This window comes from Rhizobium sp. SVR5-9E (assembly GCF_056755095.1).
Window position 1 is genome coordinate 1 of sequence record NZ_JBNDHS010000008.1, and the last position, 110,518, is coordinate 110,518.

A 110,518-nucleotide genomic window follows, 5' to 3' on the forward strand; every position below is an offset into this window, starting at 1 on the left:
TTTCCAGTTGTAAAACGTCGCTTCCGAAATTCCGTGCTTGCGGCAGAGGTCGGCTGCCTTCGCACCAGCCTCCTGCTCCTTCAGCACCGCAATAATCTGCTCTTCCGTAAATCTCTGCTTCTTCATTCGTCCGTCCTTTAATAGGCCGGAACTCTAATCCATTTTGGAGGAAATTACCCGTGGCAGGTCACCGTATTCGCACGGGGCCGCAAATGGGGGCGGCGCACCAGAAGGGACGCAAGACCGTACCTGAATTTGTCGAAGGGTCTGTGCTCCATACTCCCAGAACCTCTGAAGTGCACTTTAGCGCTGGCTGGGAATGTTTGGTAGACATTTCTGAAAACCCTGCGGATATGCAACAGGGCGGTCGCCTGTGATTTGCTCGACACCAAATCGTCCTGAAGCTTCTGACGCCTCCGCTCGAGATCGTACGGAGGCTGCATCTTAACCTTTAAGTGATTGCACAGGAATAGACTGCAAGGCAACGCATGGGGTGCCTATGGACAGCAATCGACGCACAGAAAACGGACTTTGATCGGAGGCAAGATCCTGTTGAACGGCGGCGCAAGCGTTCTGGACTATATCGTCAAGGACATGTCCGATGGAGGGGCTCGGTTGGCTGTAGATGGAGCGCTCGCCGTTCCTCAAGAGTTCGACCTGAGACTGTCTGATGGGCGAAATTTCTACTGCGCGTGAAGTGGAGGCAAATCGCCTCTCCTGGAGTGAGCTTTACTACTATCTCAACGTGATAGGGCGATCGGAGCAGCGGCGCGGCGGTCAGGGGCTGGGCGATTGGGTCAAAGGCAAATGCGTCCGGAGCGCGTCGACCGTATCGAACGCCAGAGGCTCTCCGCGGGGCAGACAGGCCTGACGCAATAATACGCGGAAATACGACCAAGGGCTCGTCCAAAAGGGTCGGAGATAGCGAGCCCCTGGCCTCATGGCGGCCTCGGATATTGGGTAGGTGGCCGTCATTGTGCCGTGCTGGGGGCTGCAGCGCTTGAAACTAAAGCCCCGGGGAGCCTGCTCGTCAATAATCAATAATGGTTACCGATCGAAGGGCCCGCACCTGCGGAAGCTAGCCTTGCCGCGCCTCATAGCTCCCCTAGCCATCCAGCGCGGGATTGACCACGCGGCACCCGGAGAGGGGTGTCATCAGCCGGTTGAACAGGAGAAACTGCGACGCGGCCCAAGTGTGCAGAACAAGGCTGGTTCTGCAATGTTCCATAAGAAGCGGGTCGTTTAATGGGGACGGTGACCGCGCGTCACGATGAAGTGCGTCTTCGTTGATGGTGGTTACCAGCAAGATTGCCGCACGGTCTTCTCCTTGACCAAGTAAGTCGATCTCTGTTCCCGTTCGCAGCGTAAGAAAAAAGACCCCGCTGACTTGTGGAGAAGGTTGCGGGGTCAGCTCGCCGGAATTCGGCTGGATGCGCTGGCAGGGTGACTCCGGGCGCAATCCGGCAGAATAGCGCGCCGCACGGTCACTGCTTCATCTTCATTGGCTCAATTGCCGAAACCAGGCTCTCCATGAGCTAAAGACGCCAAAGGCACCGGGCGGGGCGCCCGATGCCCGTTAGACGTCTGATACTGGTTGTCAAACGACCTTCTCACCTTCGATCTGCTTAGTCTGATCGTTGCCAACGGCCAGGTCGCTCTTGATCTCGATACGACGCGGCTTCATTTCCTCCGGAACCTCGCGTTTGAGATCGACTGTCAAGAGACCGTCGTTCAGGTTTGCACCAACGATCTTGACGTGGTCTGCAAGCTCGAAGCGACGCTCGAAGCTCCGACCCGCCATGCCCCGGTGCAGGTACTCGCCGTCTTGGCCATTTTTCTTCTGGCCCGACACGATAAGCATGTTCTGTTCCCGGATCATCGTCAGTTCGTCCTGCGAAAAGCCCGCCACAGCCATTGCGATGCGGTAATCATCCCCGCCGGTCTTGACGATGTCATACGGGGGCCAGTTGTCGCCGGTCTCGATGCGGCTTGCCGCCTCAAGCGCGTCCAACATACGATCGAATCCGATGCTCGACCGGAACAGGGGCGAGAAATCGAAAGTGGTAGTTCTCATAGCCACATCCTCCTTTGAAGCAACATGGATACGAGAGCGCCAAGTCCAAGTCGTCCTCGACGCTCACTCAGCTTTGCCGGTCCGCCTTGGCATCCGGTATATTAGATGTAGTGATGGAATATTTGCCGTTCAAGACGTCCAGATGGCGCATAGCTTAGGTGCCGCCGATGGTGCGATTGGTGACACGCCTCATGAATGGTGGGATGTCCTCGAGTTCGGCGAGTTTCCCGTTTTTCTTCAAAAAGCGCCGAAAATTCTCGCGCACCGTCGACGTTGGACGTCTGCCACATGCTGCTTCTCTGCAAAGGTCGATTAAGGTCTGGTAGGTGGGGCTTCGCTTCTCAGGGGCCACTCATCCAGGTAGTCGAACATGTCGTCAACTCCCGCTATTTCCTGAACGAAGTATTTCCGCTGCGCATAAATAGGGTGGTCAAACTTGTCGAGCGCCATTGCAACCTCCTTAACTTGGCGGGTTTGACGCATACAGATTTGGGCGACGGCTTTGTGCCTTTCAAGGGTTAATACATCCAGCAACGGAGCCGAAAGCGGGAGAGGTTATTCGACCACTTTAGGCACCAGGAAGAAATTCTGATCGGCGAGCGGCGCATTGGAAACGATATCGGCGGCCCTGTTGCCTTCCGTGACTTCGTCCGCGCGCATCTTTATTGCCATAGGCATAACCGAAGTCATCGCCTCGACGCTCTCAACGTCCACTTCCGAAAGCTGCTCGATGAAACCGAGAATACCGTTCAGCTCGCCAACCATGAGGTTTGCCTCTTCTTCCGAGAGGGCAATACGGGCAAGGTGCGCAACGCGCTTAATGGTGGCAAAGTCGACGGACATGGCATTTTACAAACCGTATGCTGGCTCAAAGTAGCCCCGCAGGAGCGGGCAGGTAAGAGTAAATAGTGACCGAGCGGCACCAGGATGAGAACTGCCAACCCGACATCACTGGCGACTGAGGTCGAGATATGGGAACCAACCCGCCATCAATGCGGCAACGGATTAACAAACGGCTCGGTGTTTAAACGGCATTAACTGAAATTTGGGCCGTTAGTGGCCAGCTTCAAGCATTGGTCTGCTGCCGTACGGTTGCAATCTCGTCAGGACTCTGTGGTGCACCAGTCGTTTCGATGCCCGGGCCGCCCCTCGAGCAAAGCCGTCCTTGAGTAGCGTCTTGCCGATTTCTTCACCATTGGCCCGGCAGATATTCACCAGTGGGCGGTGAGAAGGTGTTGCGTCCACCGCTCCGCTCCATTCCACCCGCAAGCCTTTTTTAGCCAAAAGCTCTTTCAACCTTCCCTTGGCGATTAACGCCAGCCTCCGTTTCTTGATGCACTTCGCGTGCGACCCGATCTCCGGCGTGTCGATGCCCCGAGACGAACGGAACACCTTCCCCCAGCAATCGCATATTCTGACCACTCGGCAGGCACTTGACCGTATCGCCGTCGACAGCCGCCATTGAGGCGCAAACCAGCAGTTCGGTGACCACTATCGCGCTCCTCTATGCCTTGGCAGCCGCGACAGGTCATTCTTAGAATTGCAAGCCGATGCCCACCGTGAGCATGGTCGAGATCAAAGTCCACTGATCCGCCACCAAAGTTTCCGGTGCCGAAGTCAGTGAAGCGATACTCCCCCTGGCAAAGATATTGTTGGTGAATGCATAATCGACACGCGCCCCAACCGTGTACCCGCTAAGCGTATCGCTCGACGTGCCGCCAGGGGTATGTGCCTCGGCTCGCGCGGTCGTCCAACCCGCCGTGCCGTAAAAACAAGGCTCGATCTAAAGCAAACCCGACGCGACCTGGAAACGACCCTTGAGCGGTGGTTTCAACGGAAGCGGGAACGCCGAAATCCTCTTCGTTCCAATTTCTATAGAGGTCACCCTCGAAACCGATCACGATGTTGTCCATCTGGAGCTTCCTTCCCCTCACGCGTGACGCGTGAGGGGTGCAAAAAGGACGGGCCGAAGGCCTCGACCGTTCTCAATTTCTTACACGGTCGACAGCGGATGGTTGTGGCTAAACCAGATGCCGCCAGTGGCCAGGACTGCGACCACAATGCCGGCAATCACATGCGCCCACATTGCCGTGTCACCACCGAGAAGCAAAGGACCCATGGCGCGACTGCGGCCCAGATACCGAGCATCAGATTGATCCATTCTTCCGCCTCATAGAAAGCATAAAGCGCCACCGCGGCGATGCCGACAATGACAATACCGACGATCCAGGCGTTCCAGGCGGCGTAGGCTTCGGCGGCGAAGCCGAGCAGCCATGGCGATAGCACTAGACCAAGACCGGCAACGATATTGAGGACATCGAAAGCCGCCCGGTTGTTCGAAGGCAGGGACCTCAGCATGGTTCATTTTTCCTCATCAGTGTTGCGCATTAATGGGCCGCCTCCTGCTGGCAGAAGACGGGTGCGGCAGCAGCAATTGAACCGCCGTTGCTGCGATGTCCGGTTGTCGGGGAAGAGGAGACGGAACAGGCACTGTTCCTGCTGGTAGGTACGGCCCCAGCAGATCCAGCCTCGGTGCCGCACCTGTTTGGCGAGATACACGCAACGGCATTTTTTGGAGACTGGGAGCATCGAGAGAAAGACTGCTTCGCCGGTTGTCGTTCGAGCCTTGGAAGCCGAAACAGGTGTGTTGTTTTCGTGGTGTGTCTAACAGTCTCTGTCATTTATCCCTCCCTGCTGGCGAAGCATCGAGACCGACGGCGGCCCATGGCCGCCCTCGGCGCTTTGATTGATATCAACTCTTGATGGCGATGCGCTTGACCTGCGACTGCGCCTTGTCGCTCTTCGGCAAGGTCACGGTCAGCACGCCGTTCTTGAAGCGAGCATCGACCTCATCTTCCTTGACTTCGAAACCGAGCGGGATGCGGCGCTCGAACCGGCCGTAATAACGCTCAGAGAAGTGCCGATCCTTGTCCTCGCTCTCTGAGCGCTTTTCGCCCTTCAGCGTTAGCACTCCGTCATTGAGCAGGACCTCGATGTCCTTTTCCTCAAGGCCGGGCACTTCGGCCGTCACCTTGATCTCCTTGTCCGTGTCGGAGATCTCGACGCTCGGCCAACCGGTACTGAATGCGGATGTCCGGGCAACGGATGGCAGGCTGGAGCCGAAGCCGCGGAAGACGTCGTCGAACAGCCGGTTTACCTCGCGATGCAGCGACAGGAACGGATCACGCCCGTCATCGCGAAAAAGGCTCGGAACCTGGTTGCCGTTGTCGCGGCCCCAGGGAATCAAATCACGCATACTCATGATTTTCTCCTTTCTGATGGTTCGCTTGGCAAAGCTTCACTGCTGGGCCGAGCCTAGCCCGGCGCCAGTGCGCTTATTGTGGTGGAAGCCTTAAGCCGCCTGCTTCTCGGCCTCGATCTGCTTCGTCTGAGTCATGGGCAGCGTATCGGTTGCGATCTCGATCTTGCGCGGCTTCATCTCCTCCGGGATTTCGCGCTTGAGGTCGATGGTCAGAAGACCATTGACAAGCCCGGCGCCCACGACCTTGACGTGGTCGGCGAGCTCGAACCGGCGCTGGAACGAGCGGCCGGCGATGCCGCGATGCAGATACTGCACATCTTCAGCATTCGCCTTCTGGCCCGATACGACGAGCATGTTCTGCTCCTGAGTAATCGTCAGTTCGTCCTGCGAGAAGCCCGCAACTGCCATGGCAATGCGGTAATCGTCCCCACCGGACTTGACGATGTCGTAGGGCGGCCAGTTGTCGATCGCCTCGACACGGCTTGCAGTTTCGAGCGCATTCAGTATCCGGTCGAAACCGACGCTCGACCGGAACAGGGAAGAAAAATCGAGGTTTGTCCTCATAGCCATATCCTCCTTATAAGCAACATGGACACAAGGAGACGCCAAGAGCACTTGGCCGCTTCCTGGACTTGTCGACTCCCATTGGGCAATCGAACAATATTGATATAATCCAGTGGCTTGCCGTATCAAGAGGAGTGGAATTACCTGACATAGGAAATGATTTTTTTGTTGGTCGCACCACATTAGAGAAGGCAAGAGAAAGGAGAGTGGATATGACAATGACATCTGAAGACGTCATCGCCATTCTTGGGCCTGTCGATGAAATTCTGGTGGCGGAGGTCAGGGCGACAGGTGCGACGGCGGCTGAACTCGCTGAGGCATTTGCGTGGGCTAACAATGACGAAGCCTTGATGGGTGAAGGGCGGCCTCTGCCGACCGGCAGAGTTGCCGCCCTGATCGATCTGTTGGTCTCAAATGAAGAGGAGCCGGAATAGGCAAGGCGGGCGACCCCGCCTCCTTTGAGTTGCTGCCTGGCCTATGCCATCGTGACCACCCGAACATCGCCTCGGCGATCGAGGACGTCGACCACGACCTGACGGCCGGAGCGGCGGATGGCGACGTCGGCCACGCCATCGCCGATCCGCAGGCGCCGCAGGATCACCTCGTCGAGGAATGACGGCAGATGCGGCTCCTTGAAACTGACTTGCAAAGCGCCCGGTGCGTCATTGACCGGGCGCTTCCTGCGAGGCGTTGGCCCTCATGGCCTCCACCAGTTCGTCGTGGACTCGGATGCCTCTTTTGAAGCAGCGGCCGACAGCCGTCATCAATTCGGCGACGGCCGCCGGGTCCTTTGCAATCCCGCGTTCGCGCGCGATGGTCTTGACGACATCGACACATATGCGGAGGTCTTCCCTCGAAAGATGACTGCTCGTCATCTGCCGCTCCAAGGAACGCCCGCCGCTTTCGCGGCGGGCACGCCTTCTTAGTAGTCCATGCCGGCGCCAGCGGGCAGGGCCGGATCGGCATCCTTCTTGGGCTTTTCGGCGATCATCGCTTCCGTCGTCACCAGCAGACCGGCAACGGAAGCGGCATCCTGGAGCGCGGTGCGCACGACCTTGGCCGGATCAATGACGCCCTGAGCGTAGAGATCACCGTACTCGCCGGTCTGCGCGTTCCAGCCGTAGGAGAAATCGGCCTTCTCACGCAGCTTGCCGACAATCACGGAGCCTTCTGCACCGGCATTCTCGGCGATCTGGCGAACAGGTGCTTCGATCGCGCGGCGGACGATCTCTACGCCGACCTTCTGGTCCGGGTTGACGGTCGTGAGATTATCGAGTGCCTTGACCGCCCGCAGCAGTGCAACGCCGCCGCCTGGCAAAATGCCTTCCTCGACGGCGGCACGCGTGGCATGCAGGGCGTCGTCAACGCGATCCTTCTTCTCCTTCACTTCGACTTCCGTTGAACCGCCGACGCGGATAACGGCGACACCGCCAGCGAGCTTGGCAAGACGTTCCTGCAGCTTCTCGCGGTCGTAGTCGGAGGTGGTTTCATCGATCTGCGCACGGATCTGTGCAACGCGACCATCGATCTCAGCCTTGGAGCCAACACCGTCGATGATGGTGGTGTTTTCCTTTTCGATCGATACCTTCTTGGCTCGGCCGAGCATGTTGAGGGTGACATTTTCAAGCTTGATGCCGAGATCTTCGGAGATGACAGTGCCGCCCGTCAGGATGGCGATGTCCTCCAGCATGGCCTTGCGGCGGTCGCCGAAGCCCGGAGCCTTGACAGCAGCGATCTTGAGGCCGCCGCGGAGCTTGTTGACGACGAGGGTCGCAAGTGCTTCGCCTTCGACGTCTTCAGCGATGATCAGCAACGGCTTGGACGACTGAACGACAGCTTCGAGAACCGGGAGCATGGTCTGCAGGTTCGAAAGCTTCTTTTCGTGGATCAGGATGTAGGGATCCTCGAACTCGACGCGCATCTTGTCCTGGTTGGTGACAAAGTAGGGGCTGAGATAGCCGCGGTCGAACTGCATGCCTTCGACCACTTCGAGTTCGGTCTCGGCGGTCTTGGCTTCCTCGACGGTGATGACGCCTTCGTTGCCGACCTTCTCCATCGCTTCGGCAAGATAGCGACCAATCTCGGCGTCGCCATTGGCCGACACTGTGCCCACCTGAGCGATCTCGGAATTGCTGGTGATCTTTCGAGCGTTGGTCTTCAGTTCCTTGACGACGGCCTCGACAGCAATGTCGATGCCGCGCTTTAGGTCCATCGGGTTCATACCAGAAGCGACCGCCTTGGCGCCTTCCTTGACGATAGCCTGTGCAAGTACAGTCGCTGTCGTGGTGCCGTCACCGGCCAGGTCGTTTGTCTTCGACGCGACTTCGCGCAGCATCTGGGCGCCCATGTTCTCGAACTTGTCTTCCAGTTCGATTTCCTTGGCGACCGAAACCCCGTCCTTGGTGATGCGTGGAGCACCGAAGGACTTGTCGATGACGACGTTGCGGCCTTTTGGGCCAAGGGTGACCTTCACGGCATTGGCAAGCACATCGACCCCACGCAGCATGCGTTCACGGGCGTCGGTGTTGAATTTGACTTCTTTCGCAGCCATTTTTTAACTCCTCAATAGGCAGCTATCTGACCGGTGGTTGGATCTACGGATTGCGCTCTTAGGCGGCTTTCTTCTGCTCGGCCTGTGCCTCGATGATGCCCATGACATCGCTTTCCTTCATGATCAGCAGGTCTTCGCCGTTGATCTTGATCTCGGTACCGGACCATTTGCCGAACAGGATGCGATCTCCCGCCTTGACGTCGAGCGCCTGAAGCTGACCGGCATCGTTGCGCGCGCCAGGACCAACGGCGATGACTTCGCCTTCCTGCGGCTTTTCCTTGGCGGTATCGGGAATGATGATCCCGCCTTTGGTCTTTTCTTCGGATTCGACCCGGCGGACGAGAATGCGATCATGAAGCGGTCGGAACGACATGTTTTCCTCCGTTGAGCAAAAAAGATGACGTTGTTCCCTGCCGGACCGGACACCAGTCCGGGCGGGTGCGAACCTCGTCTGAGCGTTCGCGCGAAAAACTTATTTTTGGTTTTTTCTCTTTTCAAGAGGGTGGAGAAGAAAAATTAGCACTCGTAACGAGCTGCTGCTAACATGCTGGAAAGGAACAATAAACGGGCTTCTTACGTTTAAAATCGGTTGATGGGTATACAATTTTGAGCCACCTTCACAGTGTTATGAAACGGAGATGAAGCATGCAATTCTCATCGGATCTGGAGCGCCAACTCAACGGCTATGGTCTGACCACCGCACACATCCTCTACCGCATTCCCGATTTCGAGTCCGTGCTACAGACCTATGTCTGGCAGGACTACGACCTCGCGCCCGATTTTCCCGAGATGCACAAGTTCCTGGGCTTCTGGCAGACGAGCCTCGACGGTCCGCTGCATTCCGTCCGCTATACCCATCAGCGTCTGATCGGACCGAACGAATGGCGCCGCGTTGAAGGCGAGTTCAAGCTGCACTGAGGCTTGAAACCACATTTTTCCCTTCCTAGCTTTTTCCCCGATCGAGGGGGCAAGGGCTCGGTCAGCATCGCACGCCTGTTCAGAGTGAGACCGAAATGGAAGAGAAAATTCAAATGATGAAAGACCTCAGCATCGAGGAGCGAGAAGAGGTCTTTGCCGATATTGCGCGCGTTCTGGAGGGTACCGCACACGAGGCCTATGTCGAAGGCAACCGCCACTTTGCCGCACTTTCGGCCAACATGGCGCAGGCAATCCGCGTCAACGCCGACGAGCTGGCGCGCGACAATGTTCAGAACGCCGAGCGCGTGCTGCTTCAGGCGTCTACCATGATCTCGCAATTCAATGCCGTGCATCCCTACCGGATGGTGAGCAAGGCCGTGCACTAAGGACTACTTCACGGCTCCTTCAGTTCCCCACACGATCGTGGCACTATGAAGATTGTGCGTCGGTCCGTCCAAGGCGGCATGCAAGCGTTGCTTCACTGCCGCATCCTGTCTGCTAACAGCCAAGACCAGATCGCGCATGACGCTGCGAAGGCTGTGGAACTGATCGACGAGATCCATCACAACATCAACGCCCGCCTCGTTGACCCCCATGTCGCGCGTCAGGTCCAAGATCAGGCGCGCGCGGGCAACATGTGCATCCCCGAAGTCGCGCTGGTCCTCGGCGATCTGCGGTGTAAGGCAACCCTACTCGATCCACAGTTCCAGCTCAGTCGCCTCGATCTTGAGGCGATGACGGAATTCGCGATCGCCCATGATCAAATCATCCATACTCTTTCGCGGATGCGCAATACCTTTCCGCTGCTGGAATTGGGCGGCAGGACCACGTTGCCGGGCCGGAGGGCGTCGGCACGCGCACCTTGCCGCCAAGCACGACTTCGCTGAGCGTGACTGGCAGGTCGAGGCGGATATCGTCGCCATCGCGGGTGAAAAAGCGGGTGGGATATCGATCAGTGCGTCGCCGGCAGGACCGCCCCGAAACCATCGTCCTTGCCCCGTAGTGGGTCTGACCGTCACGCGTGCCGGCCGATATCTGGACTTCAAGCGCCGGGCCGGCGGGAAGGCTGACCTTGGTCGTGGCGCCATTGGCCGAGTCGAAGAAATCGACTTCCAATGAGAAATGGCGGTCGCGTCCAGAAGCACGAATCGAGACCCACCCGGGGCCCGCGCTTCGCGAAAAAAGCTCGCGAAAACATTGTCCACATCACCAAAATCGGCACAGCGGCTCCATTGTGATGGGGCTCACCAGGACCGGCTGCCGATGCGTAGTCGCGATAGAAGTTGCGGGGCGCTTGTTCGGCGCCCGTCATATCGATCTCACCGCGGTCGAAGCGGGCGCGCTTTTCTTCGTCGCTCAACAGCTCGTACGCAGCGGAATCTCCTTGAATTTTGCCTCGGCACGTTTATCGCCGGGGTTTAAGTCGGGGTGCAACTTCTTTGCGAGCTTGCGAAATGTGCTCTGAATTTCCTTTTGATGCGCATCCGGTTTCAGCCCAGAAGCTGGTATGCGTCTTGGCTCATACATGTCTCCTGTCAGGCAAACGGCATAACAATTCTCGTTCTATATAAGTTGCCAAACTCTGCTTTGGAGTGGGAATGTCAGCGTACAGCGATCACCAAGGGAATTGAGCAGGGGTAATCGCAATCTCCCTGACGTGACCTGGAACGATCGTCGATTTTTTTTCCGGGTGGTCTTGAATCCGAAAATCCCAAAAACCAGATCGATTGCCGCCAGCCGCTGAAGACAGGGCTGGTCTTGCTTGGAGCGCCCGTCTTTCGGCGCTTGCGTACCCATGTTGCTTCAAGGAGGATATGGCTATGGCAACATCTTACGACTATGCACCTTTGTTCCGCTCGAGCGTTGGCTTTGACCGGGTCTTCAATCTTCTCGAAAATGCCCAGCGCGCCCGCTCGATCAGCGATTGGCCGCCCTATGACATCGTCAAGACTGGTGATGACAGTTATCGCATCTCGATTGCAGTGGCGGGCTTTGCCCAGGATGATCTCGACATCACCTTCCAATCCAATCTACTCACGGTCACCGGCAAGAAGCAGGAGACGGCGTCCGAAGGCTATCTGCATCGCGGCATCGCCGCCCGGCCGTTCGAGCACCGGTTCGAGCTGGCAGACCATGTCAGGGTGAACGGCGCCGAACTGAAGAACGGTCTCCTGTCGATCGATCTCGTTCGAGAAATCCCGGAGGCCCTTAAGCGGCGGAAGATCGACATCCAGACCAATCCGGCTCTTGCACGCCCGGCCGCCCCGGCGCAGATCGAAGCGCAGAAGGCCGCCTAATCAGAGCTTTGGAGAAAGGGCGTCGTCGTCACGGCGCCCGTCAACATCGCGGGTTGGAAAGGAGAGCGTCATGAAACCCGACATGTTCAAACAACCTGTGTCCATTCTTGTCGGCCTTGGCATTCCCGCCGAGGTTCGCAGCGTCATGGACGCCTATCGACATCTTTCCGAATGGCCTCCATCGCTTAGGGACGCCGCCCATTCGGTTGCGCTGAAGGCTTGCCGCGCGGCACTGCTCGGCGAGATAGAAGCAGAGACTGCGCGGGGCCTGTTTGCCGCCTTTGCCGAAAAGCACGATTTGCTGGCGCCGGAGATTGATGCCATCGCCGCGTCTCACCTTCGGCGAGACAGAGATCCGCACGTGCGTTAAGGAGGCTCGACATGCACGATATGTTGCAGCGGGCCGCGAGCAATGCCATGACGATGGGTCCGGCGATCTTGCTCCAGGGCATGCAGCTTCAGCGGCCGATCGACGTGGTGAAAGCGACTGCACTGTCAGCCGACGACAAACGGACCATTTTGGCGGCATGGGCTTCAGACTTCTATGCGACCGATTCGAAGCCGGCGTTCCGTCATATTCCCGGAACACCGGAGCCTGTTTCGATCGATGAAATCCAGTCTGCGCTCACAGAGCTCGACCGGCGGTACAGTTTCTGATCTCGGCGATCTCAGGCTGCCTGTTTCATCGACTTGGCGAGCCTAGCCAAATTGGAGAGCCAATTGGCTCTCCAAAGATCCGTGCGCCGCGCCCACTCGGTTTCTCAAGGCAACGCGGATGACCGTCTTACCCGGGCGCCGCTCAGTCGAATTGAAGGTCGCGACCGCATCACCCAGGCTAGAGACTTTGCCGATGTTCGATCTCGGAAAGCTGTGCGCGATCAGACGAATATCCGTCGGTCCAACGGCTGTTACAAGCGTTCCTCCGATCAGCCGCCGACCGCGTCTGAACTCGCCGCCAAGTACGTCGAACCCTAGATCGACGCCGCCAACGTCTTCCAGCGTGTCGCTTGCAAGGTCGAGGAATTCATTCGCCCCCTAGTCTAGGGCCTTCTGACGATCGGTTGCCCGTCCGGTACCTGTGACATAGGCTCCCGCTTCCCGCGCAAGCTGCGTCACGAGGGAACCGACGGTGCCGGCTGCCCCATGTGCCAGTACAGTTTGCCCCGCCTGAAGGCGACCATGCTGGAAAAGGCCCTGCCATGCGGTCAGGCAAGATATCGGCAGGCTCGCACCCGCTGTAAATCGACCTCGCCCCGGCAGAGGCGTGAGATTGCGAGCCTCTATGCGACATATTCAGCGAGCGTGCCGTCCCCGATACAGTCCGATAGGCCGAACCCCCGTTGACCTATCGACAGCCCCGTGGTGCCATAACCCAACGCAGTGACCACGCCGGCCAACTCATGGCCGAGGATCGATGGCGTCCCGATCATGAAACGAGCGATCAGTCCGGCTCGAAGCCATTCGAGTTCGGCGTTGACGAATTCCGCCGCGTGAACCTTTACGACGACGTCGTTTATCGCAGTCTGCGGCTCGGGCCGCTCCACCAGCTTCATTCCGGCCGTGCATGCAGCCTGGTCCGACTACAATCGCTTTCATGAGAATCAACTCCCCTATGTGTGTTGGTTGGTTCGGTAATTTAAGAGGCGTGGAGGTGTCTTCTCGATCCCACGCAGATCGCTGTCGGCGGGACGCCCGCGGCCAAAGGTTTAACGTCGGCTTCCTGTGTGACGTCGCGCCACGAGCCCGGTCTTTCTGGCTTCAATTGTGCGCCAGTGGCGGTCGCTTCATTGTCAGAAGTTCTCTCACATCGTGCAGATCATCTGCCGAGGCGGTACCGACCGTCAGCCATTTTCCGTCGATATATGTTTTCGCTTCATCGTAGAGATTGACCAATTGCGGGCGCCAGACGTAACGCCGTTCCTCGAACTTCTCGCGTTCTGCTCCGCCCATGACCACTAGGGCAGAGAACCGGCGGTATTCCGGCACCAACGTGGTGAATGCCTTGGTTTTCTTGTAGCGCAAGGACCAGCCGCGGTTCTTGCCGCCGTAGAGCCAGTCCGGCTCGAAAACTGCAGGATAAAACCCGTCGATCCAAGTCCGCAGTTCGGACCAGTGGCCGAATGCCTCCGGTCCGAGCCATTCGCGCACAGCGATGTCATCGGGCGGTGCTGATTTGTCGGTGATCCTGTCGCCAACTTTGAAAAGGGTACTAACTGATGAAAACATCTGAAGCCTCTCATTCATGGTTCGGCGGCGGCCGGAGGGTTAGGACGCTGGCGCCAAAACGTATATGTGCGTCCTCAGAATGCTCCCGGCTACGATTGCCGGCGCGAGCGAGACTGACTGCCGGCGCTGGCGAGCACCGCAGGGTAATTGTGGAATTCTCGCAGGTGCTCTACGGCGGTCAGGTCGAGAGCAGCGAGCGCTTTGCTCCTCGCTAACGGCGCATGGTCCCAGTCGAGGAAAGCAGTGCCCTGTAATGGGAGAAATTGTTGGGTCTTCAGCCCAATGGAGCTGAGTGCCACCGACAGATAGGGCGTGAGAAAATCCGGCTGGTTGGCTCGCTCACCAGTATAGAAGCCGCCGGACGCAACGCCGATAAACACCGGCCGGTCTCGCAGCATTCCCTCTTTTCCCGCCGGCGTCGACTTCATTGTGCGGCCGACACGCAGGATCTGGTCGATCCAAGCTTTGAGACCCGAGGGAATAGTCAAATTGTGCATCGGCGTTCCGATAACAACCACATCGGCCGCTTCGACCTCCGCAATAAGCGCCTCCGAAAGATCGAGAGAACCCGCCGGCGGGGCGGCCAACGTGGCCGGCGAGGCCAACGCAGCGGCATAGAGGGCAACGGTTTGGGGCAGGGGGTCTGCCCCAATGTCACGCCGGCTGATGCCTGCCCCAGATGCAACCTCGAGAAGCCTTTCGACGATTGCCGCCGAAAGCGCGCGACTATGCGATTCCAGACGAGGGCTGCTATCAATATGGAGGATGTTCATGTGATCGATCCCAACTGGTTCAAAAGGTTGCGATGGGAGAGTTCAGATCGATCCAGCCGGTGTACGCACGGCAATAAACCGCCAGTTCTGCAGGTGGAAGGAGGTCGGCGCCGAAGTGCCGATCCGCACCAGGTCGCGGATCTGATCGTCGCTCAGCGTGGCGTTGGGGTCGTAGTACTTGGCGGCACTACGGCTCAGAATGTTTTCGATGACAGCGTTTGTCGGCGTCGATCGCGTGGTCGCGGTCCGCGCATGGCTTTCGGCGTGTGCGGCGGTTGCCTTTTCGTTAGAGGCGATGCTGATGTTCATTGGGTGGCTCCTCATCAAGTGATTACGGAGCCCAATTTACGGCCGACGGTGAAAATATCGAGACTGTATTCGCTCAATATGATGCGCGAAAGGATCAATCTGACACGCGTGGCGCTCAGGCCGCGCGTCTAGCCGCCATTGTGCGCCAGTCGGCGCCATTCCCCCGGCGTCATCCCCATCCTTTCGGCAAACACACGGCGGAACGCCGAAACAGATTGATACCCGACCGTCTCGGCCACAGCCTCGGTGCTGACTGCCGGCTTCTTCAACTCGTTGGCTGCCAGACTCATGCGGAGATCGGTCAACAAATCGAGGGGCCGCAGCGCGTGCGACCCTTTATTCGCGATCGTCCTCAGACGTGGAAGCAAATCATGGCGAAGGCGGCACCATCTCGGTCCCGCCTCGTCACGTGATCTGCGGCGAAAGGATCGACCTATAATCGATTACCGCCTTGCGCGACCGAACCGTCGCGAGTCGCTTCGTGTTTCAAGGCCGGCGAGTATCGCCCGCAGGAATCTTTTGAGATGGGACTTCATGCTCGCCATTTCGAGCTCCTTTGGTCGGTCATGTAGGCGCGCCAGCCTCCCAATTCGGTGATTTCGCGCGCGCCTTCGATTGCATGAGCCTCGCAGAGAAAACCTGAAACCTGAGAACCGTCGTCAAGCGTTATCTTACCGATGCCGAGCGGGGCAGGGATATTCTGCACAAAACGGCCGAAAGCTTCCGGAGTGACTTTCCAAACCTCAACTTCGAGGCCTTTGCCGTCAAGGCCAGGTTCGCGGATCAGGCCCGGCTTCGGCGGGTTGGTATCCGGTAGAACGAAGAGGCGGTAATCGGGTGCAGTGCGGCAGGATTTGACCCGCCTGCCGCCTGTTCGGGTCAGTTCATGGTTGAGAGGCATGCCGGTAAGATGCGCCCCGACGACGACGATCGGCACCAAGCCGTCATCGGCCTGCGGCACCCGGCTTGCCTCCGGTATTGCCGCCAGGCGGTCCTTGCCCATTCCTGCATTCAAGGTTCGGTGCATGGCGTCGGCAAAGGGGGCGAGGGCTTCATCGGTATAGGCCAGCCCGATCAGAGTCACGCCGGCTGGGAGATGACCATTGGCATCGAAACCGGCTGGAATGGCGATCGCCGCGCAATCGAGCAGATTGACGAAGTTGGTGTAACGACCGAAATGGCCGTTTTTCACAATCGGATCCGCCATCATTTCTTCGACCGTGTAGGTGGTCGGCGAGGTCGGCACCATCAGAATATCAACTTTTTCCCATTCCTTTCCGGTCTTTTGGCGCAGCGCTTCGAGCTTGTATCTGCCTTCGAAGGCGGCGACCGCGTCATAGGCTCTCGCGCCGTCAATGATGGTACGGACCGTCGGGTCGAAGTCGGCGGCGTTCGTCGCGAGAAAATCCTTAGCGGCCGCCAGGCGTTCAGCGACCCAGGGGCCGTTGTAGAGCAGTTCGGCCGCCTGCCGGAACGGCGCGTAATCGAAGCGAACGATGGTGGCGCCGAGTGCGCGCGCTCTTTCGATTGCGGCATCATAGAGAGCTTCGACGTGCCTGTTGCCGAAGAACTCCCGCTCGGCTCCGTCGAGCACACCGATCCGCAGACCGGAGGTGGGCAGGCTGGATGGAACCGCCTTGCGCGAAAACGGATCGGCGGCATCGTAGCCCTCCATCACCTTGCGGATCGCGACGCCGTCGCCGACTGTACCAGCAAAGACGGTGACGACATCGACGCTGCGGCAGGCAGGCACCACCCCAACATTCGGCACTAGTCCCGGTGTCGGTTTGATGCCGACGAGATTGTTGAAAGCCGCCGGCACCCGACCAGAGCCTGCCGTGTCCGTGCCGAGCGCGAAGCTTGCCAGGCCCGAGGCGACGGCAACCGCTGAGCCGGAGCTCGAGCCGCCCGACACATAATTCTCGTCGAAGACCGAGCGAGGCGCTCCGTAGGGCGAGCGTGTACCGTTGAGACCGGTCGCGAACTGGTCGAGATTGGTTTTGCCGATGACGATCGCGCCCGCGGCTCGCAGTCGCGCGACCACGGTTGCGTCCTTTTCGGGATGATAGGCGAAGGCAGGGCAGCCGGCCGTCGTCGGCAGCCCCGCCACATCGATATTGTCCTTCACAGCGAAGGGAATGCCCCAGAGCGGCAGGCAGTTTGCCTCCGGGGCGCGCTCCGTCAGGGCGCGCGCCTCGGCCCGCAGCGTATCAGCAGGCGTCGGCGTGATGAAGATCGCCGGATCCTTCGAGGCTGTACGACGGGCAATCACAGTCTCGATAACGTCGAGCGGGGTAGTGCCGGCCGCATAGGCTGCACGAAGGCTTGCCAGGTCCAGAATAGTCGGCAGCATGGTTCAGCATTCCTCCAGAACAACAATGATATCGCCCGCTTTGACGTTTCGCCCGGGTCCGGCACGCAGATCACGGACGCGACCCGGCGCATGTGCGGTGACGTTGATTTCCATTTTCATGGATTCGATAATGGCAAGCGTGTCTCCAGCGGCGACCGGTGCGCCCGGCTCGACCAGTAGTTTCCAAATATTGCCGGGTACGGCGCTGGCAACGCCGAAGCAACCTTCTGGAATATCCCCATCCGGGCTCTCACCGGTGCCTTCGTCAGTGACGAAGCTGTCGAGGCCCGCCTCTTTCCAGCGCTGGCGCTCGGCATCGAAAGCCGCCTGCTGGCTCGCCTTGAAGATCCCAATGGAGGTGGCGCTCGCCTTTAATTCCCTCTCATAGGCGGTGTAGGAGAATTCCGTCTCCTCGATCCGGATGGGATAACCGCCATGCGGGAAGGCGCCGCGGGCTTCTGCCAATTCCCTATGATCGACCGGGAAGAAGCGGATCTGGTCGAAGAAATCGAGCAGCCACGGCTTGTTCTTGGGGAAAACCGGCGTCCGCCGCCAGGTGTTCCAGACTTGAATGGTACGGCCGAAAAGCTGGTAGCCGCCAGGCCCTTCCATGCCATAGATACACATATAGGCCCCGCCGATACCAACGGCATTTTCCGGCGTCCAGGTGCGGGCCGGATTGTATTTCGTCGTCACCAGCCTGTGGCGCGGATCGACGGGCGTCGCGACCGGCGCGCCTAGATAGACGTCGCCGAGGCCGAGCACGAGATAGCTGGCGTCGAAGACGACGTCGTGCACCGCCTGTTCGTCCGCCAGCCCGTTGATGCGGCGGATGAACTCGATGTTGGAGGGGCACCAGGGCGCGCTTGGCCGCACGAGTTCCTGATACTTGCGCATGGCGAGTTCGGCATCCGGGTCGTTCCAGGACAGCGGCAGATGCACGATGCGGCTCGGAACCTTGACGTCTTGTGCTAAAGGCAGACTCGCCTCGATCTCGGCCAACAGGCCGAGCAGAGGTTTGCGGGTCAACGCAGTGTCATCATAATGGATTTGCAGCGAGCGGATGCCGGGCGTGAGGTCGATGATGCCGGGCAGGCGCGCCTGTGATACGGCCTGCATCAAGAGATGCACCCTGAGCCGCAAGGCGATATCGAGGGTCATCGGCCCATATTCGACCAACAGATTGTCATCACCCTGCCGGCGGTAGACGACCGAGACAGGTCCATCGTGGCGTTGCCCGATGATCGGCGAGCCCGCCTCTTCCTTCGCCCGATGCACCACTGGGCCGGCAATCGGATCTTCAGGCCGCGCGACGGGATGGAAGCGGATGCGGTCGCCCGGCTTGAACTGGCCCATCTTCCACTGCTCGTCACGGGCGATCACTCCCGGGCAGACGAAGCCGCCGAGGCTCGGCCCGTCCGGTCCGAGAATGATCGGCATGTCGCCAGTGAAGTCGATAGCGCCGATCGCATAGGCATTGTCATGCAGGTTGGAGGGATGAAGGCCGGCCTCGCCGCCATCGCTGCGCGCCCATGTCGGGGCGGGACCGATCAGGCGCACGCCGGTGCGCGCGCTGTTGAAATGCACCTCGTAGCGAGTCGAAAACAGTGTCTCGATATCGCCATCCTGAAAGAAATCGGGTGCGCCATGCGGACCATAGACGACACCGACTTCCCATTCGCGCGTCAATTCCGCAGGCTCTGTTGCCGGCTTCGGCGCATCGGCTGCGGCCTGACGGGCAAGATGCAGCACATGACCGGTCTTCAGCGTGCCGGTGGCATTGCCGCCGAACTGGCCGAGCCCGAATGTCGCGCGCGAGCCAAGCACGACCGGGGCGGCGAAACCGCCTGCTACGGCGAGGTATGCGCGCTGCCCAGGTCCATCGATGCTGCCGATCGAGAGGATCTGGCCGGCGCGGATCATCACGGCCTCGCCATGCGGCAGCTTCTCGCCGTCGACGCTCATCGCCATCCTCGCGCCAGCAAGCGCGACCACCGTATCAGTGTGGAACTTCAGCACCGGGCCGGACACTGTCAGCTCCAGTGCTGCCACCGTGTCGCCATTGCCGACGAGGCGGTTGGCGTGGCGGAAGGAGCGCTCATCCATCGGTCCGCTCGGTGGCACGCCGACATGCCAGAGGCCAAGGCGGCCCGGCAGTTCCTGAATGCTCGATTGGGCGCCAGGCGCGATCACCTCGATGACATCGGGCACGAAGGAAAAGTCGCGGAGCGCCGTCGTCGCAACCTTGCCGCTGGCAAGAAGTTCCGAGCCGGCAATAGCGCGAAGATAATCCAGATTGGTTTCGATACCCGATATCGACGTTCCCTTGAGGGCCGTCTTCAGCTTTTCGATCGCCGTCCGTCGATCTTCAGCAGCTACAATCACCTTGGCGAGCATCGGATCATAGAAGGGCGTCACTTCCGTTCCGGTCTCGATCCAGCTGTCGATGCGCGCATCCTCGGGGAAGGAGACTTCTGTCAGCAGGCCGGCGCTGGGGCGGAAATCGGCATGCGGCATCTCGGCATAGACGCGCACTTCGATTGCGGCTCCCTTCGGCTGCAGCGCTTCCGCACCCGAGAGCATATCCTCAGCTGCCGCCTGGCGGATCATCCATTCGACGAGATCGACGCCGAACACGGCTTCGGTGACCGGATGCTCGACCTGCAGGCGGGTATTCACCTCGAGGAAGTAGAACTCCTCGCGTAGGGGATCGTAGATGAACTCGACGGTACCGGCGGACTCGTAGGAGACCGCCGCGCCGAGGTCGACGGCTGCCTTGTGCAGGCGCGCGCGCGTGGCGGCAGAAAGGCCGGGGGCTGGAGTCTCCTCGACCACCTTCTGGTTTCGCCGCTGCAGCGAGCAGTCGCGCTCACCGAGCGCGATGACCTTGCCTTCGCCATTGCCGAAGATCTGCACCTCGACATGCCGTGCCTCGGCCACGAAACGCTCGATATAGACGCGCGCATCGCCGAAGCTTGCCTGTGCGGTGCGCTGCACGCTTTCGAAGGATGCCTTCAGGCTTTCGGGATCGGCGCAGAGCTGCATGCCGATGCCGCCGCCGCCGGCCGTGCTTTTCAGCATCACGGGATAGCCGATCGTTTCGGCTGCGGCGAGTGCTTCATCGGCACTCGACAGCAGACTGGTGCCGGGCAGCAGCGGCACGCCGCTCGCCTGGGCGAGTTCGCGTGCCGTATGCTTCAGGCCGAAGGCCGAGAGGTGTTCGGGCCGCGGGCCGATGAAGGCGATGCCTTCGGCGGCAAGTCGTTCGGCAAAGCCGATATTTTCCGACAGGAAGCCGTAGCCGGGATGCACCGCCTCCGCCCCCGTCGCCTTGCAGGCGGCGATGACCGCATCGACATTGAGATAGCTTTCACTCGCCGAGGCCGGGCCGAGGCGCACGGCTTCGTCGGCCAGCAGTGAGGCCTTTGCAAAGCGGTCGGCATCGGAATAGACGGCGACGGAAGCAATGCCCATCCGTCGCAGCGTCTTGATGACCCGGATGGCGATTTCGCCCCGGTTGGCGATCAGGACTTTCTTGAACATGATCAGGCCTCGCCATCCCAGATCAGCACCCGGATCGGCGTCGGATCGAAGCCGTTGCAGGGATTGTTGATCTGCGGGCAGTTGGAGATAACGCAGAGCACGTCCATCTCGGCGACGAGTTCCACGTAGTCGCCCGGCGCCGAAATGCCGTCGACGATCGTCATCTCGCCGGTGGGCTGGATCGGCACGTTCATGAAGAAATTGATGTTGGGCACGATATCGCGCTTACCCATTCCGTGTTTCGAAACTTCGAGCAGGAAGTTGTCGCGGCAGGCATGAAGATATTTCGTGCCGTGGCCGAAGCGCACCGTATTGCTCTCGCATGAGCAGGCGCCGGCCGAGGTGTCATGGCGGCCGCAACTGTCGGCTGTCATCGTCAGCATGACGTTACCTTCGCTCGACATGATCTTCGTGCCGATGCCGACATAGGCGGCACCCTGCATGCGCATCGTATCTTGGTTGGAATAGCGCTCGGAGAAATCGTCGGCACGGTAGAAAAGCGTGTCGATTGCCTGCTGGCCGTAACTGTCCTCGATGCGGATCGTCTGGCCCTTGCGGACGATGCCGGACCACGGCGCTTCGGCGGCGATGAAATGGTTTTCCACTGCGGTTTCCAGGCTGCGGGCAGGGAAGGTCTGGATGAAATCGGACATAGTCTTCTCCTCAAGCCTGCATCAGGGCGTTGTTTTCGAAGCCGCGCACGGCTTCGGCACTTGCCGTTCGGCAAAGATCATCCGCAGCGGCGACCGCCGCCTCGTAGCGGGTGATGACGACGGGCTTCGGCTGGTACGTCGGATCGGGATCGAGCGGATGCGGACAATTGGAAAAGCCGACCAGCATGTCCATCTCGGCACGCAGCTCCACATAATCGCCGCTGTTGGACCGCTTGCCCTGCCAGCCGAAACCGCCCACCTTGGCAAGGCGCACGGGCGCGAAAAGATTGAGGATGCCGGGGATGTCGCGGCGGTCTAGGCCGAGCTTGCCGGCAACGAGAACCAGATTGTCGCGCGTGTTGCGTGTCTTTTCACCCGGATATTTCGCGGCGTTCGAGGCAGAAGTCGATCCGCCCATCAGGCAATCATGCGCACCGCAACTGTCTTCGATCATCGAGAACATGACGCGGCCCATATCGGAGAAGATCACGCGACCCTTGCCGAGCGCCGTCGTCCACTGGACCTTGGCGGTATCGACGAGGTTGATCCGCTCGCTCGTATCGGCGGCGTTCCAGGCGATCAGCGCCACGGCGGAATTGCCCTCCGCCTGATCGATGCGGACCGCTTCGCCGCGCAAAAGCTTCGTCGACCAGTACCAGCCGCCCGGAATGATCTCCTGGTGGATGACGGCAGCCGCATCGATGGCTGGTGCCGGCAGCGGGCTCAGGCCGGGCAGGGCCTTGGGCGCGAATTTCAGCCCCTTCTTCTGATGCTCCTCGTAGCGCGCACGGTTTGCGGCGATCTCTTCGGGCGAGCGTCTCACATGTATCATGGCTTCTCTCCTGACGGTGCCAGGTCGTCCCGGCTATGCCCCAGGGAAACGACCGGGCCGTCCCGGTCGGGGCTGAAGATCGATGGCTGGCCGGCAAGGCGTGGCGGCCAGATGGAAATGTCCTTGGTAATGGTGGCGCCGTAGCGCTCCTTCTCTTCGGGCCGGTCGCGCCGCCCCTCGAAGGCGACGACGCGGCTTGCGAGCGTGAAGGCTTCGCGCATGTCATGCGTGACCATGACGACGGTCATCCGCGTCTCATTCCAGAGCCGCTTCATCAGCGTGTGGATCTCGGCGCGGATGCCGGGATCGAGCGCGCCGAAGGGTTCGTCGAGCAAGAGCACCTTCGGCTTCATGATGAGCGCCTGGGCCAGCGCAAGGCGCTGCTGCATGCCGCCGGAAAGCTGTGCCGGATATTTGCCTTCGGAACCGCTGAGTCCGACCTCGGCGATCAGCTGGCGGGCTTCCTCGATGGCATTGCGGCGGGCGGCAGCGAAGAGCTTTGCCCTGTAGCGTGCTGCGGTCAGTTCCTTGCCGAGCAGCACGTTGCCGAGAACGGTCAGGTGCGGGAAAACGGAATAGCGCTGGAAGACAACGCCGCGATCGGGCCCCGGCTCCGGCGGCAGCGCCTCGCCATCGAGCAGGATCTTGCCCTTGGTCGGCTGTTCCTGACCGAGCAGCATGCGCAGGAAGGTGGTCTTGCCGCAGCCGGAAGGGCCGACGAGAGCAACAAAGGCGCGCGAGGCGACTGTCAGTGACACGTCCTCGAGCACGATCTGGTCGCCATATTCTTTCCAGACCTTCTCGATCTTCAATTCGCTCATGCCTGTTTCTCCAGTTCGGACCAGGGGAAGACGGCGATGCGCAGGCGATCGAGCAGGGCGTTCATTGCCACCGCAAGCAGGGTGATCCAGACGACATAGGGAAAGATGATATCCATCGAGAGATAGCGGCGGACGAGGAAGATACGGTAGCCGAGGCCGGAATCCGAAGAGATTGCTTCGGCGGCGATCAGGAACAGCCAGGCCGGGCCGAGCTGCAATCTGAGGCAGGTGATCAGCCGCGGCAGGATCTGCGGCAGCACGACCCGCAGGCCGATCTGCCAGGAGGAGCCGCCCAGTGTCTCTGCCTTGACGATCTGCTCGCGCGGCAGTTCCAGCGCTTTCAGGGCGAGGTCGCGGATCACTGTTGGCGCCACGCCGATAACGATGAGAGCGATCTTCGAGGTCTCGCCAAGCCCGAAGACAATGAAGAGGATCGGCAGGAGGGCCAGCGGCGGCACCATGGAAATGACTGCGACGAAAGGAGAAAGCAGTGCCCTGAGGTAAGGCAGCATGCCGACCAGCATGCCCACAATGAGCGCGATCGCGGTGGAAATGCCGAGGCCGGCAAGCAGGCGGATCAGGCTGGCGCCAGTATCCGACCAGAGCAGATAGTCGCCGGTGCGCTGGTCGGCCACGAAAGCCAGGCGGTTGATCGCATCGGCAAAGCCGGCAAGGCTCGGCAGAAGTTTGTCATTGGCGTTTGCCGCCAGTCGCTCGGCCGATCCGACAGTATAGGCCACGACGAGCAGGACGAAGGGTAGCAGCATCAGGGCGAACTGCGCGCCGCGGCCTGGCTTCGTGTTGATCCAACGCATGAGAAGGTGCTCCGCTGGTAGGGGAAAGAGGCGGCGCGGCAGATCCTGCCGCCTGGCGCGATCAGAGCGATCCGTCGGCGGCGGCCTTCATGTAGGTCTCGCTGAAGCGCAGCTTCACATTGCCGGTATCCCCCAGCACCTTGCCGTCTGGCATTTCGATGCCGATGACGTCAGGAGAGGGAGCACCATTGCCGAGCAGGCCTTTCTCGAAGAGGAAGTTGCGCACAAGATCCATGGTCTTCGGCAGTGTGGGCGAAGCGGTGAAGGCGACGGCATCCGCTGGCTTGTCGAACAGTTTGGTCGCGGCAAGCTGGGCTTCGAAACCGGCGAGATCCGTGCCGGACGCAGCCCCCATGGCCTCACGGGCCGCCTTGCCCTCGGCACTATTCAGCAGCGCGGCAGTCTCATACCAGATGCCAGCAAGTGCCTTGCCGAAATTCGGGTTGTCCTTCAGCACGTCGGTATTGGCGACCATCAGGTCGATGATTTCGCCAGGCACCTGCGAACTGTCGAAAACCTTCTTGGCCGAGGGATCTTCGAGGATGGTGGAGACGAGTGGGTTCCAGGTAACGACGGCGGTGACATCAGGCGTCTTATAGGCGGCCACCATATCGGCATCTGAGGTGTTGACCACCTTCACATCACGTTCGGTTAGCTTGATGCTTTCGAGCGCACGCGCAAGCAGATAATGCGAAACGGAAAACTCGACGAGGTTGACGTTCTGGCCCTTGATATCGGCCAGGCTTGCCTTGTCTTTCAGGATGACGGCGTCGTTACCGTTCGAGAAGTCGCCGACGATGACGGCGGTCGTATCGACACCGCCGGCAGCCGGGATCGATAGGCCATCCATATTGGTCAGGGTCACGGCATCGAATGCGCCGGCCGTATACTGGTTCATCGACTCCACATAGTCGTTGAACTGAGTGACATCGATCTTGATGCCGTATTTGTCCGCCCATTTCTTGACAATGCCATGGTCGGCGGCATAACCCCACGGCATCCAGCCGACATAGATCGACCATGCGACCTTGAATTCGGTCTTCTGCTCGGCCTTGGCAACAGAGCCTATCCCAAGCACCAGCGAAGCGGCGAGGGCGGTTACGGAAAAGATCTTCGAAAAAGTCTGCATTGAAATTCCCCTTTTGCTTTTCTTCAAAAGGGATCGGCAATGACCATCGCGCCGCCAATCCCCTTGGCTTACGAGGTCTCCCGGGCTTTTATCCCGCCGTGCACCCGGCGGAATTTCTCTTCCGCCGGTGGTGGCTCTCGGACCAGTCGCACTTCTGGAAAGCGCCGGAACCCTAGCCACCAACTCAACAAATTCCCTGCAAGAGGTGTGCCACCTTGTAACCTGTTGGTTTTCCAAGCCTCTACGCCTTGAGCATCTGGTATTGTGTACACTCTGCGGCATTTGCTTAATATTTGAGCACGGATCAACGCCTGCTTGGGGGAGCGTCGTTCTGGTGTGCGAGACGCAACCGCTATTTTCAAAGAGTGGCATGGAGGCAGGCGATTTTTGAAAAGCGCATCTCTGTCGGCCCCAGCGGTCTGGAGGGCCACCTTAAAAGACCTCTATTGCCGATTGTTCATTGGTGGCGAAGACTTCCGGATGACTATGGCTGCTATTTCGGCCAATAGATCTTTCCATTCGTGAGATCGCGCGGAGGAAAAAAGCACGGAGGGGCACGCTGCGTGCCCTAAGGGTTGGTTTATTGATTTCCACTAGGAACTGGCCCGGCATAGTAGGATAGTTCCATCGAGTATTCTCGGCGCAAAGGCCGGGTCAGTTCTCAAGTAGAAATCAACAGACGGCTTGCATAAGAGATAAGCGCCATCCACCTGGCTCGGCTTCAAACCAAAGCTGCTGTGCCATCCGATGACTGGTGTCCGCCCTGGCTTGGTTATCCCTTATATTACCCAAGCCGCGGCAGGCTTCGCCTGCGTTCGCAGTCGTCGTTGAGGCGTTGCTCGTACGCACGTGAGCTGCCGCTTCCCAACAAAAGGGCGCGAAAGCGAGGCCTCTTTTCCGGAAATCCTGCGCGACACGTTCTGCTTCTTAGATGGCGCACCGGGGCGCACGCCTGGACAGCTTGTGCGTGTTGGGCCAAATCGCGCCGAGCGGTTGAAAGTGCTACAGCGGTCGAGCCGTTCTTTTCTACCAAGGTTGGGGAAAGACACCGGCTCGGCCTGTCGATGGCACATGCTTTGGCTCCGCAGCTTGGTGGCATCGTAGGAGATATGCAGCCAAGTCGATGTTGGCTCGGAAATCGAGTTCTGGCTTCCGGTCAGTGGCGACTTATACACTGCCGCGTCATGGACCATATAATGCCTGGCATGGATGCCACCAAGCTCGCGCGACCCGTACGTGCGGAACATCCGCAGGTACAAGTCCTCCTCGTCTCCGGCTACGCCGAGCGTGAAGGAGCGGCATCTGATTTGCCCCGACTGACGAAACCCTTCCGAAGCGACGAACTGGCCGCAAGCCTGGCAGCGCTGACCGTGTCAAGGAACGTCGGTTAGAAGATGGCATCTCCGCGCTTCTCGAACCTGATGATTTTCATCTTGCCTGCTCACTCCCGTGGAGCGTCCCGCCTCGGCAGGGACTTTGCGTGAGCGGCCGCTTCGCCGGAGTAAGGGAAATCCTCCCCGATCTGGAGTGTGCCATCGTAGACCTTGAAGATAGGCCCGTCGATCTCGACAATTTTATAGCCGTTTACGTATTCGATCTTAGGCGTTTTCCAACCCATCGTGACTTTCCTGTTTAAAGTTCGACATGTCTCTTAGCGGATGAGGACCACCTATCTCCATCAGCGGCTGGGGGATCCGGTCACCAGAGTCTCCGTGGCGTAGCTCGATTACGCGAATCGTACCACGTCAATCAAGCTGAACTCTGACGCATTGTGTTAGTCGACCGGCGCCCACGTCTTTTTCCATCGAGTCCTCGCGCGACGTTTAAACAGATACAATCTTGGGGCGAAACCGACATCTGACAAAAACTAAGCGTTGACGCGGCCGTCTCGGTCCCGTATAGATGCGTCATCGATCTTTTGCTTGCCGAGCTTTGTCTACCGCGCGATTGGCACCGCGCTCTAAGCGAACTCCCCTTTCAAAAATAGTCGGTTTCCATCTGCGCAGCATCCGCTTCGCGGTCCCTCACTCTATGCTTTGAAAGGGTTCATCATGACCACCGGCACAGTAAAATGGTTTAATTCCACCAAGGGCTTCGGCTTCATCCAGCCAGACAATGGCGGCGCTGACGCCTTCGTTCACATCTCGGCTGTCGAGCGCGCCGGAATGCGCGAGCTCGTCGAAGGCCAGAAGATCGGCTTCGAGCTTGAGCGCGACATGAAGTCGGGCAAGATGTCGGCCTGCAATCTGCAGTCCGCTTGATCGATATCTGCTTTCCTTTGACCACGGATGTACTGGCACTGCCGGAAGCACGTTATCACTTTGAGGCCAGGCAGTTGCCTGGCCTTTTTCGTTCCGTTCACAAGATGAACCTATCAGGATTTTTCGATGAAACAGACCTTTAGTAAATCTCGCCAAGCGGCGGAGATTGCCTTCGGTAATCTCCAGACCCAGCTCTTCGCCAAAAATCACGCAATGGACGAACTCGAAGCGATCACTCAGTCTCGAGTCGCCAAGACTCAAAGGTTGCGGGAGGCGCGGCTGGCGAAGGAGATCGCCGACCGGACCTCTGTTACGTCAGCCATGCTTGCCAAACGTGGCCAAATGGGCTGAACGAACCTCTCCTCATCAGGATAAAAAATTGAAGAACATCAGAAACAACGAACTCGCCGATCGTCGATCCGCAGCTGTGGAGGCTAAAGCATCGCTTCTCAGTGCATACCCTGCTGCAAAGGCTGCTGCAGAGCCCTTGCGAATTGCGAGGCAAGCCGAGCGCATCTCGGTTGGTGAAGCTCGTGAAGCCCGCCGTGCTGAGGGCAACGCCTGAAGCTTGAGGAGCGTATGCTCCTGGAAGCTCCGGTGGCTGAAGAGCAAGCGGCCGCGGAGGCCGCAGCCATGGCAGAAACCAAGGCGCGTGCGTCGGCTGAGAATGCCCGTATCGCCCCGGTGGTCGAAGATGAAGCGGAAGGCAGAGCGGGACAGACCCTACGCAAACCGCAAGGCCAGACAGGCTTAGCCTTCACACTCCTGAAATCGCGTTGGTGAACGATATCACGGACCAGGAGCTGTGGCACAATCTTATCGAAATTTACGCTAACAACAGGAGCCATCATGGCACTGGACACGAACGAGCTTCAAGCGATCAACACATCCTGGCAGATTGCGATCCAAGAAATCCTCCGCATGATCATTCGTGACATGTACCATGCAGGCGGCGAGGCAGCATTCAATGCCCATATCAAACGGATTGAAGAAGCGGCAGTTGACAGCATCTATACCGACCTAAAACTTCGCGGTACCGACGAGTGGACGGAGGTCCTCGTCAAGGAACGAGCCAGCAACTTCGTGACGACCCTTTTGACGTCGTTCACATATGATCGGGCCTGATTCGAGAGACGCGGCCTAATCTTCGGTGCGGCGAGGCTCGTTCCGGCCGGCGACCATGTCGTCGGCGCGCTCAGCACTGGGCCATCGCCTTCAAGGACGAGGAATGCAAAGCCGGCTCCTGCCGTCCCAACAGATCTTGGGCCTTCCTCGAGTATACGGATCGCGTTGCGCTTGCTGCGCCGGGCCGTGATGCCATGCCATTGATCTGCGACGCGACCAGAACATGTTTTTCGGCGAAGGCGACAAGAACTACCCGCGCTGGACCGGTCTATCGGAGCAACCGAAATCGACGACTGAACAAAACACCTGTTAGCGCGTTTTAGCTGCGTCGTAGGGGCGTACCGCAATCATGATTATGAACTCTTCAGATGCGAGACTTGTGTTCGATCCATCTGCGTCGCTCAATACGAAGCCTTCCTCAGCATCAGGTGCTCGATCTCGATGATCGCTTCGCGTGGCTTCTTGGGCGCCTGTCTCCGGCCGAGGGCACCGGCACGTCATCGTCCTTTTCTGAGGATCATGTTGTCGCGTCTCCCGTCGCCCGGACGGCCCAAGCTTGGGTCCAACCACGGGTCGTCCGATGAGAGAGAGCCAACCTTCCTAATATGCGCGAGCGCGCTTGCTGAACCGACTTAACCAAAGGTCCTCACCTAGTAGATCTTTGGTGCATTTGTCGAGACGGCCAAGTTGTGGCATCGAGAGTTCGGTGCCCTTCAAGAGCAGTAGCGGACAATACCGACGCATTCGAGCAGTTTCGGAGGCTATCCTGCTCCGACTATCGACCGGGAACCAAAATCAAGTTCCTGCATTATATAGGGCTTCATTTTTGCGGGACCCTCATGCGGGAAAAGAACAGATCCAAAACCGACGCGCAAGACGCCGGCGACAGGCTTGTCGCGCGCCATGTCCGTGAAGATCCATTTGCGGCAGCGTTCAAGGCGACACGCATGCCGATGATCGTCACGGATCCTAACCAAGACGATAACCCCATCATCTTCTGCAACACGTCGTTTGAAAAGCTTACAGGCTACTCGGGCGACGAATTGGTGGGTCGCAATTGTCGCATCCTGCAAGGGCCGGGAACGGACAAGACAACAGTCGCACGCATCCGCGAGGCGGTCGGCGCAGGTCGGGACATTGCGGTCGACATTCTGAACTACCGCAAGGACGGCACCACCTTCTGGAACGCTCTTTTCATAAGCCCCGTCCGAGATGATGAAGGCCGGATCGTCTACTTCTTTGCTTCGCAGCTCGACTTCACGAACGTCAAGAGCCGGGAAGCCGAGCTCGCCGCAGCCCGACATCAAGCCGAGGAGGAGGTCGCCAAGAACACCGCCGATCTTCGCGCTGCGCTTGCGGCCAAAACACTCCTCGTGCACGAGGTCGATCACCGGGTCAAAAACAACCTTTTGACCATGGCTTCGATCGTCAAGCTGCAGGCTCGCACAACGAAAGATGAAAGCCAGAAGCGCACCCTGATGGCCGTTCTCAATCGGGTGGAAGCGCTCAGCACCGTCCAGCGCAAACTGTTTATCCTTGACGATATCGCAAGGTTCGATGTCGCCGACTTCGCCCGCGAGCTTGTCACCGATCTGATCGGCGGGATTGGCCGCGAGGATATTCACCTGACACTCGACCTGCAGCCGCTTTATGTCCCAGCCGTCAAGGCGACGCCTTTGTCGCTGATTGTCAATGAGCTCGTTGGTGACGCCGTCAGACGCGGCCTGAGCGATGGCGGCGGCGAGATCCATATCGTCGTGAAGCGGCTGAATGGACACTTTCTGATCCGGGTCGAAGATACCGTCAAACCCGTCGAGCCTGATCCGGAAAGCGCGGAGTTCAGCCGTCTGCTTCTTGAAGCTTCCGCCCAGCAGCTCGACGCCCGGATCAAACGGAGCAGCCGGGGCAGGAAAACGATCGTGAATGTAACGCTGCTTGTTGATGAACATCAGGAGAATGACCATTGAGGGTGATGATCGTCGAAGACGAGATGCTGCTTGCAATGGAACTGGAAAGCGAAGTGGAAGCGGCGGGACACGAGGTGATCGGTCTCGCCATTAGCAGTCATCAGGCTCGTGATCTTCTCTCAGCCTCAAGACCAGATTTCGCGTTCGTAGACATCCATCTCACGGACGGCCCGACGGGAATAGATGTAGGGCGTCGTCTTGCGGAAGCGCAAGTGCCATTCGTGTTTGTCAGTGGCAACATCAAGCGCCTTCCCGATGACTTCGCGGGTGCACTCGGCGCAATCGAGAAACCGTACACGGTGAACGGGATGAAGAACGCCTTGCAGTACATCTCTGCAGTGGTCTCAGGCGATGATGACGTCGCGGCGCCACCCAGCCTCGTTCTCGCCTGCGACGCTCAACCTCGCACGGTGCGCAAGCATGCGCAGCGTCGCAGCATGGGTCTGCCCAGACACTCGGTTTGAGAGAAAGATCGACTGATGTAAACTCAGGCCGATCATGATCGACGGGTCGTAGTTGGGAAAGTAGAGGGGAACGCGCCACTGGCTGAACAAATACCGCATGCCTCAAGGGGGGCAAGCGCGCAGGCACTTCTGGCTTCGGTCGATTGGGAGTCGTCACCGGTCGGCCCGATGTCTCAGTGGCCTAACTGTCTGCATTCCGCGCTCGACATCATGCTGCCCTCGCAGGCCCAGATCGTTATGTTCTGGGGCCTTGAATTCGTTGCCTTCTACAACGACAGCTACGCCCCGACGATCGGGGACAAGCACCCCCATGCGTTTGGCAGGCCGGCTCGGGAATACTGGTCCGAGCTTTGGGACGATCTGGAGCCGCTCCTCAAGCGTGTGCTGGAGAACGGTGAAACCGTCGCGGCCAAAGACCGGCCTTTCTACATCGAACGGCATGGATTTCCGGAAACGGTGTACTTCGATATTTCCTACTCACCCGTACGGAATGAGCACAAAGCCGTCCGTGGAGTGTTGTGCATCGTCAACGAGACGACCGAACGCGTCAACGCCGACGCGGCTGTCCGCGAAAGCGAGGAACGTCTTCGAGCGATCTTCTCACAATCGGCGGCAGGCATCGCCCTTGGCGAGCCAACCGGAGAGCTCGTGAGCGTCAACCAGCGCTTTTGCGACATTGTTGGCCACCCGGCCGAACAATTAATCGGAACGCGGATGCAGGACATAACCTATAGGGATGACCTGCCAGAAAACGCCAGGCTGTTCAGGCGTTTGGTCGAGACCGGAGAGAGCTTCAATATCGAAAAGCGCTACATTCGCGGTGACGGTAGCCTGATCTGGGTTGCCGACTCGGTCTCGGCCATCCGGGACGAGCAAGGTCGGATCTCCAAGGCCGTTGCCATCACGATCGATGTCACCGAGCGCAAACGAATTCAGGAAGTCGAACGGCATCTTGCGTCCATGATCGCCTCGTCCAACGACGCTATCTTGGGCATCGACCTCGAGATGACGATCACCAGCTGGAACGCCGCCGCCGCGCGCCTCTACGGCTACTCCGAGGAGGAGGTCATCGGTCAATCGGTTCTGACGCTCGTTCCCGATGACCGCAAAGACGAAGAGCCTTCGATCCTGCGGCAGATCAAGGCCGGTCTGGTGGTAGAACCCTACGAGACCAAACGAACGCGCAAGGGCGGGCGGCAGGTCGACGTTCTTCTGAGCGTCTCTCCCATTCTAGATGCATCCGGAAAGGTCATCGGCGCTTCCAAAGTCGCCCACGACATTTCTGCGCGAAAGGAGGCGGAACGTCTGCAGGCCATGTTGGCGGGTGAATTGAATCATCGCGTCAAGAACATTCTCGCCACGGTTGCTGCAATCGCGCGGCAGACAATAGGGCGTGACGCCACGAACAAAAAAGATGTAGAAGCTTTCCTAGCAAGGTTAACGTCGCTCGGAAGGGCACAGGACTTGCTCTTGAACGGTGATTGGCAACACGCTGATCTTCGAACGGTCGTCGAACAGGCGATCTCACCTTATCCAGGCGAGAGGTTTCGCGTCGAAGGACCATCGGTATCGCTACCCCCGAAGGCTGTCGTTTCGCTTTCGCTGGCGCTTCACGAACTGGCGACCAATGCTGCCAAATACGGAGCGCTGTCCGTCTCCACCGGTCTCGTTTCTATCGACTGGCAGCACGACATGTCTGTAAACGCCGTACTTCGACTACGCTGGAAAGAGGAAGGCGGTCCGGACGTTCTACCGCCGGCAACGAAGGGATTTGGCTCCAGGTTGATCGAGCGCCTTTTGGCAGCGGAGCTTAAGGGCTCTTGCGAGATCACCTTCAATCGAAATGGTGTTGAATGTGTGATTGCAGCTAACCTGTCGCAAATTGCTGACGATTTTGCCCCTCAACGGTAGAATCCAATGGCGTGAGCTCCCCTGGCACAAACTGCGCCGGCCAGCGAGGATCGCTGGCCGACCGGTAATTAAGGGCGGATGTGGTTCAACTCCTTGACGGCGGCCGGGACGCACGCGCGTAATGTGGGCACCCGCAATGCATCGGAGTCACCAAAAGGCAGTGCGGTCAGATGACGGATGGGATCTGGAGGACCGCCATATCAGTGCCTTTATCAGAGCCGATCATCCTTGGTGCAGCGGGTGTCAGCGAAGAGGCGCATCCTTCTCACTGGTCGCTTCGGCCCACATTGCCTCCATGATATTCCGGCGCCGGTCGCGCGTTGTCTTGTCCAAGCTGGTGAAGGCGAGGGAGCGCATGTCGACTGGAACGTGTTTGGCTTCACGACGAATGATAGAGCCTTGGCTTCGCCAACTTGCTCCCTGAGCGGCCGTGCGGCTTTGCGGGCCTTCCAATATGCCGTGGCAAACTCTTCGGAGGTGAGAGCCCTGCGCCCTGGCGATCTGCTGGGGCATCCGCGAGATGAAGGTAAATGCCGGACGGTATCAGCAACCGCTTATGGATCTTCGCATGCAGCGGAACGAGAGGAGCGCGGCATGAGGACCTCAACTCGTTCGCAGAATTCCACACTCACTGGCGGCCTCTATGAACGCGTCGCGAGGGTCAAGGTCGGGTTCCCCGCCGTTGAGAGCACTGAGACATACCTTCCGAGCCGCCGCGTATGCCGGACCTTTCTGATTTGGCCAACTAGTCATCAAGCATTCTACAGCCTCCCTGGTGCTTTTCACGGTACGGAATTGGTCTTTTCCGTCGATCACCAGTTCCACGCTGCGGTCCCATATATCGTTTTTCACGAATTCCTCCGTTGGCGCCTATGATTGTCGGCGAGGCAGGTTGGCATAATCCAGATGCCAGCGCGCGGGACCAAAGTCCTGAGCAGGCAAAAATCCCGTTCAATCATCAAGCGCGTCGTTAACGCGGCCGTGATCTCACTTCATCATCGGTGGAAAGTCTTTAGGGATCGGGATCGGATTAGGAACCTCAGCAGGCGGCAAATCTGGGATCGGCTCCTCGTTCGGCGGCTGCGGTACATCGGGCGGGAGGTCGGGAACCGGTTCCGGCTTCGGACTGGGTTTCGGGTCTGGGGAAATGGTCGCCATAGCGGGGTCCTTTCTATGGCCCCAATCCATTCGTGGCGCAGTTTGTTCCTGACGACCTCAGTGAACGACAGTGATCACCGGGATGCCAGCTTCCTCGGCCGCTCGGATGAGCGCAGCTCTCGCATCTGCCGCCGCCGTCTTGCCGTGCAACGCCTCCAAACAGGTCTTTACGGCCACGAGGTATTCCTCCCCATCGTCGAAGGGCCAGGAAGCGAACAGGGCTTCGGCAGCGTCTCCCACCGACTTCACCAATCTGTATTTTTCAGAGCCACTCATCACCAGCATCAGCGGAGGGAATGCTCTGAATGTGTGCCCGTTCATTACACTCGAACTCCTGACGGTAAATACTTTAGTAACCGTGCAAGAGCCGTGCCGTGCGGGGTGGCAGCATGAACGAAATCCGTTTTCTCCTCAGCCTCTATGGCCCCCTGTCCTCGTCGGCGAGGGGAAATCATCCCGCACGTGCAGCTGATCTACCACGCGGTCGCCGAGCGGCATCCGGTTCTCTCCTCTCCTATGATCAGCCCTCAGCTCAACGCATTCGCCAGGATGATTGCCCAGGTGCACGGCATCAACGTCTGCCAGCAGCGCGATCCAATCCGCATGATGAGCCAGAAAGAGCAGGACGATTGCATTAAGTTCGCGACTTGGATCGACCGGCAGCCGCTCGAAATCATCCGCTGCCAGCGAGAGGGCATCACCCAACTGGTGACATATGCCCGCCGCTTCATCAAAAGCGCGCCAACGGCAAGACGCCTTTTATCGTCATCGACCACATTGGCATTGTGAAGCCGCGCGATCCGAAGCTGTCTGCGGGACCGCATCTCCGGTGGAGTCATAGTCGAGTTGAAGGCGCTGGCCGACGAGACCGAGAGCGCGATCCTCATCCTCAACCAGCGCAACACCTTCGGCACCCGCCGCGACAACCCACGGCCCATCTCGGCCGACCTATACGGGGGCGAGGGCGCCAAGGCCAACTATGACGCCATCGTCTAGCTCTACCGCGCCGAGAAGTACAAAGCTGATCGCGTGGCCATCGCCGCCACCGAAGCCGACTGGAAGAAGTTCAATAGTGTCTTCGGCTCGAACGTCGAGGGAATCGCCTAGATCGGCAGCATCAAATGCCGCTTCGGTGATCCGACCATTCGCGAGCGTATGACCTTCGAGGCGCAATTCACCCGATACGTATCGATGCGGCCAGAGCGCCCGGCCGGAGTTGGATCTGTGATGCAGACATCCTTCGCCTTTCCAATCAAGACGCGCAGCTTGACCAGGTCGTTCGGGTGCTCGTAGGCCGTGAGTTCGCTGGCACCGTTGGAATGCTTTTCTCGACCGCAGTCATGATGCGTGGTCCTCCGACCTCCTGCCGGCAGAGAATGGTAGCAACCGGCATGCTAATCACGGAACGCCGGTTAATGCGCGCGAACTGAATAGGGACATGATCAAGGCGGCTTCCTCGATCCTCGTCCAGAACCCCGCCTTGGCCCGCTCGCCGTCGCTCGTCGGTGATCAATGCAATCGACCTCGGCAGCTCCGGCGCAAGGCTAAGGCCATCAATTGCGGAATACCGACAAACCATGTTCTCCGCGTTTGATCGGCGTGAAATTCTACAAGCCCCTCCAGGGCGAGCTACTTGACATGAGGAAGCGGCATGAACGTGGCGGTGTTTGCGGACTGTACCTATGAGCAGGTGCGGGCGAGAATCATCGAGGCAGCGGAGACGCTGGCTGCCTCGCATGCGGCTCTCGGGCCGCGCATGAGCCAGGGCGCATTCTTCCCGAGCCGGTGAGGCCAAACCTCACGCCAATTTGAGAACCGGGCGGCTATAGCCCGTTGGAGAGCAGCGAAACGCACATGTGGGCTTGACCCTGCACTTGGCGCCGAAGCCATGGCCCGCACCGGACGCGTGTGAAACAGCGGCATCATTCGTGTCTGAGGCTCTGCCTGGATTGGTCGCCGGAAGCATCCTCACTCGCCCGGGCTTCGGCTCGGGCGCCAATTCGACCCAAAGCAGAACTTGCTTTAAACACATTGGGGTGCAAAGGTCGTCCGTCGAAATTGCTAGTCGAGCTTCGTTTCACGCACCGCGCGTTCAAGCTGATCTTTCCTTTCAAAATCGATTTCTACGTCGTCTGGCGGCAAGCCGGAGGCGATTACCCGTTCGAACGAAGGAAGATAGTATGAGCAAGACCAATGCAGCCGAGATCCGGCGAAGAGCCGAGCGCCAGGTTGCCAACACGAGTGGCGGCGGTCATCTCGGCGGCACCAATTTCGGCCAGGCCAATGATGCCAAGACCTCAGGGGGTAGTAGTCAAGGTGGGAACCGCCGCCCCAGCGGCGGCCGCAAATAGTGAGAGATTGGTTTGCTGACCAATCCCACGGAAATGACCATCACGGCCCGTCACCTTAAGCGGTGGCAGGCTTCCCATGCTTGCGTTGTGGCTTCACGCTCGTCCTGGTGCCGCGACACCTGGATTAGCCGTCAGCAGGCGACCGACCTCGGCAAGCCAACTCTGTAACATCGTACACAATGGCCGCGCCATGATTACCGGTGGCGGTCGTGACTATTGATGTACGATCAGGGAGCGCCACTAGGGACACCACCTGATCCGGGTTTATGAAAACAGGCACCGCAGCCTGTCCAATCAGGGTCAATTGCACAAACCTCATGTCATCCCTCCTGCACGCGAGGTTTGCCTTCGGATGAATACGGAAAAAGAGAACAAGGGCCCTTAGGTGGCCGCCCACAGCCCGCCCCGTAAGCGGTTTTTCATTCGGAGAGCGAGATGATCGAAACCATCCTCTGGCTAGCGTCATGCTGCTGGCCGTTCATTGGCTGCTCGACTACCCGCTGCAGAGCGACTTTCCTCTCCAGGGTTAAACAATCGGGTCCGCTGCGCGTTTATCACCTGATCGCACATTCCGGCATTCAAGACGCCGGCGTAGGGCTGGTCACCGGCAATGTGTGGCTCGGGTTAGCGGAATGGCTGGCTCACACGATCATCGACGAGGCAGCGGGGCGGGGCGGGACGACGTTCGCTCAGGATCAAGCCTCACACATCGCCTGCAAGGCCGTCTGGCTCGCCTACCTCCTCCTGTCCGCAACGCTGCTGCATGGATCGTCTAGCTCGCCCTGGTGGCGCTGACATTCGCGGCGGCCGCTCTCCCGGCATGGTGGCCAAACTGACGCTTCTGAAAGGAGCGGGTACTCCGACGTATGTTGGACTTCGGCTATTCGCCACGGCGAAAGTTCATCTTTCGCCGTTTCGGACTCTGTTTCTGTAGCGCTCTCGATCCTCTTCGGAGGCACCGGTCACTACATCCTGCCCGAGCACGCTCCGCGACGTTGGAGTGAGCCACGGCTTCGATGGATTTTCTTGTTCCCACAATAGCTTCGCCAGGCGCTCGATCTCGTCGTCTTTCATGAGACGCTCCCAAGGTTAAGCCATGCCATCTGAAAAACGCATGGCATGAGAAGTTCGCTCAAGCCCTCGCCAAAGCCAAGTTTCTCGGTTTCGACAGAGGCTTTGAGAATTTGTTAGAGTTATCGGAACGGCGGATTTGCTTCGATCCAGTTGCTCGTGTCTTTGTGGTATCGATCGTGCTTGTGGTTGTGAGTCAACTCGGACACCATCAGCCTATCGTCCTCTTGAAGGAACCGCTGATAGTAATCGTGAACTTCGGCAGCCGTGTTGGCCAGGTTAACGAGCCAACATGACAGCTGATATTTGTGCGCTCCGCGGCGCATGAGGTCACGAACAAGCGGCCGATAAAGGGGTGCGCTCTCCTTCTTGACGAGCTCGAAAGTCAGGATGAACGGAGGCATGCTCCCATCCTCTCTGCTACTGGGCCAGGGACGTACGATTGAGCCCGATCTCGCGGTACCGCGACATCCTTGACCCACCTCCAGTTGCTTTCTTGAAGAACGCACTTCAGTAGATTTGGTTCGAGGCAGCAAGCCGGTAGAAATTCCTATCGCGAAGTGCGAAGGCTCCACGACCAGTACAAATGATTTTGCTCACTCCCACCAATATAAACCGCGGTGGCGCCAGACATCCCGATTTCGCTTCGATCTCTTTGAGTGACCGCTCGTCAAGGTCTTGGTGCAAGGTCATAGCCAACGCATGCAAGTCCGTCATATTCGGCCTTGCCTGCTGGGCCAGATCAGCCTGTGCATTGATTGCGGCCATAGGGTCTTCGTCCGTCCAGTCCTCCAAGGTTTTAGGCACGGGGAACGTACCGCATTGGACTTTGTTCGTAACCGGTGTTCCGCTCCCACGTTGTCCTCGTCGCCCTGATCTGTGATCGCATAACTGCGCCGCGCGCGTCCATTGATGATGGCAGTCCGCTTCTCGCTCTTCCCATAGACATAGACGCCGGCGTAGAAAGAGTTTTTGAGGATGCCGATCACATTGCGATAACGGACTGGCTTCCATACGAAGTTGGTCATGCGCCCTTCATCCGACGGCCGCGGGAAGTGAATCTGATCTTTCGTCATCGACAGAAGCACCTGACGCGCACTTCCAAGCTCGTGGAAGCGGGCGAATATGGATCGGATCACCTCTTGCAGACGCAGATCGGGGTCCAGCCCAAGCCCCGCCTCCCGATGCCATATGTAGCCGAACGGAACGGAAAGGCGCAATTCGCCACGCCGCGCCTTCGATCTGGCGGCATCGAGCATGCGAGCTCTCAGCACGCCTAGTTCGAACTCGCTGATACTACCCTTCATCCCGAGCAGCAGACAATCATTGGGCCGACATGGATTGTAGACGCCGTCATGGTCAATGACGCGGGCTTCGACCAGGCCGCATAGTTCGAGCAGGTGATGCCAGTCCCGACCGTTGCGCGCAAGCCGTGAAGCATCGAAGCATAAGACGGCACCAACTTGGCCAGCGCATAAAAGGGCGACAAGACGGTCGAAACCAGGGCGCGCGACAGTTCCGCTGGCAGAGCGCCCGAGGTCGTCGTCGATGGTCTCGATGTCACTGAAGCCGTGGTGTCGCGCAACGTCAACAAGATCATACTGCCGTCGCTGGCTTTCCAGATTTGTCATGACCTGCGATTGCGAGGACTGCCGTACGTAGACGATGGCTTTGCGCGCGAGCAGCGCTGTCGGAATCAAATCAGTGTTGCTCATCGTTGAGCTCCTCGACGACGAGGCCTGCGGCCTGCATCAGCAGGCAAGCCAGCGTTGAAATCGCCTTCTTGCGATCCTTGTCGCTCAGTCCGTCGAGCATCCGGGTATTGAATATCAGGTCGAGCTGCCGGCCCGACGCCGGCACCAGCGTATCGCGGGATCTCATCATGGTCCTCCTGAGTGATTCTACGTCCACTTCGGAAGAGTGCCGCTATGGTGCCGCCAGAGACCAGCCTGTTCAATTCGACTAGCGCCGCAAGATCGACGCGTGGCGTTCCCATGGTCATGCCGCCGCACACCACAGGATCAATCATCCACCCTGAGATCGCGATGACGACACCTGTCGGCACCAAAACCTTTAGAAACCGGCCTGTCGCTCGTTCTTCGACACGGCAAATAGAAACTCTCTGGCCGAAATACGGATGCCAGCGGTAATAGACCTCAACGTCATCCCCGACATGGGCAGAATGAACGGGGCATTGCCCTCAATCGGAAGAACGCTCTCTTTACCGGCCATGAAGCTGGAGCGGAGAACTGGGCGACTATGGCCTCGCTTATAGAGACCTGCAAGCTCAATTCGGTTGATCCGTTTGCCTATCTGACTGCTACGCTCACCGCATCGTCAGCGGCCATAAGCAGAGTCAGATCGATGTGCTGATGCCGTGGAGCTGTTCACGGCGGACAAACAGCTAAAGTCTGCGGTCGGCTCAAAGCGAAAAACGATGTTACGCGGGGTCAATGCACATGGCCAAATCTCAAGCGAGCGGCCCCTCCATGGTCTCTTCCAGGCTATCCGACCGCTTGTTCACTGCCACCGTGCGCAGCGATGAACATGGCGACCGCCGACCGGCAATAGGATTCGATCTCGTTGTCGTCCTCTGCTCTGGCGTCGTCGAAGCGTGCGATAATCAGGAGATCGGAGCCCTTGAAAAGCGCGGCAAACAAGCGGGCGGACCGGAGAGGATCGGGCACGTTCAGAAGCGACTTTGCATGCAACTGACGCAACAAGCTCTCGATTTGCGCAATGATATGGGCGGGGCCTGCTTCGTAATGGACCTTGCTCAACGACTTCTGGTTTGGCGTGTCGGCCATGACCATGGCTTCGACATTGCGGACCTCCGGGCGCAGAAGCGTGCGAAGCAGTGACGATCCCGCCGCCATGAGCTGATCTTCGGCTGAACCATCGACGCCATCAAAAAGCTTCTGCGGCACCAATTGCTGGCAGCGGGCCGCAAAGGCCGCACCAAATAACGCCTCCTTGTTCTCGAAATGCTTGTAGATGCTCAGCTTGGATATCTTCGCGCGCTGAGCGACCTGATCCAACGTCGCCCCATGAAATCCCAGTTCCTCAAACAGTTCGCACGCGGCATCTACTATCGTTTGACCGAGCGCCTCGTTGGTGGGCCTGCCCCGTCGGTTCTGGACATCTTCACTCATGACAATTGCGATCCTTGACAGTATCGTTATTCGAATTTACGATACCATTCAGTATCCGAAACGTGCAAGTCGAATTGCGCCGACCTAAGCCGCGAGGGCTCCATGCATCGACGAACACTGCTGAAGCTGGCCGCAATGTCGGCCATTGGCGTCCCTCCGGCTGAGGCCACCACAAAATCCAATCCAGCCCCCTCTATCCGCAACTCGGAGCCCACCACAATGAATCACGTGATCATCATCGGCGGCAGGTTTGCTGGCCTCGCCGCCGCTCTGCAGCTTGGTCGTGCCCGCCGCAATGTCATCGTTCTCGATACCGGGCTTCAGCGCAACCGCTTCGCTGGCCGCTCGCACGGTGTGCTCGGCCACGACGACAAGCCACCGGCCGACATCCTGGCTGTGGCGCGGCAGCAACTCGCGCGCTACCCTGCTATAAGGATGGTCAATGCCCGCGCGGACGGCATCTCCGGTACAATCGACAATTTCTCTGTTCTTACTGGCGATGGTGAAACACTTAGCGCGCGCCGCCTCATACTGAGCTATGGCGTTGTCGATCAGATGCCTGATGTTCCGGGTTTTGCCGAGAACTGGGGCACATCCGTCATTCCATGCCCCTACTGCGACGGCTTCGAAGTAGCTGACCAGCATTGGGGCCTTGTCTGGTCTGGCCCGCAGTCGATGAATCAGGTCAGGCTGTTTAAAGATTGGACTGACAGGTTGACCGTCTTCGGCAATGGTCACGACATCACCCTCGACATAAGGACCGATCTAGCGGACCGCCAAGTACCTCTCGTTGATGGTCGGATCATCGAAATTGCACGCCAGGGGAGCCATGGGGCAATCATCAAGATGGATACTGGGCCCAATGTCGCGGTCGATATCCTGTTCGCCCATCCGCGCAATAAGCCGTCCGCAACCCTTCATGACGCACTGGGCCTGGCCACGGTCAATACGCCAACCGGCATCGCCCTCAAAACCGACGAGCGCCGTGAAACCAGCATGCCTGGCATCTACGCCGCCGGTGACCTTTCCAACCCTGGCATCCCCTCGGTCACTACGGCGATATGGCAAGGCGCGATGGCGGGTATCTTCGCTCAGCAGTCGATGCTCATTTAAGAGCACAGATTCCGACCCGGAGGCAATCGATCTTGCGACGCTAGGCGGCGTGGCCAGCGCGCTCGCTGATCAGCCCCATTAGATACGCGCCCGCGCCTCGGCTGCGGTTCGTGCTTCCTTCGCGGACCGCCCCGGTATGACCGCTTTTGGCGCTTGGTTGCCATCACCTCCCAGCGGGTTGGTATCGTTACCTCCCACCGCGCTTGGTCAACGTGCGAAGAGAACACCGCTTACCTTTGTTCTCCGGGATAAGCCACCCTTCACGGCGTAAAGTGGGTCAACCGGACTAAAGCAGAGAGCTATCGATCGTCGGGATCTCGCCTGCCTCTACCCTCATCTTCGCTTGTGTAAGTGCGAACTCTTTGGCTTCTGGGTTCGGTGGAGGATCATCGCCAAGGCGGTTCTCGTGATCCGAAATCGGCCGCAGGAGGGCAGATGTACTCGGCAATGTCTTCTATCCCCGATAGCTCCTCCTGGGCTGGTTCATCGGATATCGGGCAAGTGTCGATGTACCAATTCATTCACTCCCCAGGTTGCATTGGAGGTTGGCGCAAGTGCTTCCCGGAGGCAAGATGGCTTCGCTAGCTGATTGTAAGTAGGAACCGCTACTTTTTAAGTGCCTTCGCGGCAAGCTCATTCGCTTTCTCGCGACTGTTGCCCGCCTGCTTAATGATCTCTCTCGCCTGCTCGGTGGTGAGACGGTGCTTTCGCCTGAAGTATTCCAGCTTATAGGGTTGTCCGGCGGCCGCACGAGCCCGGTCACGACCCACGATCCGCGAAGGCTTCACGGTCACCGAATAACCCGCAGTCTCTGCCGCGATCCGGATGGATGGCGGTGTTCCGGGCTGGATAGCCCAACCCACCCCAATGACATCGCCATCAACTCCTAGAAAGGGCAAGCTCAATGGCTAATACGCTCACCGGTCTTACGCCCACGCTTTACAATACGTTCGACGTCATTTTCGCCGAACGATGGTAACCAGACCATCGGAACGTCCAGATGACCATCACCAAGGCACGCCGCGTACCGATCCGCTGGAACGGCGAAGAAAAGCGCGCTCTCGACAACAACGGCGCCAACTACAACATCATCCCTCGCGACCAGTTTGCCCATCCGCACGCTGGTGAACGAAATCGAAGCCGATCTTGGCGCGCTACATGTGAATGCATCTCGCGCTGTCGGTACGGCCGGAGCGGCGCCTTTTGGTACCGCCTACGATCTCAGCGATACCGCTGGCGCGCTGCGCATCCTCTACGACGACGGCGCCCAGGGACTGGACTTCCAGATTGTGCTTGGTTCCGGCGCGATGCAGAACCTCTGCGGTAAGCGGTCGGTTCTCTTCAAGGTCAACGAAGCCGGCCGCGAAGACATGCTCCGCAACGGCATCACCGATCGCCTGCAGAACTTCGCACTTCGCAACTCCCTGGTGTGAAGGACTTCACCAAGGGCACTGGTGCATCGGCAACGACGAACACTGCGAGCTATGCCGTCGGCACGACTGTGATCACGCTAGCGTCTGCGGGCACGGCACGATCCTTGCTGGTGACGTCATCACCTTCGCAGGAGATACCAACCAGTATGTGGTGGCCTCTGGTGACTCCGACGTATTGAACGCTGGTACGATCATGTGCAGGATCCGGGCCTTCGTCAGGCTATCCCAGCCTCTGCAACGGCGATTACGGTTGTCGGCAACTCCGCTCGCAACATGTTCTTCCCGCGCTCGGCTATTGCTCTCGCCACCCGAGCGCCGGCTCTCCCTGCAAAGGGCGATATGGCGGCCGACCGCATCATCATCACCGATCCGCTCTCCGGTCTTTCCTCGAGGTCTCGCCTTACGAGCAGTATCGCCAGATCCAGTAAGAGATCGCAGCGGCCTGGGGCTGCCCAGCGATCAAGAAGGACCACATCGGTCTGCTGCTTGGCTGACCGGTCTGAATACCGGCCGGGGCTTCGAACCCGGCCTAATTCTCGTCTGCTGAGGCTCGACCTGGTGAATTACCCTCAGGCTCGCTAATGGCTTGATTCAGGTTGATGTTCAGCAAGTGGCAGAGTTCTTCTGCCTCAGCCCTCCGGAGCCCCTTGAGTGGCGTTCCGGGTGGCATCTCCGCAAGCAGACTGGTGTGAGAGTCGACGACGTCCCAGCCGGTCAGCAAATTTCGCGTCAAGTTGTATCTGTTGGTGCTCATCGGCAATCGAACGCAATCTCGGGCGGTTTGTTCCAAGCAAAAACTCATTCAACCGGAGAACGAACATGGAAACGAATAGGTTGATGCGATGTGGATTAGATGGGCTAAGAAGTTTTTCGCTACCGCAGAGCTTTGGCGCTGTAAGCGGCGGCCAAGAATTCCTCGTAGCCGGCAACCCTTGGCGACGACTGGTCGGGCGCTTCGTCAAGAAAGGTGCGAGCTTCGACGTTTAAATCCGACCCGGGTTTCACCAGGCGGACGAGCGGCGAGTATTGTGCTAACCACTGGTTTTTATGTGTCTTCACGTCGAACAGTAGCGTTGGCACATGGCACAAAATGCTAAATATCGCCATGTGGAAACGGCCGCCGATGTGCAGACCGCATCGGGACAATGTCTCAGCAGCCTTCTCGATACTGGCGGTTTCAGCGAAGATACCGCCCCGTGCCACTATGTCCCGCTCGAATTCGGCGAGGCGATCAACGGCGTGGGTGAGCACTATGGGGCGCAGGGAAAGCGTGTCACATGCGTCAATTGCGGCTTTGAATATCGTGATGTCATCCGCCGGATCGTTGCGAGCGCCAGTGGTTATCAGACAACCATCTCGCTCTGAGGCTTGGGGCGGAGGGATGCGTAGAAAGGCGGCATCCGGCAGAAATCTTACATTGTGATGACTTGCCGATATTTCATCGCGTGCCGCAACGAACTTCAGCGTTTCGAACAGCATGCGAAGATAGACGTCCCGCTCGTCTGAGTAGATTGGGATGGTACCGTTCAAGACGGCATAGGGTTTCCCTATTTGCTGTGCAAGGAGCACGGGCGTGAAAAAGGTTGCAAGGCCCTCCATTGTCGTCTTGGGATCAAGAGAACCTTCCGGTTGGAGGACCACGAAACTGGACTCCATGATGGTACCGAGGGCGTTGTCGCCATAGCCAACCCGCAGACGGTTCTTGAGTTCATCTTGATCTGGATTTTTCACGGCGATGCTTATCGCGAAATCTTCTCGAAAGGCTGAAAACCGAAACCCAAGTGACGTGATCGCGGCTTCAGGGAAGATCTTGCGGATCTTATTTTTTAACCCTTGGCTCGTTAGCCGACATCCTATGTTGACCCGGAAGTCCGTGTCATTGAATAACGCCAGCTTGAAATTGCCGTTTGAACTTTTCGCCCGCGCCAATTCCTCGACGAATGTCCGGTAATGGGTCCAGAAGCCCGAAGTATCGCCGGCAAGTTTTCTGTCACAGAGCTCGAGCGCGTGGCCATACATTTTCTCATCGACAAGCAACCCGACACCTCGACGAAGTTTGGCGTCCTGATGCGGCTTGTCCTTAACGGCCTCAAAGATGTGATTTGCGAACTTTTGCTTGTCTTTGCCTTTGTTGGCCTTGCCCAGGCGCCAATGAATGGCTGAAGAGATAGCGCTTAGCATGGCGGCCGAGAACCTTCTAAACACATCGAATAAATCTAAATGTGCATAGTCAGGTTTATAGATCAAGCGCTTCTTGATACTTGGTCGGAGATAACCGACAACGCTGAGTACTCAACGATAATCACTATAATTTGCCAGCGCCTGCTGAATTCGCTCCGGCCGATGAAGATAATCCGTAGGCATGTACTCGGTACACTAGCCACCGCTCCCTGCGCCTTCTCCGCCAAGGAACAACAATGAACCGCTCAAACTTTTACGCGGCGCTTCGCGGCCCCGCGGAGGCGGAGACCCTGCGTAGGGTCCCGGGCTGATGGTTTTTAGACCTCGCCGCCGCCCCATGGTCCTCTGTTACTCCTCTGTCTTTTGGACCTGCCGGAAGCCCTCGATCTCTTCCGGCTCCTTCTCATCCATACGCGTAATCTCGTTCCTCGCCTCGCCCTGCGTATGAAGCAGTTCGTCTAGTTTGGCGTGAATGGCTTGGGTGTCTCGGTGCTCGGCGCGCTGGATGAACAACGTCATCAACCATGTGGCAAGCGTGGCAGCGCCATGCCAATCAATGTCTTCGGGCTGAAGACGAGCCATCCGATGGCATAAAGGAATACGATCACGAAAGCCGATGCACGAGCAGTCCAAGTACCTAGGTGTGTCAAAAAGGATTGCCACTGCATCGGGTTCTCCATCCATTGCTGGAGCCGCAACCCGCCTCGCGCATCCTAGTTCCACCTGATACCCCAAAGGCCACTCGCTGAGGCGGGCTTCACTTTCAAGAACACCCTACAATGCACGCACAAACTTCCACGCGGCGCTTCGCTGCGAGGGTGGAGACCCGGCATAGGATCTGGGGTCCTGCCGAGTCTCGCTTTGCGGCAACTGCAACTAATCGCCGCGCGGCGTCCTTAGCAGAGGCACACCTCTCTGGAACTACCCGATTTTTCAAGGGTCTTAGTCGCGGGCGACAGTACGGCGCGGCAACTTGAGGCTCGCGCGTATTCGGCCGTCTCAATGAACGTCTACGGGTACCCGGAGATTGATATGCGCCACGGCCGTTCGATCCGAGACTTAGGTCAAGGCAAGAACCGGCGCGGCGAGGATCATCAGTGCCATGATTGAGGCTGCCGCCAATTTAATTCTGCGGACACGCCGGGTACGCACACCAGCCCAGTCATAGACCATATCGAAGATCCTCATGATCATCGGGCACAAGCGGGAATCGACTTCCGGCTTTGTGCTCACGCTAACTCACGTATTGCAAGCAGCTCGCTTTGTCGCGCCGGTAGCTTGCTTGAACCTTTCGACAACTCTGAGCATTCTATGGTTCGTGCGAAATTCCTCGCGACCGTGCGCGCCTCTTTGTTTAAAGGGGCGCTGTCGCAGTTTTCAGGTCAGCGGTATCGAGGCGATCCTCGACGAAGCTGGCAAGGCTGAGATCGACCCGCGCAGGCTGGCCTACATGCTGGCGACGGCTTTCCATGAGACCGCCCAGACCATGCTGCCGGTAATTGAGACGCGGCTGCCGAACGAGGATGAAAACCCGACCGTTGACCAGGCGATCGCCCGTCTCGAAAGCTCATGGAAGCGGGGCCGGATGCCGTGGGTCAAATCTCCTTATTGGCGCAATGACATACAAGAGAAGACCTGGCTCGGCCGTGGGCTCGTACAGCTGACCCAGAAGGCTAACTATGAGCGCATGAGCCCGATCGTCGGCGTCGATCTCGTCGCGGAGCCGGACCTCGCCATGCACGACGATGTCGCCGTGAAGATCATGTTCACCGGCATGACCCGGGGCAGTTTACCGGCCGCAAGCTCTCGAACTACTTCGATGCCGACACGACCAACTGGATCAACGCCCGTCGGATCATCAACGGCATTGATCGGGTTGAGGACATCGCAAGCTACGCCAAGCGCTTCGATGAAGCCCTGAAGGGTGTCAACGCATGAAGTTCTTCATGGCTCACAAGGCCTCGCCGGATCGGGCCGTTCGCCGGCGGATCATCATCCTGTCGCTGCTTCGGATTGCGGCGATCGTCACATACCTGGCTGTCTCGCACTCAGCGATCGCCATGAATCTGATCCTGCTCTTCGGCGGCATCATCGGCAGCTATGTGTTCGGCGCCGTGTGGGAGACGAACTCAGCCCGCAAGGTGGTCGTGCCCAGCAGGCGATAGAGCAGGGCGATACCGACACAACCATTGAGGTGAAGCCATGATCTTCGGCCTATCGACCCCTTGCCGCCGCTCTCGCCCCCGGCCTTCTGTTTCTCTTGGCGGCTGGCGTTGCATATCTCGCCGTTCGGGAGATCAATTCCATGGGCGACCAGGCGGCAGCAAACGCCACTGAGCTAGCCGATGCTCAATGGACCGCAAAGATCGAGAAGGCAAACGCCGAAGCCAATAAGAAGATCGCCGACCAGGCCGAGCACGATCTGCAGATCGAGGTAGAGGTGTCCGAGCGCATCAATGCGGCATCACAGCAACTCGAAGAACTGAGGAAACGAAATGCGACCTTACCTCATGGCGGCGATGTCAGCCTTACCGCTGATCGTGTCCGCTTGCGCCCAGAACCGATCGTCATAACCAAGGTTGTGACAGTGACCCTTCCTCCTGCATGCCGACGGCCGACGCCGGCGCTATCGCCGAAACCTGACCGAGATATGACGCAGGAGGAGTCCTCTGATCGCACCGCTCGAACGCTGCCGAGGTCGGTCGCAACGCATGCGTTGACGCCGTGGATGCGGCGGGGCGCTGATAATAGAAATTGAGGGCATTGAAGGGCAGGGGGCGCAGGAATGAATGGAGACACCATGAACACCGAAGTCGAGAAGCCGAAGATTTATCCGGCACATTTCATCGCCATCATAGGCGCCGCTCTTGTCAACGCGTTCATTATCGGCGGGGTATGGGTCAGTCTTAACCGCGACATCGCCGATATCCGAAGTGCTCAAGAGCGGACACAGAAGGTTTTCGACGACACCCAGCAGGTGTCGCAAATTCCACCGCTTTCATTCCAGGTGACGAGAGCTCTTGAGGCGACGGCGGAAAACAAGAAGGGGATTGAGGCGGCAAACGCGCGCGTCGATCGCGTGGTGGAATCGCTTGCGGGGAAACTCGACACCGCGATCGAGAGCATCAATAAGGTCGCGACCTGCGTCGAGGTGTTGAGCAGCAAGCTCGATGATGCTCAGGAGCGAGCGAACAAGACCTTGTGGCGTCCGGCCTTAAAACGACCAAGGGCTCGTCCAAAAGGGTCGGAGACGGCAAGCCCTTGGTCTTATGGCGGGCCTCGGGATATCGGGGACCCGTGGCCGTCATGCGCTGTGCTGGGGGGCTACAGCGCATAAAAATAAAGCTCCGGGGAGCCTGCGCGTCAATAATTAATTAGAATTAGGATCGAAGGGCTCGCCATGACTGAAGCGAGCCCTTGCCGCGCGGACCTGGAAGTGAGGGACTGCGCAACCAACCGGTCCACTGCCTCAACAATCTGAGTTCGACAATGTTCCTAAGCGGAAGCGCACAGTTGCCGATTCATCTGAGACTGATGGAACAAATCTCGCATGGGACCATTGTACTCCGTCGGTTCAATTTCTACGGGTGTGGACCGCTTGGGAGACAATCTGCTCTTGCCCTTTTGGGAGGAGCGGAAAATGCTCGATGGAAACGCAACACCAAACATCCTCATCGCAGCGATGGATAGAGATCCGGCTGAGGCCGTTCTGAATGGCTCCGAGCTGATTTATCTTGTCCACGCGCCGGGCGGTTTGGAGATCGAAACCGGGCTAGTCGGGAAGGAGGAACGAACGCGGCCGATCGCCACTTCCCCGTCCAGACGAGAAGGCAGTCATCTCGCTGCAGTTGCCTGCAGAGTTCGTCATCTCCTCGAGCCGGCGTCCCCCACTTGGCTTGCGATCCCTTGAGCCACCGCTGGTCCTCGCCAATCCGGACGTGCGCCACCCCATCCCCACCAAGATTCAGGGAACCCGACGACCTTGTGCCGAATTAGAGATCAGAGGAGATTCTATGAACAAAGGCAGGCTCGAAAACTGGCGCCATATCTGTGTCGACATGCAACGTCTCTTCGCGGAAGACACGCCTTGGCATGTCGCGTGGATGGATCGCGTGCTGCCGCAGGTGCTTGAGATCGCCTCGAGCCATCCCGAACGCACCATTTTCACGCGCTTCCTGACGCCGGAAACGAAAGACATGGCAAACGGCGCATGGCGAAATTACTATGAAAAATGGTGGATGATGACCGGCGAACATCTGCCGGCGGAGATGCTGGAGCTTGTCCCTGCACTGCAAAGGCTGGTGCCGCCGGCTTCCTTATTCGACAAGAAAATCTATTCCCCATGGCTCGACGGCAGGCTCAATATTGCTTTGCGAAGGCAAGCAGTCGAAACGCTGGTGATTACGGGCGGCGAAACTGATGTCTGCGTCATGGCGACGTTGCTCGGGGCCGTCGACCTTGGGTACCGCATCATCCTCATCGAGGATGCCCTCTGCAGCGGCGACGACCAAACGCATGAAGCCTCGCTGGAACTGCTGCGAAACCGCTTTTCCGTTCAACTCGAGCTGATGACCGCGGATGACGTCCTGCGGCAAGCACACGGCTGAGTATCACCATCTCCACATAAGCGAAGAAATCCAATGGCTTGCTATCGGGCCGCAGCGCTAGCGTCCCCGGCGGAGGTGACTTCGCCGAATGATGCTGCGGGCCCCAAGCGGTCAATCCGTTGGTTAGCTTAGCTTGCCGTCGCTTCACTCTCTTCCAAAGCGAGTCATTCACAATGCGAAGTGACGGCACTTCCTCAACGACGTGGTGCTCGGGCGAATTAGCCGTGACACGCGTCGTTCGCTTACGGGGTTCTTGCGGTAGGCCAGCCTGTTGAATATCAGGCGACCGATGTACAATTGATTGTTTAGGATGCCGGTGCCTCTTCGGCGGTGTGGTCCAGCAGCTCGTTCGGCCTCTCTCTGTTCCTTCACTGAGAACTTCACGCGGTCAGACGCTCGTAGTTCCGCAACGAAGGCATCGATCTTTGCCAGTTCGACTTCGGATCAGGGACCTGCAAGGAGATCTGCGTTCCCATGGTGGTGGTGCGGCGCGTTTATGTCTGACGCTCATCCGCGCAGCGCTAGATCACCGTCTGAAGACCGAGTTCGACGACCCGGCCGGTTGGAAGTCCGAAGTAATCTGTCGCATTGCTGGCGTTCTGGGCGAGCGCAATGAACAGCCGGTCCTGCCAGAGGGGCATCCCTCCTTTCTTCGATGGAAGGATCGTCCGGCGCGACAGGAAGAAGGACGTGGACATAATGTCGAACTTCAGCCCGAGTTTGCGCACAAGGACAAGTGCACGTGGAATGTTGGGCGTTTCCATATAGCCGAAGGTGATGACAAGACGGCTGAAGAGAGGATTGAAGCTTTCCAGGAAAATCTTTTCGTCGTCTGGCACGAAGGGCCTCGTCGCCGTCACGACGCTGAGGATGACGTTCTGTTCATGGAGGACCTTGTAGTGCTTCAGGCTGTGCAAGAGCGCCGTTGGCGCGCCCTCGACATCGCTCGTCAGGAAGACGGCCGTGCCCGGAACTGTCGGAGGTTTCTTCTGCGCAAGCTTGTCGATGATTACTGCCAGAGGAATCTCGTCTGCCTTCGTGCGGGCGGCGAGCAGCCGTCGCCCCGCCATCCACGTCTGCATGATCAGGATCATGGTCGACGAGACGAGAACAGGCACCCAGCCGCCATCTGCGAACTTGGCGACGTTGGCGGCGAAGAATCCGGTGTCGATCAGGAAAAGAGGAACGACTACGGCCGCAGCGCTCGCCGGCTTCCAGCCCCAGATGCGTCGCATGACCACGAACAGCAGAACCGATGTGATAAGCATCTCACCCGTGACCGCGATCCCGTAGGCCGCCGACAGACCGCTCGAGTTCTGGAAGAAGACGACAAGGGCGGCTACGAAGACGAAGAGCAGACTGTTGACCTGCGGCATGAAGATCTGCCCGGAATGCGTCTCCGATGTATGCAAGATCTGCAGCCGTGGCAGCAAGTTCAGATGCATCGCCTGACGGACGAGGGAGTAGGCGCCGGAGATGACCGCCTGGCTTGCGATCACCGTCGCAGCAGTGGCGAGGCACACGATCGGAATCCTCGCCCATTCCGGATGCATTCCGAAGAACGGATGCGCGGCCATTCCGGGATTAGCGAGCACGAACGCCCCCTGGCCGAAGTAGTTGAGCAGAAGACATGGAAAAACGAGCGAGAACCATGCCGTCACAATCGGACGTCTGCCAAAATGGCCAAGATCGACGTAGAGCGCCTCGGCCCCCGTCACCGCAAGGAACACCGCCCCCAGCACGGCGACCGCGAGGCCGATATTGCTCGAGACATACCGCATTGCGTGGAGCGGATTGATCGCGCCGAGGATAGCCGGGTCATCGAGGATGTGAATCGCCCCGCTCACCCCAAGAGCGGCGAACCAGAGCGCCATGATCGGCCCGAACACCGATGCGACGCCACCCGTTCCGAACCGCTGGACGAAGAACAGGACTGCAATGATCGTGAGGGTGATCGGCACCACCCAGTTGGAAAGGGCCGGGGCTACGACCTGAATTCCCTCGACCGCCGAGAGGACTGAGATCGCCGGAGTGATGATTGCGTCTCCGAGAAAGAGCGAGGCTCCGGCGACGCCAAGCACCAGGACCCATGCGGGTCTACCGGACAGGCTCTCGCGCGCGAGGGTCATCAGGGAGAGAGTTCCTCCTTCGCCGCGATTGTCGGCCTTCAGGACGAAGCTGACGTACTTTACTGTCACGACGATCGTCAGAGCCCAGACGATAAGTGATAGGATTCCCAGCACGTTGTCACGATGCGAGCCCGAGCCGGCCGTCGCATGAAGCGCTTCCCTGAAGGCGTAGAGGGGACTGGTGCCGATATCGCCATAGACCACACCTAGCGCCGCAAGCACGAGCGAAGGAAGACCGCTCCGAGTTTCATGGTCGAGTTCGGGGTCTTCGGATCGCAGTTGAGGGTAGGTCAACGAACAGGTCCTGACTGAGGTGTGAATGGATTTGTAGGCGATGCCAATGATACCGGCAACGCTCGGAAATGACATTGGTTCGAAAGGGATGATGATGGTCGGTGATGAAACCTCGCCGGGATGCCGTCTCTCCCACATGAACGGGCGCACTTGAAGGCGTCGAGACATTGTCGAGTTGACCCCGAAGCGGACCGGCGTTCCATTTTTTGCTATAGTCTTAAATAGCAGAAAGAGGCTCTAGGCCGGGCTCAATTCTGACGATAGCGAGACTCAGGGCTGGTAAATGACTTACGTTCAGGAGCGGCTTCTTGAAAGCAAGATGACCGAGATCGGTCGGGCCCGGTCCTGGAGTCCCAGCGTTATTTCTAAATTGGAAGCGCTGATCCGCAGTGGCGACGACTTGGCCCTCTATCGCGTCAATCCCCTGGCATTTGCTCGCGACCAGGTCATCGCAGAGGCCGAAAGCATCGACTTGTTTCTCCACGCGACCCGAAGCGGATTGTTCGAGATGAGTTGGGACGTGGTGTGTCCCCAGTCCGGCATGGTGCTCGACAGTTTCCGCGCCTTGCGAACGTTGAAGACCCATTATGTCTGCGGCCTCTGCGACGTCACCGGCGAAGCCGACCTCGACGACTTCATCGAGGTCACCTTCACGGTGTCGCCGCAACTCCGCCGGCTGATGTTTCATGATCCCGGCTCGCTCTCGGTTGAGGATTTTCACTGGAAGTCCAGATTCCTTGGCGATGGACGGATACCCGGCCAACAGGTCCGCTTTCTCGACGTCCTGCATGGGCTGGTTCGTGGCCTTTCCTTCCTCCCGCCGGGCTCGGTCACAACCTTGCGGGCGGAGCTTGGTTCAGGCGCCTTGGCAGGCATCAACGTTCAAACCCAGGCCGCTTTTGCGGTGGCCGTCACAGGCGAGCCCGCAGCAGTGCCGACTCTCCTGCGGATCGGATATGACGGGCAGCGGTTTTCCGCTTCTCTGGCGGCTGTGTCGCCCGGTCCGGTCATCGTCGAAGTGCAAAACTCCGGTGCCGCTCGTGGCTCATTGCTGCTTATTAATTGGCCGACCGAAATCCTGGCGCAGAAGATCAAGCCGGCTCTCGACTTCGATCCTTATGTCTCGGGCGGAATGCTGCTTGCCCGGCAGACCTTTCGACGGCTGTTTCGCTCGGAATGCGTCGACGAGAAGGAAGGTTTGGGTATTCGTCAGGTGACCCTGCTGTTCACGGACCTCAAGGGATCGACCGCAATGTATGAACGACTCGGCGATCTTAATGCCTATGCGCTTGTCCGCGAGCATTTTGCATTGCTCGGCGCAACCGTGCAGGAGCATTCGGGGGCGATCGTCAAGACAATAGGTGACGCCGTGATGGCTGCGTTCTCCCGCCCGACGGATGCTGTCTCGGCCGCGCTTCACATCCTGTGGGAAATCGAGCGTTACAATGCCGAGCATGGCGATCCCAGCATCATTCTCAAGATCGGAGCCCATTGCGGCCCCTCCATCGCCGTGACCTTGAACGAAAACCTCGATTATTTCGGCCAAACTGTGAATGTTGCCGCGCGCGTGCAATCGCTGGCTGACGCAGGGGAAATATGCATTTCCGAAGCGCTGTTTTCGGCGCCGGGTGTCGGCCATCTCCTCACCGGTCACAAGTGGGTTGCCTTCGAGGCTTCTCTTCGGGGTGTGGAAGGAGCTGCATGTGTGTACCGCGTGACGCCCGGTTAGATGTCGCGAGGTGGTATCGCGGCGGCTTTGAACTGAGGGTTGCTTGAGTGCGAACCGATTTTCTTGTCACAACGACCGAGTAAACGACATTCCTCGTGGACGTCGCTCGAGACGCCGAAGTCTCCGAACCGGCGGATCCCGTCGCATGAAGTTTTGCGCATGAGCACCGGCGAACAGATCGTCTCCACGGCGGCAAGCTACTTCTGAATGGGATCCAGTGAGGTGGTGGCGACGAAAAAGGGACTGCCCAAGCTCGCCTTTATCTGAGACAATTAGGCGGGGAGGACCGCCCTTTTGGCTGGCTCAGCCGCTGAGGACCGTCTCGAGGCAGTCGGAGACGGTGTGGGCCTGAAACCCGGTCAACGGGTGTGCTCGCTCGTCCACCGTGGCGGTTACGCCGACTACACCATCGCCGAAGCTGATCAAGTCATCGTGCTTCCAGACGAAATCGACTTCATCACCGCCGCCGCGCTTCCCGAGGTCGCAATGACGGTGGAATACAACCTGGTTGAACGGGCGGCCCTGAAACGACACGAATGGGTCCTCATTCGCGGTGGCTCGAGCGGCATTGGAAGCCACGCGGTTCAGCGTGCCAAGGCGATGGATGCAAAGGTGGCGGTGACCGCCGGTTCGGACGAAAAATACGCTTACTGCCAAACGCTAGGCGCCGACGTGGCCATCAACTATCGCAGCGTCGATTTCGTAGCGGCCGTCGTCGAGGCGACCGGAGGGCGGGGGGCAGACGTCGTGCTGGACAGGGTTGGCGGCGACTATATCGACCGCAATCTCAAGGCGATGGCAGCCGACGGTCGTTGCGCGATCATTTCGCTTCAGGGCGGCCGCAAGATTTCCGCTGATCTGGAGCCGCTTCTACGCCGCCGCCTGACCCTCGTCGGTTCCACCCTACGGCCACTGTCGAAGGCGGAGAAGGCGACGCATCGCAAAGCTGGGGTCACACGATGTATTGCCGCTCGTTGCGAACAACCGTATCCGTTCCTCAGTCGGCAAGACGTTTCCACTGGAAAAGGTTGAGGCCGCCCATCGGCTGCTTGAGAGTGGCGCGACGATGGGGAAAATTGTCTTGACCGTCGTTTAGAACGCGACAGGGCTTGCACCAGAGAACGAGGGCGTGGCCGCCTGCGAAGCTCGTCCCCCACAGTCCCACGCGCTCATCGTCCACTTCCGGGCGGTCCTGCAGATAAGAGATAGCGCGGCGCCAATCGGTGATCTGCTGCCAGGGATTGATGTCGTGCCGCGGTTCGCCACCGCTTTCGCCGAAGCCGCGATGATCATGCACCAGCACTACGAAACCAGCTTCTGCGAAGGCTTCCGCGATGGGCTCGATGCCATGATATTTCGTCCCGGCATATCCGTGCGCCATAGTGATGGCCGGAAGTGGCAGCTTGTGTCCCTCCGGAACGAACAGCCACGCGGAGAGCTCGATTCCCCCTCGGCGGGAAGCGTAGGTCGTGTTTCTTGAACATTGATCGAGTCCTGTTTCAGCGGTTAAGTGAGCCGAGAAGGGGAGCAAGCGCCAGCTCCTTCTCCCTTGTCTGCAATCCTCGTTCGAATGCCCTGCGCATCTGCAATGGGCAGTTTCATCCCGCACAAGCTCGCCAAAGAGGTCGGAATCGCATCGGAACTCCTCGATGGGGGCGAGCGTCACTTTGTTCACACGATCCTTGATCATTTCGCCGCCGGCGGCGGGGAAGCGCGCTATGCGGTAGGCAAGCCGACCCGAAAACCTTCCTTGAAGCTCGGATCTCTCCCGAGGACAATGGCGACATTCGGAGAGGTGGAAATTGCCACGCCTGAGGAGGAAATCTTACCACCATTGCGCAGTCAGGTGGCTAGCCACTCCCCCCAAAAGGCGAAACGCGTCCCGATTCTCATTCGCAAGCTCTACACCGCCGCGGTAATAAAGAAATGGTGTCTGCGGAACCTTGGGAAGACATCGAGCAACATAAACTTCCGAAGCCCAAAGGCCACATGCCATGGCCAGCGGAGTACGTCGAACGGTTTGAGAACTTCCATAAGCTTGGGAGTGCCGCACGCACCGCCTTCGCGTTCGCTCGCTTCCTCGGCAACCGGCGCGGTGACGTCGCTCTCGTTTCATGGGGCGAGCTTCACCCTCATCGCTACATCGATGACAGTACTAACGAGGTCCGCGTTGTGACGGTAGTCGAATTCTGGACGAGCAAAGACGAAAATAACGGCGGAAACGAGTATGTGACGGTGGTCGTTCGTCCCGAGCTTCAAGAAGTGCTGGCCGCTCTTGATCAGACCAAGGGCGGCACCATCCTTAAGACGCACTATGCAAGCCGTTCTCCCGAAAGAGCCTTACGAACCAGAGGGCAGTTTGAAAGGTATCCCGCCGGGTTACACCCTAAATGGCCTGCGCACGAGCTACGCCAATGAAATGGCGAGGGCGGCGCCGATCCTTTCGCCGTCCAAAAAACCGCTGGGGCATAAAAATATTCGGGATAACTCAGATATATCTCAAGAAGCTTGACGCGACGCCTATGGCTCTACGCGCCGCGGGGGAGAAGTAGTCCAATCCACGAGTCACTTACCGGTTAACCCGTTGAGATGAATAAAAGGTGGTGGGCCCGGAGGGAAACCAAGTTGGTTCAGTGAGCTGATAAAAGTGAAGGCTTGGGATGTTGAGCGTTATCACGTTCGCGAGGTTTATAGTACCCCATCGCGGAAGATGCGGCGCGCCCTCCCGCCAGTTCAGCGCGGCAAGCCTCGCCGAAATCCAGGAGAAAGTTCATCGCGCCGGACTGCGCGAGGTCGCGCATATCAGAGAGCGAGCGATTGGGGGTCAGGTAGGTTTCGACGATCCTCGCCATCGCCAGTTCGGCCGCGTCCACGACCGGCCGTGATGAAATCAGGCGCATTTGAGCGACCAATGCATAAAGAAGCACTAGGTCCGAGACGTCGTCCTTCTGATGGCTTATCGCATCGCCGTATAGCCGCGTGGCCTCGGCTATGAAATCCGAAAACAGCTTTTCGCGTTTGGCTACCTCGACCTCGCGATGCTTTTCCCTCACCTGGGACCGATGCGTCATCCAGGCGGTGGCGAACGAGGCGAGACCTCCGAGCGCGACGCCGGCGAGGCCCGTGAGGGCAGAGATGTATGGGTCCATGAGAATTCTCCTCTCGGATCGAAAGCGGCGCGGCCGACAAGCTACGTGCCTGGCGTAATCAGTACTTCTAGCCTGCTAGCGGAGGGCCTATCCAAACGCCTTCCGGCACTGCGGGGATGCTGTTCACCAACCCGTCGAGCATTCCATGCAGGACGTTCTCGGTCAGCTCCTCCATCTTGTCGCCAGGCCCGACGAGGCGGTCCGCCAGCAATAAAGTCAGACCGTGCATCTGTGACCAAAAAACGAGGATCGCTCCATCGATGGTGCGGGTATTGGCCTCGTTATCTGCAATTGGACGCCCGAGAGCGCCGTCGGAAATCGCCGCAACTATAAGGGCTTTCATGTTGTAGGCCGCGGTTCTTTCGATCGCGGGACGCCCTTCGTCCTGGCCGGCGAGGTAGCCCCCGAACATCAATCTGTAGAGCGCCGGATTGTTGACGCCGCCGCAGACGTATGCGCGGGCCATCGCCGCCAGCCTCTTGCGCGGGCTGTCGAGTTCCCTGGTCGCTTCAGCCATGCGCTCGGCCAGCAGTTCGAACCCCACCGCCGAGACGGCCGCCAGCAATTCGCGTTTGTCGGCGAAGTGTTTGTACGGGGCGTTGTGACTGACGCCCGCCCGACGGGCGAGCTCCCGAAGCGAAAACTCTGTGCTTTGAGACTCGCTCAACGCGTCGAGCGCGGCCTCGACAATCGCCCTGTGAAGGTCGCCGTGGTGATAGGGCCGCTGTTTTCTGGTGGAAATGTCTTGGGTCATATCCGTCGATTTAGAGAGGTAAGTTGCTCTTGTCAACATTTTGCTTGGAAGATGTTGACATTGTCCACTCCAGCCTTTAAGTGGGCGATGTCAACATGCGCTCCATCTTCCGGAAGGCAGCGCGAACCAGCAACAGAGGCGACACTTCATGGATATTCATCATTCCGTCGGACGCAAAACGCACCGCACAAAGGAGCGTCATCCGTTCGAGCGTATCGCTCTGTTGTTGCAAGGTGGGCGGGGCGCTCGGTTCCTATCAGGCCGGCGTCTATCAAGCTCTGGCCGAAGCCGGTCTGCATCCGGACTGGGTCGCCGGCATCTCCATCGGCGCCATCAACAGTGCCCTGATTGCCGGCAATCCGCCCGACAGGCGAGTGGAGGCGCTCCGGAGCTTCTGGGAGACGGTAACCGTCCCTGCTCACGGGATTCCCACTCTCTTTTCGGCAATTTTTGGAGCGTTCCAGGGTGACTTCGCGCGTGGCCTGCTCAATCAGACGCACGCCTTTGCAACCCTTATGAACGGCGCCGCGGGGTTCTTCACGCCCCGTCCGGTTCCACCTTTCTTTTCATCCGCCGGTCGTATCGAGGCGGAAAGCTTCTACGACGTCGCACCGCTCAAGGCGACGCTGGAGCGGCTGGTGGACTTCGACCGCATCACGGGAGTGATGCGTTTCAGCGTCGGTGCGGTCAACGTACGCACTGGCAACTTCGAGTATTTCGACACCACGAGCCACGATATCCGCCCCGAACACATCATGGCGCGCGGCTCCCTGCCGCCCGGCTTCCCTGCCGCTAGGATTGACGGCGAGTGTTACTGGGACGGGGGCCTCGTATCGAACACGCCGCTGCAATGGGTGCTCGACAACTCGCCGCGCCAGGACACGCTGACCTTTCAGGTCGACCTTTGGAGCGCGCGGGGCGAGTTCCCGCGTGACCTCCTTGGAATCGAACTGCGGCAGAAGGATATCCGGTTCTCGAGCCGCACGCGCGTGGCGACCGACCAATTCAGGTCGCAGCAGCGGCTAATCGCGCCCTAGGTCATCTGGTCGAACTCGTCCCCAAGGACGCGCTGCTGCGGGCCGATCCGGAGATCAAGCTTCTCGTCGATCAGGCCGACGAGAAGGTCTACAACATCGTCCAGCTCGTGTACCGGGCCAAGAACTACGAAGCTAGCTCCAAGGATTACGAGTTCTCCCGCCTGACCATGGAGGAGCACTGGACCTCCGGCTACAACGACGCGCTTCGAACACTGCGCCACCCCGAGGTGCTGCAGCGGCCCGACACGCCGGACGGTGTGGCTATTTTCGACTTCGATTGAGTTTTCACCAAAGAGAAGAGCACGACATGAAGATCGCCACAATCCGCGAGGATGCCTTCGCGATGCCGCTCAACAACCCCGCCTATCCGAGGCCACCCTACAAGTTCTACAACCGCGAATTTGTCGTCATCAACTACCGGACCGATCCGGAGGCCCTTCGCGCCCTCGTGCCGGAGCCGCTGGAAGTCATCAGCGACACTGTCGCCTATGAATTCATCCGCATGCCGGATTCGACCGGATTCGGCGACTATACGGAAACCGGGCAGGTCATTCCGGTGCGGTTCACGACGTCATCGGGCAGGGTGCAGGAAGGCAGCTACGTGCATGCTATGTATCTTGACGACAACTCTCCGATCGCCGGCGGCCGCGAGATTTGGGGCTTTCCAAAGAAACTGGCGACTCCGAAGCTGTCGCACGAGCAGGAGACGCTGGTCGGGACGCTCCACTACGGCTCGGTTTTGTGCGTGACGGCGACCATGGGCTACAAGCATCGCGAGCTCCCGCTGGAGCCGCTGGCAAAAGCGATGGCGAAGCCAGCCTTCGTGCTGAAGGTCATCCCGCACGTGGACGGTTCGCCGCGGATTTGCGAACTGGTGCGCTACTATCTCGAGGATGTGACGCTGAAGGGCGCATGGGCAGGGATGGCGGCCCTGCAATTGTTCGATCACGCAATGTGCGACGTCGCGCGTCTACCTGTGCGCGAGGTCACGTCGGCCAGCCATTACGTTGCCGACCTGACGCTCGGCCTCGGCGAGGTCGTGTTCGATTACTTCCAAAACGACTGATCTCCTGCAATTGAAAGGAACTATCCATGACTCGATTTGATGGACGAGTGGCGATTGTCACAGGAGCCGCAAGCGGCATCGGCAAAGAGATAGCGCTTCGGTTCGCCGCCGAAGGCGGCATCCCCGTAGTCGCCGACCTTAATCTCGACGCAGCGAACGCAACGGCCGCCGAGATCAAAAGCAAGGGCAGCGATACCTTCGCCGTTGCGATGAACGTCGCCGACGAGGAGCAGGTGGAAAAGGCCGTTGACGACGTGGTCGCCATGTTCGGCAAGGTCGACGTGCTCGTCAGCAATGCTGGCATCCAGATCGTCAGGCCGCTGGTCGACTTTCCCTTTGCTGACTGGAGAAAGCTGCTTTCGATCCATCTCGACGGCGCCTTTTTGACCACCCGCGCCTGCCTCAAGCACATGTATGCCGCCAATTACGGCCGGGTGATCTACATGGGTTCTGTGCACTCCAAGGAAGCCTCGAAGCTGAAGGCGCCCTATGTCACGGCGAAGCACGGTCTGATCGGATTGGCCAAGGTGCTCGCAAAGGAAGGAGCCGAGCACAACGTCACGGCCAACGTCGTCTGCCCCGGCTTCGTTCGCACGCCGCTCGTCGACAAACAGATCCCCGAGCAGGCGCGGGAACTCGGCCTCAGCGAGGAGCAGGTAGTCAAGACGGTTATGCTCAAGGACACGGTCGACGGCGAGTTCACCAGCACCGATGACGTGGCCGACGCCGTTCTCTATTTCGCGGCGGCTAGTTCGAACGCCGTGACGGGTCAGTCGCTGGTCGTGAGCCACGGCTGGTTCATGCAGTAGGATCAAATCGCGAACAGACGGACGAACGGCGACACCCCTTGTGACGCCGTGGGACAGGAACTTCTGCACCCGGGACCAGCTTTACCTCGCGACGAGCCGCAGTGGCCTGGCGCGCTCTCGTTCTTTAGTATCAAAGGAAATGAACATGGCAGTCTTCAATGATTTGCGGCGGGTTGTCTCGCACGCCCAACGACGTTCGGTGGCCACGAGCCGCTCCGTCGATGTCGTAAGCATGCGAGACTGCGGAAGGCCGTCCAGACCACTGCGCTCGGCATGTTCGTAGGATTCGCCGCGCTGCCGACAGCCCGAGCAGATGACCAGCCCCCGCCGGTGAAACCGGCGATCAGCGACGAGGCAGCGACTGCCGTTTCGCAGATGGGAAAGACCCTGCATGCGAGGGACTTGTCGGTCACGGCAAGAACGGTCAGCGCCGTCGAGTTTGTCGGCGATGACGGCAGACACGATCTATTCTACGACGGCACATGACGATCTCCGCGTCGGACGACATACCGTCCGCGCTCGACGAGGTCGCAACCAAGCTGGACGTCGATTTTCCGCTCGGCGCGCTTTTTGCGCGCTCTCCGGACGAAGTGCTGCTAGGGGACGCCTTGTCCGCCTCACAGGTAGGGACCGCCAATGTTGACTGTGTCGAGTGCCGGCATCTGCTTTTCTCACGGAAGTCCGGCATCGATGTGGAATTGTGGGTCGAGAAGAATGACGCGACGACGCCGCATCGTCTGGTCGTCACCTATCCGTTGCTGCAGGGCCAACCAAGCTTCGTTGCCGAATTCACCAGTTGGAAGACCCAGCCGCCTCTGTCCGACTCCGAATTCACGTTTGCGCCTCCTGCGGATGTGAAAAAGATCGATCCGACACCAGCCGTCGCGTTGGGAACGGAAGGGAGCAGGTGATGAACTATCTGAAGCGCACCTGCCTTGCTTTTCTCGCTTTGACGGCCATCACATCGGACATTGCCTTCGGTCAGTTTGCGCCACCTGGAGGTCCGCCACCCCTCCCGTCTGGAGGGCCACCCCATTTCCGTCGGCAGGGCCGGGCGGCCCCCCACGTCCGCAGATAGGCCGCCCCCCACGTCCGCCGATGGCGAGCCACGGTCGGCCGCCGGTGGGCGCGCAGAACCGTCCACCAGTGAACCCACGTACTCGTATGCCAGATGTCGGCGGCGCAAAGGGGCGATTGGCGGAAGGTCCAAGCCACAGAGGGAGCAACCTGTCCGGAAGCGTCCGCAACACCCTTAACTCGGGGGGTAACATCAATGGAAACCGCACCTTCATGAACTCCGGGGGCAATATCGTCGCGAAGGACTCGGGCAACCTTACCGTCAACAACTCTGGCGATCTCAAGGTCTCGGGCAATCGCAATGGATACTTTGGCCATGGATACTATGGTCGTGGAGACCATGGTGTAGGCGACGATGGTCCGGGAGAGTATGGCGGTGGAGACTATGGGCGTGGATACAATCGCCGCGACGCGTACGTCCTAGGCGGGTATGCGGCGGGCGTCGTCACTGGTGCGGCCACCGCCTCGAGCGCCGGCGGAATGACTTATTCTTCCTATGGAGATCAGTCTTGATCCTCTACGGGTTCCTATGGCGCAGCGTCATCGAGTTCGTCCCAAGGCAGCGTGGGCTCCGCTAACGCGGCGTCGTCGGGTTCATCTCACGGGGGTTCTTCAGGTTCGTCTCACACCAGGTCTTCAGGCTCATCTGGCGGAGAATATGCGACCTCTTCCGATCAGAGCCGCTCCGACCGGCCTGTTTGCAGCGGAGAGGGCGGCTCGAACCAGAGCGGCGGCCATGGCGGTTCCCAGTCTGTCAATCCTCTAATTGCCGGCTGTTTGAGAGCCTGCCGCCGGAGGGCACGGCATGGACATCGGAAGATGCGGTCGGTTGGCTTCAGGCTGCGGCCGCCTATAAGATCCAGGGAAACATCTTGGTCACGGGCGAAGTCCCGCCGTCGGATTACAATCGCGCTTCTAGTGGAAATTAGATTCAGCTCGGCATGTTGAAGAGGCTGAGGCCGGATGTCGCGCGACATATCCGGCCTTCGCAGCAGGGCCCGTAATCGGTCGGCGCAGGATTCCCGAAGGCTGTCGATGGCGGTCGCTAGATCCGCGGATGAAGCGGAGTTGTTCCGAAGCATTTCCTGGAAAAGAACGTCCTTGGTCGGAAAATAGAGGTAGACCGTTCCCTTTGTTATTCCCTAGCGGGTGGCGACGTCTTTAGCCGGACTTCCCTATATTCTCTCCTCGCAAACTCCTCAAACGCGGCCTCCAGTATTTCACGAGGCCGCCTTGCCTTCTGCTCCGCCCGCGATGTTTTCTTTCCAATTCGTTTGACAACATCGGGGGTACACCTGTGGTGGCCCGCTCAGGACCCTTGCCGGTGACTTGGTCTTACCTGTTCAACTTGAATCAATGTTGCGTGTGTCAACATTTTTGATCCGAAGGATGTTGACATCGCCTACTTTTGCCATTAAGTGGGCATTGTCAACATCTGGCAGTGGCCTTTTACACGCAGCAGATTGAAGCTGGCCGATCAACAACGCGGCTCTCTTCGCAACCTTACCGGAGCAAAAATGCAGTCCTTTCGATTGCTGGGAATTGGTCTCGCCTGCGCAGTTCTGGCTGCCTGCGAAGACAAAGCTGAAGTGGCGCCGCCACAGCAGCAGGTCCGTGTCGTCGCGGCCGCCGAGGCTCAGTATCAACCCGGTGCGGAAATCACCGGCGAGATGAAGGCCAGGGTTCAGACCGAGCTCTCCTTTCGCGTCAGCGGCCGGGTTCTTGAGAGAAGGGTCGACATCGGATCGCATGTCCACGCCGGCGACGTTCTTGCCCGCCTCAACGACACGGAACAGCAGGCGGACGTCAGCGTCGCCCGCGCTGGAGTCGGCGCAGGCCGTCCTTACACAGAAGACACTGGCGTTCGAGCGTTCGAGGTCGCTCCTGAGGTCGCAGGCTGTCCCGCAGGCGATCTTTGACGATGCGCAGAAGGAGCTGCTGAGCGCGCAGTCTTCCCTCGAGACCGGCGAGGCCGCGCTTGCGACTGCCGAGGACGCGCTGTCATACACCGAGCTTAAGGCCACCGCGGACGGCATTATCACCGCGCGCGGCATCGAAGCCGGGCAGGTGGTATCAGCAGCGCAGTCCGCCTTCACGCTCGCCCATGACGGTCCCCGAGACGCAGTGTTCGATGTCTTCGAGGCGTTCTTCCTGGATGGCCGGCCGTTGAAGGACGTCGAGGTGGCACCCGTGTCGGACCCCTCCCGCGACGTCCATGGCAACATACGCGAGGTTTCACCCGTCATAGATGGGAAGGGTGGCACGATCCGGATCAAGGTGGGGCTCCAGGGCGGCACGCCATGGCCGCTCGGGACGCCCGTGGTGGGCAAGCTGCGGGCCGCGCCGCGCGACGGAATCGTGCTGCCCTACACCGCGATCGCATCAGCCGAAGGCGAACCCGCCGTGTGGCTCGTGAACGGCAAAAACCACTCGGTTTCGCTCCGGAAGATCTCTGTCGGCCGATACCGCCAGAGCGATTTCGTCGTCACGGGCGGCGTCGCCCCGCACGACCTGGTCGTGACCGAAGGTGGAAAGTTCCTCAAGGAAGGCCAGGCAGTCGCCTGGGATGGCAAGTGAGATGACTCTCAATCGCATATGCACCTCTCTCTCGCTTCTTCTGTCTATGTCGCTTCTTGCAGGCTGCGATCAGAACTCCGTCGCAAGAGAGCACTCGGGTCCTCGTCCAGTTAAAGTCGTCATAGCTGCGGCCGAAAGCAACCAGGCGCCAAGCTTGCCTGGCGTCGTACGCGCCCGTATCGAGACCGATCTGGCGTTCCGGACGCTCGGACGAATGGTGTCTCGCAAGGTCGACGTGGGCGACCTGGTCCACAAGGGCGATGTCCTCGCGGAGATCGATCCTCTTAGTCTCCAGCTCGCGGTCAAGAGCGCGGAAGCCGATCTGCGCAACGCTCAGGCGCAGTTGGAGAACGCCGTGACCACCGAAATGCGCAAGCGAAGGCTCGTGCAACGCAATGCGGCAAGCGTTGCCGATCACGATCTTGCCGAACAGCAGCTCAAGTCGGCTACCGCCAATGCTGCGAAAGCAACGGCAAGCCTTGCGAAGGCGCATGAGCAGCTTGGCTACTCCGAGCTGAGGGCCGAGTTCGATGGCGTCATCACCGCCGCGTTCGTAGAGATGGGCCAGACCGTCTCTGCCGGCCAGCCGGTCGTGAAGCTGGCACGCCTCGAACAGCGCGACGTGATCGTCGACATTCCGGAGGCGCAGCTCAGTAACATTCGCCTGGACGACCGCTTCAGCGTCGCCCTCCAGCTCGACAGCAAGATTCAAGCCATTGGCGTCGTCCGCGAGATCGCGCCTCAGGCCGATCCGAACACCCGCACCTATCGGCTGAAGATCGCCATCGATCAGGGCCCGGACATCTTCCGACTCGGCGCCGTGGTGACCGCGACGCCGTTTGTCGATGAAAGGACACAGGCCATCGCGCTACCGGTCTTCGCCATCCGCAGCGAAGGCGGCGCCATCCAGGTCTGGGTGGTGGATCGCTCGACAGCCACCGTGGCTAAGCGACCGGTTGAACTGGATGACCCGGCGTCCGGCGCCCGTTCCGTCAAGGTTCTATCGGGCCTGCGGGAAGGGGAAGAGATTGTCGTCGCCGGAATCGACCAACTTGTCGATGGACAGAAAGTGAAACTCGCACCGGAGCTACGCCCGTGAAAAAATTCAACCTTTCGGACTGGGCGCTCAAGCATCGTTCTCTCGTCTGGTATTTCATGATCATGTTCGCGGTAGCGGGCACCTTCGCCTATCTCGGGCTCGGTCGCGAAGAAGATCCGTCTTTCACGATCAAGACGATGGTGATCCAGGCCCGGTGGCCGGGCGCTTCCGCTGAGGAGGTGACACAGCAGGTCACCGACCGCATCGAAAAAAAGCTGCAGGAACTCGACAACCTCGAACACACACGCAGCATCACGACCGCCGGTCAGACGATCGTCTTCGTCGACCTGCTGCCGGATACGAACGCGCGGGACGTGAAGCCCACCTGGTCGCGCGTCCGCAATCTAATCGACGACATCACCTACGAGTTTCCCCAAGGCGTGGTCGGACCGTTCTTCGATGACCAGTTCGGCGACGTGTACGGCAATATCTTTGCCTTCATGGACGACAGCGGACTTAGCCAGCGGGAACTGCGCGATTTCGCCGAGAACGCCCGAACGCAAATCCTCAAGATCCCCGACGTCGGCAAGGTCGACGTGGTCGGTGCGCAGGACGAGGTGATCTACCTCGAATTCTCGACCCGCAAGATCGCCGCCCTCGGCATCGACCGCTCCGCCATCATCGCCACGCTGCAGGCGCAAAACGCTGTCACGCAGTCTGGTTTTGTCGAAACCGGACCGGAGCGCGTTGCCTTGCGGGTCGGCGGGCGGTTCATCTCCGAAGAGACCTTGCGTAGGATCAATCTCAGGGTCAACGACCGCTTTTTCCCGCTGACGGACGTCGCCACCATCACGCGCGGCTACGTCGACCCGCCAACTTCGCTCTTCCGCTTTAACGGAAAGCCGGCCATAGCGCTCGCGATCGGCATGAAGACGGGCGGCAACCTCCTTGCCTTCGGCGAAGCGCTCGACAAGACGATGAGCAGGATCGTTGAGAACCTTCCCGTTGGCGTCTCGGTCCAACAGGTTTCCGACCAACCGAAGGTGGTCGACGAGGCAGTGGGGGGCTTCACAAGGGCCCTGTTCGAAGCGGTCGCGATCGTGCTCGCGATCAGCTTCATCAGCCTCGGGATGAGGGCTGGCCTGGTTGTGGCGGTTGCGATCCCGCTGGTTCTCGCCATCACCTTCCTGGTGATGCTCTACACCGGCATCTCGCTGCAGCGCATCTCGCTCGGAGCGCTGATCATCGCGCTCGGGCTTCTCGTGGACGACGCCATGATCGCCGTCGAGATGATGGTCGCGCGGCTGGAAGCTGGCGACAGTCTGAGGAATGCCGCGACCTACGTCTATACCTCGACAGCCTTCCCGATGCTTACCGGCACGCTCGTAACTGTGGCGGGTTTCATTCCTGTCGCTTTCAACAAGAGCAACGCAGGCGAGTTCACCTTCACTCTTTTTGTCGTCATTGCCGTGTCGCTCGTCGTTTCGTGGGTGGTCGCGGTTTTGTTCACGCCTCTGATTGGCGTGACCATTCTACCGAAGACAATGAAGAAGCATGCTGAGCACAAGGGGCGCTTTGCCAGGGCGTTTTCGAGCCTGCTGCAGTTCTGCCTGCGCTGGCGCTGGATGACGATCGTCGCAACAGTTCTCCTCTTCGCTGGATCGATCGTCGGCTTGTCGATGGTGCAACAGCAGTTTTTCCCGAGCTCCGACCGTCCTGAACTGATCATCGACTGGAACCTGCCGCAGAACAGTTCGATTACGGAAACGAGCCGCCAGATGGCCCAATTCGAGCATGAGATGCTTGCCGGCAACCCTGGCGTCGAACATTGGTCGACATACGTCGGCAGGGGCGCGCCGCGCTTCCTTCTATCCTTCGACGTGCAGCCGGCCGACGTGTCCTTCGGCCAGACGATCATTGTCACGAAGGATCTCGACGTCCGCGACAAGCTGAAGCAGCAGATGGAAACCTACCTTCAGAAGACCTTTCCGGGAACGGACGCCTATGTGAAGCTACTGGACATCGGGCCCCCGGTCGGCAAGCCGATCCAGTACCGCGTGTCCGGCGAAAATCTGCAGACGGTGCGCGACCTGGCACAGAAGCTGGGCTCGATCGTCGGCTCCCATCCTTCCCTCAGGAACCTTGCCTTCGACTGGAACGAGCCGGCCCGTGTCGTGAAGATTGACGTGCTGCAGGACAAGGCCAGGCAGCTCGGTGTTTCCTCCCAGGACATCGCGATGGCGCTCAACACCGTCGTACAGGGAAATGCCGTGACGCAGGTCCGGGACGACATCTATCTGGTCGACGTCATCGGCCGTGCCGCGGAAAAGGAGCGCGGCTCGATCGACACGCTGCTTGATCTGCAACTGCAGAGCAGCAGCGGCCAGTCGGTCCCGCTGACATCGGTCGCAACCTTCCACTATGAGCTCGAACAGCCGACCATCTGGCGGCGCGACAGAGTTCCGACCATCACGATCAAGGCGGGGATTGGCGATGCGACGCAGCCGGCGACTGTCGTGAAGGCGCTCTCCGACAAGGTTGCGGCCTTCGAAAAGACGCTGCCGGCCGGGTACTCGGTCAAAGTGGGCGGCGCGGTCGAGGAAAGCGCCAAGTCGCAGGGTCCGATCGCCAAGGTGGCGCCTGCCATGTTCGTCATCATGGCGACGCTCCTGATGATCCAGCTTCAGAGCTTCCACAGGCTTCTCCTGGTCTTCTCGGTGGCCCCTCTGGCCCTCATCGGCGTCGTCGTGGCGCTCCTTGCCAGCAACTCGCCCTTGGGGTTTGTCGCACTCCTCGGCGTTCTCGCGCTGGTCGGGATCCTCATCCGCAACTCCGTGATCCTGATCGTCCAGATCGAGGAGTTACGCGCAGAGGGGATGTCCGCGTGGAATGCCGTGGTGGAGGCGACGGAACATCGCATGCGGCCGATCATGCTGACGGCAGCGGCCGCGACCCTGGCTCTCATTCCGATCTCGCATGAGATATTCTGGGGTCCAATGGCCTACGCGATGATGGGCGGGATCGTCGTCGGCACGGCGCTGACGCTTCTCTTCCTGCCGGCGCTCTATGTCGCGTGGTTCCGGATTCCTCGCGAAGTCGAGCAGAACTGAGATGACGTCACCGCTCTCGCTCCCTGGGCGCATTGCCCAGGATTTCACCGGATATCGCCTCACCGCGACGATCGCTGCCTTTCATTGCGCATGCAGAACCGTCCCAATCCTTGTAGTCCTATCTCTCGTTGCATCGGGTTGCGCCAACCGGGTGCAGGATGTCCTTCAGCCTCTCGCCATGGCCCCGACCGGCACAATTCGGGTCACCATGCTGGTCGCTACGACGCGCAAGCCGTCGGAGGATCCTGGCAAGCTCTATTCCGGCGACCGCGGGACGGCGATCTCCCTCAACAGCGTCGATGTCTCCATACCTCCCGACCGAAACCGCAAGGTCGGGGAGGTGCAGTGGCCGTCGCGCATGCCGCCCAACCCGCAAAAGGAATTCGCGGTCACGCAGGTCGCCAAGGTCCAGTCCGAAGGACAGGCCTTGGACTGGTACCGTCGGAACCGAAACTCCAGGAATCAGGTCGTCATTTTCGTACATGGATTCAACAACACCTATGCCGACGCGGTCTTCCGCTTCGCGCAGATCGTCCATGACTCGGGAACCGACGCCGCGCCGATCCTCTTCACCTGGCCGTCAAGGGGGCGCGTCTTCGACTACCTCTATGACAAGGAAAGCGCCAACTACTCGCGCCGGGCTCTGGAGGATCTGATCCTCCAGGCTGTGAAAAGTCCCGACGTCTCCGATGTGACAATCCTCGCTCACTCCATGGGCGGTTGGCTTGCGGCGGAGGCCCTGCGCGGCGTCGCCATGCGCGAGAAGTCGATCCCGGCGAAGGTCAAGAATGTCATCCTGGCATCGCCGGACATCGACATTGATGTATTTCGCCGTCAGTTCATGGAGATGGGGCCCTAAGCGGCCGCAGTTCGCAATCCTAACGTCGAAACACGACAAAGCTCTGGAGGTTTCGAGCTGGCTATCGGGTGGCGTCGACCGCGTCGGTGATTCCGATCTTGGACCCTATGCGCCTCTTCTCGACGAACTCGGCGTTTCCGTCATCGACACCAGCGCCGTCGCGACGAACGACCCGCTCGGCCACAATGCCTTCGCCGATAGTCCGGAGATCGTGCGCCTGCTCGGGCGGCGGCTGGCCGGGCAGAGCCTGGATGGCGGAAAGGCAAGCGTCGCGGACCAAATCGGGGTGACTGCAGCAAATTTTGCAGGCTCGGCGGCGCGCCTTGCCGTCGCGGCGCCAGTCGCTGTCATCAGCCTGGAGGCGCGAGAGATCCTGAAGGAGGAGCTCACATCCGACGGCGCAACCATAAAGGACGGGCAGATTTCGTACTGAACGGTAGCCGTTCAACCGAAGGGATGAATCCTCGATTGGCAAGGATTCGTTGGGATCGGGCGATGGAATCACCAGGACTGTAAGACGCCGGGCGCGGGCTGAATACGCCCGGATCGTCGAAAGCCGGCACCGTCGCGTTGCCGGCTGTACGGACCATCGAAGACAAACGTCACGGACGTCGCGCGGCTTCTTGGCAGGTCCCGGCGAGCGTGTACAAAATCTTCCCCTCCAAGGCTGCGATCCGCGATGCCATCGCCGAAAATTTCCTGGAGACCAGTCTGCGCTTCCCCGCGTTCGCGCCTGGTGAACGACGCGATGCAGCGAGCTGCCTGAAGGAAGCCGGTGATGATCATCATGGTGAACAAGCGGCGCCGGCCTTTGGCTTTTTGCGCGTTATCGCCCAGGTCGCCGATCGCCTTGGCTCAGCCCGCTCGCGGTTCTTCGGGGCTCAAAAGAGTGCCTCCTCAGTCCCTGCTCGGTGGCCTCGATACCGCTTCCCAACAGCTGCAAAAGCAGCTGAATCGGTAGAACGTTTTCAGTCTCTGAAGTAGTCTCATGCAGGTGTTTGTTCGCTCCCAAAAATTTTCTTGGATACCCTCTTGAAACCGGAAAGTTGGCAAACCAAATCGATCTTAGCGGCAGCCCAGACGGGGGCCGAAATTTCGGAGACGCAGGTTTCCGATGCGTCTCCTTTCCATGTTGCTTTACGGAGGATATGGTCATGAGAACAGAGTTCGACTTCGCACCCTTTTACCGGTCCAGCATCGGCTTCGACCGCGTCTTCAATCTCCTCGACAACGCGCAACGTCTTCAGGCGGAGACGTGGCCGCCCTATGACATCGTCAAGACCAACGAGGACGCCTATCGCATCATCATGGCGGTCGCCGGCTATGGAGAAGGGGACCTCGACGTCACCCAGGAACGCAACGTCCTCATGGTGAGGGGCGAGAAGACTCAGGAGACTGAGGGCGAATACCTGCACCGTGGTTTGGCCGGCCGCAGCTTCGAGCGGCGGTTCGAGCTTGCCGAACATGTGAAGGTCGAAAGCGCCTCTCTGAAGAACGGTCTTCTGAATATCTGCCTGAAGCGTGAGGTCCCGGAGGCGATGAAGCCGCGCAAGATCGCGATTGGCGACGACAGCCAGGCTCAGGCGCCTCTGCAGATCGCAGCCGAACAACAGGTCGCTTAACAAACACCCTGCAGAAGGCAGACGCCGTCCCTGCGGCGGCAAAAGCCTCGAGGCTTACAGACATGAAGACGGTCAATGTGAAGAACCTCGCGCCGTTCGATGAGCGCGATCTTGCTGCCTGCCAGCCCCTATTCGATCGACTTCTTCAGGAGGCTAAAGTTGCCAAGGACTCGGAAGAAGCCAAGCGGATAGCCGCTACACTGGTCGAGCTTTATCGGCAGGGTATTCGCGATCCGGAGAGTCTCCGGATCATGGTCGAAGGCGACCAGGGTCATACGCAGGCGTTCTGAGTCCGCGACCACAGTATAGTTGCGGCCGCCTGTGAACCGGGCGGCCGTTCTTACTTCGTGTCTATCGTCATTCCACCTCTAGGTCTTTGTTTCCGTCGGCTGTGTGTCTCAAACGAACTCGCCGCAGTTCGTAAACGTCACACCGAAAAAACGGACCGCACTCGGACAATACGGCGCTTGCCGCAAGGACGATCGGCCCAGAGGAAACTTTGAATACACCTTCGCCGTCTCACCAGCTTCTCCCAGCGAAAGAAATTTTGCGTCAGCGTGGCCAAGTTCTCGTCAAGCCATGCCGCCATCGCCTTATCCTTCGGCGAGGTTTGCCTGCAGGCCCGCCGTCGCGGCGCAGGATTGCCCACTTCGGCTATGGTGAGCAGGGACCTGTGAGCGGCGATCTCGAAGTTCTCGAAAGCAATGTTGGCAAATGCGTCCTTCAGAATCTCGCCCCCCGCCACGGCGTGGCCAAGAGCGGCCATCGACCCGGTGAAGGGTAAGCCATATCCTTCAATGTGGGGAACCGTCACCATTGAAGTCATAAGCCCCGTCGGCAACTCTTCTATCCGAATGGCCACTGATGCAGCATCGTCCGAAGCGGCTAAAGGCTCAACGGCAGGTGCATTGCTGTTCTGCGGGTGCACCCTAGATAAGCTTATCGGATCGCGCGAACGATGAGGCAGAATGCGGCGGCACCAATGCTAAACAAGGAGATCATTTGGAGAGAAGCTCGCGAGCGGGAGAACGGTCCACCGCCGGCTAGGTTAGGAAGCGATCATCGCCAGGCGCTAGCCAGAAAGACTGTAGTATGAAGGCCGGAGTGTCATTGACGTCGAAATGGAAGGTTTAGGCACTTTGGCAGCAAGCGGGAACATAAATGCTGGAAGCCGGTAATGGGAGAATGAAATGAGCGACCGTCGGAGGACCGAGGCAAAAACTGGCATCGCTGGCCTGGATGAAATTCTTTGCGGCGGGTTGACCCGCCGACATGTATTTCTTCTCGAGGGCGCGCCTGGAACGGGAAAGACGACGATCGCCCTTCAGTTCCTCCTCGAGGGCGCAGCACTCGGAGAAAGGTGCCTGTACATTACTCTGTCGGAAACGGAGGAGGAACTGAGGGGTACCGCGGCATCCCACAATCTGGAACTTGACGAAAAGATCGAGATCTTCGAACTGGTACCGCCTGAAAGCCTGCTGAACGCCGACCAGCAGCAGAGTCTTCTCTATTCCTCGGACTTGGAACTCGGCGAAACAACAAAGATGATCTTCGGATCTTTTGAGCGGCTCCGCCCCAGCCGCGTCGTGATCGATAGCCTCTCGGAAATCCGCCTTTTGGCGCAGAGTTCATTGCGCTACCGACGCCAGATTCTCGCGCTGAAGCACTTCTTTGCGAAGTCGGGAGCCACTGTCCTCCTTCTCGACGACATGACCTCGGACGCCCTCGACAAGACTGTTCACAGCGTGGTTCACGGTGTCATTCATCTTGAACAGCTTGCGCCGGAATACGGATCGGAACGCAGGCGTCTGCGGATCATGAAATACCGCGGACGATCCTTTCGTGGTGGCTTTCACGACTTCGTCATCCACACGGGCGGCGTCCGGGTCTTTCCACGGCTTCGAGCACTAGAGCACAAGGCTGAATTTTCTCGCGGTATGCTTGGAAGCGGCGTCGCCAAACTTGACGGCTTGCTCGGCGGAGGGATTGAGCGTGGATCGAGTACCTTGCTGATCGGTCCTGCTGGAACAGGCAAGAGCCTCTTTGCGCTCCAGTTCGTCGACGCGGCCGTTAACCGCGGGGAGCGGGCCGCTGTCTTCGTTTTCGATGAGGAGCTCGGACTCTTGTTCGCCCGGACGAAATCCATGGGATTTGACTTCGAACGTATGAGAGACGAAGGGAACATCCACATAGAACAGCTCGATGCTTCGGAGGTTTCTCCTGGGGAGTTTGCGCAGCGGGTCCGTGACCGTGTCGCTGACTTCGATGCGAAGACGGTCGTGATCGATAGCATTAACGGCTACCAGGCGGCGATGCCCGAGGAGAACGCACTCATCCTTCACATGCACGAACTACTCCAGTTCTTGAATCGGCAGGGCGCGGCGACCTTCCTCACGGTCGCTCAGCACGGGCTGGTCGGTGATATGAAATCCCCAGTCGATGTCACATATCTATCTGACACGGTCATCCTGCTGCGTTACTTCGAAGCTTTTGGCAAAGTTCGCAGGGCCGTTTCCGTCATCAAGAAGCGCACCGGTAGACACGAGGAGACGATCCGGGAATTCTCAATCAGCGAGCGGGGGCTGATGGTGGGGGAACCTCTCTCCGCATTTCAAGGAGTTCTCCGAGGCGTTCCCACCTTCGCTGGCGACGGCCACTCTTTGTTGTCGGATTCGAACGAGGATCGCGAACATTCCTGACCAGCCCGTAGTCAACCTCATCTTAGCGCCATCCGGAAGGGACGCGCAAATTGCCGCATCGCTGCTCGAGGAGGCTGGTGTGTCCGGCCAGGCTGTGGCCGATCTGCCCTCTCTATTGCGCCAGCTCGACGAGGCTACTGGTTTCGTCGTCGTGACTGAAGAGGCGCTGCGAAGCGCCGATCTGAAGCCCTTGTCGGAATGGATAAAGCAGCAGCCGAGCTGGTCGGACATGCCATTCATAGTCTTGACACAACGGGGTGGCGGTCCAGAACGCAATCCTGCTGCAGCGCGCCTTTCCGAGGTCCTTGGCAACGTCAGCTTCCTGGAAAGGCCGTTCCACGCCACGACGTTCATCAGCGTCGCCCATACGGCAATGCGAGGGCGCCGCCGCCAGTATGAAGCGCGCGCTCGCATTGAGGCGCTGCGCGAAGGGGAACGCCAACTGCAGACGGCGCTGGAGGCAGGCAGCCTCGGCGCCTGGGAGCTCGCCCTCGGCAGCCGGATACTGACGACCTCGACGATGTGCCGGGCGATCTTCGGTAGAGGACAAGACGATCCGTTCACATATGAGCACCTTTTGTCCAGCATCTATCCCGACGATTTTCAACGGATGCAAGAGGCCTTAGCTGCTACCATCGAGACCGGCGTCGACTTTGCGATCGAATGTAGGACGCTGTGGCCGGACGGCTCAATCCGCTGGGTCGAGCTCAGAGCTCAGCTTTACCGAAACAGAGCGGGCGAAGCTGTCAAGATGGTCGGAGTATCGGCGGACATCACCGAGCGTCGCAACACGCAGGCGCAGCAGCAAAAGATGAACGAAGTCCTGGAGGAGCGGGTTGCAGCCCGGACTGCCGAATTGGAGGCGGCTCACGCGGCTGTCCTGGCCGAGGTCGCACAACGTGAAAGGGCCGAAGAGCAGCTTCGCCAATCCCAGAAGCTGGAGGCGATCGGCAAACTGACAGGAGGAGTCGCCCACGATTTTAACAATCTTCTGATGGCAGTCCTCGGAAATCTCGAACTTCTGCGCAAGGCCGTCGCGGGCAACGAGCGCATGCTCAGGCTGGTCGACGGAGCGCTCCAGGGAGCTAGGAGGGGAGCCTCTTTAACACAGCGACTACTTGCCTTCGCAAGACGCCAGGACCTGCAGGTCAAACCCGTCGACCTTCGGAAGCTCGTGATGGACATGGAGGATCTTCTTGGAAGGTCCGTCGGACAAATGATTGTTTTGGATAGAGAGCTACCGGACAACCTCCCGCCAGTTCTCGCCGACCCCAACCAAGTCGAGCTCGCCTTGCTCAATCTCGCCGTCAACGCCCGCGACGCCATGCCCGAGGGGGGCTCGTTGAAGATCGCACTGGCTGCGAACCTGCTGAATGAGGGCAGCGTTGACCTTGCAGCCGGTCATTACGTCATCTTGTCAGTGACCGACAGCGGAACCGGCATGAACGCGGAGACTCTTGCAAAGGCAGTCGAACCCTTCTTCTCCACAAAGGAACTTGGCAGGGGTACCGGACTCGGGCTCTCGATGATCCACGGCTTGGCTCTTCAACTCGGCGGCCGCTTCACCCTCAGAAGCACGCCAGGAGCCGGCACAACGGCCGAACTATGGATACCAGTCGCCAACGGGACTGCGGCAGAGGTCGAAGAAAAAGAGCGGCCAATTGGCATCGAATCGAATACCGCATCAAAACGAGTTCTCCTGGTCGACGATGACGTGCTGATTGCCATGAGTTCCGCGGACATGTTGCTCGACCTCGGCCATGAAGTTGTAGAAGCCCATTCGGGAGCCGAGGCGCTCGAGTTACTCGGGAGCGGCGAGCAGTTCGATCTGCTTATCACCGATTTCTCCATGCCAGGCATGAACGGCGTCGAACTAGCCAGGGTTGCAAGGCAGCTGCACCCGGGTCTGCCGGTCCTAATGGCGACCGGGTACGCGGACCTGCCGTCGGATGCGCAGATTGATGCCGTGCGGCTAGGAAAACCATTCACCCAGCATCAGCTCGCAACAGAGATCTCCAACGCTTTGCAAGGTTAGCGCCAATCAGGTCGGTCATAGCGCAGTGAGGCCACCGCCTTCCAATGTCGTCATCGCAGGTCTCCGTCATGAAGCTCCCGTGTCGTGCGTCCGATCCGGTGGGGCGGGAATGCGGCGAATTAGCGAGAGAGGGTCAAAGTACCGCCAAGGGGGCAGGTAGGGGACGCGGAAACCACGCGGCGCCAGACTGAAAGGCATCAGCACGAGCTGAGGTGAGGAAAACCGCCGTGCGGCAATTCTGATCAATGACTGAAATAACTCGCCGTTCCGGTCAGATGGCGTACAAAAAGAGACCCGCGGCTGGTGGAGAGTGCCTGCGGGGTCAAGTCGCCAGTTTCGCTGGCTGGATGCGCTGGCGGGCGTCGCCAAGACACGCAATCCGCCAAACTAACGAGCCGGGGAGGCAATGCGTTCCAGTGCGCAACCTTATGGTCAAACGAAGCCTCGGCGGAGCGAGTAAGACGAGGGGAAACAGTGACCTCGCGACCTTTCAGAAGGGCGCTGAAGAGGCCGAGCTGTAAGCCCCGGTGCGCGGCCCAGACAACTGAACGATCAGATGACGCGAATGTTTCGGCGGCTGGCAAAGATTTTCCGGCACGACCTACTTGTCGAACTCAGTCCAGGACCATGAACCCAAACGGAAGAGCGACGAGTGTTCAGCGTCTGGCTTGCTGGCTGCTGATATGCCAGGGCCGAGTGGAAGACCCACGCTTGATTAACTCATGAGTACCTCTCCAAGATGCGGGGTCCTCGTGAGGGCTGGCGGACAAGGGCACCTTGCGATCTTCCTCCCATGCCGGGCCTCACGCAACTTCGCGGTCTTCAGCCCACGGACAACGAAAAAAGGCCGGACCGAAATCCCGTGCCACCTTGCTCCATCCGTCTCACACTATTGGCAGTACATCCATGGTCAGCCGCCCGAGACAAATTCACCACTCGATATGAGGCTGACAGAACGCTGTCAAGCCGAACCTCAACCGTCAATTGCTGCGCTGGCGCTGGTGGAGTAGCTGGGCCGGCGCCGCATTGTCAGGAGGTGTCATTTGCTTTGCCGGAGCTTCGCCCACCAGGCGATTGGAGACGAGCGACGAGGCGGCTTCAGTTGCCGCGGGTCACAAAGCAACTTCGGTGTAGCGGTGTTCGAAAGATCGAGTTGGTCCCAGGGAACAGCCAGTCCGTCACCTGAGCGAAGACCGACAACCCCGAGGACGGCACGGGCGAGTGAGGACGAAGCCAGGCTTTCAAGAAGCGCAAAGGTCCCGACGTGATATTCGACGATGAAAAGTTCGTCGCCATGCTCTTCCGCCACGACTCCTCGATGCGTCCGACCACCTCGTTGCCGCGCCCTAACACCCGGGCGCCCAGCAGATCCTGGAGAAATAGCTCGCTCATGACAGCCCGCCCGGAATCCAGGGCAGAACGCTTCGACGAAGCCGCTCCTGCCAACGCTCCAACGGCAGTTCCCGGCGGTCGGCATCGACGGTTATGTCGACACCGACGTCGACGACGTGATACCAGGCGAGCTGATATCCGCCGCCTCGATCGCGAACAAGCGCGCGAAGACCGACGCCTATCAACAGCCTCCTGGCCAAGGTCGACGCGCCGAGTTCGACCGCTTCGACTCTGGGCCGCCCGTGCTCATCGAGGCGCAGAACGATGCCGTCGGCCCTTCCAACGCGAATCTTTGTCTTATCGACAAGCTGCTTGTCGAGAATGTCTCGCACGGGGTGCATGTCAGCCTCCCAAAATTTGCAGCGGTACAGTGACGATCGCCAAGAGCGAAGGCCAGTCCAATGATGAACAGGACGACAGCGTTACCCATCCAGCGATTCGTATGGTCGCCAACGAACGCCTTATCGTTCATCAGGAACAGAAACGGGATGACGCCGAGAGGAAGGCTCATGGCAGTGATTGCCATCGAGAAGATGGTGACCCGCAAGGGATCGAGACCGGCGTCGATGGGAATGACGGCGATAACGGTGGCAACCGTCTAGACGAGGTTGAAGGCGGGATCGGTTTTTGGCTTTGCGTCCTCGGACCAGTTCCAGCCGAACCCCTGGGTGGTGATATAGGCCTGGGCGAGGCTCAGCTCCAGCGCGGCGCCGAAACAGGTGATCAGCAGCGAAGGGAAAAGATGTAGATGCCCCCAGGTGCCGAGGGCTGGGGTCAGGATCATCGCGATCTGCTCGTAGCCTTCGATGTCCTCGATGCCGCAGGGAGGGTACACCATGGCGGCAAGGACGATGATGGCGACGGAGAGCGCACCTCCAAACGCCATGCCGAACGTCGCGGTAATCTTGTTTATTCCAAAATACGATTTGTCCCATTTTTCTTCGATAGCCCCGGACGAATAGAAGAAGAACAGATAGTTGGAGATCGTGGCCCCGAGGATGCTGACTCCAATGAAGGCGTAATGCGCTCCGTCCTTGTCGGGAAGAGACGGGACTGCGCCCCTCGTCACTTCGCGCCACGGCGGCCCCATTACGAACATCGCGACCACGAACGAGAGCACGATCAGTCCGAGCGCCGACACTCCCTTTTCGATCGTTCCGAACGTGCCGCGCCATAGCAGCAGCCAGACGGCGGCGTGGCAAATTTTGAGAAGAACTTCGACGTCTGCGCCTCTTGCATGCTTTTCCTCGCGCTACCCGGCGAAGGGTAACGCGAACCTCAGCCCCGCTGTTCCTTTGGCCGTTGTTTCACTGGGGAAAGAGGCGGAGCTCGGCGCATTCCGCTTGTTGCGGAACCTCCATGCCCATAGGGACGGTATGTCCGGCGGCTATTCGACTGTCGATAGTGCCATCCGAGACACCTTCACCATCCGCGACGGTAAAGCGCCGCGCTAGTACGCCGCCGGATACATGGCCGCAGAAGTAGCCGTCAGCTACCACCCGAGCGCGACACTGCCGCCGCGAGGCAGGCGGCGGCGAAGCCAAGAATTTCGGCGAAAGTACCTAGCCGGCGCCGGGACGAAGGTCAGGTGAGACGTCGATCACCAAATTTCCGCGCTTGACGACCGCGTTCTAACGCCGGCAGAAGCGCTATGCAAGATCGGGCAGACCACCGATGAGTTTGTCGAGTGTGATTGGATAATGGCGGACCCTGATGCCGGTCGCGTTATGGATGGCATTGGCAACCGCGGCGGCGACGCCGCAAATACCCAGCTCCGCAATGCCTTTCGCCTTCATCGGAGACGACATCGGATCCGTCTCATCGAGGAAGATCACCTCCTGGTGCGGGATGTCGGCATGCACCGGGACTTCATAGCCGGCCAGGTCGTGATTGACGAAGAATCCGTGGCGGGTGTCGACGGCGAGCTCCTCGGACAATGCGCCGCCGGTGCCCATGGTCATGGCACCGATGACTTGGCTGCGCGCGGTAATCGGGTTGAGAATTCGGCCCGCCGCACAGACGGCCAGCATCCTGCGGATCCGCGTCTCGCCGGTGGTAACATCCACGCCAACCTCGACGAAGTGCGCGCCAAAGGTCGACTGCTGATGGGTCTCCGACAGCTTGCCCCATTGGATCGTGTCCTCGCCGACAAGGCCTTCAGCACCGGCGGCCTCGGCGAGAGACACCGACCTGTTGCCGGACCTAACCTCGCCGTTCTCGAAGATGATGTTTTCGGAATTGAAGCCGAGCTTCTGGGCGACGGCCTCCCGCAGCTTGGCGCAGGCAGCGTAGACACCTGCGGTCGAACAGTTTCCTCCAAACTGGCCGCCGGAGCCCGAAGAAACCGGAAAACGGGAATCGCCAAGGTGAACGCCGACCCTGTCGACCGTTACGCCCATCATCTCGGCTGCGGTCTGCGCGATGATGGTGTAACTGCCCGTGCCGATGTCAGTCATATCAGTCTCGACCGTGACGACGCCTTTGCGATCGAGGCGGACGCGGGCGCCCGAGGGAAGCAGCAAATTGTTGCGGAAGGCCGCCGCAACGCCCATGCCGATCAGCCAGTTGCCTTCGCGGCGCGAGCCGGGTTCGCCGCGGCCGCTCCATCCAAAGCGCTCCGCGCCCAGCTTCAGACAGCCCACGAAGTTGCGGTGGGAGAAGGGACGCTCCGGCTTTTCCGGATCGACCTGCGTATCGTTGATAACCCTGAACTCGACGGGATCGAGTCCCAGCTTCTCCGCCATCTCGTCCATGGCAATCTCGAGCGCCATCATGCCTGAGGCCTCGCCCGGAGCCCGCATCGCGTTGCCCTCGGGAAGATCGAGCGTCGCAAGCCGCATCGCCGTCATCCGATTGACGCCGGCATAAAGCAGCCGGGTCTGGTTGACGGCCGTCTCCGGCTGGCCTCCACTCAGGTCTCCCGACCAGCTCTCATGGGCGATCGCCGTGATCTTTCCGTCGCGCTCGGCACCTATGCGAATGCGCTGGATCGTCGCTGGGCGGTGCGTCGTATTGTTCATGAGGAACGGCCGGGGGAGCGCGACCTTGACCGGACGCCCGGCAGCTTTCGCGCCGAATGCGGCAAGGACGGCGTCGGCCCGCACGAACAGCTTGGAGCCGAACCCGCCGCCGATGAAGGGCGACATCAGATGGATCTTTTCCTTATCGATGCCGAGGGTCGTTGCGAGATCAGACCGCCACCAGTCGATCATTTGGCTCGACGTCCAGACCGTCAGCTCGTCTCCGTCCCAGGCTGCGATAGAGGCGTGCGGCTCCATCATCGCATGCGATTGGTCCGGTGTCGTATAGGATTGGTCGAGGGTGACCGGTGCAGCCTTGAAGGCGGCGTCGAAATCACCGACGGCCGTGTCGGGATCGCCGGATTCGGGCTTCACTGCCGACTTCATCGCCTCTTTGAGATCGAACGCCCCCTTCTCCTGCGCGTAGTCGACCTTGACGAGCGCTGCCGCGGCACGCGCCTGTTCGAATGTTTCCGCGACAACGACGGCGATCGCCTGATGATAATGCTGGATCTCGCTACCGCCGAACAGTTTCGCGGTGTTGAACTTCCCCTTTTCTCGCTCGCCGACGTCAGGCGCCGTCACGACGGCGAGTACGCCTGGCGCCTTCTTCGCGGCGGAAACATCGATGGAGTTGATGCGGCCCTTGGCGATCGCCGCGCCGATCGGATATCCATAGGCGTAACGCGTGCTCGGATCATGCCATTCGTAGGCGTATTTGGCCTGGCCCGTGGTCTTGAGCTGGCCGTCGATACGGTGGACCGGCTGGCCAATGACCTTGAGGCGGTCGATCGGATTGGTCGTTGCTGGCGTGTCGAACTGCATGGCTTATCACCCCTTGGCTTCGGCGATGACCGCGCCGAGCGTGCGCTCGACAAGATCGACCTTGAATCGGTTCTGTTCGGTCGGACGAGCGTCCGCGAGAAGCACTCCGGCCGTCGCTCTTGCTCCCTTCGAAAGCTCGGTATCGGCCGCTTCAACGCGCCAGGGCTTATGGGCGATGCCGCCGACGGCCACGCGTCCAGTGCCGTCAGGCTGGATGACCGCTCCAACGGAGACGAGCGCGAAGGCGTAGGAGGCACGGTCGCGGACCTTACGGTAGATCTGCCGGCCGCCAATCGGCGGCGGCAGCAGAACCGCGGTGATGAGCTCGCCGTGTTCGAGCACCGTCTCGATGTCAGGTGTGTCGCCCGGTAGCCGATGAAACACGGCGATCGGAATGGACCGGCGGCTGCCATCGGCCTTGACCGTTTCGATAACGGCGTCGAGTACCCGCATGGCGATCGCCATATCGCTCGGATGTGTCGCGATGCACGCCTCGCTCGTCCCGACTATAGCGTGCTGGCGGCTGAAGCCGCCGATGGCTGAACAGCCGCTACCCGGCTGCCGCTTGTTGCATGGCTGGTTGGTATCATAGAAGTAAGGACAACGCGTCCGTTGCAGCAGGTTACCCGCCGTGGTCGCCCTGTTTCGCAACTGGCCGGAGGCGCCTGCGACGAGCGCGCGGGAGATAAGCCCGTAGTCGCGCCTGACGGTTTGGTGGGCGGCAAGATCGGTGTTTCGGACCAGTGCGCCAATGCGCAGTCCGCCTTCGGCCGTCACTTCGATCTTGTCCACACCGAGACCGTTGACATCGATCAGATGCGTCGGCGTTTCGATCTCCAGCTTCATCAGATCGAGAAGGTTGGTGCCGCCGGCGATGAATTTGGCATGCTGATTGGCGGCAGCGGATTTGGCGGCGGCCTCTATCGACGTCGCACGCTCGTAGGTGAAGGCTTTCATGCTTTTGTCCCCGCGACTTCGACGATAGCGTCGACGATGTTCGAGTAGGCGCCGCAGCGACAGATGTTGCCGCTCATGCGCTCGCGGATCTCCGCAGGCGTAACATGAGCCTGAGCGGTAAGATCGCTGGTGACGTGGCTCGGGATGTTCGCCTTTATCTCCTCGAGGACCGCCACGGAGGAACAGATCTGCCCCGACGTACAATAGCCGCACTGGAAGCCGTCATGTTTCACGAAAGCCGCCTGCATGGGATGGAGGTCCCCGGGCTCTCCCATCCCCTCTATCGTGGTGATCTGGCCGCCTTCATGCATGAGGGCGAGCGTCAGACAGGAGTTGAGCCTGTGGCCGTCCACGATGACCGTGCATGCGCCACACTGGCCATGGTCGCATCCCTTCTTGGTTCCCGTCAGGTGAAGGTGTTCCCGCAAGGCATCGAGCAAGGTAGTTCGATTATCGATCTCTACGTCGTGACGTTTGCCGTTGACGGTGAACGATAATTTGGATGTCGGCGCCATCTCGTCTCCAGCGGGTTGAGCCGCCGGACTGGTCGCGGCACTCGTAACCGCGATCGTCGCGGCCGACGAGATAAGTAAGTCCCGGCGAGATATTTCAAGTCGATCGGTACGCATGTCAGCTCCACTTCGTCTTGGTAGGCGCCTATTCGGGCGCGCGTGGGATGGGTGACAGCTTAAAGAGGTAGGCAGGCGGGGCCGGAAGACTAGATGAGAATTGTTGCATACAGTTATCGAACCGGCTCATGAATGGTGGGCCGGCTCGTATTTGACCGATCATGCGAAGCAGCCGGAAATCGCGCGGAGATCTGCGACCAGCTCGCCGAGGGATTTCCCGTGCGGAGCACTGCACCAAGCATGACTGATCTCCTCCGGCATTCGCGGCAGGAACGCCCTTAGCGGTTCGCGACTATCTCGGCGTCCTGAATGGCAGCTTGGTCGCATGAGCCCGATCCGTTTCAAGAGATGGGTACCCGTCGCGACGATGTGCCGCTGTAGGAAATGCCGGGAAAGCGAATTGTGCATCTGATCGCAGCTCCTTGAACATGCCGTTAGATCTGCATCAAGACAGCATCAAGGGATGCTTTTGCACGATAAAGAGTAGCTTTAGCGCTGGCTGCTCGGCCGCTTCCCACCAGGGTCCCACTTTTGAACGATAGACGCGCTTGTTGAGATAACGTGCATTGGGTCACATGATTGTTCTCGCGGACCGCTTCAATTCGCTTGGCGTCAGCCCCGGAGGGACAGAAAGGCATGCCTCGAAGGTCTTCATGGTTTCCTTGCCAATGGTTCCAACGGCAACATTCCTTCGGCGGCGTTGCGGATCGCTGAGAACGCCTCGCTCTTGAACTTGCGCTTAGTTGCCAAGTCTCCGATACGGCGCCGGTCCCTGATTTCGTATCAAGCTCGGCTTGCGTTTGCGCCGATGGAGTTCGACGACTTCCGAAAGGCCGGAAGTTCGTCGTCTTATTGCGCAACGGGCGTCGACGGGCGATCGGATGGCCGCGTGGAGCTTGAAATCGAAGCCGGAAAGTAATACCTAATCCGATATCGGTATTACAAGGTTGCAACATGACGACGACAGTTACAGCAAAGGGGCAAGTCACCATCCCGAAAGCGGTTCGGGACTTACTCGGGATCGTCCCCGGAAGCCAGGTCGACTTCCGTCGGGCCGCGGATGGCAGCGTTTTGCTGACAAGGGCTGATAAGATCCAGCCAGCCAGCCGCTTTCAAAAGCTGCGAGGGCATGCCGGTAAGGGACTTGATACCGACGCGATCATGGCGCTCACGCGCGGTGAAGCGTGACGCTTGTCGACACGAATGTATTGCTCGACCTTGTCACCAATGACTCAACCTGGGCAGACTGGTCGATCGAGCAACTCGAAACGGCCAGTCTCGCCGGTCCATTGTTGATCAATGATGTCGTCTATGCCGAGCTTGCGGTTCGCTATGAACGCATCGAAGACCTTGACGCGTTCATTGAAGAAGCTGGGCTGGTCGTCACTCCCTTTCCGCGGGCCGCACTATTCCTTGCGGGAAAAGTATTCACACGATATCGCCGGGCCGGCGGTTCTCGTACCGGCGTCTTGCCGGATTTTTTCATCGGCGCGCACACAGCGGTTCAGCAGCTTCCACTGCTGACACGCGACGTTGGGCGGTACCGGTCCTACTTCCCAACAGTTAAGCTGATCTTGCCAGTCCAGTGAGTTTGCAAGACGAAGATCGCCCGTTCCATTTGACTAGCGCCAGCGCGGCAGCTTGACTGGCTGCCAGTTCTGCTGGGCAGCATCGGTAAATCTCCTGACAGCCACGGCAGCCGGCAGAGCGGATTTCCATCAGCTACGGCCGGTGGCGATGATCCTAACGTCCGCGATGCGACGAGAGCCGGCTTCAGGAGAACTGACGTTGACGTTATCGCGTGGGAAAGAACGCATCGACATATGGGCGATTACCATGACCTCATGAGGAACATTCGGCTCCTCGCTACGGCCCGGCACGCGGCTTTACTGCCTCGAGCTTTTCTGCGGCGATAGCGCCGTCATTCATTACTGTGAGTGCTCCGTCGATGCACGGCGACGTCTGTGACAATGTAGTCCATTGGAATATCGTGGTGCAGTGGATGGATCGTTTCTATTTTTTGCAGTTCAAACCCACCCGGACAACTAGCGGGGAGGGCTGCAAGAGAGCGAGGGTCCGGTCGAAGAAACCACCTCCATACCCGAGTCTGAATCCATCCGCGTCGAAGCCAACGACAGGAGCGATGACGACTTCGGATTGAACCTCCTTTCCCTGCGAAGGCACCGGGATATTCCACACACCACGTTCTAGCGGTTCCCCGAACCTCCAAGGCCCGGAGCTGACGGGGCCGCTGGCCGCAATCGGCATCGTCAACCCTTTGCACCGGACGTACGCTGAAGGATCATGACCGAGGCGCTCGCGGTAGCCAATGCGACCTCTCGCAGCCTTTTCATGTCGCCGCGAAATCCCAGCTGGTTCTGTTACCCGAATTCGTCCTGGTCCAATTATCTGTTCCTCTCCGGCTACGCGTTCGAAACACCTATTCTGGAGATCACCCCCGAGGGCGTCAAACCATTTCCCGCGACCGGCTCTCGGACGATGGATGCGCGGACGATCTTTTTCTACGGCGTGACCGGCATCACCCGGCCATGGCGATGCGGCTGCCGGGCATCGGCTCGCAATATCTGCTAGCGATGACAGATGACGACAAAAACCCTTCGATTGGTGCTAAGGCCTATAAGGTTACACTGCCGAGGCGTGTCCCCGGAGGCGAATTTCTGGTCGCTCACGGTCTACGACAATATGACTCGCTCGATGCTCGACACGCCACAGCGCTATCCGCGCGCGGGTAGCCGGAATTATCCTTCACCTGCCGCCGAGGCCGGTGCCTACGGCTCGACCACGGTCTGGTTTACGCCTGAGCAGCCGCAAGGCGTTCCGCGCGGCAATTGGATTCAGGCTGACCCGAAGAAGGGCTGGTTCACGATCCTGCGCCTGTACAGCCCGCTCGAACCTTTCTTCGACAAGTCATGGCGACCGAGCGAGATCGGACTGGTGAAGTGAGGAGTGAGGTAGGGTTGTTCGATCAACCAACCCTATGCGAATGTTCGCCGAGGAGGAAAATTGAGCGTCAACCTGCCGCATAATCCAAGGCAAAGCATAGCCCACTGTCTGTCCGTGGAACCCAACTCGAGAGCTTCCTTCCGTTCACCATGGCGAGAAACCGGAAAAACCGCTGGGTTCGCCATCCTGTCATGTCCGGTTGACACGGCTCGCTCGGCAAAATGGATGTCGATCGGTCCGAATGGTTCCCAAATCTCCGGTGGCCTTTTCGTTCATCAGTGGAACCTGCAACGGCCGGGTAAGTTAGATCCGGATGAAAGGAGACTTCCTCATGGGTATGGACAAACCGAAAGACGGCGCTCCCGGCACCACCGACCAGTCGCCCCGCTGGGAAGGCCCGCAGGAAAACACTCCGCCCGGCTACCTTCCTGCGAAGGACGACCCCGATCGGGCGAAGGATGCCGACGGTGAAACCAACAGTGACCCCGAGGTCAAGAAGGTTTCGGACGGCTACAAGCAGAAGGGCGAATGAGATGTCAGACGTAGAAAAAGAGCCAAGGGGAGTTCGCCAAGTCGGTAGCTGACCGGAAGGCGTCGGGCGTCACAACGCCAAGCCGACGGTAATCACGGACTCCGAAGATGCGACCGAACCAAGACACGTCCAGGCAAGAAGGATCTCAACAATGACCCCGCCGACATGAACGAAAGCCGCCGCTAACCCAGCTCGGACACCGCCGTTCGAAACGGCGCGCGTCCTTGGACACCGGGCTATTCATCCGACTAACGCGTCGCGTAGCGCGCGAAAAGAACGAGGAAACGTGGAAGGTTTGACCCTAAAAGCCTGCCTGCTGCGGACATCTCCCGACGCTCCGCTGCAGTCGCCACTGGACCGCGCAATGGCTAAATGGCAGTTCCAGTGCCCCAGGTTCCTTTAGTCGCTTCCCGCTTATTGATAACTCCGACCCGGTGCTTTTCGTGATTGTTCGATCCCCGAGACATCTATCGTTATGTCGCCGGTAAGCTCCTTGGTGATCGCTTCGAGTGTCACGGAAAGCCCGGCCTCCACCTCGCTCGATTTGAGATCTCTCGCGGTCTCACGCGCGTAAATCACCATTCTTGCCAAGGCGACGAGTTCTGTTTCTCTATCGATATGTTGCAGTTCTGAGCATGCCATGCTTAAACCCCCAATTGATGCGGATAGCTTAGAACTGTTTTAGGGGCGGCGGCGTGACATCGGCGTGACACAACGCACGGCTGACGACGTCAGGCCATACGCCAGAGAGATGTTCGGCTGAATGCGAAGCTCGGTGGAGGGGAACATTCATCAGCCTGATGTAGGACATCGATCAGGGCTATTGCGTCCGCTCTCTTCTGATCAACGTAGTTGTCGTGAAGAATTTGGAGCAGTTCATCAGCACGCGCGGCGCTGATCCCCGGGTAGTTTGCAATGACCGATTTCCAGGTGCGAGCTTTGAAAAACAAGCAACGCGCGCTTTCCTCGAGCCACCGCGCTTCCTGGGTCGAGACAAGACCGTGGAGACGACACCATGCGACGGTTGCAGAAACGTTGACCATCGGAATAGTGATTGCAACATATCCCAGTTCCTCGGGCCCGTGCAGCAAAGCCACATCCGCATCGTCGACCAGGCTTTCGTCCGCGTAGGCCTTGTAGATCTTCCCGACACCGATCATGCCGAACGCGTGGCACTCCGCGGCCCGCAACGCGCCCATGCTCGCTGCTCCGAAGAGCGCTACGCCCTTCGTGAGTCCATAGAGAATTTCCTTGTGCCAGACGGGCGCGACATTCTCGAAGGCGCCATCAATCAATCCTATGGCGCGAGCACCGTCGTCGACCGCCTGACGCACGTCACCCTGCACCGCTGGCGGCTTTATGATGATACCTTCCGCAACGAAGCGCCTTGCATCCGGAAGGCTTGGGCCGACGAAGACCACTTTCATGACGCAAACGATGCTGCGATCGCCCTGTTGCCAAACCTTTGCCGTCGCTCCCCCTCTGGGTTTTCCAATTCAGGCACCAGTATCTTGACGACCGAGAAGGGCAATTCCCGCTGGCTCAATCGAATGGCGATTGCTTGCGTGATACCTGTCTGCTTTAGGCGCATCAAAATTCCTTCGAGATCCCGCGGGCCGGGTGCGGGCACATGGCGGGAAGGCTCGGCGTAAAACAGCCGTCGCAACCGCTCGGGCAATGGTTGCCTGTAGGTTTCATGAAACACGTCGTCCCGGGCGCCGCTGATGTAGGTAACGCGAGACTGAGCCGCCTCCGTCAGCGCTCGTATCGCAGCGCGTTCGGGAGAAGGATGGGCGCCGCAGCCAAATGTCACGTCCACATAACGGGCGGCGCTGGTTGCCAAGGCGGTTTTGGTCGCAAGAAATGCGGCGATGCATGGGATGCCGATATCGCTTGTGATGTCGAACAACCGCAGCGCGATGCCGGCATTCTCGATCCGCATGACGAGCGACTTGACGTTCTCGTCGTCAAAAGCGCTGGGATCCATGCACAGGGTGTGCTGCTTCGTTTCCGGACTTACCTGCCACAAGACGTGGGCGTCGCGTTCGATGCGCTCGAGAAGAGCGTGAGAAACTGCCTCGTCATAGGTGTTGCCCGATGCGAGGCCGTCGGAAGACTGCCAGTACCGGCAGTCCGACAGGGTTCGATCAAGCAGCACGGCCCCACTGGGAACGTGGACGCGGTCACCCGTCATTAGATCCACCCCTGCCGCAAACGCCGTGATCTCGGTATCACGCGGAAGGGGTTGGTTTCGGGCGAGGAGCGGAACGAGCAGGTCGACACGTTGTCCGGCATCACGAAGAGCTAGCGCAGACGTGTTCCTCGTAGACAGGAACGGGGCGCTCGCGACGGCTCGCTCGAGAGCCTCCATAACCGCGGATGTTCTCGCATCAGCGTCGGTCAGCCCTTTGCCTTGAGCAACGGCGATCGACCTGGCGTTGGGCATGTAGGCACACCAGACTGGTACGCCGATCTGATCAAGTCCGGTTTGGCGGCCTATACGGGTGATCCCAAACGTTTTTAGTAAGGGACGCACCCGCTCATAGGTCTCGTTTGGGGAGCATATGCGCTCCATGACGTCACGCAGTCATCAGCTTAGCCATCGAAGACGCCCGAAAAAGCCTGTTCAGAGGAGGAGACAGCGACGGCAAGATTGACGTCCTTGATAACTGTTCCGCCCGCATTTCTGAGACTGTTCGCGGCAGCGAGCGGGCCGGAAGCGGGTGACTGCATCGGCTGTACGGTTCCCGCGTCCAAGTCCGCCACATAAAGCTGATCGTCTCCGGGCAGCCCAATTACAACAACTCTTGCCATGTTCCCTCCTTAGGTTCCGGTACTTAAAAATCTAGAATCCAGCTTTGAGTAGACCCTCGCGGTAGAGGTCTTTCTGCCATTGCTCTTTTACAGGAAGCACGGACAGCCACTTGTCCAGGTCGAAATGCGGATTGAGCTCGTGGGCCTTGCGGCGATGCATGCGCGCCTTCGCAGCATCGCCGGCCATCGCATAACTTGCCGCAAGCAATCGCTGGGCTGATGAGGAATCGTCCATTTGATCGATATACCTGATCGCCTGTCGAAATTGGCCCAGGAAGTAACTGGCGCCCGCCGCTATCCAGAAGTAGTCGTCAGGGCAGATCGGATTCAACTGGATCGCCTTCTCGATTTTTGCCAGCCCGTCGGCGGGCCTAGAAGCGTGAACCAGCGCATCGGCATATCCGCAGACCGCGTCGGCAAGATGTGGGCTCAGCCCTTCCGCGCGGTCAAAGGCGTCGAGGCTTCCGTCAACATCACCGATATAGAGTCTCGACAACCCAAGCTCCCGATGCGCCGAAGCCAGCTCAGGCTCCAGCGCCACCGCTCTTCTCGCGGTCTCTTGCGCTTGGACAAGGAGTTCGGCTTCACCTCGTGCGGTCAACACCCATTCCCAGGCGTAGGTGCGGGACAGGCCGGCCAAGGCCGGTGCGAAATCGCTGCGCATCTTCAGGGTTTCTCTGAATGCGTTGCGCGCCCGACGGACATCTGGGAGCGTGAACTTGTTGAGATGCTGTATGCTTGCAAGATAGGATCGATAGACATCAGGGTAAGCGCGATAATCGGCGAGCATGATCTCCGTATGCTGAAGATGACTGCTGATCGCCGCCACGATCATTTGCGCAACTTGCTTTCGATGTGACGCAAGCGAGCTCGGCTTCAGGCGAAAGCGCTCCGCCCACAAGACACTGTCGGACGGAAGGAAGATCATCTGGATGAAGAGACCTTCGCCACTGATGTTCGTATCGATGACGTAGGAGATGGAGTGTCTCTCCAACTGGGCGATCTTATTTGCATCTTGGCGAATGCGGACGGCCGTATAGGGGGCCACGACCGCCACCGTTCTCAATGAGCACAGGCTAATCGTAATGTCTTCCAGCAAGGCGCGGGTTGGACAGGCGGAATTTTCTTCGGCCCCCTGTGGCGGAAGTAAAACCAGCCGGGGAAGTTCTGTCGGCACCGCCAGGAGCGTAGCTGCAGTCCCGGGGGGCAGGGCGAGCTCGGCGCCACCAGTGGATCGCGCAACGGCGCCGATTCGACTTGTCTGGCGATGTGCTTCAAGCAGCACCTCCCGAACAGCAACATCACCCGGATCATGCTCCAGGAGCTGTCTTGCGCTATCCTTGATGTCGACCCAATCGGACCGATTGGCGGCCAGCTCGCGCGCCTTGAAGAACATCTCCCGAAAACTCTTCCGCTGGGCCGACCTCTGCTTTTCGACCCATGATTTCAGCCCGACCGGCAAATTGGCTTCGTCCAGGAACTGCCGCGTCAGCAATTTCGACGCCGCAGCTAGTCGCGGCAGTGCTTCAAGGTCGCCGGAAAAAATGGAAAAGTCTGCTTCGATCGGTTCCGCGGATAGACGCGCCGTCGAGGCGGTGAATTCAAGTGGGACGAGCCAGCCCTCGGCGGCGCATTTGCGCACCCGCTCGATCATCTTGCGGAAGTTAGTCTTCGCGGCGTTTGGATCGGCGGTCCAAAGCAGCCTTGCGAGATAGTCGCGTGGGAGTTCGAATTCAGCGCTGGCCAACATATAAGTCAGAGCAAACACTGCCTTCTGCGGCAGTGGCACTGTTCCTCGTCCGTCCTCGGCAAGCTGGAGCCCTCCAAATGTCAAAAGCCGGAGCACAGAAACGATCCACTAACGCGCCACGCCCGAGTCGGCTTGGTGGTGTTCCGGCTCTGACGTGCGGCCTAGCGATGTGACGAGCTGAAGGATATTTTGGCGAAGCTTTGCGTCCGCCACCCTTTGAAACGCACGATTGAGCTCCAGTCCTTCACGGGTCGCCAGGAAGGCGGAAACTGCTTCTTCCTCCGGTAGAAACGGCTTGCGACCGCTCAGTGGTGAGCCGTCTGGCGCTTCGGCGAAGAAATAGCTGACAGGCACATTTAAGATAGTTGCAATCTGCTGAAGACGGCTTGCGCCGACACGATTGCTGCCTTTCTCGTATTTCTGGACCTGTTGAAAGGTAATTCCCAAACCGGCCGCAAGCTTCTCCTGAGACATCCTCAGCATCGTGCGTCTCAATCTGATCCTTGCGCCAACATGGATATCGATCGGATTCGGTTTCTTTTGGTCCATCACTTCAGCTCTCCGTCACGACTACACAGTGATATAAATCAAGGCTACATGCAACTATCGCTGGAGAATGCGCCGAATGGCAATTGCTTGAATATTTGCCGACATCCAAGCTTCCTGTTTGGTCCGCGCGCCACCCGTCCCTGGTTTGCGACAGCATGCCGAACGGGGCAGGACGATTGCCGAGCAACGGGAGCCTGAGGTTGAACTCCGGCGCTGACGGCGGGTCTTAACGTCGTCGAGGACTCTGGCCACACTGGGCTGTCGTTGCGCGAGCACCCACTCGGCTTTCTACGGCGCGATCTCACCCGTGGCGGATCGTGACCTGTTGCGAGGCAATGTCGCTCGCGATGGCCGCTGGCTCATGGCGGCGGGTTTGGCGCTTGTGCGTCGACGGCCGGCCTCGGCCAAGGGCGTCGTGTTCATAACATTGGAAGACGAGATCGGCATCGCCAATGTCGTTGTCTGGCCGAACCTCTTCGCACGGTCGAGGCGGATCGCTCGGGCATCGATGATCTCAATCAATGGTCGCATCCAGCGGGAAGGAGATGTCGTTTATCTCGTTGTCCAGCAAGTCTTCGAGCTATCCTGCTTTCGACCGACCGGGCTGACGAGATCGCCCATGGTCGCCGGGGAACCCTAGATTCACGGGAACGAACAGCGTAGGTAACGGCGAGGGATATCTACACCGCGGACTTGCACATCGACACGCTCAAGGTGAAGTCGACGAATTTTCACGAAAGAACCAACGCTGGTTTTTCCTGCGTGGCGGTAAGCTGTCACCTCCGCGATGAGGGCTACGAGCCGCATCACCCAAATAGACGCCTACCGCATGTGACGGGGCTGAGCGTGCCATCAATGAAACCCCTGGAGCGCATGTCTTAGTTTATAGACTCCTAATATAAAGAACTGTAGCCTCCCATGTTTTTGGAGGAAGTGAAAATGATCCTACGATTGGACGGCCAAGAGTCATCGCGGTACGGCATCGAAGCCGGACATTGCTCGGCAGCGACCAAGGCCGCCGTCAAATGTGCGCTAGAAGCAGCATCGGAATTAGATGCCTCGCGGATCACAGTTTCGATGCTTGGAAATTTCCTCATCCTTGAGGGATTCGTTCGATGCCATGGAGATGACGAGCTTGCGGTAAATGTGGCAGGCGCAATTGTCGGATCGACGCACGTTCATAATCGGCTGATCTGCCAAGGCTTCCCGAAGAGCTTGAGCTAGAGCCACTGGCAGCACCTTCTACAGCGTCCAGAGGTCCGCGCTTGAGGGGCTATACCATCGGCGTGACGCTGCAAGGCGGGGGCTGGTCGACTCGGCAGATTCCATCGCCAAGTTGCCGCCGAAGTCGGATACCAGTCCGAAACGGCCCTAAGCCGTGCTTTCCACCGTAGATTTGGCATCAGCCGCGTTACGCGATAATTATGAACAACGGGTTCTGTCGCAAACCGGCCGTCGATAGACTCTACCTTCGACTGTGGTTTATGTTCGGTTCGCGCAAGCGAACAGGAGTACGACGATATTCAAGCACATCCTTGTCGCAACAGACGGGTCTGATCTTGCGACGAATGCAGTGAAGCAGGCTTCCGAGCTAGCTCAAATACTCAAAGCAAAAATCACGATCGTAACCGTGAGTTCAATCCCCTCAATGTTCTTCGCACCAGACGTTTGGTCGCCCCTCATGTACGAAGACATCGCGAAGGGCAATGCGGAGCAAAGCAAGAAGACACTCCAAGCGGCTGCGAAGCTATGCACGGGTGACGTCGATACGGTCGCGGTCGAGAGCGCGAGCCCTGCCGATGGTATCGCATGGATACCGTGGGATCAATCGACTCATCCTCGGGAGCCAAGCATCAAAGGTTTTGAGCCTCGCCAAGGGGACCGTCTTAATCGTCAAAGGATGAACACCGACGCGACGCCGCCCGTTCCGAACCGCTGGACGAAGAACAGGACTGCAGGCGCGCGCGCGAGGGTCCAGGGAGAGAGTTCCTCCTTCCCCGCGATTGTCGGCCTTCAGGACGAAGCTGACGTACTTTATTGTCACGACGATCGTCAGAGCCCAGACGATGAGTGATAGGAATCCCAGCAGGTTGTCACGATGCGAACCCGAACCGGCCGTCGCATGAGCGCTTCCCTGAAGGCGTAGAGGGGACTGGTGCCGATATCGCCATAGACCACACCTAGCGGCCGCGAGCACGAGCGAAGGAAGACCGCTACGAGTTTCATGCTCGAGTTCGGGGTCTTTCGTTCGCAGCCAATCTCGGCCGAACGACCGCTGAGACTGGATGGTTCTCAGTGCGCTGGAAAAACAAACTGAATGCAAAAGTGTCTCAGGCGTCCGATGAAACCTGCAGTCTCCCTGCAATAGTGCGCCACGATTCCTGCTAATCGCTTTCTTCTGGAACATTGACCGGGGCTGAAGGTTGGGCGCTGCCGCAAACAGGAGGAGAGGGACATGCGAAGGCTGCAGAAATTCGGAGCATTCGGTGCGATTTCGATCGCGGGCGGCGCGCTGTTGAGTGCTTAGCCTTCTCGGACCCTCTATCGCCCGACGTGACATATCGGCCATCGCGCCGCCGCGAAGGCAAGGAGAAGGTCGAGTATCCGACCCCGGAACTCGAGGCAGTCCTCGGCAAAACCATGGGCGTCCCGCTGTTTCAGGAGTCCGCGATGAAGGTGGCGATGGTCTGCGCCGGATTCACCGGTGGCGAGGCCGACCAGCTCCGCAAGTCGATGGCGACGTTCAAGTTCACGGGCGGGGTCAGCCGTTTCAAGGACAAGCTGGTCTCCGGCATGATCACAAATGGATACGCCGCCGAATTTGCCGAAAAGACGTTCTCTCAGCTTGAGGGATTCGGAAGCTACGGTTTTCCGGAGTCCCATGCGGCGTCATTTGCCTTGATTGCCTACGCGAGCAACTTCATCAAGTGCCATTATCCAGATGTCTTCTGTGCAGCCTTGCTGAACTCCCAGCCGAAGGGCTTCTACGCGCCCGCCCGGATCGTCGGCGACGCGCGCAAACACGGTGTCGAGGTCCGTCCGGTTTGCGTCAACCACTCGCGATGGGATTGTACCCTCGAGCCGATCGACCGCAGCGCGCGTCATGCTGTCCGGCTGGGTATGCGCATGGTGCGGGGTCTTGCCGCGGTCGACGCGGCTCGTATGGTCGCGGCCCGCATGGACGATCCATTCGCGAGCGTCGACGACATGTGGCGACGGTCAGCGGTCCCGGCGGCCTCACTGGTCGAGCTCGCGGAAGCCGACGCCTTCCTGCCGTCGCTCAAGCTCCAACGCCGTGACGCCCTTTGGGCCATCAAGGCGCTCCGCGACGAACCCCTGCCTCTCTTCGCCGCCGCGGCCCAGCGCGAGGCGAGGGCGGTGGCCGAGCAGCGGGAGCCGACGGTGACGCTCCGCCAGATGACGGAAGGCCACAACGTCGTCGAAGTCTACGGGCACACCGGGCTGACCCTCCGCGAGCACCCAATCGCCTTTCTTCGCAAGGACCTGAGCGAACGGCGGATCGTCACCTGTTTGGAGGCCATGAGCGCGCGCGACGGACGCTGGCTGATGACGGCTGGTCTCGTCCTCGTCCGGCAGAAGCCGGGCTCGGCAAAGGGGGTCATGTTCCTGACCATCGAAGACGAGACCGGTCCGGCCAACGTGGTCGTCTGGCCCAGTCGGTTCGAACGTCGTCGTCGCATCGTCCTAGGGTCTTCCATGATGGCGATCAACGGCCGCATTCAACGTGAGGGCGACGTCGTCCATCTCGTTGCCCAGCAACTCTTCGACCTTTTCGGAGATCTTTCCGGGCTGGCGGACCGCGACGCGGCCTTCAAGCTGGCAACTGGCCGTGGAGACGAGTTCGCCCATGGCTCGCCGGGAAGTGCGGACTCGCGAGACAAGGTGGCCGCCGCAAAGCCCAGGGACATCTTCATCCCGGATCTGCACATCGACACCCTCAAGGTGAAAGCGCGCAATTTCCATTGAGGCGACAACAAAGCCCGGAGGCCGATTTCTCCCAGGTCATTCGAAGGTTTTGGATTTTCTCGAAAACGAATGGCCGCTGCGCCACGGAGAACGGCATGAGCGAGCGGTGAAGGCCTGCTGCGGCGCCCTGAACGGGCTCATACAGGCCCTGGTCGCGCGCGACGCGTTCTTGGCTGCTTGCCTCAAAGCCGGCATGCCTACCGTCATTGCTCCGTTGAAACCGAAGCTCGCTCTCCATCCGGTGCGGCCAGCACGATTAGCCGGTACCTGACGGAACACGCCGGCGTCGCATCCGATGAGGCGAGGTTGACATAAGCGCGCGTGCTCTCGGACCTGCCTTTTGGAATACCGTCATGGAACTTCCGACCATCGGACGGCATTCCGTTATCGGAGTTGCTTCGGGGAAGACCATGGCCAGTGACAAACTATCGACCTATCGGTCGAAGCGCGACTTTCAAAAGACGGCGGAACCCAGCGGCGAAACGGGGATCGCCCGCAGCAATCGCCGTCGCTTCGTAGTCCAGAAGCACGATGCGACCCGCCTCCACTACGATCTGCGCCTCGAACTCGACGGCGTCTTCAAATCCTGGGCGGTGACGAAAGGGCCATCTCTCGATCCGCATGACAAGCGGCTGGCGGTTGAGGTTGAAGACCATCCTCTCGACTACGGCGACTTCGAAGGCACCATCCCGAAAGGACAGTATGGCGGCGGCACCGTGATGCTCTGGGATCGGGGGTACTGGGAGCCGGAGGGGAAGAAGAGCCCGGAGCAGGCGCTGGCAAAAGGCGATTTCAAGTTCACGCTGGAAGGCGAGCGGCTGCACGGCAGTTTCGTCCTGGTGCGCATGCGCAACGACCGCGAACGCGGCAAGCGGACGAACTGGCTGCTGATCAAGCACCATGATGAGTTTTCCGTCGAAGAAAACGGCGCAGCGGTCTTGGAGGACAACGACACCTCGGTTGCCTCGGGCCGACCCATGGATGTGATCGCCGCCGGCAAAGGCCGCAAGCCGAAGCCGTTCATGGTGCAAGGCGGCGACGTTCAGGCCGATGCCGTCTGGGACAGCAATCATGGGCTTGCCGCCGACGAGCGCAAGGAAGGTGCAACGGACGACCAGCTTCCGAAGAGCATGACGCCAGTCGATCTTCCGGACTTCATCGAACCCCAGCTCTGCCAGACGCTCGGGCGCCCGCCGGCCGGTAGCGGCTGGATCCACGAGATCAAGTTCGACGGCTACCGGATCCAGATGCGGGTGCTCGACGGCGACGCTACCCTCAAGACCCGCAAGGGCCTTGACTGGACCGCAAAGTATCCCGAGATCGCCGAGACCGCCTCCGCGCTGCCCGATGCCATTATCGACGGCGAGATCTGTGCGCTCGACGAGAATGGTGCCCCCGATTTTGCGGCTCTGCAGGCGGCCCTGTCGGAGGGCAAGACCAAAGACCTGGTCTACTTCGCTTTCGATCTTCTCTTTGAAGGTGGTGAGGACTTGAGGTCTCTACCGCTTGTCGATCGCAAGGCGCGGCTTCAGAGCCTTTTTTCCGAGGCCGGCAACGATCCGCGCATCCGCTTCGTCGAACACTTCGAGACTGGCGGCGACGCGGTTCTTCGGTCTGCCTGTAAACTGTCCCTGGAAGGCATTGTCTCCAAGCAGGCGGATGCACCGTATCAGTCCGGCCGCACGGAAACCTGGGCCAAATCGAAATGCCGCGCTGGCCACGAGGTGGTGATCGGTGCCTACGCCAGGACCAACGGCAAGTTCCGATCCCTTCTGGTTGGCGTCTATCGCGGCGACCACTTCGTCTATGTCGGCCGCGTTGGGACTGGTTACGGCGCGCAGAAAGTGGAGACGCTGCTCCCGAAGCTCAAGACACTGGAGGCCCCGAAGTCGCCCTTCACCGGGTTAGGTGCACCGAAGAAGGCAGCGGATGTCACCTGGCTGAAGCCCGAGCTCGTGGCGGAGATCGAATTCGCGGGCTGGACGGCCGACGGTCTCGTCCGTCAAGCCGCGTTCAAGGGCCTGCGGGAAGACAAGCCGGCCAAGGAGGTCGAGATCGAGCGGCCGGCCAACCCTTCGAAAGCAGAAGTGCCCGAACCAGCGCCGGCTGCACCGATGGCGAAGCTGGCTCGGCGCAAGGGCGGGAAGGCCGAGGTTATGGGCGTGCTGATTTCCAATCCGGACAAGCCGCTCTGGCCGGGTGCCAACGATGGCGAACCCATCACCAAGGAAGAGCTCGCGCGGTATTACGAGGCCGTGGGGTCCTGGTTGATCAATCACATCAAGGGCCGCCCGTGCTCCATCATAAGGACGCCGGATGGCATCGGAGGCGAGCAATTCTTCCAGCGCCACGCCATGCCCGGCACCTCGAACCTGCTCGAACTGGTCAAGGTTTTCGGCGACAAGAAGCCGTACCTGCAGATCGATCGCATCGAGGGTCTGGCGGCCATCGCGCAGATCGGCGGCGTGGAACTACACCCGTGGAACTGCGAGCCGAACACGCCTGAGGTGCCGGGCCGGCTGGTCTTCGACCTCGACCCTGGGCCGGACGTCCCGTTCTCCACAGTTGTTGCCGCCGCACGAGAGATGCGTGATCGCCTCGAGGAACTCGGCCTGATCAGTTTCTGCAAAACCACGGGCGGCAAGGGGCTTCACGTCGTCACACCGCTTGCGATCAACAAGCGCAAGCCGCTCTCGTGGGCTGGGGCGAAGGGCTTCGCGCACGACGTCTGCCAGCAGATGGCGCGCGACAACCCCGAGCTTTACCTGATCAAGATGACGAAGAGCCTCCGGAACAGGCGCATCTTCCTCGACTACCTGCGCAACGACCGCATGGCGACGGCGGTGGCGCCTCTGTCTCCGCGTGCCCGGCCGGGTGCCACGGTCTCGATGCCTCTGACGTGGGGCCAGGTCAAATCGGACCTCGACCCCAAACGCTTCACCATTCACACTGTGCCGGCGCTTTTATCGAAATCGTCCGCATGGGAAGACTATTGTGACGGACTACGGCCTTTGGAGCAGGCCATCAAACGTCTCGGCAAAGTCGTCAAGGCTGCGTAAGGTCATCGGGCCAGGCGTTGGGGCACGGATCGGCATTGAAGGAGGCAAAGTCTTCATTCCAGCGGAGGAGCGGAATGAGCCTTGGCCGAGACGGATCCGCCAGACATGAAGATTATGCCCCGCTTAGACCTATGCGGCTTCGCGATCAGCTCCTGTAGACAGAGGATAATCCGGCCGATCTTCTTTTAGCCACCGCAGCAGGATGTCCCGCCGGCCGTTGATGTCGCTCACGGTGTAGGTGACGATCTTCAGTTGAACTCCGGCGAGGTCGCGCGGTGTTCGGACAGGTGGGGCGCTCGACTGCCATTTCGTTGGCCATGGCGGGAAACCGGAAAAACCGCCATGTTCACCGTCCCTGTCGCGTCCGGTTGACACGACCCGCGCTCGAGACAGGGAACCGCCATCCGCTTGAAAAGTTCCAGAACCTTTCCTTGAGCTAGCTCGTCAGGACGAGTAAGCGGACAAAGCGAAGAGCCGTCGGCTCCCGTTGCAATGAAAGGAGAAGTCTCCCACTGAGGAATTCAGAACAGAGAGGTCATCCATCCAGGCCGACAGCCGCATGACTTAATCAACATGGTCCACCTAAATCTCAAGTTCTTTGAAGAGTGGTTGCGGGGGTCAGGTCGCCAGTAGCGCTTGGCTGGATGCGCTGGTAGGAGAGGCAATGCGCAATCCACCGAATTAGCGAGTCGAGTGGGCGATGTTCCAGTTCTGCCAAGGCACACCAGTGGCTTATGAGGTACGACCAAGATTCGGCCGCGGGCTTCCGGTGCTCAGGATCACTCGGCGATTACTCGTTCGGCCCATTCCACATATTCTTCCAGCCGCTCCAACGCTCTGTCAGCATCTCCTCTGGTCTTGGCTCGAGACCCGTATTGAACTTCATCCTTTTGTTCCAGAAGCGATGCAAGGTTTCTCGCTTGGCCTTCGAGTAGTCGGTTTCCTAAAGCCCCCCGAAGCAACTTCAATACCGCTTGGTGATCGCCTTTGTTGGTCTCGCCGATGTACCTGGCGGTGATGACGTCGGTGAATGCAATGGCGCAATTGATGATCGTTGACATGGACGGATTGCCTATGTCGCCCGGGTCCGCCATGGCGTTGCTATTTCTCGCATCCTTCAAGAAGCCTCTGGCGAGCACGAGCCTTCCCCTGACGAACGTTTCGTCGCGCCTTTTACTCGGCCCTTTTCTGACCATCCTGGCTCCCTCTCAACAATTCTTGTGCCACGTCTTCCGGATGTTTCCCTAACAAAACAACCGCATCTGCGAGGCAACTTTTCCACCACGGATCGTCATCACGAGCCATTCTCTCTACGTCGTTGAAATCGAGTCCGACAACATTCGGCAGGAAGAAAAGACGCTCGCCTGCCTCGCGGAGATGTTCGCGAGCCGCCTCGACGATCTCTGCCAGATCGTCCGGTCTTGCGATCAGACCGACGTCAACGTCGCTGCCGGCGTGATCCTCTCGACGGGCGACGCTTCCGTAAAGCCACATGCTGGCAATACGACCGTTCAGCTTTTTGCCGCCGGCCTTTATTTCTTCGAAGATGTTATGAAGCCTTTCGCTTTCTGCCCTGAAGAGCTCGCCGATCGAATCGGCCAACGGATGCCCCCAGTTGATTCGGAAGAGGCGCGACCTGTCCGTTCCTTCCTCGATTACCAAACCATATTGCCGTAGACTATTCAGTGCATTCCAGGTGCTATTCCTGACCAGTCCGGTTCTCTCGGTAAGATGCGTGGCCGAAACATATCCTCCATGCAGGCAGAGCTCCCTCAGGAGACGTATATTCGACTCTGCCCCCAAGACGGAGTTCAGCGGGTATCGGATTGAACTATCTGGAGTCGGACGCGCCATTGGAGACACCGTGCATATATTCAGCTTGACTATCATATATCAGAACGTAAGATCAAATAAAAGGACAAAACGTCAGTTATATAAACGACCACCCGCGACTAGGTTGGAAACCGATCGGCTCCCTCAAGGTCCTCAGGTCATGCGGATACAACAATGCCGTACCATCCGCTCGCCGCCCCGGCGAGATCCCGTTGCATCGCGTAACTTCGATGCGATTTTACCCCTACGGCACCAAGGCAAGGGCGAGGCTCACGGGCATCTCGTGCCTACGGCTCTTCTCGCGTTCCGCACCCCGCGCGAAAGCCTGATGGCGCGCTGAGATGTTCCGCCCGATGCAGATCCGAACCGTCACCTGCGAACCAGGCGAGCCATGTCGAAGACAGCTGCATTGTCCTGGACCTCCCGAAGCCCCTTGTAAGACGCGTGGCGGAGATTGCCGTCGTCCGTCCAACCACGGAACTCGATCTCGGCAATCAGGGTCGGCTGGACGAAGACAAGGCGCTTGCCCTTCACGGGGACCACCGGCCGGCTCGTCTTCAACCGGTCGAGCGCGCTCTTCAGGTACTCGGCGTCCTTTGCACTGAAACCCGTCCCGACTGATCCGACGTAGATCCAGTCATAGCCTTGGCTGCCGGCGAGCAGCAGACTGCCGATGCCGCCGCGGGCAGATGCCGACTGCTCGTAGCCGACGATCATAAAGCTCTCCGACTGGACACACTTAATCTTCAGCCAATCACCGGTGCGGCCACTGCGATAAGGCCGGTCGCGATGCTTGGCGATGATGCCTTCCAGACCACGGTGGCAGGCGTGTTCGAGAAGCGTTTTTGCGTCGAACTGCAGCTCTTCGGAAAGCCGGATGGCACCGGACCCTGGCTCCGGAATCAGATCCTCAAGCAGGTGGCGCCGAACCGAAAGGTCGGTGCCGGTCAGGTCGTGCCCGTCGAGATAGAGCAGATCGAAAGCGTATAGCATGGATTCGGCCGAAACCCGCTTCCCGCCTCGACCTCCTAGCGACCGCTGCAACGCGCCGAAATCTGATCGCCCGTGCCCGTCCAGGACCACGGCTTCCCCATCCAGTATGGCGGTCGTTACGCCCAACTGAGTTGCAGCCGCGGCCACCGCGGGGAAGCGGGCAGTCCAGTCGTGACCACCGCGGGTTATGATGCGAATAGCTTTCTGCTCGACGTGGATGGCAAGGCGATATCCGTCCCACTTCACTTCGTAGAGCCAATCAGGCCCAAGAGGCACGGTGGGCTTCAGCAGCGCGAGGCAAGGCTCGACTCTCAATGGCATGGGATCGAAGGGGAGGCTTGGCTGATCAGGATCGCGCTTGCGAATCGGCCGCGACTGCAGCGTTGACCCAGATTCGTCGAGCAGGGGCAAAGAGGGGCGGCGCGGGCGCATCATGATGGATGCTAGTGCCTCCCGGATCGTTTTTCGACTTCGACCGACTTGCGCAGCGCATCCATGATATTGATGACGTTGCTTAGAGCTGGTTCCATCTTTTCCTTCCCCTTGGGCTTCGCCTTGGCCGGCTTCTTCATCTGCTTTTTCTTCGCCTCGATGATGTCGAGCAGCTTATCCTGAACCGGGTCGGAAACCATTGTCGGGTTCCAGTGCTGCGTCTGCTTCCTGATCAGCTGCTGGACCAGCGGCATCATCTCGCGGTCGGCCGGTTCGTCATCCACTTTGTCGAAATAGGCGCCCTCGTCGCGGATCTCGTCACCATAGCGCAGTGTCCAAACCACGATACCCTTGCCGCGCGGCTCCAGCATGACGGCTCGCTCGCGCCTAGAGATCACCAGCCGCGAAATGCCGACCATCTCCTCGGCGGCCATCGCGTCGCGGATCACCGAGAAGGCTTCTTGGCCGACCGGGTCGTCAGGCGACAGATAATACGGGGTGTCGAGCCAGATCCACTCGACGGTCCCGCGCGGCGCGAAGACCTCAATGTCGATCGTCTTGGTGCTGTCGAGCGCCACGTTCTCGAGTTCCTCGTCCTCGAGGAGGACGTACTCATTCTCGCCGCGCTGGTATCCTTTCACTTCGTCCTCGTTTTCGACCTCCTTGCCGGTGACTGAATCCACGTAGTGGCTGACGACGCGATTCTGGGTTTCCCGGTTCAAGGTGTGGAAGCGGACCTTCTCGTTTTCGGTGGTCGCCGGCATCATCTGCACGGGGCAGGTAACGAGTGATAGCTTGAGGTATCCTTTCCAGTACGGACGGAGCGCCATGGGGGACCTCCGCTCAGCCGGCACGGCGCCGCTTGGCGCCGCTGGAGCTGCGAGAATTCGGCCCTGCGGACGGGCTTGCTGCCTTCTGCCGGTCCGCGCCCGCATTGACGTTACCGGCCGCGCGTTTGGTCCTGGCGGGTCCCGACATGCCCGCGCTCTCCCGCAAAGCCTGTAGGAGATCGTTCGGCTTCGACGCCGACGGCGCCCTCTTCTTCGGCAGTGTCCGGCCCTCGATCTTTGCTTTCACCAGTTCGGCCACGGCCGCCTCGTAACGGTCGTCGAACGTACTGGGATCGAATCCACCCTTCTTGGTGTTGATGATGTGCTTGGCAAGTTCCAGCATCTCGCCTCCGATCTGCAGGTCCGGGATTTCATCAAACGCCTCCTCGGACGAACGGACCTCGTAGTCGTAGTTCAACGTGGAGCCGACCAGGCCCTTGCCGTGGGGACGGATGAGGACGGTGCGCAGCCGCCGGAACAGAACGGTCCGGGCAATCGCCGCCACCTTGGCTTTGTTCATGCCGTCGCGCAGCAGCTTGAAGGCGTCTCCGCCCATCTTGTCCGGCGCGATGTAGTACGGTTTGTCGAAGTAGACATCGTCGACTTCGACGCAGGGAATGAAAGCGTCGATCCTCAGCGTCTTGTCACTGTCGGGAATGGCTGCGGCGACCTCTTCGGGCTCGAGGACGACATATCGTCCATCCTCGATTTCGAACCCCTTGACCTGGCCTTCGCGGTCGACCGGATCTCCGGTCTCGCTGTCGACGAACTCGCGGCGGACCCGGTTCCCGGTCTTTCGGTTCAAGGTATTGAAGGCGATCCGTTCCGAGGATGATGCGGCCGTATAAAGTGCGATTGGAAACGCGACCTCACCAAACTTGACATAGCCTTTCCAATTCGCTCGGGGCGCAACCATCGACGCGGACTCCTGACGCAACCAACGCGAGTCAACCGAATCACTCGCCTGATTGTTCCGAGTCGAATCGGATCTGCCCGCGGGGCCAGGTGCGTAGGCCCCAAACGAAACGTGACCCGATGACTGGCGAGGGATCGCGCGTGCAGCGGACGCATGAACACGTCGGGGGATCTCTCGGCGCCACAGGTGAGCCTTCGCTATTCGATTGATCTTCAGGAGAACGAAGGTTGCGCAGAACTTCACGAAGAGCTTGCCCTTGAGGGTTTTGGAAAAACGGTGACCGCGCGGTACCAGATGTGTGCGCGTCATCGCTGGTATTGGGTTTGGAACACTGCCGCGCGGCCAAGCTTCCAACTTAGTGAGTCGACCGGTGTTCCCGTACGCCAGCGGACAGAGAGACCCGCAGGCGGGTGCGGGCCGGGTGGCCTAGCGTCGATAGCCGGACGCGCTCGCAGGGTGAGCCGAAGACATCCGCCAAATCAACGAGCCGAACGGCTGATCGTTGCGCTCCGCAACTCTTCGATAACAAAAAGAGCCCCGCAAAGGCAGGTAGGATATGGAGACCGCCCGGCTCCGGATGAGAGCCCATCATCATAGGCTGAGGTAAGGAAGTCTACCGCGTGGCCACCTTGATTAACGATCAGGATAGCGAGCGTTCCAGATCGCTAGCGTACGGTCCAAAGAATCCTGACCGAAGCACGGTAATGAGCAGCGGAACCAGCAGTCATCTCTTGCGCGCGAAATTGCCATTAGCAGCCTGGCAGACGCGCGGCGCGGCCGCGACATACATCACATACCCGTCAGCGGCATCTGCGAGCGCTATCGACGCCTCGTTTTCGCGCCAGCCCGCTTCTACCGCAGCCAGGATGATTTCTTTCGTCAACTGATCGAAGACTCGCTGACAGTCTCCGATCCGCTGAACATTGTCCACCTCATAGCTTGGCGTCTTCATTTTGGTGGCCCTTCGTCAGTGAAAGGTAACGGGTAGCGTCTGCGGAAGTCCCTGGATCGCATAGCGATCAAGGCGTAGCGCTAAGAAAGTGGCTCTTTTTTTACCAGGTGGCTTGCCGAAATGCCGTTCGAGCTGAACAGCCAGGTCGGCGGGATCGGTCATGCCCTCTTGGAACAGCCGGATAAGAAGCTTGGCGGCGACGTTGAAGGGACGGGGCTGATCAAAGAAAATATCTTCTGTGTAGCCGGCATCACTCAGCACCCGTTGCAGCAAGCTGAAGTTCTGGCTGGTCAGGTCTTTGGTGGGTATTGCGGAAGACATAAAGTCCTCTTTTCGGTCGGTGGCCCTTAAACAGCAGCGCCCGTGATGATTGCTGCTGGAGGCGGCACCATGCGCCGAATGGAAGGGCGACGCAAACTTATTATTTAGAATTAGCTAATTCGCCTTCGGAAGAGATCGTGCCCTGACAGGACCTCGCGGCAGGACGTCCGCGACAAGCGGCGTTGCATTGGCGCGAAGTCCAACCTTCTGCGATCGCGCACTTCGAGTATAATCGAGTAGGCTTCTGTGAGGCATCGAGGGCGCGGTGGCTCAGCCGTTGGCGTCAAGGCGCGGAACGGTTAAAGGGACATTTCTGAGTGTTCACCAGAGAACGTCAGTTTGAAACGTCCCGCGTATCGAGGACTGCGCAACGAACGCTTCCGGTCAACTGCGTCGTGTCGCCGGACATCGCTAGCCCAAAGACATAGATCAGTGCGGCGAGGACGACCACCAAGGCAAGCACCGATCCATTCCAGAAGATAGAAAAGGAAGATGTGTGGTTTCTCTCGGCCATGGCACAATTCCGTTATGTCTTTAGGGTCCAACGCGGTTTTCCATCAAGCGTGCGGCCACCTCATTGCCTAGAATAAGTCTGTTCTGGCCCTCTTGTAGTGGCGTCGGTATATATGATTAACGGCGCGGACCGCTTGAGAGACATCTGCTCTCGCCTATGGGAGGAGCGGAAAAATGCCCGACCCAACCGCAACACCCAGTACCTTTATCGCAGCGATGGATGGAGAAACGGCTTGGGCCTTTCTGAATGCATCCGAGTGGATCGATCAAAAGTCAACGAACAGCTACAGGTCCCAACTGCCTAATTGACTACGTCTATTTCCCGGGATTGGTCGTGTGTTCGATCGTCATGCATGCCCGGCCGGTTAGAGATTGAAACCGGTGTTGTCGGTAAGGAGGGGATGATCGGAACGAAAGCACTTGCCGGCATCAAACACTCTCCATTCGAAGTCGTTCAGATTGCCGGAGCGCTCGACGTCTGCCGTTGCGACACATGCAGTCCTTGAATGAAAAGCGGCCGGCTCTTCGCGCTCGGCGCGCAGCCGCAAGCTGTTTGCGTCGCGGAGTTCTCTTCATCTGTTATAGACTGGACCTGATCGTTGGCTGGTCCCGGCCCGCAGCCTTTGAGACGACTGTCCCTGCGGATAACGTCGCTACGTCAAATCACTTCAGTCCCTTGGCTTCGAGCGGGCCTCCGGGTCGCGCTGGTGCACCGCCTTCGTTCTCCCATGACGCCAGCGCTTCCGAGTCTGCGTTTTGCCGGCGCCAGATCGAGGGGGGATACTTCTCCGAAGAAATGGTACCCGCTTCGATGCGTCGAATAATCACGACTTCCTCCTGATAATCAGCGCCTTCGGCGGCTTGCATGTCGGACGTAGCATAGTTTGCCCGCTTGAGAACACGCTGCAGCGCCGAGCGTTGTTCCCGTGGAGCATTCGCTTCACTAGGTGAACGAAAAGTCACCATAGCCAGCCCTCCACAATCAGGAACAGGATGAAGATGACGCTGAAAACGACCAACATTCTGGCTGCCGTGTCGTGATAAAAGCGAGGATGATTGAATATGGAAGACACGACGTCCTCCTTTGCTGGGGGCGAAGGGTCTGAACCTTTTTGCGCAGCGCCCGCGTCAAATGCTGTCGACAAAAAGGGTACGCCCCGAATGGGTTTTAAAGAAGGCACCCGCCGCAATACTTTAAGCTTGTCGCCTGGAGAAAATCAGAAAACCGGCCGATGCGAAAGCTCCTGAGCCGTTACGCGCAAACGCTGTTCGTGCAAACGGCCTACACCGCCCTTGCAAACGCCACTCACCGCGTCGACGAACGGCTGGCTCGATCGCTTTTGATGGTTCACGACCGTAGCGCCGGTGATCGGCTATCCGTTACGAACGATTTCTTGGCTGGACTGCTCAATGTGAGACGTCCAAGCGTGACGACAGCCCTCCATATTCTTGAGGGCCATCGCTTTATTGTAGCCGAGAGGGGTCAGGTGACCATACGCAACCGTCAGGCTTTGGAGGCATTCGCCGGCGATGCCTATGGTGTTCCCGAACGCGAGTTCACCCGGCTCATTGGGACCATGCGCTAGAAACCTGCAGATATTGAACGGCTCGCAAAATGAATGGTGATATCTTGGCTATCGAATGTCATATTCAGTTCACAACTGGCCTTGGGAACGATCTTCTCGGATAACAGTTCTCAGGGGCAGAGGAGAACAATTATGGCCAAAAACAAAATCCGGCGGCTACAAAATTCCGAGATCTGTTCGTAAGTCGCCGATGATCAAGGCTTTGCTTGCGAGCGACATTGGTCGCAACGTTCTTGCGAACGCCGTTACTGCTGGGGCCGCCGCTGCGGCCGCGGTGCTCATTGGCGACCGCGACGAAATCGCAGATGCGGCGACGACGGGAACCCGCAAAGGCGCACGCGCGATTGGGATCGCCGGCGAGGCCATTTCTCGTGCGACTGAGGCGGCGGTGTCAGCTGTCAAAGACAGCGCGCGTGATGCTTTGCCAAAGAAGATGCGGGCCAAAACAGAACAAGCGCAAGGACGCGAAGGACCGCCCTCTCCAAGCCGGCGTGGTTCACTAGTACCTTCGATAGCCGCAGCGCCGGCCGAACGACTCCAGCCATTACTGGTCCATAAAGAAGGCCCTTGGTACGAGAGCATCGTTAGCCGTTATGGCCAGACACCTATCGAGCGTATCATGATCGCTGCCTGTCTCAAGGCAGCCGGCAGATTGGTCCGCAGGCACCCGTTTATTGCCGCCGAGGTTTTGGTCTCAGGGGCAAGTGAAGGTGGAAAGGTTACGATCAGGGAGTTGCGAAATCTTCTGCAACGAAAGCGTGAGCGGTGGAGCTATGTATTCGGGCCGCCTTCAACGGATGCCCATGGCAAGGATAACGGATAGCATTTCGTTTCCACACCGCAACCCCTTCGCGGTACGATATCCCAGACGTCAATGTGGCCTCCTCAAGCAATCTCTGTGGATTGGAGTACGGCGAAACGCCGAAATCCAAGCCTATCTCAGCTATGCCGACGCCCCGGTTCAATCCCGTCTCGCAAGCGTCCCGATCCTTCAACAACCCAACCATTCGATCCAATGCCGGAGCGCGCCGAGCCATGCCTTGCGCTTCTCAAGCGGAGGATGCCCAAAGGCCCCCGATCGGATCTACGAGATCAAGCTCGACGGTTAGCGCTTGGCGTTGCATCGAATCGCAGGGCGTGCGCATTCTTACTTGCGGCGGCCATAATGACAGGACTCGGCCAACGAAGCCCCACAGCCATTGGACCCAACAAGTAGTCACGGCTGCCGCAGCGCCAGCGGGCATCAGGAAATCTGGCAGCTAATGACGTAGCAACGCTGCTCGAAGCGACGTTGGTCAAGTAAAGGCAGCGGGTCAGGCGCTTTCGGAGTTGGGGGAGAGCGCATTAACCGTGGCGCTTCGGTGGCTATAGTGGATTACTGGGAGGAGCAGCAGCGCGCGCAAGGCGCCGCCTTCCTTTATGGCTATTGACCATGTGCATGCGGCTTGGCGTATCCATATGTCCGCATGTAGCTGCCAATGCGGCGATCAAAGCTTCCCCTTTCTCTCCGGCACTAAGCTTCAGCAATTCATTGATCTCGGCCTCCATACGATCACCGGTTGCCCTAAAGGAAGATGAGCCGACGTTGAGGAAATGCCGTTCAGGCCGCCGGGTGATAGCATCGAATTCCGAAACCCAGCTCGGTACTCAAATTTCTTACGCGACCAGCCAAGTTCAGCTCCTATAGGGACTGCCGCTCAGCGGCCGGTAGCGACAACGGCGAATGGATCGGATGAGTAATCGGCCGAAAGCATGGGGAAAAAACGGTGGAACATTCCTCCGGCAAGCCGGTTAGGTGACGTCTGATTAGGGAGGACGTCCAATGTATCACCACGTGAAGAAGCTCATGTACACCGTTCGGGTTGACGAGCCTGATCCTAAGTTCGGCAACATGTTGCTTGAGCAATTCGGTGGCGCCAACGGCGAACTCGCGGCGGCCATGCAATACTCGATTCAGGGCCTGAACTGCGAGGACCCTGGACGCAAGGACCTCCTGATGGATATCGGGACAGAAGAGCTCAGTCACCTTGAGATTGTGGGCACCTTAGCAAGGATGCACCTGAGACCGTTGAAGTCGGTCAGAGAGGAGGCGGAAGCGGACCCGCTGATCGCCATTGCCGGCGGCGGCGGCGTAAATCTGTTCAATTCCATGGGAAATCCGTGGACGGCAGATTACCTCAAGATTACGGGTGAATTGGATGTGGATCTAAGAAGCAATATTGCTGCTGAAGCGCGCGCCAAGATCGTTTACGAGCGCTTGATCAATTTTTGCCGTGATCCCGGCACCAAGGATGCGCTGCAGTTCCTGATGACCCGAGAAATCACGCACATGCGTGCCTTTTCACTGGCTCTGGAAAGCATGGGCAAGCCATCTCTGAGCATTGGCAGTATTGCGCCGACCCCAGGCTTGGTTGATCAATTCTTCAATGATTCCACGGGTCAAGGTGATCTCGGTGAAGTCGATTCACGTGGTCCATGGAATGAAGGAGAATCTTGGGAGTTTGTAGAGGCGCCGGCCTTTAAAGATCTCAGGGGAGCGGAGAACACAGGACCAGCCATCCGCGCCCAGAGTGCCCCTTCGGAAGGACTAGAGGCGGTTCAAGGTCTGCTTGTTGACGAGCTCCGCGACCTGCTGCATGCCGAAAAGCAGCTATTAAAGGCGTTGCCGAAGATGCAGAAAGCTGCTCACTCGAGGCAACTCCAAACGCTGTTGCAGCACCATTTCAACGAGACAGAAGAGCAGGTGGAACGCCTAAACGAAAGTCTCCGCATTCTTGGTTCAGCAGCTCACGCCAAGCCCTGCAAGGGTATGGCGGGCTTGATAGAGGAAGGCGAGGAAGTGATTGCGGAAGGCAAGAAAAAGGAGGACGCTGCCGCAGATCTGGCCTTGATCGGAGCAGCATTGCGGGTTGAGCACTACGAAATCGCCGCCTACACCAATGCTCGCAATTTGGCACTGCAGCTTGAGCAGCCGGTGATAGCCCGGTTATTGACCCTGTCGCTGGGCGAGGAGCAGAATGCAGGACAGTTGCTGGACCAGGTTGCTCAGCCTTTAATGTCGGCGGCAAGAATGCCTCGCAACGTCATCTTGGATAAATAAAAGAGGTGGCTTCCATCGTTTCAAGCGCATCGGCGGATTCTCCGGGACGAAAACCCTACGAAAACCGACCGTGGCATCTGGCCACGGCCACACGTGCCTCTTGCAGGTAACCGACCACCGCGCTCATCAGGACAGAAGAGTTTAACACTGATAAGCCCCTTAATGCTGGAGGATCTCGGGCCGTCCTCGTGATAACAGAGCACTACAGTCCACGGCGCCGAGCCGGCAAGGCAGATAAGCGACCAGGATCCTGGGGAGAGGTTATCGGGGCCGCGGGCTTACCCGGGGTCGGAACGGCGCAGAGACGCTGATGCGGGCGGTAAGGTACCCACGTGATCCAAAAGACCCAAATGATCAAGATTCAGCTAGGTTCCGGTTCAGACGCGTGGGAGAAAGAACTTTGACCCGTTCTATCCAGACTTAATCCGATCGAAGCTGCTATTCGATCGGTTCGCGCGCAAGCTTCAGGGTGTCACTGCGCTCGTTGGCTGCTCACGACGGCGGATTAAGCCCTGGTCGCGCTTTTCGGCGGCGCTTCGGTGCGTGAGGCGACGCCCCTCCCGACAGCAGGCATCCCCGCCTCAAGGCAAGCCGCAATAAAGGCTTCGCGCGCCACTTCTGCGGGAACTGCCCGGCTGATCGCTCCACGGCATTTGTCGATTGCT

The 110,518-nt window shown here is 59.2% G+C and carries 108 protein-coding genes, 18 pseudogenes and 1 riboswitch (1 of these 127 cut by a window edge); of the genes and pseudogenes, 59 read left to right on the forward strand and 67 right to left on the reverse strand.

Features of this window, described 5'->3' with window-relative positions; translation table 11 throughout:
• The coding region (locus ACPYOJ_RS06395; RefSeq protein ID WP_481415603.1) for a transposase at nt 1-126 on the reverse strand (126 nt) is incomplete at its 3' end.
• A gap of 405 nt (nt 127-531) precedes the next feature.
• Here ACPYOJ_RS06395 and ACPYOJ_RS06400 point away from each other — a divergent pair.
• Entirely contained in the window at nt 532-696 is a 165-nt protein-coding gene (locus ACPYOJ_RS06400; RefSeq protein ID WP_481415506.1) for a hypothetical protein, read from the forward strand.
• A 901-nt stretch (nt 697-1,597) separates the two neighbouring features.
• Here the strand turns inward: ACPYOJ_RS06400 and ACPYOJ_RS06405 are convergent.
• The 9 genes and pseudogenes from ACPYOJ_RS06405 to ACPYOJ_RS06445 all read right to left on the reverse strand — a co-directional run bounded on the left by ACPYOJ_RS06405 (nt 1,598) and on the right by ACPYOJ_RS06445 (nt 5,900).
• A complete protein-coding gene (locus ACPYOJ_RS06405) occupies nt 1,598-2,074 on the reverse strand; it encodes an Hsp20 family protein (protein WP_481415507.1) in 477 nt (158 codons plus the stop codon).
• Between the two features lie 312 nt (nt 2,075-2,386).
• Nucleotides 2,387-2,524 carry a hypothetical protein gene (locus tag ACPYOJ_RS06410; RefSeq protein WP_481415508.1) on the reverse strand — a complete coding sequence of 46 codons (138 nt, stop codon included), beginning with the start codon at nt 2,522-2,524 and terminating at the stop codon, nt 2,387-2,389.
• A gap of 105 nt (nt 2,525-2,629) precedes the next feature.
• On the reverse strand, nt 2,630-2,917 hold the full coding sequence (gene gatC, locus ACPYOJ_RS06415; protein WP_481415509.1) for an Asp-tRNA(Asn)/Glu-tRNA(Gln) amidotransferase subunit GatC: 288 nt from the start codon (nt 2,915-2,917) through the stop codon (nt 2,630-2,632).
• Nucleotides 2,918-3,177: 260 nt separating this feature from the next.
• Nucleotides 3,178-3,536 (reverse strand): annotated as a pseudogene (locus tag ACPYOJ_RS06420) (thermonuclease family protein).
• 72 nt (nt 3,537-3,608) lie between these two features.
• Nucleotides 3,609-3,857, reverse strand: coding sequence for an outer membrane protein (locus ACPYOJ_RS06425; RefSeq protein ID WP_481415604.1), 249 nt, complete (start codon nt 3,855-3,857; stop codon nt 3,609-3,611).
• Nucleotides 3,769-3,987, reverse strand: a complete 219-nt coding sequence (locus ACPYOJ_RS06430) for a hypothetical protein (RefSeq protein ID WP_481415510.1) — start codon at nt 3,985-3,987, stop codon at nt 3,769-3,771. Before ACPYOJ_RS06430 ends, ACPYOJ_RS06425 begins: the two co-directional genes overlap by 89 nt.
• Before the next feature lie 80 nt (nt 3,988-4,067).
• A pseudogene (locus ACPYOJ_RS06435) lies at nt 4,068-4,432 on the reverse strand (SPW repeat protein).
• Between the two features lie 394 nt (nt 4,433-4,826).
• Complete coding sequence (locus tag ACPYOJ_RS06440; protein WP_481415511.1) at nt 4,827-5,336, reverse strand: Hsp20/alpha crystallin family protein; 510 nt, start codon at nt 5,334-5,336, stop codon at nt 4,827-4,829.
• Nucleotides 5,337-5,426: 90 nt separating this feature from the next.
• Nucleotides 5,427-5,900, reverse strand: coding sequence for an Hsp20 family protein (locus tag ACPYOJ_RS06445; RefSeq protein WP_481415512.1), 474 nt, complete (start codon nt 5,898-5,900; stop codon nt 5,427-5,429).
• Nucleotides 5,901-6,112: 212 nt separating this feature from the next.
• On the opposite strand from ACPYOJ_RS06445, the gene ACPYOJ_RS06450 reads away from it, so the two are divergent.
• Nucleotides 6,113-6,334, forward strand: a complete 222-nt coding sequence (locus ACPYOJ_RS06450; RefSeq protein ID WP_168832231.1) for a hypothetical protein — start codon at nt 6,113-6,115, stop codon at nt 6,332-6,334.
• Between the two features lie 41 nt (nt 6,335-6,375).
• Here the strand turns inward: ACPYOJ_RS06450 and ACPYOJ_RS06455 are convergent.
• From ACPYOJ_RS06455 to groES, 4 genes and pseudogenes are all read right to left on the reverse strand, one after another.
• Nucleotides 6,376-6,558, reverse strand: a pseudogene (locus ACPYOJ_RS06455) (hypothetical protein); the annotation flags it as partial.
• A 4-nt stretch (nt 6,559-6,562) separates the two neighbouring features.
• On the reverse strand, nt 6,563-6,775 hold the full coding sequence (locus ACPYOJ_RS06460; protein WP_481415513.1) for a hypothetical protein: 213 nt from the start codon (nt 6,773-6,775) through the stop codon (nt 6,563-6,565).
• 47 nt (nt 6,776-6,822) lie between these two features.
• Nucleotides 6,823-8,451, reverse strand: coding sequence for a chaperonin GroEL (groL, locus tag ACPYOJ_RS06465; RefSeq protein ID WP_481415514.1), 1,629 nt, complete (start codon nt 8,449-8,451; stop codon nt 6,823-6,825).
• 58 nt (nt 8,452-8,509) lie between these two features.
• A complete protein-coding gene (groES, locus tag ACPYOJ_RS06470) occupies nt 8,510-8,824 on the reverse strand; it encodes a co-chaperone GroES (protein WP_481415515.1) in 315 nt (104 codons plus the stop codon).
• 272 nt (nt 8,825-9,096) lie between these two features.
• Between groES and ACPYOJ_RS06475 the strand changes: the two genes are divergently transcribed.
• Together ACPYOJ_RS06475 and ACPYOJ_RS06480 are read left to right on the forward strand one after the other, a co-directional pair.
• Nucleotides 9,097-9,369 (forward strand): usg protein, encoded by a 273-nt coding sequence (locus tag ACPYOJ_RS06475; RefSeq protein WP_481415516.1) that lies wholly within the window; start codon nt 9,097-9,099, stop codon nt 9,367-9,369.
• Nucleotides 9,370-9,464: 95 nt separating this feature from the next.
• Nucleotides 9,465-9,755 carry a hypothetical protein gene (locus tag ACPYOJ_RS06480; protein WP_481415517.1) on the forward strand — a complete coding sequence of 97 codons (291 nt, stop codon included), beginning with the start codon at nt 9,465-9,467 and terminating at the stop codon, nt 9,753-9,755.
• Between the two features lie 3 nt (nt 9,756-9,758).
• Here the strand turns inward: ACPYOJ_RS06480 and ACPYOJ_RS06485 are convergent, their stop codons facing one another.
• From ACPYOJ_RS06485 to ACPYOJ_RS06495, 3 genes are all read right to left on the reverse strand, one after another.
• Entirely contained in the window at nt 9,759-9,983 is a 225-nt protein-coding gene (locus ACPYOJ_RS06485; protein ID WP_481415518.1) for a hypothetical protein, read from the reverse strand.
• A 151-nt stretch (nt 9,984-10,134) separates the two neighbouring features.
• Nucleotides 10,135-10,485 (reverse strand): DnaJ C-terminal domain-containing protein, encoded by a 351-nt coding sequence (locus ACPYOJ_RS06490; RefSeq protein WP_481415519.1) that lies wholly within the window; start codon nt 10,483-10,485, stop codon nt 10,135-10,137.
• A gap of 240 nt (nt 10,486-10,725) precedes the next feature.
• On the reverse strand, nt 10,726-10,896 hold the full coding sequence (locus tag ACPYOJ_RS06495) for a DnaJ domain-containing protein (RefSeq protein WP_481415520.1): 171 nt from the start codon (nt 10,894-10,896) through the stop codon (nt 10,726-10,728).
• Nucleotides 10,897-11,189: 293 nt separating this feature from the next.
• Between ACPYOJ_RS06495 and ACPYOJ_RS06500 the strand changes: the two genes are divergently transcribed.
• The 3 genes from ACPYOJ_RS06500 (at nt 11,190) to ACPYOJ_RS06510 (ending at nt 12,323) form a co-directional block, all read left to right on the forward strand.
• Entirely contained in the window at nt 11,190-11,666 is a 477-nt protein-coding gene (locus tag ACPYOJ_RS06500) for an Hsp20 family protein (RefSeq protein WP_481415521.1), read from the forward strand.
• Between the two features lie 70 nt (nt 11,667-11,736).
• Nucleotides 11,737-12,036, forward strand: coding sequence for a DUF982 domain-containing protein (locus ACPYOJ_RS06505; RefSeq protein ID WP_481415522.1), 300 nt, complete (start codon nt 11,737-11,739; stop codon nt 12,034-12,036).
• Between the two features lie 11 nt (nt 12,037-12,047).
• Complete coding sequence (locus tag ACPYOJ_RS06510; protein WP_481415523.1) at nt 12,048-12,323, forward strand: hypothetical protein; 276 nt, start codon at nt 12,048-12,050, stop codon at nt 12,321-12,323.
• Between the two features lie 42 nt (nt 12,324-12,365).
• Here the strand turns inward: ACPYOJ_RS06510 and ACPYOJ_RS06515 are convergent.
• From ACPYOJ_RS06515 to ACPYOJ_RS06575, 13 genes and pseudogenes are all read right to left on the reverse strand, one after another.
• Nucleotides 12,366-13,262 (reverse strand): annotated as a pseudogene (locus tag ACPYOJ_RS06515) (NADP-dependent oxidoreductase).
• A gap of 162 nt (nt 13,263-13,424) precedes the next feature.
• Entirely contained in the window at nt 13,425-13,892 is a 468-nt protein-coding gene (locus tag ACPYOJ_RS06520) for a DUF3788 domain-containing protein (protein WP_481415524.1), read from the reverse strand.
• Between the two features lie 89 nt (nt 13,893-13,981).
• On the reverse strand, nt 13,982-14,665 hold the full coding sequence (locus ACPYOJ_RS06525) for an FMN-dependent NADH-azoreductase (RefSeq protein WP_481415525.1): 684 nt from the start codon (nt 14,663-14,665) through the stop codon (nt 13,982-13,984).
• A gap of 57 nt (nt 14,666-14,722) precedes the next feature.
• A pseudogene (locus ACPYOJ_RS06530) lies at nt 14,723-14,974 on the reverse strand (nitroreductase family protein); the annotation flags it as partial.
• A 128-nt stretch (nt 14,975-15,102) separates the two neighbouring features.
• A pseudogene (locus ACPYOJ_RS06535) lies at nt 15,103-15,288 on the reverse strand (helix-turn-helix domain-containing protein); the annotation flags it as partial.
• A gap of 218 nt (nt 15,289-15,506) precedes the next feature.
• Nucleotides 15,507-17,327 carry an allophanate hydrolase gene (gene atzF, locus ACPYOJ_RS06540; protein WP_481415526.1) on the reverse strand — a complete coding sequence of 607 codons (1,821 nt, stop codon included), beginning with the start codon at nt 17,325-17,327 and terminating at the stop codon, nt 15,507-15,509.
• Nucleotides 17,328-17,330: 3 nt separating this feature from the next.
• Nucleotides 17,331-20,870: an urea carboxylase gene (gene uca, locus ACPYOJ_RS06545; protein ID WP_481415527.1), complete on the reverse strand. Its 3,540-nt coding sequence runs from the start codon at nt 20,868-20,870 to the stop codon at nt 17,331-17,333.
• 2 nt (nt 20,871-20,872) lie between these two features.
• Nucleotides 20,873-21,523, reverse strand: a complete 651-nt coding sequence (locus ACPYOJ_RS06550) for an urea amidolyase associated protein UAAP2 (protein WP_481415528.1) — start codon at nt 21,521-21,523, stop codon at nt 20,873-20,875.
• Between the two features lie 10 nt (nt 21,524-21,533).
• The gene (locus tag ACPYOJ_RS06555) at nt 21,534-22,355 is read right to left on the reverse strand and encodes an urea amidolyase associated protein UAAP1 (RefSeq protein WP_481415529.1); all 822 of its coding nucleotides are present in this window, start codon (nt 22,353-22,355) and stop codon (nt 21,534-21,536) included.
• Nucleotides 22,352-23,176 carry an ABC transporter ATP-binding protein gene (locus ACPYOJ_RS06560; RefSeq protein ID WP_481415530.1) on the reverse strand — a complete coding sequence of 275 codons (825 nt, stop codon included), beginning with the start codon at nt 23,174-23,176 and terminating at the stop codon, nt 22,352-22,354. The genes ACPYOJ_RS06555 and ACPYOJ_RS06560 overlap by 4 nt, the downstream gene beginning before the upstream one ends.
• The gene (locus tag ACPYOJ_RS06565; protein ID WP_481415531.1) at nt 23,173-23,991 is read right to left on the reverse strand and encodes an ABC transporter permease; all 819 of its coding nucleotides are present in this window, start codon (nt 23,989-23,991) and stop codon (nt 23,173-23,175) included. The genes ACPYOJ_RS06560 and ACPYOJ_RS06565 overlap by 4 nt, the downstream gene beginning before the upstream one ends.
• Nucleotides 23,992-24,052: 61 nt before the next feature.
• Entirely contained in the window at nt 24,053-25,120 is a 1,068-nt protein-coding gene (locus ACPYOJ_RS06570) for a putative urea ABC transporter substrate-binding protein (protein WP_481415532.1), read from the reverse strand.
• Nucleotides 25,121-25,195: 75 nt separating this feature from the next.
• Nucleotides 25,196-25,307, reverse strand: a riboswitch (guanidine-I (ykkC/yxkD leader).
• A 1,254-nt stretch (nt 25,308-26,561) separates the two neighbouring features.
• Complete coding sequence (locus tag ACPYOJ_RS06575) at nt 26,562-26,738, reverse strand: hypothetical protein (protein ID WP_168832248.1); 177 nt, start codon at nt 26,736-26,738, stop codon at nt 26,562-26,564.
• 433 nt (nt 26,739-27,171) lie between these two features.
• Here ACPYOJ_RS06575 and ACPYOJ_RS06580 point away from each other — a divergent pair, with 433 nt between their 5' ends.
• From ACPYOJ_RS06580 to ACPYOJ_RS06610, 7 genes and pseudogenes are all read left to right on the forward strand, one after another.
• The gene (locus ACPYOJ_RS06580) at nt 27,172-27,381 is read left to right on the forward strand and encodes a cold-shock protein (RefSeq protein ID WP_018902430.1); all 210 of its coding nucleotides are present in this window, start codon (nt 27,172-27,174) and stop codon (nt 27,379-27,381) included.
• Between the two features lie 126 nt (nt 27,382-27,507).
• Nucleotides 27,508-27,732: a hypothetical protein gene (locus ACPYOJ_RS06585; protein ID WP_481415533.1), complete on the forward strand. Its 225-nt coding sequence runs from the start codon at nt 27,508-27,510 to the stop codon at nt 27,730-27,732.
• A 28-nt stretch (nt 27,733-27,760) separates the two neighbouring features.
• Nucleotides 27,761-28,135, forward strand: a pseudogene (locus ACPYOJ_RS06590) (DUF6481 family protein).
• A gap of 95 nt (nt 28,136-28,230) precedes the next feature.
• A complete protein-coding gene (locus ACPYOJ_RS06595) occupies nt 28,231-28,506 on the forward strand; it encodes a hypothetical protein (RefSeq protein ID WP_168832251.1) in 276 nt (91 codons plus the stop codon).
• An 839-nt stretch (nt 28,507-29,345) separates the two neighbouring features.
• The gene (locus ACPYOJ_RS06600) at nt 29,346-30,473 is read left to right on the forward strand and encodes a PAS domain-containing protein (RefSeq protein WP_481415534.1); all 1,128 of its coding nucleotides are present in this window, start codon (nt 29,346-29,348) and stop codon (nt 30,471-30,473) included.
• Nucleotides 30,470-30,937, forward strand: coding sequence for a response regulator (locus ACPYOJ_RS06605; RefSeq protein ID WP_481415535.1), 468 nt, complete (start codon nt 30,470-30,472; stop codon nt 30,935-30,937). Before ACPYOJ_RS06600 ends, ACPYOJ_RS06605 begins: the two co-directional genes overlap by 4 nt.
• Before the next feature lie 168 nt (nt 30,938-31,105).
• Nucleotides 31,106-32,848 carry a PAS domain-containing sensor histidine kinase gene (locus tag ACPYOJ_RS06610; protein WP_481415536.1) on the forward strand — a complete coding sequence of 581 codons (1,743 nt, stop codon included), beginning with the start codon at nt 31,106-31,108 and terminating at the stop codon, nt 32,846-32,848.
• Nucleotides 32,849-33,451: 603 nt separating this feature from the next.
• On the opposite strand, the gene ACPYOJ_RS06615 is transcribed toward ACPYOJ_RS06610, so the two are convergent.
• Both ACPYOJ_RS06615 and ACPYOJ_RS06620 read right to left on the reverse strand, forming a co-directional pair.
• A complete protein-coding gene (locus ACPYOJ_RS06615; protein ID WP_481415537.1) occupies nt 33,452-33,700 on the reverse strand; it encodes a DUF982 domain-containing protein in 249 nt (82 codons plus the stop codon).
• 363 nt (nt 33,701-34,063) lie between these two features.
• Nucleotides 34,064-34,327, reverse strand: a complete 264-nt coding sequence (locus ACPYOJ_RS06620) for a DUF982 domain-containing protein (RefSeq protein ID WP_168832256.1) — start codon at nt 34,325-34,327, stop codon at nt 34,064-34,066.
• A gap of 141 nt (nt 34,328-34,468) precedes the next feature.
• On the opposite strand from ACPYOJ_RS06620, the gene ACPYOJ_RS06625 reads away from it, so the two are divergent.
• The 5 genes from ACPYOJ_RS06625 (at nt 34,469) to ACPYOJ_RS06645 (ending at nt 37,152) form a co-directional block, all read left to right on the forward strand.
• Entirely contained in the window at nt 34,469-34,795 is a 327-nt protein-coding gene (locus ACPYOJ_RS06625) for a hypothetical protein (RefSeq protein ID WP_481415538.1), read from the forward strand.
• Between the two features lie 57 nt (nt 34,796-34,852).
• Nucleotides 34,853-35,002, forward strand: coding sequence for a hypothetical protein (locus ACPYOJ_RS06630; protein ID WP_481415539.1), 150 nt, complete (start codon nt 34,853-34,855; stop codon nt 35,000-35,002).
• A gap of 655 nt (nt 35,003-35,657) precedes the next feature.
• Entirely contained in the window at nt 35,658-35,795 is a 138-nt protein-coding gene (locus ACPYOJ_RS06635) for a hypothetical protein (protein ID WP_481415540.1), read from the forward strand.
• A gap of 391 nt (nt 35,796-36,186) precedes the next feature.
• Nucleotides 36,187-36,357 (forward strand): hypothetical protein, encoded by a 171-nt coding sequence (locus ACPYOJ_RS06640; RefSeq protein ID WP_168832272.1) that lies wholly within the window; start codon nt 36,187-36,189, stop codon nt 36,355-36,357.
• Nucleotides 36,358-36,792: 435 nt separating this feature from the next.
• Entirely contained in the window at nt 36,793-37,152 is a 360-nt protein-coding gene (locus ACPYOJ_RS06645) for a hypothetical protein (protein ID WP_481415541.1), read from the forward strand.
• A gap of 105 nt (nt 37,153-37,257) precedes the next feature.
• Here ACPYOJ_RS06645 and ACPYOJ_RS06650 read toward each other — a convergent pair whose 3' ends face one another.
• The 3 genes and pseudogenes from ACPYOJ_RS06650 to ACPYOJ_RS06660 all read right to left on the reverse strand — a co-directional run bounded on the left by ACPYOJ_RS06650 (nt 37,258) and on the right by ACPYOJ_RS06660 (nt 39,309).
• Entirely contained in the window at nt 37,258-37,431 is a 174-nt protein-coding gene (locus tag ACPYOJ_RS06650; RefSeq protein ID WP_481415542.1) for a hypothetical protein, read from the reverse strand.
• A gap of 884 nt (nt 37,432-38,315) precedes the next feature.
• A pseudogene (locus ACPYOJ_RS06655) lies at nt 38,316-39,143 on the reverse strand (recombinase family protein); the annotation flags it as partial.
• Nucleotides 39,130-39,309 carry a hypothetical protein gene (locus ACPYOJ_RS06660; RefSeq protein ID WP_481415543.1) on the reverse strand — a complete coding sequence of 60 codons (180 nt, stop codon included), beginning with the start codon at nt 39,307-39,309 and terminating at the stop codon, nt 39,130-39,132. The gene ACPYOJ_RS06660 and the pseudogene ACPYOJ_RS06655, both read right to left, overlap by 14 nt.
• 306 nt (nt 39,310-39,615) lie before the next feature.
• Here ACPYOJ_RS06660 and ACPYOJ_RS06665 point away from each other — a divergent pair.
• Nucleotides 39,616-39,836, forward strand: a pseudogene (locus ACPYOJ_RS06665) (transposase domain-containing protein); the annotation flags it as partial.
• Between the two features lie 96 nt (nt 39,837-39,932).
• On the opposite strand, the gene ACPYOJ_RS06670 reads toward ACPYOJ_RS06665, so the two are convergent.
• Nucleotides 39,933-40,580, reverse strand: coding sequence for a TetR/AcrR family transcriptional regulator (locus ACPYOJ_RS06670; RefSeq protein ID WP_481415544.1), 648 nt, complete (start codon nt 40,578-40,580; stop codon nt 39,933-39,935).
• Between the two features lie 219 nt (nt 40,581-40,799).
• Between ACPYOJ_RS06670 and ACPYOJ_RS06675 the strand changes: the two genes are divergently transcribed.
• Nucleotides 40,800-41,693 carry an NAD(P)/FAD-dependent oxidoreductase gene (locus ACPYOJ_RS06675; protein ID WP_481415545.1) on the forward strand — a complete coding sequence of 298 codons (894 nt, stop codon included), beginning with the start codon at nt 40,800-40,802 and terminating at the stop codon, nt 41,691-41,693.
• Nucleotides 41,694-42,799: 1,106 nt separating this feature from the next.
• Nucleotides 42,800-43,126, forward strand: a complete 327-nt coding sequence (locus ACPYOJ_RS06680) for a hypothetical protein (RefSeq protein ID WP_481415546.1) — start codon at nt 42,800-42,802, stop codon at nt 43,124-43,126.
• 873 nt (nt 43,127-43,999) lie between these two features.
• On the opposite strand, the gene ACPYOJ_RS06685 is transcribed toward ACPYOJ_RS06680, so the two are convergent.
• The 3 genes from ACPYOJ_RS06685 to ACPYOJ_RS06695 form a co-directional block, all read right to left on the reverse strand.
• Entirely contained in the window at nt 44,000-45,307 is a 1,308-nt protein-coding gene (locus ACPYOJ_RS06685) for a polysaccharide pyruvyl transferase family protein (RefSeq protein ID WP_481415605.1), read from the reverse strand.
• 348 nt (nt 45,308-45,655) lie between these two features.
• Nucleotides 45,656-45,889: a low affinity iron permease family protein gene (locus ACPYOJ_RS06690; protein WP_481415547.1), complete on the reverse strand. Its 234-nt coding sequence runs from the start codon at nt 45,887-45,889 to the stop codon at nt 45,656-45,658.
• A 477-nt stretch (nt 45,890-46,366) separates the two neighbouring features.
• Nucleotides 46,367-46,540: a hypothetical protein gene (locus ACPYOJ_RS06695; RefSeq protein ID WP_481415548.1), complete on the reverse strand. Its 174-nt coding sequence runs from the start codon at nt 46,538-46,540 to the stop codon at nt 46,367-46,369.
• A gap of 49 nt (nt 46,541-46,589) precedes the next feature.
• Here ACPYOJ_RS06695 and ACPYOJ_RS06700 point away from each other — a divergent pair, with 49 nt between their 5' ends.
• The 5 genes from ACPYOJ_RS06700 to ACPYOJ_RS06720 all read left to right on the forward strand — a co-directional run bounded on the left by ACPYOJ_RS06700 (nt 46,590) and on the right by ACPYOJ_RS06720 (nt 49,914).
• The gene (locus tag ACPYOJ_RS06700; RefSeq protein WP_481415549.1) at nt 46,590-47,228 is read left to right on the forward strand and encodes a glycoside hydrolase family 19 protein; all 639 of its coding nucleotides are present in this window, start codon (nt 46,590-46,592) and stop codon (nt 47,226-47,228) included.
• A 13-nt stretch (nt 47,229-47,241) separates the two neighbouring features.
• Nucleotides 47,242-47,472, forward strand: a complete 231-nt coding sequence (locus ACPYOJ_RS06705) for a hypothetical protein (RefSeq protein ID WP_481415550.1) — start codon at nt 47,242-47,244, stop codon at nt 47,470-47,472.
• Nucleotides 47,473-47,612: 140 nt separating this feature from the next.
• On the forward strand, nt 47,613-48,065 hold the full coding sequence (locus tag ACPYOJ_RS06710) for a hypothetical protein (protein ID WP_481415551.1): 453 nt from the start codon (nt 47,613-47,615) through the stop codon (nt 48,063-48,065).
• Nucleotides 48,066-48,107: 42 nt separating this feature from the next.
• A complete protein-coding gene (locus ACPYOJ_RS06715; protein WP_481415552.1) occupies nt 48,108-48,644 on the forward strand; it encodes a hypothetical protein in 537 nt (178 codons plus the stop codon).
• 676 nt (nt 48,645-49,320) lie between these two features.
• Nucleotides 49,321-49,914 carry a cysteine hydrolase family protein gene (locus ACPYOJ_RS06720; protein ID WP_481415553.1) on the forward strand — a complete coding sequence of 198 codons (594 nt, stop codon included), beginning with the start codon at nt 49,321-49,323 and terminating at the stop codon, nt 49,912-49,914.
• Between the two features lie 521 nt (nt 49,915-50,435).
• Here the strand turns inward: ACPYOJ_RS06720 and ACPYOJ_RS06725 are convergent.
• Complete coding sequence (locus ACPYOJ_RS06725; RefSeq protein WP_481415554.1) at nt 50,436-52,337, reverse strand: potassium transporter Kup; 1,902 nt, start codon at nt 52,335-52,337, stop codon at nt 50,436-50,438.
• 283 nt (nt 52,338-52,620) lie between these two features.
• On the opposite strand from ACPYOJ_RS06725, the gene ACPYOJ_RS06730 reads away from it, so the two are divergent.
• From ACPYOJ_RS06730 to ACPYOJ_RS06740, 3 genes are all read left to right on the forward strand, one after another.
• The gene (locus ACPYOJ_RS06730) at nt 52,621-54,066 is read left to right on the forward strand and encodes a DUF5939 domain-containing protein (RefSeq protein WP_481415555.1); all 1,446 of its coding nucleotides are present in this window, start codon (nt 52,621-52,623) and stop codon (nt 54,064-54,066) included.
• A 294-nt stretch (nt 54,067-54,360) separates the two neighbouring features.
• Nucleotides 54,361-55,098 (forward strand): zinc-binding dehydrogenase, encoded by a 738-nt coding sequence (locus tag ACPYOJ_RS06735; RefSeq protein WP_481415556.1) that lies wholly within the window; start codon nt 54,361-54,363, stop codon nt 55,096-55,098.
• On the forward strand, nt 55,085-55,162 hold the full coding sequence (locus ACPYOJ_RS06740; RefSeq protein ID WP_481415606.1) for a hypothetical protein: 78 nt from the start codon (nt 55,085-55,087) through the stop codon (nt 55,160-55,162). The genes ACPYOJ_RS06735 and ACPYOJ_RS06740 overlap by 14 nt, the downstream gene beginning before the upstream one ends.
• A 27-nt stretch (nt 55,163-55,189) precedes the next feature.
• Here ACPYOJ_RS06740 and ACPYOJ_RS06745 read toward each other — a convergent pair.
• Nucleotides 55,190-55,756, reverse strand: a pseudogene (locus ACPYOJ_RS06745) (alpha/beta hydrolase); the annotation flags it as partial.
• Between the two features lie 236 nt (nt 55,757-55,992).
• On the opposite strand from ACPYOJ_RS06745, the gene ACPYOJ_RS06750 reads away from it, so the two are divergent.
• Nucleotides 55,993-56,484 (forward strand): hypothetical protein, encoded by a 492-nt coding sequence (locus ACPYOJ_RS06750; RefSeq protein ID WP_481415557.1) that lies wholly within the window; start codon nt 55,993-55,995, stop codon nt 56,482-56,484.
• Nucleotides 56,485-56,696: 212 nt separating this feature from the next.
• On the opposite strand, the gene ACPYOJ_RS06755 is transcribed toward ACPYOJ_RS06750, so the two are convergent.
• Together ACPYOJ_RS06755 and ACPYOJ_RS06760 are read right to left on the reverse strand one after the other, a co-directional pair.
• Nucleotides 56,697-57,215, reverse strand: coding sequence for a hypothetical protein (locus tag ACPYOJ_RS06755; protein WP_481415558.1), 519 nt, complete (start codon nt 57,213-57,215; stop codon nt 56,697-56,699).
• 67 nt (nt 57,216-57,282) lie between these two features.
• On the reverse strand, nt 57,283-57,969 hold the full coding sequence (locus tag ACPYOJ_RS06760) for a TetR/AcrR family transcriptional regulator (RefSeq protein WP_481415559.1): 687 nt from the start codon (nt 57,967-57,969) through the stop codon (nt 57,283-57,285).
• Nucleotides 57,970-58,117: 148 nt separating this feature from the next.
• On the opposite strand from ACPYOJ_RS06760, the pseudogene ACPYOJ_RS06765 reads away from it, so the two are divergent.
• The 13 genes and pseudogenes from ACPYOJ_RS06765 to ACPYOJ_RS06825 all read left to right on the forward strand — a co-directional run bounded on the left by ACPYOJ_RS06765 (nt 58,118) and on the right by ACPYOJ_RS06825 (nt 71,455).
• Nucleotides 58,118-59,287: pseudogene (locus ACPYOJ_RS06765) on the forward strand (patatin-like phospholipase family protein).
• Between the two features lie 26 nt (nt 59,288-59,313).
• A complete protein-coding gene (locus ACPYOJ_RS06770) occupies nt 59,314-60,072 on the forward strand; it encodes an acetoacetate decarboxylase (protein WP_481415560.1) in 759 nt (252 codons plus the stop codon).
• 26 nt (nt 60,073-60,098) lie between these two features.
• Nucleotides 60,099-60,881 (forward strand): 3-hydroxybutyrate dehydrogenase, encoded by a 783-nt coding sequence (locus ACPYOJ_RS06775; protein ID WP_481415561.1) that lies wholly within the window; start codon nt 60,099-60,101, stop codon nt 60,879-60,881.
• Between the two features lie 273 nt (nt 60,882-61,154).
• A complete protein-coding gene (locus ACPYOJ_RS06780; protein WP_481415562.1) occupies nt 61,155-61,367 on the forward strand; it encodes a hypothetical protein in 213 nt (70 codons plus the stop codon).
• The gene (locus tag ACPYOJ_RS06785; RefSeq protein WP_481415563.1) at nt 61,364-61,792 is read left to right on the forward strand and encodes a DUF2092 domain-containing protein; all 429 of its coding nucleotides are present in this window, start codon (nt 61,364-61,366) and stop codon (nt 61,790-61,792) included. The genes ACPYOJ_RS06780 and ACPYOJ_RS06785 overlap by 4 nt, the downstream gene beginning before the upstream one ends.
• Nucleotides 61,793-62,171: 379 nt before the next feature.
• Nucleotides 62,172-62,471, forward strand: a complete 300-nt coding sequence (locus ACPYOJ_RS06790) for a hypothetical protein (RefSeq protein ID WP_481415564.1) — start codon at nt 62,172-62,174, stop codon at nt 62,469-62,471.
• 1,004 nt (nt 62,472-63,475) lie between these two features.
• Nucleotides 63,476-64,535, forward strand: a pseudogene (locus tag ACPYOJ_RS06795) (efflux RND transporter periplasmic adaptor subunit).
• 1 nt (nt 64,536) lies between these two features.
• Nucleotides 64,537-65,634, forward strand: a complete 1,098-nt coding sequence (locus tag ACPYOJ_RS06800; protein ID WP_481415565.1) for an efflux RND transporter periplasmic adaptor subunit — start codon at nt 64,537-64,539, stop codon at nt 65,632-65,634.
• Nucleotides 65,631-68,684: an efflux RND transporter permease subunit gene (locus ACPYOJ_RS06805; RefSeq protein WP_481415566.1), complete on the forward strand. Its 3,054-nt coding sequence runs from the start codon at nt 65,631-65,633 to the stop codon at nt 68,682-68,684. The genes ACPYOJ_RS06800 and ACPYOJ_RS06805 overlap by 4 nt, the downstream gene beginning before the upstream one ends.
• Before the next feature lies 1 nt (nt 68,685).
• Nucleotides 68,686-69,976, forward strand: a pseudogene (locus ACPYOJ_RS06810) (alpha/beta hydrolase).
• A 209-nt stretch (nt 69,977-70,185) separates the two neighbouring features.
• Nucleotides 70,186-70,527 (forward strand): hypothetical protein, encoded by a 342-nt coding sequence (locus ACPYOJ_RS06815; protein ID WP_481415567.1) that lies wholly within the window; start codon nt 70,186-70,188, stop codon nt 70,525-70,527.
• Nucleotides 70,528-70,697: 170 nt separating this feature from the next.
• The gene (locus ACPYOJ_RS06820; RefSeq protein ID WP_481415568.1) at nt 70,698-71,165 is read left to right on the forward strand and encodes an Hsp20 family protein; all 468 of its coding nucleotides are present in this window, start codon (nt 70,698-70,700) and stop codon (nt 71,163-71,165) included.
• A 62-nt stretch (nt 71,166-71,227) separates the two neighbouring features.
• The gene (locus ACPYOJ_RS06825; RefSeq protein ID WP_481415569.1) at nt 71,228-71,455 is read left to right on the forward strand and encodes a hypothetical protein; all 228 of its coding nucleotides are present in this window, start codon (nt 71,228-71,230) and stop codon (nt 71,453-71,455) included.
• A gap of 137 nt (nt 71,456-71,592) precedes the next feature.
• On the opposite strand, the gene ACPYOJ_RS06830 is transcribed toward ACPYOJ_RS06825, so the two are convergent.
• The gene (locus ACPYOJ_RS06830; RefSeq protein ID WP_481415570.1) at nt 71,593-72,093 is read right to left on the reverse strand and encodes a DUF892 family protein; all 501 of its coding nucleotides are present in this window, start codon (nt 72,091-72,093) and stop codon (nt 71,593-71,595) included.
• A gap of 262 nt (nt 72,094-72,355) precedes the next feature.
• Here ACPYOJ_RS06830 and ACPYOJ_RS06835 point away from each other — a divergent pair, with 262 nt between their 5' ends.
• Complete coding sequence (locus ACPYOJ_RS06835) at nt 72,356-73,864, forward strand: ATPase domain-containing protein (RefSeq protein ID WP_481415571.1); 1,509 nt, start codon at nt 72,356-72,358, stop codon at nt 73,862-73,864.
• A complete protein-coding gene (locus ACPYOJ_RS06840) occupies nt 73,848-75,899 on the forward strand; it encodes a response regulator (protein ID WP_481415607.1) in 2,052 nt (683 codons plus the stop codon). The genes ACPYOJ_RS06835 and ACPYOJ_RS06840 overlap by 17 nt, the downstream gene beginning before the upstream one ends.
• A 1,039-nt stretch (nt 75,900-76,938) precedes the next feature.
• Here ACPYOJ_RS06840 and ACPYOJ_RS06845 read toward each other — a convergent pair.
• The 6 genes from ACPYOJ_RS06845 to paoA form a co-directional block, all read right to left on the reverse strand.
• Nucleotides 76,939-77,208: a hypothetical protein gene (locus tag ACPYOJ_RS06845; protein WP_481415572.1), complete on the reverse strand. Its 270-nt coding sequence runs from the start codon at nt 77,206-77,208 to the stop codon at nt 76,939-76,941.
• A gap of 79 nt (nt 77,209-77,287) precedes the next feature.
• Entirely contained in the window at nt 77,288-77,632 is a 345-nt protein-coding gene (locus tag ACPYOJ_RS06850; protein ID WP_481415573.1) for a hypothetical protein, read from the reverse strand.
• Between the two features lie 257 nt (nt 77,633-77,889).
• Nucleotides 77,890-78,495, reverse strand: a complete 606-nt coding sequence (locus ACPYOJ_RS06855; RefSeq protein ID WP_481415608.1) for a divalent metal cation transporter — start codon at nt 78,493-78,495, stop codon at nt 77,890-77,892.
• Nucleotides 78,496-78,940: 445 nt separating this feature from the next.
• Complete coding sequence (gene paoC, locus ACPYOJ_RS06860; protein ID WP_481415574.1) at nt 78,941-81,136, reverse strand: aldehyde oxidoreductase molybdenum-binding subunit PaoC; 2,196 nt, start codon at nt 81,134-81,136, stop codon at nt 78,941-78,943.
• A 6-nt stretch (nt 81,137-81,142) separates the two neighbouring features.
• A complete protein-coding gene (locus ACPYOJ_RS06865) occupies nt 81,143-82,093 on the reverse strand; it encodes an FAD binding domain-containing protein (protein ID WP_481415575.1) in 951 nt (316 codons plus the stop codon).
• Entirely contained in the window at nt 82,090-82,722 is a 633-nt protein-coding gene (gene paoA / locus ACPYOJ_RS06870) for an aldehyde dehydrogenase iron-sulfur subunit PaoA (RefSeq protein ID WP_481415576.1), read from the reverse strand. Before paoA ends, ACPYOJ_RS06865 begins: the two co-directional genes overlap by 4 nt.
• Before the next feature lie 954 nt (nt 82,723-83,676).
• Between paoA and ACPYOJ_RS06875 the strand changes: the two genes are divergently transcribed.
• Nucleotides 83,677-83,910 (forward strand): AbrB/MazE/SpoVT family DNA-binding domain-containing protein, encoded by a 234-nt coding sequence (locus ACPYOJ_RS06875; RefSeq protein ID WP_481415577.1) that lies wholly within the window; start codon nt 83,677-83,679, stop codon nt 83,908-83,910.
• Complete coding sequence (locus ACPYOJ_RS06880) at nt 83,907-84,311, forward strand: type II toxin-antitoxin system VapC family toxin (protein WP_481415578.1); 405 nt, start codon at nt 83,907-83,909, stop codon at nt 84,309-84,311. Before ACPYOJ_RS06875 ends, ACPYOJ_RS06880 begins: the two co-directional genes overlap by 4 nt.
• Nucleotides 84,312-84,735: 424 nt before the next feature.
• Here the strand turns inward: ACPYOJ_RS06880 and ACPYOJ_RS06885 are convergent, their stop codons facing one another.
• Nucleotides 84,736-84,990, reverse strand: a complete 255-nt coding sequence (locus ACPYOJ_RS06885; RefSeq protein ID WP_481415579.1) for a 5-formyltetrahydrofolate cyclo-ligase — start codon at nt 84,988-84,990, stop codon at nt 84,736-84,738.
• A gap of 36 nt (nt 84,991-85,026) precedes the next feature.
• Between ACPYOJ_RS06885 and ACPYOJ_RS06890 the strand changes: the two genes are divergently transcribed.
• The 3 genes from ACPYOJ_RS06890 (at nt 85,027) to ACPYOJ_RS06900 (ending at nt 86,218) form a co-directional block, all read left to right on the forward strand.
• Entirely contained in the window at nt 85,027-85,314 is a 288-nt protein-coding gene (locus tag ACPYOJ_RS06890; protein ID WP_481415580.1) for a hypothetical protein, read from the forward strand.
• Nucleotides 85,315-85,380: 66 nt separating this feature from the next.
• A complete protein-coding gene (locus ACPYOJ_RS06895) occupies nt 85,381-85,686 on the forward strand; it encodes a DUF1214 domain-containing protein (protein ID WP_481415581.1) in 306 nt (101 codons plus the stop codon).
• Between the two features lie 331 nt (nt 85,687-86,017).
• Complete coding sequence (locus tag ACPYOJ_RS06900) at nt 86,018-86,218, forward strand: hypothetical protein (protein ID WP_481415582.1); 201 nt, start codon at nt 86,018-86,020, stop codon at nt 86,216-86,218.
• A gap of 731 nt (nt 86,219-86,949) precedes the next feature.
• Here ACPYOJ_RS06900 and ACPYOJ_RS06905 read toward each other — a convergent pair.
• The 5 genes from ACPYOJ_RS06905 to ACPYOJ_RS06925 all read right to left on the reverse strand — a co-directional run bounded on the left by ACPYOJ_RS06905 (nt 86,950) and on the right by ACPYOJ_RS06925 (nt 91,331).
• Nucleotides 86,950-87,645 (reverse strand): TfuA-like protein, encoded by a 696-nt coding sequence (locus ACPYOJ_RS06905; RefSeq protein WP_481415583.1) that lies wholly within the window; start codon nt 87,643-87,645, stop codon nt 86,950-86,952.
• Nucleotides 87,642-88,793 (reverse strand): YcaO-like family protein, encoded by a 1,152-nt coding sequence (locus ACPYOJ_RS06910; protein WP_481415584.1) that lies wholly within the window; start codon nt 88,791-88,793, stop codon nt 87,642-87,644. Before ACPYOJ_RS06910 ends, ACPYOJ_RS06905 begins: the two co-directional genes overlap by 4 nt.
• 20 nt (nt 88,794-88,813) lie before the next feature.
• Nucleotides 88,814-89,032 (reverse strand): hypothetical protein, encoded by a 219-nt coding sequence (locus tag ACPYOJ_RS06915; protein WP_481415585.1) that lies wholly within the window; start codon nt 89,030-89,032, stop codon nt 88,814-88,816.
• A gap of 31 nt (nt 89,033-89,063) precedes the next feature.
• Nucleotides 89,064-90,821 (reverse strand): hypothetical protein, encoded by a 1,758-nt coding sequence (locus tag ACPYOJ_RS06920; protein WP_481415586.1) that lies wholly within the window; start codon nt 90,819-90,821, stop codon nt 89,064-89,066.
• A 69-nt stretch (nt 90,822-90,890) separates the two neighbouring features.
• Complete coding sequence (locus ACPYOJ_RS06925; protein ID WP_481415609.1) at nt 90,891-91,331, reverse strand: helix-turn-helix domain-containing protein; 441 nt, start codon at nt 91,329-91,331, stop codon at nt 90,891-90,893.
• Nucleotides 91,332-91,452: 121 nt separating this feature from the next.
• Between ACPYOJ_RS06925 and ACPYOJ_RS06930 the strand changes: the two are divergent.
• Together ACPYOJ_RS06930 and ACPYOJ_RS06935 are read left to right on the forward strand one after the other, a co-directional pair.
• Nucleotides 91,453-92,066, forward strand: a pseudogene (locus tag ACPYOJ_RS06930) (OB-fold nucleic acid binding domain-containing protein); the annotation flags it as partial.
• Between the two features lie 742 nt (nt 92,067-92,808).
• Nucleotides 92,809-93,235: pseudogene (locus tag ACPYOJ_RS06935) on the forward strand (universal stress protein).
• A 125-nt stretch (nt 93,236-93,360) separates the two neighbouring features.
• Here ACPYOJ_RS06935 and ACPYOJ_RS06940 read toward each other — a convergent pair.
• A pseudogene (locus ACPYOJ_RS06940) lies at nt 93,361-93,557 on the reverse strand (KUP/HAK/KT family potassium transporter); the annotation flags it as partial.
• A gap of 342 nt (nt 93,558-93,899) precedes the next feature.
• Here ACPYOJ_RS06940 and ACPYOJ_RS06945 point away from each other — a divergent pair.
• From ACPYOJ_RS06945 to ligD (ACPYOJ_RS06955), 3 genes and pseudogenes are all read left to right on the forward strand, one after another.
• Nucleotides 93,900-95,318, forward strand: a pseudogene (locus ACPYOJ_RS06945) (helix-hairpin-helix domain-containing protein); the annotation flags it as partial.
• A 22-nt stretch (nt 95,319-95,340) separates the two neighbouring features.
• Nucleotides 95,341-95,589, forward strand: a pseudogene (locus ACPYOJ_RS06950) (DUF982 domain-containing protein); the annotation flags it as partial.
• 139 nt (nt 95,590-95,728) lie between these two features.
• Entirely contained in the window at nt 95,729-98,377 is a 2,649-nt protein-coding gene (ligD, locus tag ACPYOJ_RS06955; protein WP_481415587.1) for a DNA ligase D, read from the forward strand.
• A gap of 779 nt (nt 98,378-99,156) precedes the next feature.
• Here the strand turns inward: ligD (ACPYOJ_RS06955) and ACPYOJ_RS06960 are convergent.
• From ACPYOJ_RS06960 to ACPYOJ_RS07000, 9 genes are all read right to left on the reverse strand, one after another.
• Complete coding sequence (locus ACPYOJ_RS06960; RefSeq protein WP_481415588.1) at nt 99,157-99,516, reverse strand: hypothetical protein; 360 nt, start codon at nt 99,514-99,516, stop codon at nt 99,157-99,159.
• Nucleotides 99,517-99,550: 34 nt separating this feature from the next.
• Complete coding sequence (locus ACPYOJ_RS06965) at nt 99,551-99,979, reverse strand: nucleotidyltransferase domain-containing protein (protein WP_481415589.1); 429 nt, start codon at nt 99,977-99,979, stop codon at nt 99,551-99,553.
• Between the two features lie 600 nt (nt 99,980-100,579).
• A complete protein-coding gene (ligD, locus tag ACPYOJ_RS06970) occupies nt 100,580-101,638 on the reverse strand; it encodes a non-homologous end-joining DNA ligase (RefSeq protein ID WP_481415590.1) in 1,059 nt (352 codons plus the stop codon).
• A gap of 8 nt (nt 101,639-101,646) precedes the next feature.
• Nucleotides 101,647-102,465: a non-homologous end joining protein Ku gene (ku, locus tag ACPYOJ_RS06975; RefSeq protein ID WP_481415591.1), complete on the reverse strand. Its 819-nt coding sequence runs from the start codon at nt 102,463-102,465 to the stop codon at nt 101,647-101,649.
• A gap of 13 nt (nt 102,466-102,478) precedes the next feature.
• A complete protein-coding gene (gene ku / locus ACPYOJ_RS06980) occupies nt 102,479-103,381 on the reverse strand; it encodes a non-homologous end joining protein Ku (RefSeq protein ID WP_481415592.1) in 903 nt (300 codons plus the stop codon).
• A 724-nt stretch (nt 103,382-104,105) separates the two neighbouring features.
• Entirely contained in the window at nt 104,106-104,333 is a 228-nt protein-coding gene (locus ACPYOJ_RS06985) for a hypothetical protein (RefSeq protein ID WP_481415593.1), read from the reverse strand.
• A gap of 15 nt (nt 104,334-104,348) precedes the next feature.
• Complete coding sequence (locus ACPYOJ_RS06990) at nt 104,349-104,654, reverse strand: hypothetical protein (RefSeq protein ID WP_481415594.1); 306 nt, start codon at nt 104,652-104,654, stop codon at nt 104,349-104,351.
• A 334-nt stretch (nt 104,655-104,988) separates the two neighbouring features.
• Entirely contained in the window at nt 104,989-105,168 is a 180-nt protein-coding gene (locus ACPYOJ_RS06995; protein ID WP_481415595.1) for a hypothetical protein, read from the reverse strand.
• A 662-nt stretch (nt 105,169-105,830) separates the two neighbouring features.
• Complete coding sequence (locus ACPYOJ_RS07000) at nt 105,831-106,133, reverse strand: hypothetical protein (protein WP_481415596.1); 303 nt, start codon at nt 106,131-106,133, stop codon at nt 105,831-105,833.
• Between the two features lie 266 nt (nt 106,134-106,399).
• Between ACPYOJ_RS07000 and ACPYOJ_RS07005 the strand changes: the two genes are divergently transcribed.
• The 3 genes from ACPYOJ_RS07005 to ACPYOJ_RS07015 all read left to right on the forward strand — a co-directional run bounded on the left by ACPYOJ_RS07005 (nt 106,400) and on the right by ACPYOJ_RS07015 (nt 109,853).
• Entirely contained in the window at nt 106,400-106,753 is a 354-nt protein-coding gene (locus ACPYOJ_RS07005) for a Crp/Fnr family transcriptional regulator (RefSeq protein ID WP_481415597.1), read from the forward strand.
• A 190-nt stretch (nt 106,754-106,943) separates the two neighbouring features.
• Nucleotides 106,944-107,576, forward strand: a complete 633-nt coding sequence (locus tag ACPYOJ_RS07010) for a hypothetical protein (RefSeq protein WP_481415598.1) — start codon at nt 106,944-106,946, stop codon at nt 107,574-107,576.
• Between the two features lie 999 nt (nt 107,577-108,575).
• Nucleotides 108,576-109,853, forward strand: coding sequence for a DUF892 family protein (locus ACPYOJ_RS07015; protein WP_481415599.1), 1,278 nt, complete (start codon nt 108,576-108,578; stop codon nt 109,851-109,853).
• Nucleotides 109,854-110,358: 505 nt separating this feature from the next.
• On the opposite strand, the gene ACPYOJ_RS07020 is transcribed toward ACPYOJ_RS07015, so the two are convergent.
• A protein-coding gene (locus ACPYOJ_RS07020; protein ID WP_481415600.1) for a DUF982 domain-containing protein crosses the window boundary here: on the reverse strand, nt 110,359-110,518 show its 3' portion. The gene runs 143 nt beyond the window's last position; the window shows 160 of its 303 coding nt (coding positions 144-303); its start codon lies beyond the right edge, outside the window; its stop codon occupies nt 110,359-110,361.

What these genes read in the sequence shown, in the direction of transcription:
- ACPYOJ_RS06405 (WP_481415507.1), bottom strand. Translation starts at nt 2,074, where the DNA reads ATGAGAACTACCACTTTCGATTTCTCGCCCCTGTTCCGGTCGAGCATC.
- ACPYOJ_RS06410 (WP_481415508.1), bottom strand. Translation starts at nt 2,524, where the DNA reads ATGGCGCTCGACAAGTTTGACCACCCTATTTATGCGCAGCGGAAATAC.
- gatC (WP_481415509.1), bottom strand. Translation starts at nt 2,917, where the DNA reads ATGTCCGTCGACTTTGCCACCATTAAGCGCGTTGCGCACCTTGCCCGT.
- ACPYOJ_RS06430 (WP_481415510.1), bottom strand. Translation starts at nt 3,987, where the DNA reads ATGGACAACATCGTGATCGGTTTCGAGGGTGACCTCTATAGAAATTGG.
- ACPYOJ_RS06440 (WP_481415511.1), bottom strand. Translation starts at nt 5,336, where the DNA reads ATGAGTATGCGTGATTTGATTCCCTGGGGCCGCGACAACGGCAACCAG.
- ACPYOJ_RS06445 (WP_481415512.1), bottom strand. Translation starts at nt 5,900, where the DNA reads ATGAGGACAAACCTCGATTTTTCTTCCCTGTTCCGGTCGAGCGTCGGT.
- ACPYOJ_RS06450 (WP_168832231.1), top strand. Translation starts at nt 6,113, where the DNA reads ATGACAATGACATCTGAAGACGTCATCGCCATTCTTGGGCCTGTCGAT.
- ACPYOJ_RS06460 (WP_481415513.1), bottom strand. Translation starts at nt 6,775, where the DNA reads ATGACGAGCAGTCATCTTTCGAGGGAAGACCTCCGCATATGTGTCGAT.
- groL (WP_481415514.1), bottom strand. Translation starts at nt 8,451, where the DNA reads ATGGCTGCGAAAGAAGTCAAATTCAACACCGACGCCCGTGAACGCATG.
- groES (WP_481415515.1), bottom strand. Translation starts at nt 8,824, where the DNA reads ATGTCGTTCCGACCGCTTCATGATCGCATTCTCGTCCGCCGGGTCGAA.
- ACPYOJ_RS06475 (WP_481415516.1), top strand. Translation starts at nt 9,097, where the DNA reads ATGCAATTCTCATCGGATCTGGAGCGCCAACTCAACGGCTATGGTCTG.
- ACPYOJ_RS06480 (WP_481415517.1), top strand. Translation starts at nt 9,465, where the DNA reads ATGGAAGAGAAAATTCAAATGATGAAAGACCTCAGCATCGAGGAGCGA.
- ACPYOJ_RS06495 (WP_481415520.1), bottom strand. Translation starts at nt 10,896, where the DNA reads ATGTATGAGCCAAGACGCATACCAGCTTCTGGGCTGAAACCGGATGCG.
- ACPYOJ_RS06500 (WP_481415521.1), top strand. Translation starts at nt 11,190, where the DNA reads ATGGCAACATCTTACGACTATGCACCTTTGTTCCGCTCGAGCGTTGGC.
- ACPYOJ_RS06505 (WP_481415522.1), top strand. Translation starts at nt 11,737, where the DNA reads ATGAAACCCGACATGTTCAAACAACCTGTGTCCATTCTTGTCGGCCTT.
- ACPYOJ_RS06510 (WP_481415523.1), top strand. Translation starts at nt 12,048, where the DNA reads ATGCACGATATGTTGCAGCGGGCCGCGAGCAATGCCATGACGATGGGT.
- ACPYOJ_RS06520 (WP_481415524.1), bottom strand. Translation starts at nt 13,892, where the DNA reads ATGTTTTCATCAGTTAGTACCCTTTTCAAAGTTGGCGACAGGATCACC.
- ACPYOJ_RS06525 (WP_481415525.1), bottom strand. Translation starts at nt 14,665, where the DNA reads ATGAACATCCTCCATATTGATAGCAGCCCTCGTCTGGAATCGCATAGT.
- atzF (WP_481415526.1), bottom strand. Translation starts at nt 17,327, where the DNA reads ATGCTGCCGACTATTCTGGACCTGGCAAGCCTTCGTGCAGCCTATGCG.
- uca (WP_481415527.1), bottom strand. Translation starts at nt 20,870, where the DNA reads ATGTTCAAGAAAGTCCTGATCGCCAACCGGGGCGAAATCGCCATCCGG.
- ACPYOJ_RS06550 (WP_481415528.1), bottom strand. Translation starts at nt 21,523, where the DNA reads ATGTCCGATTTCATCCAGACCTTCCCTGCCCGCAGCCTGGAAACCGCA.
- ACPYOJ_RS06555 (WP_481415529.1), bottom strand. Translation starts at nt 22,355, where the DNA reads ATGATACATGTGAGACGCTCGCCCGAAGAGATCGCCGCAAACCGTGCG.
- ACPYOJ_RS06560 (WP_481415530.1), bottom strand. Translation starts at nt 23,176, where the DNA reads ATGAGCGAATTGAAGATCGAGAAGGTCTGGAAAGAATATGGCGACCAG.
- ACPYOJ_RS06565 (WP_481415531.1), bottom strand. Translation starts at nt 23,991, where the DNA reads ATGCGTTGGATCAACACGAAGCCAGGCCGCGGCGCGCAGTTCGCCCTG.
- ACPYOJ_RS06570 (WP_481415532.1), bottom strand. Translation starts at nt 25,120, where the DNA reads ATGCAGACTTTTTCGAAGATCTTTTCCGTAACCGCCCTCGCCGCTTCG.
- ACPYOJ_RS06575 (WP_168832248.1), bottom strand. Translation starts at nt 26,738, where the DNA reads ATGGGTTGGAAAACGCCTAAGATCGAATACGTAAACGGCTATAAAATT.
- ACPYOJ_RS06580 (WP_018902430.1), top strand. Translation starts at nt 27,172, where the DNA reads ATGACCACCGGCACAGTAAAATGGTTTAATTCCACCAAGGGCTTCGGC.
- ACPYOJ_RS06585 (WP_481415533.1), top strand. Translation starts at nt 27,508, where the DNA reads ATGAAACAGACCTTTAGTAAATCTCGCCAAGCGGCGGAGATTGCCTTC.
- ACPYOJ_RS06595 (WP_168832251.1), top strand. Translation starts at nt 28,231, where the DNA reads ATGGCACTGGACACGAACGAGCTTCAAGCGATCAACACATCCTGGCAG.
- ACPYOJ_RS06600 (WP_481415534.1), top strand. Translation starts at nt 29,346, where the DNA reads ATGCGGGAAAAGAACAGATCCAAAACCGACGCGCAAGACGCCGGCGAC.
- ACPYOJ_RS06610 (WP_481415536.1), top strand. Translation starts at nt 31,106, where the DNA reads ATGTCTCAGTGGCCTAACTGTCTGCATTCCGCGCTCGACATCATGCTG.
- ACPYOJ_RS06620 (WP_168832256.1), bottom strand. Translation starts at nt 34,327, where the DNA reads ATGAACGGGCACACATTCAGAGCATTCCCTCCGCTGATGCTGGTGATG.
- ACPYOJ_RS06635 (WP_481415540.1), top strand. Translation starts at nt 35,658, where the DNA reads ATGAACGTGGCGGTGTTTGCGGACTGTACCTATGAGCAGGTGCGGGCG.
- ACPYOJ_RS06640 (WP_168832272.1), top strand. Translation starts at nt 36,187, where the DNA reads ATGAGCAAGACCAATGCAGCCGAGATCCGGCGAAGAGCCGAGCGCCAG.
- ACPYOJ_RS06645 (WP_481415541.1), top strand. Translation starts at nt 36,793, where the DNA reads ATGATCGAAACCATCCTCTGGCTAGCGTCATGCTGCTGGCCGTTCATT.
- ACPYOJ_RS06650 (WP_481415542.1), bottom strand. Translation starts at nt 37,431, where the DNA reads ATGAAAGACGACGAGATCGAGCGCCTGGCGAAGCTATTGTGGGAACAA.
- ACPYOJ_RS06660 (WP_481415543.1), bottom strand. Translation starts at nt 39,309, where the DNA reads ATGAGATCCCGCGATACGCTGGTGCCGGCGTCGGGCCGGCAGCTCGAC.
- ACPYOJ_RS06670 (WP_481415544.1), bottom strand. Translation starts at nt 40,580, where the DNA reads ATGAGTGAAGATGTCCAGAACCGACGGGGCAGGCCCACCAACGAGGCG.
- ACPYOJ_RS06675 (WP_481415545.1), top strand. Translation starts at nt 40,800, where the DNA reads ATGAATCACGTGATCATCATCGGCGGCAGGTTTGCTGGCCTCGCCGCC.
- ACPYOJ_RS06685 (WP_481415605.1), bottom strand. Translation starts at nt 45,307, where the DNA reads ATGCTAAGCGCTATCTCTTCAGCCATTCATTGGCGCCTGGGCAAGGCC.
- ACPYOJ_RS06690 (WP_481415547.1), bottom strand. Translation starts at nt 45,889, where the DNA reads ATGGCTCGTCTTCAGCCCGAAGACATTGATTGGCATGGCGCTGCCACG.
- ACPYOJ_RS06705 (WP_481415550.1), top strand. Translation starts at nt 47,242, where the DNA reads ATGAAGTTCTTCATGGCTCACAAGGCCTCGCCGGATCGGGCCGTTCGC.
- ACPYOJ_RS06710 (WP_481415551.1), top strand. Translation starts at nt 47,613, where the DNA reads ATGGGCGACCAGGCGGCAGCAAACGCCACTGAGCTAGCCGATGCTCAA.
- ACPYOJ_RS06715 (WP_481415552.1), top strand. Translation starts at nt 48,108, where the DNA reads ATGAACACCGAAGTCGAGAAGCCGAAGATTTATCCGGCACATTTCATC.
- ACPYOJ_RS06720 (WP_481415553.1), top strand. Translation starts at nt 49,321, where the DNA reads ATGAACAAAGGCAGGCTCGAAAACTGGCGCCATATCTGTGTCGACATG.
- ACPYOJ_RS06730 (WP_481415555.1), top strand. Translation starts at nt 52,621, where the DNA reads ATGACTTACGTTCAGGAGCGGCTTCTTGAAAGCAAGATGACCGAGATC.
- ACPYOJ_RS06750 (WP_481415557.1), top strand. Translation starts at nt 55,993, where the DNA reads ATGGTGTCTGCGGAACCTTGGGAAGACATCGAGCAACATAAACTTCCG.
- ACPYOJ_RS06755 (WP_481415558.1), bottom strand. Translation starts at nt 57,215, where the DNA reads ATGGACCCATACATCTCTGCCCTCACGGGCCTCGCCGGCGTCGCGCTC.
- ACPYOJ_RS06760 (WP_481415559.1), bottom strand. Translation starts at nt 57,969, where the DNA reads ATGACCCAAGACATTTCCACCAGAAAACAGCGGCCCTATCACCACGGC.
- ACPYOJ_RS06770 (WP_481415560.1), top strand. Translation starts at nt 59,314, where the DNA reads ATGAAGATCGCCACAATCCGCGAGGATGCCTTCGCGATGCCGCTCAAC.
- ACPYOJ_RS06775 (WP_481415561.1), top strand. Translation starts at nt 60,099, where the DNA reads ATGACTCGATTTGATGGACGAGTGGCGATTGTCACAGGAGCCGCAAGC.
- ACPYOJ_RS06780 (WP_481415562.1), top strand. Translation starts at nt 61,155, where the DNA reads ATGTTCGTAGGATTCGCCGCGCTGCCGACAGCCCGAGCAGATGACCAG.
- ACPYOJ_RS06785 (WP_481415563.1), top strand. Translation starts at nt 61,364, where the DNA reads ATGACGATCTCCGCGTCGGACGACATACCGTCCGCGCTCGACGAGGTC.
- ACPYOJ_RS06790 (WP_481415564.1), top strand. Translation starts at nt 62,172, where the DNA reads ATGAACTCCGGGGGCAATATCGTCGCGAAGGACTCGGGCAACCTTACC.
- ACPYOJ_RS06800 (WP_481415565.1), top strand. Translation starts at nt 64,537, where the DNA reads ATGACTCTCAATCGCATATGCACCTCTCTCTCGCTTCTTCTGTCTATG.
- ACPYOJ_RS06820 (WP_481415568.1), top strand. Translation starts at nt 70,698, where the DNA reads ATGAGAACAGAGTTCGACTTCGCACCCTTTTACCGGTCCAGCATCGGC.
- ACPYOJ_RS06825 (WP_481415569.1), top strand. Translation starts at nt 71,228, where the DNA reads ATGAAGACGGTCAATGTGAAGAACCTCGCGCCGTTCGATGAGCGCGAT.
- ACPYOJ_RS06835 (WP_481415571.1), top strand. Translation starts at nt 72,356, where the DNA reads ATGAGCGACCGTCGGAGGACCGAGGCAAAAACTGGCATCGCTGGCCTG.
- ACPYOJ_RS06850 (WP_481415573.1), bottom strand. Translation starts at nt 77,632, where the DNA reads ATGCACCCCGTGCGAGACATTCTCGACAAGCAGCTTGTCGATAAGACA.
- paoC (WP_481415574.1), bottom strand. Translation starts at nt 81,136, where the DNA reads ATGCAGTTCGACACGCCAGCAACGACCAATCCGATCGACCGCCTCAAG.
- ACPYOJ_RS06865 (WP_481415575.1), bottom strand. Translation starts at nt 82,093, where the DNA reads ATGAAAGCCTTCACCTACGAGCGTGCGACGTCGATAGAGGCCGCCGCC.
- paoA (WP_481415576.1), bottom strand. Translation starts at nt 82,722, where the DNA reads ATGCGTACCGATCGACTTGAAATATCTCGCCGGGACTTACTTATCTCG.
- ACPYOJ_RS06875 (WP_481415577.1), top strand. Translation starts at nt 83,677, where the DNA reads ATGACGACGACAGTTACAGCAAAGGGGCAAGTCACCATCCCGAAAGCG.
- ACPYOJ_RS06885 (WP_481415579.1), bottom strand. Translation starts at nt 84,990, where the DNA reads ATGCCGATTGCGGCCAGCGGCCCCGTCAGCTCCGGGCCTTGGAGGTTC.
- ACPYOJ_RS06890 (WP_481415580.1), top strand. Translation starts at nt 85,027, where the DNA reads ATGACCGAGGCGCTCGCGGTAGCCAATGCGACCTCTCGCAGCCTTTTC.
- ACPYOJ_RS06900 (WP_481415582.1), top strand. Translation starts at nt 86,018, where the DNA reads ATGGGTATGGACAAACCGAAAGACGGCGCTCCCGGCACCACCGACCAG.
- ACPYOJ_RS06905 (WP_481415583.1), bottom strand. Translation starts at nt 87,645, where the DNA reads ATGAAAGTGGTCTTCGTCGGCCCAAGCCTTCCGGATGCAAGGCGCTTC.
- ACPYOJ_RS06910 (WP_481415584.1), bottom strand. Translation starts at nt 88,793, where the DNA reads ATGGAGCGCATATGCTCCCCAAACGAGACCTATGAGCGGGTGCGTCCC.
- ACPYOJ_RS06915 (WP_481415585.1), bottom strand. Translation starts at nt 89,032, where the DNA reads ATGGCAAGAGTTGTTGTAATTGGGCTGCCCGGAGACGATCAGCTTTAT.
- ACPYOJ_RS06925 (WP_481415609.1), bottom strand. Translation starts at nt 91,331, where the DNA reads ATGGACCAAAAGAAACCGAATCCGATCGATATCCATGTTGGCGCAAGG.
- ligD (WP_481415587.1), top strand. Translation starts at nt 95,729, where the DNA reads ATGGCCAGTGACAAACTATCGACCTATCGGTCGAAGCGCGACTTTCAA.
- ligD (WP_481415590.1), bottom strand. Translation starts at nt 101,638, where the DNA reads ATGATGCGCCCGCGCCGCCCCTCTTTGCCCCTGCTCGACGAATCTGGG.
- ku (WP_481415591.1), bottom strand. Translation starts at nt 102,465, where the DNA reads ATGGCGCTCCGTCCGTACTGGAAAGGATACCTCAAGCTATCACTCGTT.
- ku (WP_481415592.1), bottom strand. Translation starts at nt 103,381, where the DNA reads ATGGTTGCGCCCCGAGCGAATTGGAAAGGCTATGTCAAGTTTGGTGAG.
- ACPYOJ_RS06985 (WP_481415593.1), bottom strand. Translation starts at nt 104,333, where the DNA reads ATGAAGACGCCAAGCTATGAGGTGGACAATGTTCAGCGGATCGGAGAC.
- ACPYOJ_RS06990 (WP_481415594.1), bottom strand. Translation starts at nt 104,654, where the DNA reads ATGTCTTCCGCAATACCCACCAAAGACCTGACCAGCCAGAACTTCAGC.
- ACPYOJ_RS06995 (WP_481415595.1), bottom strand. Translation starts at nt 105,168, where the DNA reads ATGGCCGAGAGAAACCACACATCTTCCTTTTCTATCTTCTGGAATGGA.
- ACPYOJ_RS07000 (WP_481415596.1), bottom strand. Translation starts at nt 106,133, where the DNA reads ATGGTGACTTTTCGTTCACCTAGTGAAGCGAATGCTCCACGGGAACAA.
- ACPYOJ_RS07005 (WP_481415597.1), top strand. Translation starts at nt 106,400, where the DNA reads ATGCGAAAGCTCCTGAGCCGTTACGCGCAAACGCTGTTCGTGCAAACG.
- ACPYOJ_RS07010 (WP_481415598.1), top strand. Translation starts at nt 106,944, where the DNA reads ATGATCAAGGCTTTGCTTGCGAGCGACATTGGTCGCAACGTTCTTGCG.
- ACPYOJ_RS07015 (WP_481415599.1), top strand. Translation starts at nt 108,576, where the DNA reads ATGTATCACCACGTGAAGAAGCTCATGTACACCGTTCGGGTTGACGAG.